The sequence below is a fragment of the Cohnella xylanilytica genome (assembly GCF_014212175.1).
GTDB lineage: Bacteria > Bacillota > Bacilli > Paenibacillales > Paenibacillaceae > Cohnella > Cohnella xylanilytica.
In genome coordinates this window covers 115,344-200,475 of the sequence record NZ_JACJVR010000019.1, presented here as the reverse complement: position 1 = coordinate 200,475, position 85,132 = coordinate 115,344, and the positions used below count along the sequence as shown (strand labels likewise).

Sequence of the window (85,132 nt, the reverse complement as noted above, 5' to 3'; positions counted from 1 at the left end):
TCAGCCCTTTACTCTAGAATGACCCTGCCCATGCAGGATCCGTATCTCTGCTTGGTTTCCTATGTTGGCATAGATCGTATCGGGAGGAAGCTCCGCGGGCAGCGACCGACGCTCGGCAGGCCCCATTGCGCCGATACTGAAGGTTCCGCCGCAGGCAGGCAGCAGGCGGATAAACTTGCGTGATTTTTCGAATAGCATTATCGAACTCATCCATGCCGATGAGCTTTTGTATGATTTATCATACAACCTTCGAGCAAGGTGCCTATCGAGGCAGAATTTGTGCGATTGTTCATATAACATTCGGGTAAGATGCCTGATCGAGGCAGAATTTGTATGATTTTTCATGCAACATTCGGGTAAGGTCCCATTTCAGAGAAGAATTTGTATGGTCTTTCGTACACATCTAGGGAGAGGGTCATTCGCAGTTTTATTGCAGGCGGGCGGGAAGGAAAATCGAAGTCCCACACTTTGGATAACGATGGTAAAATAGAAAGAAGTCTCCACCGTTCTGGCGGAGTATCGGGAGGGTGAGGAATGCGGCATCTGGCGAGAGCCCTAACCGTTCTGAGAAGAGCGCTGATCGTCGTCCTTCTCGCGGTTCTATCGGTGCATTACGTAAGACAATGGAACGACGACAGCGGAGCGCGGGGCATCAACGACCCGATGTCGGAGCTTCAAGGCGAAGGCTCCGTCACGGCTATTCCGGTCGGCAAGAGCTTCCGAATCGACGAAGATCTCTTCACGGCCGACGATGTCTACGTGACGTCGAAGTCAATCCTGGTGACGTATACGTATCGCGCCAAGCAGACGAGGAATTCATGGTCATTTCCCGGGACGAGATTGTGGTTGGTTACTTCCGACGGCGAGCAGCTCATCGGCCGAACCTCCGGGTCGAACGGCACCTCTTGGGGATCCCGGGGTTACGTGACCTACGATATGCCGGATCGGCCGGCGGATCGGGCCAAGCTCGTCTACGACATCTACGATAGGTACGGCGAGATCGAGATTCCTCTTGCGAAGGCAGGCGACGGGACATGAGGCGCAGGACGCTTCTCTCCGTGGTCGAATGGCTCTTCGTATTGCTTCTGCTCTGGCTCGTTTACGAGACTCGCGTTCCCGCCGGAAGCCCCACGCCCGAGCAGGCGCATCGCCTGTCGGAGAGCAGCTACCACTACGGCCCTTCGGACATCGCGCGCAAGGTCGTCGTTCCTTTCGACAAGAACCACGTGGTTTTTCTGGGAACTTACAAGGATTGGTTCTCCGCCGACTCCGTTCATAAAAGAAGGGGAGGATGGGGGCCGGGCACGGGAGTCGCAGGGGTCCCTATCGATCGAAGCCAGCCAATCTCGTACAGTTGGGAGGGGAACTCGAACGGCGATTCCGTTATGACGTATAAATTCTACGGCTACGTCTCCGGCGACCGAATCGCCGCCGTCACGCTGTCGATGAAGGAGAAGGATTCGGGCCGGACGACGACGATGCGGGAAGAGATCGGCTCCGACCGGATGTTCCTCTTCTTATGGGAGGCGAAGGACGGAAGCCGGGAGTGGAAGTCGCTTCGAGGTCTCGGCCCTGACGGAGAAGTCGTCTACGAGCATAAATTCAACGATTAGAATCGTCTTCGTCGAGCTTATGGATGTCCGCTGCCGACGGGCTCTCCAGCCGCCGCGAGCATCCGTTCGCCGTAGTCCGGATCGTCGATCAGAGGGCGGGCGATGGCGACCGCGTCGGCCAGCCGATCCTCGAGAATCCGGTTGGCGAGGCTGCGGGTGCGGATCAGGCCGACCGCGATAACGGGTATCCGGAAATGCGGCTTGATCGCAGCGGCATGAGGGACCTGGTAGGCGTCGTATACGTCCGCCGGTTGAACCGGGAGCAGTCCGCCGGTCGAGACGTCGATCGCGTCCAGATCGGATTCCAGCGGCTTCAGCATCCGCGCCCAGTCCTCGGGAGTCAGCCCGCCTTCATGGTAATCGGTTGCCGAGACGCGGACGATGACGGGATATTCTTTTCCGACCTCGCTTCGAATCGCCGCGAGCGATTCCCGGAGCAGCCGCGCCCGGTTCTCGGGAGTGCCGCCGTAGCCGTCCGTCCGCTTGTTGGACAGCGGCGACATGAATTGGTTCATCAAGAAGCCGTGCGCCGCGTGAATCTCGATGCCGTCGAATCCGGCTTGAACGCTTCGCTTGGCCGCGAGCCGGTATTGCTCCACGATGGCCGCGATGTCGGCGACGGACAGCTCCTCGGGGGTTCCGTACGTCTCGTCGTAAGCGATCGCGCTTGGGGCGACGAGGCGCTTCGTGACTTCGGGCGACGATTTCCTTCCCCCGTGAGACAGTTGGATGAACGCCGGCGTGCCTTCCGCGTGGACGGCGTCCGTTATTCTCCGCAAGGGCTCCACGTGAGCGTCGGAGAAGATGCCGATGTCGTTCGGGAACAGCCTGCCGTCGGGGGAGACGGCTGTCGATTCGACGATGACGAGGGACACGTGCTTCGCCCTTCGCGAGTAGAACTCGACATGGTGGTCCGTGGCGTAGCCTTCCGGCGTTCCCTTATACTGCTGCATCGGCGCCATGATCAGCCGGTTCCTCAAGGTCAGTCCGCCAATCCGGATGGAATCGTTCAAGGTTGTCATCGTTGATCTACCCCTTTGCTGGATTCGTTAGTGACATTTTAATCCGGTTGGCGTATTCTTTACATAGAATGATTAAGGAGTTTGGGTGGAAAAGGATTGATTATTAAGTTATTGAAACCTTCTAACTTCATAAAATAAGGCGGTGCTCTGTAGTGGATCAAATCGATTACCGCATTCTGTCCGCGCTGCAAGAGAATGCCCGAATGCCCTTCTCCGAGCTGAGCCGGACGATCTCGATGTCGCAGCCGGCCGTCGCGGAACGGGTCCGGAAGCTGGAGGAGCAAGGAGTCATCTCGGGCTATCGCGCGGAGCTGTCGCCAAGCAAGCTGGGCAAGCTGACGAGCGCGTTCGTTCTGATGAAGACGAACAACTGCAAGGATTTTCTCGCGTTCGGGGAGAAGTCTCCGGAGGTCGTCGATCTGTACCGGATCAGCGGCGAGTACAACTATCTGATGAAGGTGGTCACGGAATCGAACGAATCGTTCGCGTCGTTCCTCGACGCCTGCAACGCGTTCGGATTCTCGCTGCCGCTCATCGTTCTGACGACGGCCTTCGAGGACAAGAGCCTCGTCGCCGACCGAATGCCGGAGGCGGATATTCCCCAATTGGCTGCGCACCGCCTGTCATAAAGGCGAGTCAGCGGGGCTGGCCGGCGACGCCGACGGAACCGGCAACCAAATTGCATATTTCTCCTGCGCATGACAAAACCTGTTTGCAACAGAGTCATTGCAGACCAGTTCGCAGGAGGGATCCCCATCAAGAAGCTCATCGCATTGGCCGTTCTGCTGCTCGCCGCCGGCTGCGGGAACCATCACGTGACGACCAAGCAAGCCGTTCCCCGGCCGGTTCCCCAGACGTCTCCCCAGACAGCTCCCCAGCGGGCGGGAATAAAGGTCCAATCCCAGCATGGCGTTCATCCGTCAACCAAGACGCAAGCCTCGTCCATCACGACGCCGAATGCGCTCCCGTCCAAGATGAAGATGAAGCAGGAAGCGGGCGGCGCGGCCAATTGGCTGGACTTGCTGAACGGCATCGCCCAGCCTGGGGGAACGGCAGGATCCAACCGAAACGCCGGCAACGCAGGGAATACGGGAAATGCAGGGAATACAGGAAATGCAGGGAAAGCCGGCAACGCAGGGAATGCCGGAAATGCCGGGAATGCCGGGAATGCCGGCAATGCAGCGAACGCAGGCAACGGCGGATACGCGGGGAATGTCGGAAGCAATGCGGGTTATGCGGGCGCTCCAACCGATTCGACGCAATTCGCCCGGCAAGTGCTGCAGCTGGTGAACCAAGCAAGATCGAGCGCCGGCTTGCAGGCCTTGACTCTGGACGACAGTCTCTCCAAGGCGGCTATGGCCAAAGCGCAGGATATGTACAACAACAACTATTTCGACCACCAGTCGCCGACTTACGGTTCCCCGTTCGATATGATGAAGTCGTTCGGAATCACGTTCAATTACGCGGGGGAGAACATCGCCAAAGGCCAGTCGAGTCCGACGGAAGTGATGAATCAATGGATGAACAGCCCCGGGCATCGGGCCAACATCCTGAACAGCAACTTCACCCGGATCGGAATCGCCTATTACAACACCGAGTGGGTGCAAGAATTCACCGGCTAAGCCGGGGAGCTGGCCGCCGCGAGCTTATGAAACACGCCGATTCAAGGCGTGTTTTTTATATTTGCGCCCAGAGAATCGAGATGCTCCGCGCGGCAATGGGCGGCCGTCGACACAAGAAGGTCAAGATCGAATACGCCCCTGTAAATCCTCGAGCGGTGCATAGGGCCGCCACAAGCGGAAAAAACCGTCTTGTTGAGCCCATGCATGGCGGATTGGGCCGCAATAAGCGGAAAAAACCGTCTTGCTGAGCCCATGCGCGGCAGAAAGGGTCGCCATAAGCGGAAAAAACCGTCTTGTTGAATCCGCACGCCGCACAAAGGGCCGCACCCGTTCCGCGGCGTGTTTGTGCTGTCCGCGAACCCCGCCGCGAGCGAACGGCCTTCCAACGATAAAGTTTATCCTTTTTTTAGAATTGGTTTAGAGCGGGTTTAGAAATGGCGGTTACGATGGAGATCAAATGGGAACGAAAGGCGGTCTCCCTCATGGAGCGCAGGACGAATATTCGCTGGTGGCTGCTCGTCGCGGTCTCGCTCGGGGTTATGCTCGCGTTCTCGGCCCCGTATCTCGCGTTCGATCCGGATGCGAGCCGCGTCGACGTCTCGTCTTCCGCCTGGCATTACCCCTTGCTGGTCGCCCATATCCTCACGGCGCTCGTCGCTCTCGCGACGGGATTCGCCCAGTTCTCCGAGCGCCTTCGAAGCCGGAAGCCGGCGGCGCATCGCTACGCGGGCAGAGCGTACGTCGCGAGCGTTTTCGTCAGCGGCATTCTGGCGTTCGCCCTCGCGGCGTTCATCGCCGACTTCGCCAAAGCCGTCTCCTTCCTGACCTTGTCGGCGCTCTGGCTCTTCACGAGCTGGCAAGGGTACCGCTATGCCCGGCGCCGCCGGTTCGCCGATCATCGCCGCTGGATGATCCGCAGCTTCGGCCTTACGCTGGTCGCGGTAAGCGGCCGCGTTCTGATGCCGGTTCTGCTGCTCCTCTATTACGCGTTGAACGGCTTCTCCCTTCCCGGGGGGAGAGAGGGGATGGTCGAGGAGGCGCTGAACGTCAACATCTGGGCGGGGCTCGTCGCGAACTTCATCCTCGTCGAATGGAGCGTTCTCCGTCCGGCCGGACGATCCAAGGAACTTTCATAACCTGGACGGACCCGGTCCGTCCGCATTCAGGCCGATCCGGCACGGATCGGTCTTTTCCAATTCCTAGACAGGAAAATGAAGGAATATGTCGAATTCCCATAGAGCATGGAATTTATCCATCGACATGGCAGTCGTCTGCGACGCGTTGCATCCTCGGACTTCGTTCCTCGTATGATGATTGCAGGGAATCCGTTAAGGGGGTCTACCGATTGACCGGCGCAAAGTACATAAAGCTTCTCGGACTCGTCCTCGGCGTGGCGGCATTGAACGTGGTCGTGCTCTCTCCCGGATTGCTCGGAGTCCAGATCGGAGGGAGCGCCCTCGAGACGGCGTCCGGCGTCGCCTTGCTGGTCGCGAGCGCTCTGGCCGCGCTGTACGGCAGCTACGTCATTCTGCTTAAGCAGCCCGTCGCCGTACCCGTGAAGCAGCTCCAGACGCACGAGGATTACGCGGAAGCCTTGGCCTACTACCGGCGAGTGAAGGCGCTGGAAGAGGATATCTCCCTCGCCCTGGAGCAGATGGAGAGGATTCGGAAGAAGAAGGAGACGCTGCTCGGCGTTCTCGGACAGAGATTCGATCCGAACGAATTAAGCTACAAGAAGTTCTCTTCCGTCGTCCACGAGGTCGAGAAGCTGTTCTACCTGAACGTCAGGAGCGTCCTGAACCGGCTGAACGCGTTCGACGAGTCGGAGTTCAAGCGCCTCGCGAGCCGGAAGTCCGCGCCGTTCTCCCAGAAGCTGCTCGAAGAGAAGGCGAACGTGTATAACGACTACCTGGCATTCGTGAAGAGTTCCGTCGGCACGAACGAGGAGATTCTGCTCAAGCTCGACAAGCTGCTGCTGGAGATCTCCCGGCTGGACAGCCTGGAGCCCGGCGATATCGACGATATGCCGTGCATGCAGGAGATCGATACGCTCATCAAGCAAACCAAATTATACAGACAGTGAGAGGTGCAGAGAGTGGCGAAGAAGGGCAAATTTATTCTGATATCCGCCGTTATCGTCGTAATCGTGTTCGGCCTGGTATACGCGGGAGTGAATCTCACTTCCAATCTGGGCAAATCGGAAGACCAGGTGACTTCGGAGAACGCGGCGAAGCGTCTGAACAAGCTGTTCTCGGACTTGTCGGTCACGACCGTAGAGCCGGTGAAGGGCCAGATCGACCTCGATCCGGTCGACATCGCGGATTCGCTGCCGGACATCTCGAAGTTCCCGATAACGGTGAACAATTCGACGGACCAGTACGCGGAGATCTTCTCCTCGACGGAGAAGTCGGGAACCGGCGTCGACGGATGGCTGACGGAGGTAGCGGAAGAATTCAACAAGGCGAAGATCGAAGTGAACGGGAAGCCGGCATCGGTCCGAATCCGCAATATCGCATCCGGAACGGCGACCGACTACATCAAGTCCGGCAAGTACGTTCCGGACGCGTTCACGCCTTCGAACGAGCTCTGGGGCGAGATGGTCAAGGCCGCCGGCGTCAAGACACAGCTCGTCTCCAAGCGGCTCGCCGGCAACGTGCCCGGAATCGTCATCTCCAAGGCGAAGCACGACGCCCTCGTGCAGTCGTACGGGGCGGTGAACATCAAGACCGTCACCGAAGCGATCGCCAATAACGAGTTCTCGATGGGGTACACGGATCCGTTCGCCAGCTCGACGGGTCTCAACTTCCTCGTGACGGCCCTGCATACGTTCGACAACGCCAACCTGCTGAGCGACAAGGCGGTCCAAGGGTTCGAGAAGTTCCAGGCGAACGTCCCGTTCATCGCGTCCACGACGATCCAGATGCGCGAGGCCGCCAAGTCGGGCGCGCTGGACGGCTTCGTTCTCGAGTACCAGACGTACGTCAACGCGGCGGACTTGAAGAGCGGCTACGTGTTCACGCCGTTCGGCGCGAGGCACGACAGCCCGCTGTACGCCCTGGGCGATCTTCCTCCGGCCAAGCTCGAGATCGTGAAGAAGTTCGCCGAATTCGTCTCGCAGGAGAAGTATCAGAAGGCGGCCGCGGACAAGGGATTCAACGGGCTCGACGACTACAAGTCGGAGCTTCCGGCGGTGGACGGAGGCCTCCTCTCCTCGGCGCAGAAGCTGTGGAAGGAGAAGAAGAACGGCAACCGGGCGATCGCGGCCGTCTTCGTGGCCGACGTATCGGGCAGCATGGCCGGGGAACCGCTGAACCGCCTGAAGGAGTCGCTGATCAAGGGGCAGAAGTATCTGGGCAAAGACAACAGCATCGGTCTCGTCTCTTACTCGGACAACGTCTCGATCAACTTGCCTCTCGGCAAATTCGATACGAACCAGCAGTCCATGTTCGTGGGCGCGGTGAACAGCCTGCAAGCGAGCGGGGGCACCGCCACCTTCGACGGCATCGTCGTGGCGCTCAAGATGCTGGAAGACCAGCTGGCCGCCGATCCGACGATGAGGCCCGTCATCTTCGTCCTCAGCGACGGCGAGACGAACCAGGGCTATTCGCTGAAGGACATCAAGGGTCTCATCGAGACCTACAAGGTTCCCATCTACACGATCGGCTACAACGCCAACATCCAGGCGCTGCAGAGCATCTCGAGCATCAACGAGGCGGCCAGCATCAACGCGGATACGGACGACGTCGTCTACAAGATCGGCAACCTGTTTAACGTGCAGGCATAAAGAGAATCCCCGAGGAGGATGGCCATGTCATTTACGATGGAAGTCGCGAGTCCGCAAGAGATCCAGGCGGCGATCGAACAAGAAGTGAAGCCCGTGCCGGAAGAGGTCGCGAAGCTCAAGGAGACGGCGGATTCGAACGTCGCCGCGATCATGGAGCTCGACCTGGAGTCGCTAGAGAAGCGCAAGGAGATTCTGCAATCGATCGATTCGTTCGGATTGCAGACGATGAAGCTGTCGTCGGACAAAAACCAGCTGCTCCAAGTGACGGTAGGGAACCTGTCCCGCACGGGAGACGAAGGCGGCCAAGTCGCGAAGGGGCTGGCCGAGCTGCACACCCAGCTCAAGGACCTGGACCCGAGCCTCGTCGACTTCGCGAAGACGGGGTTCCTCGGCAAGCTGTTCAATCCGCTCCGCGCCTACTTCCTCAAGTTCCAGAAGGCGGACGCCGTCATCGCGGACATCGTGGAATCCTTGGATAAGGGGAAGGCGACGCTCAAGAACGACAACACGACGCTCGAGATCGAGCAGCAGACGCTGCGGGAGCTGACGAAGCGGCTGCGCAAGGAGATTCAGCTCGGCACGCTGATGGACGAATCGATCGAAGCGCAGCTCGAAGCGGCCAAGGTCCGGAACGAAGATCCGGACAAGATTCGCTTCATCACCGACGAGGTGCTGTTCCCGCTGCGCCAGCGGGTCATGGATCTGCAGCAGATGCTGGTCGTCAACCAGCAGGGCATCATGGCGATCGAAGTCGTCATCCGGAACAACAAGGAATTGATCCGCGGCGTGGACAGGGCCAAGAACGTGACGGTGTCCGCTCTGAAAATATCCGTGACGGTAGCCAGCGCTCTCTACAACCAGAAGATCGTTCTGAAGAAGATCGAGCTGCTGAACCAGACGACGAACGAGCTGATCGCCGGCACGTCCCGCATGCTCAAGGACCAGGGGGCGGCGATCCACAAGCAATCGCTCGAGACGAGCATCTCGGTGGATACGCTGAAGCAGGCGTTCGCCGACGTATTGTCGGCGCTCGATTCGATCAGCGCCTACAAGCAGGAAGCCCTTCCGAAGATGCGCGACACGATCCACCAGTTCCGGGAATTGGCCGAGACGGGGGAGAAGCAGATCCAGCGGCTAGAGAAGGGGCACCAGTTGGGGTTGTAAAACGGCAAATCGTCATGGCTCGGGAGCTCGCGGCATCGGCCGCGGGCTCCTGCGGTTTACGGACGCAAAAGGATGGAAGGTTAATCCATGAAGCCGAAAGTCACGGTGATCACGCTGGGCGTGGACGATTTGGAGAGGTCGCTTCGGTTCTATCGGGACGGGCTGGGGCTCCCGACGGAAGGGATCGTCGGCACGGAGTTCGAGCACGGGGCCGTCGCTTTCTTCGACTTGCAGCCGGGGCTTCGGCTCGCCGTCTGGAAGCGGGACGATATCGCCTACGACGCGAAGCTGGCCAAGACGGCGCCGAGCCCGACGGAATTTACGCTCGGGCACAACGTGGGAAGCAGGGAAGAAGTGGATCGGGTGATGGAGCAGGCCGAGAGGGCAGGCGCCAACATCGCGGTTCCGCCGCACGACACGTTCTGGGGAGGTTATTCGGGTTACTTCCAGGACCCCGACGGCCATCTGTGGGAAGTCGTCTGGAATCCGCAGTGGGAGAACGAGGAAACGGTTCCTATTCGATTTTGATGTGGACCCGTCTGCCTCGAGCATGCGCATTGGCTTGATGTGTACGAAAAAACATACAAATCGTTCCCGTAATGGCGCTTAGTTGAAAATTGTACGAAAAAACATACAAATTCTTCTCTGAAATGGCACCTTACTTGAATGTTGTATGAAAAATCGTACAAATTCTTCCTCGATAAGGAGCCCTGCTCGATGGGTGTATGAAATATCATACAAAAGTTCATCTTCATGGATGATTTCGATGATTTTATTCGAAAAATCACACAAGTTTATCCGCCAACTGCCTGCGGCGGAACCCGCAGCGTCGGCGAAGTGGGACCCGTCGGGCCCGGCCCCGGGATCGACCCGATCCTGCGTGCGGCACGTCTGTATACGAATGGGATAAGCGCAAAGAAGAAGCTCCGGGCATCCGGAGCTTCTTCGGCTTCAGTGCATCGTCATGCCGCCGGTCACGTTGATCGCCTGTCCCGTCATGTACGAGGACAGAGGACTTGCCAGGAACAGCACGACGTTCGCCACGTCCTCCGGCTCGGCGGTGCGCCCGAGAGGCACCTGCGACCGGTCCTCCGCCAGAATCTCCTCCGCCGTCATCCCCCGCAGCAAGCCGCCCTCGATCCGCTCCCGGCGCTTCATGTCGGTCTCGACGATGCCGGGGCACACCGCGTTCACGAGAATCTGCTCCTTCGCGAGCTCGATCGCCATCGTCTTCGTGAAGCCGAGCACCGCGTGCTTCGAGGCGCAATAATTCCCCATGCAGCGGTAGCCGTTCTTCCCCGCCTGCGAAGCGATGTTGATGATCCGCCCGCCCCCGCCTTGGCGCAGCAGCTGCTTCGCCGCCGCCTGGGAGACGAGGTAGACGCCCTTGGCGTTGACGTCCATGACCTTGTCCCAATCTTCCTCGCGAATATCGATCGCGTAATCCATCGTCGACGTTCCGCTGTTGTTCACGACGAAGTCGATTCGCCCGAAGGCGGCGACGGCTTCGGCGATCAGCCTCTCCGCGTCGGCCCGCTTCGTGACGTCCGTGCGGACGTGCAGTTCGCGATCGTCGACCCGCTCGGAGTCCGCGGCGCAGGCGATGTCGCCGATGACGACGTTCGCGCCGGCCTTCCGGAACAGATCGGCGATGCCTCGCCCGATTCCGGCCAATCCTCCCGTGACGACCAGCGTCCGGCCCTCGAGATCAATGGTCACCATCGGTTCTCTCGTCCCTTCGCTTAAGCCCGGAACGGGTCGTCGCTAATTCCCGCGCTCAGCACGATCTTGGCGTACTCCTGCGCGCTGAACAGCGAGTGATCCTTGTAGTTGCCGCATTCCAGCGCGGACACGGCCGGCACGTAATCCGTCTCGACCACTTTATTCAGCACCTTCGTCAAGGCGGCCGCCACGTCCCGAGGCTCGTGCTCGTCCCAGATAATCATATAGAAGCCGGTACGGCAGCCCATCGGCGAGACGTCGATAATACCCGGCAATTCGTCCCGGAGGTAAGTCGCCAGCAAGTGCTCGAGCGTATGAACGGTCGCCGTCGGCAGCGCGTCCTTGTTCGGCTGAAGGAAGCGCAGGTCGTACTTCTGAATGACGCTCCCCTTGTCGTTCCTCTCGGTTCCCGCCAAGCGCACGTAAGGCGCCTTGACGATCGTATGGTCCAATTCGAAGCTCTCCACTTTCGCCATGCGTTGTCATCCTCTCCCATGTCGTTCAAATTCAAAGTATCATAATCGGAATTATAAGTAAACCCTCAAACCGGCTTCTTCGTTCGCGTTGGCTGAAGTCGACGAAAAAAGGAGGAGAGCGTTTGTCAATATTCCTCCTAATCCCATCTTTTTTGTCGAAATCGATTGACAGATCGTCCCGCCTCGCTGTAAAGTGATGAATATTCCGTTAAATACCACTTGATTACTTGGAATTATCGCACATGCAGAAGAGGGAGAGAAACAGACATGAACAAAAAATGGTTGATCCCGGTACTCGCGCTTATCTCCGCGTCGCTGATCGCGACGGGCTGCGGCAAGTCCGATAACGGCGCCCCCGCCGGCGGCGACAAGAAGACGATCCGCATCAGCTTCAATCCGGGCCCGTACAGCGACCAGTTCAAGAACGGCGTCGCTCCGTATCTCGAGAAGAAGGGCTACAAGCTCGAATACACCGAGTTCACCGACGGCATCCAGCCGAACGTCGCGGTATCGAAGGGCGAGATCGACGCCAACGTGTTCCAGCATTCGCTGTACCTCGAATCGATCAACAAGCGGGAGAAAATCGATCTGGTCGGCGTCGTGCAGGTGCCTACGCCTCCGATGGGTCTCTACTCCAAGAAGCATCAGAGCCTGGACGACATTCCGAAGGGCGCCAAGGTCAACCTGCCGAACGAGCCGGTCAACATGCTCCGCGCGCTGAAGCTGCTCCAGGACGTCGGCTGGATCACGCTGAAGGACGACATCGATCCGCTTCAGACGTCGCTTAACGACGTCACGAGCAATCCGCACGAGATCGACTTCTACGCGACCGAGCCGGCTCAAGGGCCTCGCGCGCTGCCGGACGTCGACTTCGCGGCGATCCAAGGCAACTTCGCCGTCTCGAACAACATTCCGCTCACGTCCGCGCTGCAGCTCGAGAACATGACCGACCCGTTCACGAACGTCGTGGCGGTCGACAGCAAGAACAAGGACGCGCAGTTCGTCAAGGACATCATCGAAGGCTATCATTCCGAGGAGTTCCAGAATTACATCAAGTCGAACGACGCTTACAAGGGTTACAGGCTTCCCAGCTACTTCAAGCCGTAAGAGGCTACGCCGTCCTAAAGCGAACTGAGGATGATCTGTCATTCCCCCGGATGGCAGATCATTTCTTTGCCGCGACCACTCATGAACAAAAGGGGAGTGCCGACCGTGCCAGTCTTCCAACCTTCCGATATCGTCAAGCGGCTTCCCGGCAATTACTTCAGCGGGATCGACGACACCGTCTCCGCGTACGCGAGGCAGGGCATCGACGTGATTAATCTCGCGAACGGCAATCCGGACCGGCCGACTCCGGAGCCGATCGTCGAAGCTCTGATCGAAGCCGTCCGCAAGAAGGAGAACCAGGGCTATTCGCCCTTCTACGGGAAGAGCTCCGCGCGCGAAGCCGTCGCTCGGTTCTACGCCCGCGAATACGGCGTCGAGCTGGACCCGGACGCCGAGGTCGCCGTCTTCCACGGCTCGGCGATCGGCGTCGTCGGCATTCCGCAGGCGCTGCTCAATCCCGGCGACGTCCTGCTGACGACCGATCCGTGCTATCCGCAGTACCGCAGCGCGGCCGAGCTCGCCGGAGCGCGCTTCCATGCGATTCCGGTACGCGAGGAGGACGGCTTCCTGCCCGACTACCGGACGGTGCCGGAGGAGCTCGCGAGCCGCGTGAAGCTGCTGATGCTGAACTACCCGAACAATCCGACCGGCGCGACCGCCACCCTCGAATTCTTCGCGGACAGTCTGGCGTTCGCCGCCCGGCACGGGTTCCCGGTGCTGAACGACTTCGCCTACGGGGCCTTCGGCTTCGACGGCCGCCGGCCGGTCAGCCTGCTGCAGCTTCCGGACGCCAAGGAGTACGCCGTCGAGACCTATACTTTGTCCAAGACCTACAATATGGCGGGGTGGCGCTTCGGCTTCGCGGTCGGCAACGCGTCGGTCATCGGCGCCTTGAAGCACTACCACACCCACGCCTACAGCACCGTCTTCGGCGCGGTGCAGGACGCCGCCGCCGCCGCGCTGCTCGGCTCGCAAGAGCCGGTGCGGGAGCTGGCCCGGTTGTACGAGGCGAGACGGGACCTGCTCGTCCGCGAGCTGAAGGCGATCGGCTGGGACGTCGCCGCGCCGCAGGGAACTTTTTTCGCGTGGCTGCGAATTCCGGACTCCTTCGAGGATTCGGAGACGTTCGCGCGGCTGCTGCTCGAGAGAGCGCACGTGGCTGTGGCGCCGGGGCGGGGCTTCGGCGAACAAGGCGCGCGTTACGTGCGCGTCAATCTGCTGAACGAAGAGGACCGGATCCGGGAGGCCGCCGAGCGGCTGGCCCGGTCGGGCTTGTTCGCGAAGACGGGAGGGCATGGGGCATGATCGAGATTCGGGACGCGCGCAAGACGTTCACGCGGGGAGGGTTGTCCCATGAAGCGCTCAAGGGCGTAAGCCTGCGCGTCGAGAAGGGAGACATCTTCGGCATCATCGGCACGAGCGGCGCCGGCAAGAGCACCTTGATCCGGCTGGTCAACGCGCTGGAGAAGCCGACCTCCGGCCAGGTGCTCATAGACGGACAGCCGCTGGACGGGTACAGCGAGCGGGAGCTGCGCGCCGTGAAGAAGAAGATCGGCATGGTGTTCCAGCACTTCAACCTGCTCGAATCGAAGACCGTCTTCGACAACGTGGCGATTCCGCTCGTGCTGGACGGCAGGAGCAAGAAGGAGATTCGGGAGCGGGTGACGGAGCTTCTGGCCTACGTCGGCTTGTCCGACAAGGCGAAGAGCTACCCGAAGGAGCTGTCCGGCGGCCAGAAGCAGCGGGTCGGCATCGCGCGGGCGCTCGCCAACCATCCGTCGATCCTCCTCTGCGACGAGGCGACGTCGGCGCTCGACCCGCAGACGACGCAGTCGATTCTCGCGCTGCTCAAGCGGATCAACGAGGAGTTCGACATCACGATCCTGATCGTCACGCACGAGATGGCCGTCATCCAGCAGATCTGCAACAAGGTCGCCGTCATGCAGAACGGGGAGATCATCGAGCAGGGCTACGTGCTGAACGTATTCGGCAAGCCCGAGCATCCGACGACCGAGAACTTCGTGCGGACGGTCATCCGGAATACGATTCCGGGCAGCGTCCTGCAGGACTTGAACCGGGATCGCCCGGGAAGGGTGTTCAAGCTGGAATTCGTCGGCGATTCCGCGTCCCAGCCGATCATCAGCCGGCTCGTCCGCAGCTTCGACGTCGAGATCAACATCCTGTTCGCCAATATGACGGAAGTGCAGCAGACGACGCTCGGGAACATGATTCTGCAGATCGTCGGCGCCGATCGCGAGATCGAAGGGGCGATCGCCTTCCTGAAGGAGCAAGTCGACCGCATCGAGGAGGTGGAAGCGATATGAACATCGATACGATCATTACCTCGGAGCAGTTGATCCGGGCGGTGAACGAGACGCTGCGGATGGTCGGGTTCTCCTTGCTGTTCGGCGCCCTGCTCGGCATCCCGATCGGCATTCTGCTCGTCGTTACGAGGCCCGGCGGGCTGCTCGAGAACCGGCTCGTCTACCGCGTCTTGAACCCGGTCATCAACGTCGTTCGTTCCTTGCCGTTCATCATTCTGCTCGTGGCCATCCTTCCGTTCACGCGGTGGCTCGTGAATACGTCCATCGGCACGACCGCGGCGATCGTCCCGCTCGTGCTCTACGTCGCCCCCTATATCGGGAGGCTCGTGGAGAATTCCCTGCTCGAGGTCAATCCCGGCATTCTGGAAGCGGCGCAGGCGATGGGAGCCAAGCCCTGGCAGGTCATCTGGCACTTCATGCTGCCGGAGGCGTTCAGCTCGCTCATCCTGACGATGACGACCGCCACGATCGGGCTGATCGGCGCGACCGCCATGGCCGGCACGGTCGGCGGCGGGGGGCTCGGCGACCTCGCCATCTCGTACGGCTACCAGAGGTTCGACACGTTCACGGTCGTCATCACGGTCGTGCTGCTCGTCATCTTCGTGCAGGGCATCCAGTCGGCCGGCAACGCTCTGGCCCGCCGGGCGAGGAGAGAGCGGTAATGGCCTTCGAGTTGACGGTGCGCGGGGCTCCCCAAGCCTACGTCTCCCGTCCGGGATGCTGGGAAGAGCTCGGTCCGAGGCTGGCCGAGCTCGGCATCGGGCGCGCCTTGGTCGTGCACGGCGGCGACTCTTGGCGGGCGGCGGCCCCGCGATTTCCGGCGGCGGGGACGGCGAAGTTCCGGTTCGAGCGCTACGGCGGCGAGTGCACGTACGAGGAGCGGGACCGGCTGGCCCGCATCGCCGCGGACGAGCGCTCGGAGGCGATTATCGGAGTCGGGGGCGGCAAGATCTCCGACCTGGCGAAGGCCGTCGCGGGCCGCTTGAGGCTGCCGGTCGTCCTCCTTCCGACGCTGGCGGCCACCTGTTCGGCCTGGACGCCGCTTAGCATCATGTACGACAGGAACGGTGCGATGACCGCCTACGACATCCATCCGAGGGCGAACGCCCTCGTCCTGCTGGACCCGCTCGTGCTGCTGGATTCCCCGCCCGAGCTTCTCGCGGCCGGAATCGGCGACACGCTGGCCAAGTGGTACGAGGCCGACGTCATTCTCTCGCGCATTCCGAATCCGTCGGTGGAACTGACGGTCGCCGCCTTCGCCGCCCGGATATGCAGGGACAACCTGCTGCGCGACGGGGAAGCGGCGATGGCGGCGCTGGCCGCCGGCGAATTCGACGACGCGTTCGCGCGGACCGTCGAGACCGTCGTGCTCGCGGCGGGCATGGTCGGCGGCTTCGGCGACCGGTACGCCCGCACGGCCGGCGCCCATTCCGTGCACGACGGCTTGACGATTCTGCCGGAGGCCCACGCGGTACGGCACGGCTCGAAGGTGGCCTACGGCATTCTCGTCCAGCTCGCGCTCGAGGAGCGATGGTCCGAGATCGAGTCGCTTCTGCCGTTCTACGCGCGGGTCGGCTTGCCCGCCGGCCTGCGGGACATGGGGCTCGGCGCCGTGCCGGAGGAGCGGCTGCGGGCCGTCGCCGAGCGCGCCGTCGAGGGAGACGCCTCGATCCATCTGCTGCCCGGGGTCATCACGGCGGAGCTTGTGCTGAACGCGATGCGCCGGCTGGAGTCGTTCACGGCCTCCCTGGCGTCTTCGCCCCCGGCCGACATCGGATCATAGACGCTGACACTGACATTGACACTGACATTGACACTGACATTGACGTTGAGATAGACACTGACATCGACATGCCGGAGAATTCCTCCGGACGAAGGAGATTCGATATGAAGCTGGCGATTATCGCCCCTATGGAAGAAGAAGCGGCCGCGTTCAAGACGCGCCTGGCGAATCTGCGCCGGACGGGCGACGGCGAAGTCCCGATCTACGTCGGCGAGCTGAACGGAAGCGAAGCCGTCCTGCTTCAATGCGGCATCGGCAAGGCGAACGCGGCCTGGACGACGGCGCTGCTCATCGAGCGCTATCGCCCGGACGGGATTCTGCATTACGGCGTGGCCGGCGGGCTGAATCCGGCGCTTCGCGTCGGCGACACCGTCGTCGCGACCGAGCTCGTCTACAGCGACGTCGACGCGACCGCGTTCGGCTACGCCTACGGGCAGGTGCCGCAGATGCCGGCGAGCTATCCGGCCGACGAGAGGCTGCTCGGCATCGCCCGCCGGGCGATCGCCGAGGCTCCGCTCGAGGGCGCCGTCTCCACCGGCCTCGTGACGACGGCCGACTCGTTCATGAGCCGCCCGGGCCTGGCGGCCGCGATCCGCTCGCGCTTCCCGAGCGCGCAGGCGACCGATATGGAAGGCGCGGCCGTCGCCCAGACCGCCTACCGGCTCGGCGTCCCGTGCCTCGTCGTCCGATCGCTCTCCGATCTCGCCGGCGAAGACGCCAAGGCGACGTATCAATCGAACGTCGATCTGGCGTCCGAACGGGCGGCGGCCGCGGCGGAGGCGATCGCCCTCGCTTGGCGGCGCGCGGAAGCCGGCTGACCGCCCCCCGGCCGATCGTCCGCATCCGCGGCTGACGGCAGGCAGCCTTTCTCCGATGAGGAGCAGGCTGCTATTTTTATGGCTGACCCGCTCTCATACAGACCCGTTATCCGGGCTCGGATCGCTTATCCGAACGGAGTCTATGATGACGGAGCCAGGGATTCGGGAACTCCGCCTCCTATCCTCCGGGAACCCCTCGTTCCGGCTTCCTCTTCCTTGGAATCGGGGCTTCTATTCGGTTGCCGAATCGGTTGCCGAAATTTTTTCTCGACTTTTTATCCGAACGTGTCACAAACCGGCCCCCTTCCCCGTCATACCGGTACCATAACCGAAAGGGGAAGTTAACCATGACGAAATACGACGTTGCGATCGTGGGCGGGGGCATTGCGGGATTGACCGCGGCGGCTTATGCGGCGAAGGCCGGGAAGCGGACGGTCGTCATCGAGAAGCAGGAGAGGTTCGGCGGGCGGGCGATCACGAACAAGAAGAAGGGCGCCTACTTCAATCTGGGCGGGCATGCCCTGTATAAAGGCGACGCCTACGCCGCGTTCAAGGAATTGGGGATCGTCCTGGAGGGCAACCAGCCTTCGATCGACGCCTATGGCATCTGGAAGGATCGGCTGCTGACGCTGCCGACGGGAGTCAGGTCCCTGGTCGGTTCGCCGCTTCTGACGTGGAAGGGCAAGATGGAATTCGCCGGATGGCTCGCGAAGCTCGGCAAGCTGGATACCCGCGCGTACGACGGCATCTCCCTGCGCGATTGGATCGAGGGCAACGTTCGCGATCCGATGCTGCGCAACGTCTTCTACTCGCTGTTCCGGACGGCCAGCTACGCGGTCGCGCCCGATCTGCAAGCCGCGGGTCCGGTTCTGCGGCAGCTGGTAAGCGCCCTTCAAGGCGTGCTGTATCTGGACCGGGGCTGGGAGCAGCTCGTCGAGAAGCTTCGCCAGACCGCAACCGCGCACGGCACGGAGTGGATCGCGAATAACAAAGCCGTCTCCGTCGAACACGCCGACGGAGTTGTTCGACATGTCGTCTGCGAGGACGGAACGGCCGTCGAGGCGAGCCATGTCATCGTCGCCGCCTCGCCGTCCGTCGCGCATCGGCTCGTGCCGGGCGCGGATGCGACCGCGCTGCGGACGTGGAAGGAGCAGGCGATCGAGATTACGGCCGCCTGCCTGGACGTCGCCCTGAAGAAGCTGCCGATGCCGAAGCAGCAGTTCGTGTACGGCATCGACCGGACCGTCTTCCTCACCAACCAGTCGCGCGCGTCCGTCTTAAGCGACGACGGGGATCAAGTCGTCTGCGTGCTGAAGTACCAGGGGGAGGAGACGAACGCGGATGCGGATCTGCGGGAGCTGGAGGAGACGCTGGATCTGGTTCAGCCGGGGTGGCGGGACCAGCTGGTCGCGAAGCAATATCTTCCGAAAATAACGGTTTGCCACGACTTCATGCACCTGAAGCGCGCGGAGAATCCCGGCCCCGCCGTTCCGGAGATCGCCGGCCTGTACGTGGCAGGGGATTGGGCGTCGCACGGAGAATTATTAGTCGACGCCGCGACGGCCAGCGCCAGACGGGCGGTGTCGCACATCCTCTCGCTGGAGGGATCGGAGAGAGCGCCCCATGTCGAACATAGAGTCCTTGTATGAAGCGTACCGAACTCCTCTTTTCTCCTTCGCCTACCGGATGCTGGGGAGCGTCATGGACGCGGAGGATATCGTGCAAGAAGCCTTTATCGCCTACGAGCAAGTGCCCGACGTCTCCGAGATTCGCAACGAGAGAGCGTTCCTGTACAAAATCGTAACGAACCGGTGCCTGGACCTGCTGCGCTCGTCGGCGAAGAAGCGGGAGCTGTACGTCGGGCCGTGGCTTCCGGAGCCGCTCATCGGATTGGAGGACGCCGAAGACGACCCTTCGACCGCGTATTTGCGCCGCGAATCGATCTCCATGGCGTATCTTCTGCTGTTGCAGCAGCTTAACGCGGTGGAGAGGGCGATCTTCCTTCTGCGCGAGATCTTCGGCTATTCGTACGAGGAGATCGCGGAGACGATCGGCAGGTCGGCCGCGAATTGCCGCCAGATCTACCACCGGGCCAAGAAAGGCATCCATTACGATCCCGATCGGACCCCGTCGGTCTCGGTCGCGGAGAACTATGTCCGGGAATTCGCGAACGCGCTCGTGCAGGGGAACATGAACCGGATGCTCGAGCTCGTCAGCGACGACGTGGCCTTCATCTCGGACGGCGGAGGCAAAGTCCGGGCGGCGGGAATTCCGGTCTATGGAGCGGATCGGGTCATCGCCCTGCTGCAGGGTCTGCTTCGCATGTACGAGGGGCAGTTTTCGTTCTCCTTCCTTCCCGTGAACGGACAGCCGGGCATGCGCTTCGTGTTGAACGACGAAATCCAGTACGTGTACACCTTCCACATCGAAGAAGACCGGATTCGGGCCATGTATGTCGTGTGCAATCCGGATAAGCTCCGGCACGTGTAAGAGCGGCAGCCGTCAAAACTGCTGCAATCCGAACGGCGCGGTCTCGGCAACGCCTTCCGAACGGCTCCGATCAGACGCATTCCTCTTGAAGGATAGGCGTCTGATCGGTCCTTATTCGGGGCGCTGGCCGAGTCTTTTTTTATTGATAAACGACCTCTCTGCGCGTCCGTTCGACATGCATGTCCCAATAGATTCGGGCAATCCGTTCCGGGTCGAAGCGGCCGTTCTTCTCTATGCTTCCGTCAATGGTCACGGTGCCGACATAGACGCCGTGGCTTGCCAATTCTTCTCCCAAGCTGTAGGCTAGACTGCGTAAAGCCGACTTGCCGATCGACAGGGAGGCCAATTGAGAGGACGGATTCAAGGCCAGTCCGCCTCCGGTGAACAAGATCGTTCCGCTTCGCCGTTCCATAAGCTCGGGGACAATCTCCAGCGCGCTGCGCAGAGCGCCGACCACGTTCACGTTGAGATCGTCCATCAGCTCCGTCGCCGTTAACGCGGACGCGGTGCCAAGCTTGATGACGGCCGCGTTGTATACGAGCACCTCCGGCTGTCCGCATTCGGCTTTGATCTTCCGGAATGCGGACTGGACGGATGCGGAATCGGAAGCGTCCGCGGGAATCGGATAGGCTTCGATGCCTTTGGCTGCAAGCGTGGCCGCCAGTTCTTCCAGAGCCCGTTGATTGCGGGACACGAGCGCGATCCGATAGCCCTCCGTTCCGAATTTATCGGCGATGGCTAAGCTTAATCCGGGTCCGGCTCCAACGATGACAGCTGTTTTTCTACTCATATCGTTCTCCTTCATTTGCCTCATGTACTTGAAGAGGCTGGCGCCAGCTCTCGACGGATTTAAGTATAACGGATCCCATCCGATTGCTGCATAAGGGGATCAAAGCGTTTAGGCTTGCGCGTTAAGCATTTCGAAGCTTTACCCGCAATCCGTTTATAATTTCAAGGAGATGGTTCGCTTGGATTCGGTAGACAGGAAGATTCTCATGTACCTTCAAGACGAAGGCCGAATGTCGCATACGGAATTAGGCAAGGCCATCGGCATGACGCAACCGGCGATTACGGAACGGGTCAGGAGGATGGAGGACAAGGGAATTATCAAGGAATACCGCGCGATGGTCTCGCGCGAGACCATCGGCAAGCAGACGATGGCTTATATTTGGTTCCGGGCGGCGAACTGCAAGCCGTTCTATGAATTTTGCCAATCCTGCCGGGAAGTTATCGAGTGCCACAGAGTCAGCGGAGAATACAATCATCTGTTGAAAGTGGTAACGGAATCGCTTCCCGAGCTGGAGGCTCTCGAGAACAAAATCGTGAGATTCGGCAAATTCGCCACCTCCATCGTCCTCTCTTCTCCGATCGAATTCCGGTCGATGATACCCGCCCTCGCGGGGGACGACTCCTAGCGTTCGCGGGTCGGTCGGAATCGGGAATGAAGATAGAGATAGGAATGTCTGTTCGATTGTGATAGATTAAAAGCTAGCAATGATCTGAATCGATCGAAGGAGCGCGAGCAGATGAATAGTCAAAGTTCGAACGGCAGCCGACTGTCCTACGAGACGCTTATTGACGCCGCGGCGGAACGGGTATGGGCCGCCATCGCCACTTCGGAAGGGACGAGGGCGACGCTGTTCGGGTGCCGCATCGAATCGACGTTCGAGCCTGGCGCCCGGGTCGAGTTCCGCGGACCGGGTCCCGACGGCGACGACACCTTGCACGTGTACGGCTACGTCAAGCATTACGAGCCTGATGCCAGGTTCGCGTACGAGCAGCATCCGGCCCCGGCCTACAGCGCGAATCACGAGTCCGTCTATTGCGACATGGACTACAGGCTGACGCCGGAAGGAGACTTCACCCGATTGACGTTGACCTGTTCCTGGTCGGAGGGCAACCCGGGCTACGAACACGCCAAGAAGGAATACCCCGCTTCGACTTACGTCGACGCGATCAAGCAGTTCGCGGAGGGCAATTGACGCAGAGCTCCGACGCACGCCGATTCATGGCGTGTTTTTTTTGTATAGATCAGAGCTGCAGGCCGGCGAACGGCCTCTCGGTCCGCTTTGTTCGATTAGCAAAATATGTCGAAAGGGGGATGGCGGCGCGAAGATCGTTCTTTTATACTAGAAAATGGTTATTCACCATTCGCTGGTTAGGAGGGGGAGCTATGAAAAAGACAGCGTTCGTCATCCTTATTCTGACGCTGATGATATCGGCGTTGCCGAACGCCGGCGCGGACCGGCGGGCCGAAGCGGCCGCGGTCGGCGGGCCGGACTGGTATACGGTAGGCTCGACGGCCGTCTCCGAGCAAGGAGGCTGGTCCAGCTCGCTGCAGGTCGAGGGCGGAATTCCGTACGTAGCCTATACGGATCTCGCGCACGGCAAGAGATTGACCGTCAGGACGTTCGACCGGGGCGATTGGAAGGATGTCGGTTCTCCCGGCTTCTCGGCGGGGGAAGCGGGCGACGTCTCGATGAAGTCCGACGGCGGAACGCTGTATGCGGCCTATCAGGACGGAGGCAACGGGAATCGCGCTTCCGTCATGAAGTACGACGGAACGGCTTGGGAATACGTAGGGGCGCCCGGGTTCAGCGCGGGGAATGCGCAGCAATTATCCTTGTACATAGACAACGGGACGTTATACGTGGCTTATCAGGACGGCGCGGCGGGGGCCAAGGCGACGGTGATGAGGTTCGACGGAACGGCTTGGATAAACGTAGGGAATCCGGGTTTTACCCCTAGAAGCGCCTATAACCTCTCGCTGGCCGTCGACAACGGCCAGCCCTATTTGGCCTTCCAGGATTATGACCAGAGCTTGAAGGCGTCCGTCATGACCTTCGACGGGAGCGATTGGGTATACGTGGGCGGCGCGGGATTGTCCGGCGGCAAGGTGGGGGACATCTCCTTCCTCTTCTATAAGGGAGCTCCCCATATCGCCTATATGGATTCTTCCGCAGGCTTGAATTGGAAGGCGACCGTCATGGCATTCGACGGTACGTCGTGGGCGCCCGTCGGAAGCCCGGGGTTCTCGGCCGGAGGCGCGCAATACATCAAATTGGCCGTATCGAACGGGGAATTGTACGCGGGGTATCAGGACGATGACGGCTCCGATCTCCGGGCGACGGTCATGAAGTACGACGGCGCTGGTTGGACGAACGTCGGCCGCTCCAAGTTCACTGCGGGAGATACGTTCTTTAATTCATTGTACGCGGACGATGGAACTCCCTTCATGGCTTATATGGACAAGGATAACGAATTTAAAGTTACGGTGATGTATTACGGGATGAACGAGCTTCCCGAAGCGAACTCCGTCGCGGTCGGAGGAGTGGCGCGGGTCGGACAGACGCTGACGGGTTCGTACGTCTATTCGGACGCGGAGTACGATCGGGAAGGCGCGAGCGCGTATCGTTGGTACGCGGCGGACGATGCGTCCGGGACGGGCAAGACCGCGATTGCGGGAGCGACGGGCCGGACGTTGACGCTTACGGCGGCGGAGGTCGGCAAATATATTACGTTCGCGGTGACTCCGGTCGCGTTGTCGGGCGAGAAGCTGGGCGCCGAGACGGAGAGCGCGCCGACCGTCTCGGTCGACGGCGGAACGCCTCCGCCGAACGCGGCGCCGACGGCCGGCGGAGTGAGCGTCGGCGGCACGGCGAAGGCCGGGGAGACGCTCACGGGCAACTACACTTACGCGGATGCGGAGGGCGACGCGGAAGGCGCGAGCGCGTACCGATGGTACGCGGCGGACGATGCGTCCGGAACGGGCAAGACCGCGATCGCGGGAGCGACGGGCCGGACGTTGACGCTTACGGCGGCGGAGGTCGGCAAGTATGTCTCGTTCGCGGTGACTCCGGTCGCCGCGACGGGAACGTCGCCGGGCGCGGCGGTCGAGAGCGCGCCGGTCGGACCGGTGGCGGCCGCGGGCGATCCCGTGGCCGTGCCGGCGGCTCCGGCCAACCTGAAGGCGAAGGCCGGCTCGCGGTTCGTGACGCTTCAGTGGGATGCCGCAACGGGCGCCGAGTCCTACAACTTGTATCAAGGCACGGCAACGGGAATCTACGACCCGGTTCCGGTCGCGACGGTGACGGCGACCGAGAGACGGGTAACCGGTCTCACGAACGGGACGACCTATTATTATATCGTCAAGGCGGCGAACGAAGCCGGAGAGAGCGCGGCTTCGAACGAAGCTTCGGCCCGGCCGACGGCTCCCGTCTCCTCCGCGCCCTCCGATCCGCCGGCCGAGAGTCCCGCCGTCGATACGGGCGTAGACATCTGGGTGAACGACGAATCGGTGCGCGCCGGTATCGGGACGAAGGACATCGTCGGCGGACAGTCCGTCGCGAAGATCGCGATCGACGAAGAGAAGCTTAAGAAGAAGCTGGCTGAGGTCGCCGATCGGGCGGTCGTTACGATACCGTTCAAGGAGAAGACGGATGTCGCCGTCGGCGAGCTAAGCGGCGCGCTGCTTCGGACCGTTCGGGAGCGGGGAACTACTCTCGTAATCAAGACGGGCCCGGCCTCCTATACGCTGCCTTCGGAGCGGCTCGCTCTCGATTCGCTGGCCGAGCGGTTAGGCGCGGCGGAGGATCTGTCCGGGTTGAAGGTGCAGTTCGTGATTGCCGTTCCGACGGAGGAACGGAGGCGGGAGATCGAGAGCGCGTTGAGCGCGGAGAGCCTCTCTTCCTTGGTGCCGCCCGTTACGTTCACGGTGCAGGGAATCTACGGGGAACGGAAGGAAGAGGTGTCCTCGTTCGACCGGTACGTCAAGCGAGCGATCGCCATTCCGCAGGGGACCGGAACCGTGACGACGGCCGTCGCCGTCGATCCGGACGGCCGCGTTCGATCCGTCCCCACCCAGCTGGAGACGGCCGACGGCCAGCCTTACGCGAGAATCCTTAGCATGACGAACGGAACGTACGCCCTCGTGAACCGCTCGCTGACGTTCTCCGACGTCGCCGAGGGTCATTGGGCGCGCGGCTCGGTGAACGATATGGCCTCGCGTCTCGTCGTCGAAGGGACGGGAGGCGGCTTGTTCGAGCCGAACCGGGAGATTACGCGCGCCGAATTCGCCGCCATGCTCGCGAGAGGGCTCGGGCTTCGGGCCGGCGGCGAAGCTTCGCCGTTCCCGGACGTGCCGGCTTCCTCCTGGTACGGCGACGCGATTCGAACGGCCGCGGCCTATAAGCTGGTCGATGGCTTCGAGGACGGCACGTTCGGGCCGCTCGCGAAGATCACTCGCGAGCAGGCGATGGCGATGGTCCGGAACGCCATGGACGTGACGGGACTGTCGTCCGGCATTCCGTCCGGCGCTTCCGAAGACGCGCTGTCGGCCTTCGCGGATGCCGGCGACGTATCCGCCTGGGCGCGGAACGCCGTGGCCGACAACCTGCGGACCGGCATCGCGAAGGGGCGGTACGGGAAGAAGCTGGCTCCGAAGGAGAACATCACGAGAGCGGAAGCGGCCGAGCTGATCGAGAACCTGCTTCGGCGATCGGAGCTCATCTGAGCAAGCGCGGCGATACGAGAACCGTCGGGAGCAACCCTGCTTCCCGACGGTTTTTCGGTTTTTCCTCTGATGGTGCTCACCTGTTGCATGGTACCTAACTGGAAATGCGGTTCGGCGGGCGGAAGTCCTTCGACGCCCTTCCCGGCGGCGGAGGATTTCGAGGCCGTTACCAGAATATAGTTAATAAGATCGGAAGGAGGAGATGAAGCCGATGAACGCCTCTGCGCGGGAGCGGATGACGGTTCTGGTCGTAGACGACGAATACTTGGTCCGGTACGGACTCCGAACGACGATCGATTGGGAGCGCCACGGGCTCGAGCTCGTCGGCGAAGCCGAAGACGGGGAGGCCGGGCTGGAGCTGGCCGTCAAGCACCGCCCCGATATTATCGTCACCGACATGAGCATGCCGTTCCTGGACGGGATCGGCCTCATGGAGCAGGTCCGCGCGCGCGGCATCGGCTCCAAGATCATCGTGCTCAGCGGATACGACGACTTCCAATACGCCAAAGGAGCGATTACGCACGGCGCTTCGGATTACATGCTGAAGCCGGTCGAGAACGACCACTTCATCTCGGTCGTGAACCGGCTCGCGGATTCGATCCGCCGGGAGCGCCTGTCCGAGAAGATCGTCCGCCAGAAGCTGATCGGCGATCTGGCCGCTCTTCTGCGGACGCTGCGCAACCGCAAGACGGCGGGCAACGTCAAGGTCGTCGACCAAGCGATCCGCTATATCCAGGCGCACTACGCGGAGGACCTCTCGGTCAAGCGGATCGCCGACCGATTGTACGTCAGCCCGTCCTACTTGATGCACGCGTTCAAGGAGAGCACGTCCGAGACCGTCAACGATTACATCACCTCGTGCCGCATCTTGAAGGCGAAGGAGCTGCTGCGGACCGGACGCTACCGAACGTACGAGGTATGCGAACTCGTGGGGATCCGGGACCCGCGCTTTTCAGCCAGCTGTTCAAGAAGCACACGGGCCTCACGCCCCGCGACTTCGTCAAGAGCTCGTTCTACGACTGAATGGGGGAGCGGCCTTGTTCAAGCTGGACGCGATGAAAGTCCGAACCCGGATCTTCTGGCTGCTTCTGATCTGCTTCTTCCTCTCCTCGATGTCGATCCTGCAAGCTTCGCGCATGGCGGTACAGAGAATTACCGAGAACTTCATGTACAACTACGTCACCATCAATCAGGAGAAAACGGAGTCGAGCCTCGAATTCCTGTTCAACCAGGCTCACATGCTGTCCGTCCGCTTGCTCAACTCGGGGGACATCTATCGGTTCTTCGAGGAATTCCAAGAGGACGAGGATGAGGCCGAGCTCGGAGAGCGGCTGTCCGGCGTTCTGGATACGATGCAGATCGACCGGCGAATCGTCGGCGAGATCGTCATCGCCGCCCGGGACGGACGCGCCTATACGTTCGACGGCCGGTCGGGCCTCGACGCTCCGGAGCGCTCCTACCTGCTCGAGATCGAACGCTCCCAGCTGCCCGTATGGGGCAAGATCAAGAAGGACTCCGCCGGGGAAGCTTATCTTCCGATCGGGAGGAAGTATCAGAACTTCAACACCGGGCAGAATCTCGGCTACCTGGTCGTCTACATCCGGGAGAGCGCGATCCAGGACGTGCTCAAGAACATGGTCATGCAGAACCGGGGCTTCTCGATGCTCGTCGCCGACGACGATTACGTGCTCTCCTACCCGGACGCGGAGAAGGTCGGCACGACGCTGTTCGACAAGCGCTGGCTCACGATGAAGCCGGGCGCCGGCTTCAAGAAGACGGACTTCGAAGGCAGCCCGTCCATCGTGGCGAGCTACAAGCTCGGCGGCAGCTTCCGCAACCTGGGGCTCGATTGGAAGGTCGTCAGCGTCGTCTCCGAGAAGAAGCTGCTCGAGAATACGAACCGGATCCAGCGGTATTCGCTGCTGCTGCAGCTCGTCGCGCTCGGGCTGGCCGTGCTGATCTCGCTGTACGCGTCCAGAGGCATCCTGGGACCGATCCGGCGGCTGAATAGGCGCATCGTGCAATTCGCCGGAACGACCGATTACGTCGCCCCCTATCGCAATCCGAGAGACGAGCTCCATCTGCTGGAGAGCAGCTTCAACGACATGGTCGTCCGCATCCGGGAGCTGATCGAGCGCAACAACGAGGAGAAGGACCGGCAGCGGGAGATGGAGCTGATCGCCCTTCAGGCGCAGATCAACCCGCACTTCCTGTACAACACGCTCGACGCGATCGGCTGGCTGGCCAAGATCCACAGCCAACGGGAGATCGAGCGGATGGTCGTCGCGCTCGCCCATTTCTATCGGCTCAGCCTTCACAAGGGAGACCAATACATCACGGTCGAGGAAGAGATCGGCATCGTCCGCAGCTACGTGGCCATCGAAGCGATGCGGTTCCCGGGGAAGTTCGAGGTCCGATACGAGATCGCGCCGGATATCCTCTCCCTGAAGCTGCTGAAGATTATCATTCAACCGCTCGTCGAGAACGCGATCAAGCACGGGGTGAGCCGCAAGCGGGGGAGCGGCACGATCGTCGTCCGGGGAGAACGGGAAGGGGACGCGCTGCTGTTCGAGGTCCGCGACGACGGAGCCGGCTTCGACGTAAGCGAGCTGGACGACGACGGCAAGCCGAAGCGCTACGGAGGCGGCGGGTACGGCGTACGGAACGTGGACGAGCGGATCCGGCTGGAATACGGCGCCGGATACGGCGTCGACATCCGAAGCGAGGTCGGCGTCGGCACGTCGTCCTTCGTCAAGGTCCGGGCGCTGGAGCCGTGACCATCCTGAGGCCCAGTCTATGCGATTTCTCGAATTCGCGAGTCCGAATATATAACTCCCCATACTCGGCAACGGAACGGCCGAACGGCCTGCCTTCCCGGCGGTTATCGGAACGACTTCATCCGTTCGTACAGCTGGCTCAGCGGCCGGACGATGCCCGCCCTCAGCCAGAACGCCAGCGCGAGAGCGAGGGCGCCGGACAGCAGCCCCAGCAGCAGCACCGTCCGGCCCAGAGGGGACAGATGGGCGTACGAGCTCTGAAGCGGAATGGCCGCGACGATCTTCGCGTTGGATTCGAGAATCGTCTCGTACAGGATGAGACGGGAGCCGTCCTCGGACGTGAAGCGCCCGCCGGCTCCGCCGTTCACCCGGCGGAGATCTTCCTCCGCGAACGGGCTCGCGTCGCTTCCGGCTGCGCTCGGAACGATATCGGCCCCGTCGCGGACGAGATACAGCCGGTTATCCGCGAAGAAGGGGTGGTCGGACGCGAAGAACCGGAACAGCTGGACCGCGTCGAGATCGACGACCATCGTGCCGGGAATCCCGGACTCCCCGCCTTGTCCCGTCTTGAGCAAGTAGCTGAACGTGCCGTTCTCGACGTACCGGTAATCGTAGTAGGAGCTGAGATCCCGGTAGCGGGATATCCAGGCCGACTGCCGCTTCCCGTCCTCCAGGAACCGGCGCACGGGCTTTTCCGCCATCATCTGCGCAAGAGACGGCAGGTTCGACATCCGGGACAGCGAATAGACCGTTCCGTCGGCCGCATACAAGGCGATGCCGCGAATGTCCGGATTCATGCCGGAGGCCAGAACGTCGAGAAGGCGCGGCACTTCCCCGTAAGCGTTCGGCCCCCGGGCGGCGACGGCCAGATTCGGGTTGTTCGCGATGACCTTGGCCGTCTCGCCGGTCGAATTCAAATATTGCTCCAGCAGCTCCCGGGAGCTCTGGAAGTAGTTCGAAGAGACGGAGACGAACTCGGAGAGGACCGTCCGCTTCGCCCAATGATACGAGAAGAGGCCCGCGGCCGTCGCGAACGCCGAGACGGAGACGAGCGTTATGAGCAAGATTCTTCGCGAGAACCGCTTGAACATCGGGAGATCCCGCCCTTCATGAGCCGCACCTATTGCCGATTCGATTATAGCAGGATGGGCAGCATTTTTTTAAACCATTTTGCAGAAATGCCGCATGTTCAACCCCTCATGTAAACGCTAACATGGAATTAGCAACGTTGCTGAATCAAGTTCCGTACAAGGGGAGGAAATGCCGTTCATGAGAAATGGGAAACTGCTTGCGCTCATTGCGGCGCTCGCGCTCGCCGTCACGGCGTGCTCGAGCGGGGGGAACAATGGCGAAGCCGGCGGTTCGCAGGAGCCGTCCGCAACTGCATCCGGATCTGCACCGCCCGCATCCGAGAGCTCGGCTCCGCCGAGTTCGTCGGAGACGAAGGAGTTCGTCTTCAATAACGGGGATTGGCCGAAGCCTCAAGACAAGCGGCTCGCGCAGTTCGAGCAATGGAAGGCCAAGTTCGAATCGGAGAACCCCGGCGTCACGATGAAGACGGAGAACTTCTCCTACGACACGAATACGTTCTTGCCGAAGGCGGAGAGCGGCCAGCTTCCGAACCTGTTCGGAACCTGGTTCACAGAACCGCAGAAGATCATCAACGCCGGCTACGCGGCAGACATCACCGAATATATGGCGAAGTACGGCTTCGAGCAGGCGCTGAACCCGGCGATGCTGGACCTCGTCAAGAAGGACGGCAAAATTTACGGCATTCCTTCGAACGGTTATTACATGGGGATCTGGTACAACGTCAACCTGTTCAAGCAGGCCGGCCTGCTCGACGAGAAGGGAATCCCCAAGTACCCCAGAACCTATGAGGAATTGGCGGAGACGGCGAAGATCATCAAAGACAAGACCGGCAAGGCCGGATTCTTCTTCCCGACCAAGAACAATCAGGGCGGCTGGGAGTTCATGAGCATCGCCTGGTCGTACGGGGCGGAATTCGAGAAGCTCGAGAACGGCAAGTGGAAGGCGGTGTTCAACAGCCCCGAGGCGGTCGAGGCGCTGCAGTATCTCAAGGATCTGAAGTGGAAGTACGACGTGCTCACCGACAACGTGCTCGTCGAAGTGAACGACATGTTCCGCATGTTCGGCACGGACCAGGTCGCGATGGCGTTCGGCGGCACGGACTGGATGAACACCCCGATCAACGATTACAAAATGAGCAAGGATAACCTGTCGGTGTCCGCCGTACCCGCAGGACCGAAGGGCCGGGTAGCCTTGTCCGGCGGCAACCTGTTCATGTTCTCGGCCAACAGCACGCCCGAGCAGATCGACGCCGGCTTCAAGTGGCTGAAGATCAAGGGAGTGTCGCCCGACGTGAACCCGGAATCGCTCAAGGGGCTCGAGGAGACGCTGGCCTCCGACCAGAAGCTGAACCGGATCGTCGGCCCGCACGGCATGCAGGCTTGGGTCAACAAGGAGCGCGTCGACGCCGAGAACGCGATCCGCGAGAAGTACAAGAACGTCGATCTCGCCCTGTGGGACGACTACATGAAGAACGAAGGCGTCACGATCCGTCCGGAAGAACCGGTCAACGCCCAAGAGCTGTATAAGACGCTCGACGCCGTCGTGCAGGCGGTTCTGACCGACAAGAACGCCGATCCGAAGGCTCTGCTCGACAAGGCGGCGGCCGACTTCCAGAGGGACTATCTGGACAAAGCAAAGGGTTGATCCGGCATGAAGAAGTGGCTCTATCGGGATTTGCCTTCCTGGCTTCTCATCGTTCCCAGTCTCTTGTTCTTCGTCGTGTTCCATTGGCAGCCGATCGTGTCCGGGTTCGTCCTGTCGTTCTTCGAGACCAAGGGGTATAACGCCGTCCGGTTCAACGGCCTCCAGAACTACATCGACGTCATCAGCAATTCCGTGTTCCAGCAGACGCTCGTCAATACGTTCATGTACGTGATCTGGTCGCTTATTATCGGGTTCCTCGTGCCGATCGTCGTCGCGATCATGATCAACGAGATGGCGAACCTGCAAGCCTTCTTCAAGTTCTCGGTCTACTTCCCGGGCATGGTCCCGGGAGTGGCCGCGGCGCTTCTGTGGACGTTCATGTTCGATCCGGGTCCCGGCGGGCTGCTGAACATGCTGCTCGCCAAGCTCGGACTTCCGATGTCGCAGTGGCTGCAGAACTCGCATCTGACGATTCCGCTGATCATCGTGACGATGACGTGGAGGTCGTTCGGAGGCACGGTCATTCTGTACCTGGCCAGCCTTCAGGGCGTCAACCACGAGCTGTACGAGGCCGCCGCCATCGACGGGGCGGGCATCCGCAAGCGCGTCCGCCACATCACGATTCCGCAGATCTCGCCTATTATCGGAATTCTTCTCATTTTGCAGATCATCGGGGTGTTCCAAGTGCTGTACGAGCCGCTGACGATGACGGAGGGCGGACCGAACAATTCCTCGATGTCGCTTATGCTGACCAGCTACCACTACGCGTTCCGCTACTTCGAAGCCGGAAGGTCGCTCGCGGTCGGGGTCATTACCTTCCTCATCCTGGCCGTGCTGACGGCGGTCTACTTCCGGATCGACAAGCGCGCGAACGCCGATTAGAAGGTGACCAACATGCGCTCCAGAGATTCGGCCGGCATTATCGGCAAGCTGGACTACAAGCGGCCGGGCGTCAAGGCGTTGTACGCGGTTCTGTTCGCCGTTCTCGTTCTCATCTCGCTCGTCTGCCTGCTTCCTCCGCTGTGGCTGCTGTCTTCGAGCGTCAAGGACATCAAGGAGTTTTTCGCTATCCCCCCGACCTTGATTCCGCATACGTTCGAATTCGGCAAGCTGGCGGATACGTGGAGGGAGCTGGACTTCACCCGGCTCTACCTCAACACGCTGCTTCTCACCGCCGGCACGGTCGTCTTCTCCATCCTGTTCAACGGCTTGCTCGGCTACTTCCTGGCCGTGCTGAAGCCTTCGGGCAGCCGGATCGTGTTCGTGCTGGTGCTGTGGACGATGCTGCTTCCGAACACGCTGGGCATGGTTCCGATTTTCAAGAACATTATCGACTTCCCGGTTCTCGGCATCAACCTGACCAACTCGTTCCTGCCGATGTGGATGATGGCCGGATCGAACGCGTTCTACGTGCTCATCTTCAAGGGGTTCTTCGAGGGAATCCCGCCGGCGCTCATCGACGCGGCGAAGATCGACGGCTGCACGAGGCTCGCGATCTTCTTCCGGATCGTCGTGCCGCTAAGCGTGCCGGTCATCATGGCCATCACGATCTTCACCGTGAACGCGGCTTGGGCCGACTTCTTCTGGCCTTATATGGTTCTGAAGGATAACAATATGTGGACGGTAATCGTGGCGATCTTCAACATGAAAACGACGGCGTCTCTCGACGTTCAGTTCATCGCTCTTGCGTACGCGATCATTCCGCCCGCCATTCTTTTTCTCTTCTTCCAGAAATACATCATGCAGGGGTTTACCTTTAGCGGCATCCGAGGTTGAACGGGCGTTCGGTGATCGAGTCTCCCATTCGAAAGGAGAGTCATCGATATGCTAACGTTTCCTAGACGGTTCAAGATGCTGCTTGCCTTCGCGTTATCGCTGGTCTTCGTCCTGCCTCCCGTCCCGGCGACCGGCCGGGCCCACGCGGAGACGGGACTGCGGCCGACGGCCATCGGAAGCTTCGAGGCGCCGGAGGGATGGAAGCTGTCCCTCGGCCCGGAGTTTCCCGGGGCGCAAGGCGAGTTCGTGCTCGACACGGAGGCCGCCCTCTCGGGCGAACAATCCGGCAAGCTGACCGGAGATTTCTCCGGCGGAGGCACCTATGTGGAGCTGCTTCGGCTGCTGCCCAAGTATGACGCGGCGGATTTATCCTTCTCGGTTCAGACGGCGGACGTCACCAGGGTGGGCTTGCGGCTCACGGACTCGACCGGCCAGGTTCACCAACAGAGAATCGCTCTTCAATCGACGACGGATTGGCAGTCCTTCACCATCACGAAGTTTAACGGAGGCGCGCAATACGCCCATTGGGGCGGCGCGAACGACGGCGTCTGGCATCCGCCCGCCAAGCAGATCAGCTTCGTGCTGGAACGCACCGCTATCGGAGGAGGGAAGAAGATCGGCACGGCGCGGTTCGACGACGTGACGATGTCCATTCCGACGCCGGAGCTGGAGCTCCAGCAGACGAAGCTCGGCAACGTGTTCATCGGCGACGAGCCGGCCTCGCTGAGGGTGTTGACGGCGGGGACTTCGGTGTCGGCCGTCGTGTTCGATTATTGGGGAATTCCGGCTGCGGAGCAGACCGCCGAGGCGGATGGCGACGGCTATGCGGAGCTGTCGTTCTCCGGGCTGGAATCGGGGTACTACACCGCGAACCTGACGGCCTTGGACGCGGACGGGGGCGCGATCGCGGAAGCGACGACCTCGCTCGCCGTGCTTCCTCCGTTCGATTCGGGCGCGGCGGCCGATTCCCCGTTCGGCATGGCGACCCACTTCGGGCAGACGTGGGGGCTGGAGCTCATGCCGTTGATTAAGGAAGCGGGCGTAGGCAGCATTCGGGACGAGTCGAATTGGAGCGCGGTCGAGAAGCCGAAGGGCGTCTATACGTTCCCCAGCAAAGTCGAAGCCTATATGGGCGAAGCGCAAGCGAACGATATCAAGCCCTTTATTATATTCGCCTACGGCAATTCGTATTACGATAACGGCAGCACCCCGCACAGCGACGACGGCCGGCAAGGGTTCGCGAATTACAGCCGCGAAGTCGTCCGGCATTTCGATCAGGTCGAATGGGCGGAGGTGTACAACGAATTCAACATCCAATTCGGCGACCAGGGCAACGGCCCCGCCGATTCGAGACCGGACTATTACTACAAGCTGTTGAAAAAAACGTACGAAACGGTCAAGGCGGAGAAGCCCGGCCTGACGGTCGTCGGAGGGGCTACGTCCGGCATACCGACGGGCTGGCTGGAGGAGCTGTTCCGGCTCGGCGGCTTGAACTATATGGATGCGGTGTCCGTCCATCCGTACCGGTATCCGGGCAATCCGGAGACGCTGGCGAAGGATCTGGCGGATCTGGAGGAGCTGATCAAGCGGTACAACAACGGGCAGCCCAAGCCGATCTGGATCACCGAGCTCGGCTGGCCGACGCAGCAGGACGGAAGAGGCGTGAGCGAGAGCGTCCAGGCGGAATATATCGTCCGCAGCCACGTCGTCTCTCTGGCGTCCGGCGTCGAGAAGGTGTACTGGTACGACTTCATGAACGACGGCACGTCGACGACGAACGGCGAGCATAACTTCGGCATCGTCCGCAACGCGGGAGACGATCTGGGCAAGAACGTTCCGAAGCCGGCTTACGTCTCCTACGCGACGATGACCCGCCAGCTCGCCGGCAAGTCGTTCGTCAAGGCGGAATCCATCTGCGAGGACGTCTACGGCTATTTGTTCGACGGCGAGGGTGACCCCGTTCGCGTGCTGTGGGCGACGGAGCCCAAGGAAGTCAGAGTCAAGACGAATTCTCCGATCGTCATCACCGACATGATGGGGCGGACCGACACGTACAGCCCGCTGAACGGGTACGTCTACCTCTCCTTGTCCGGATCTCCGGTCTATGTTCAAGGCAACGTCTCCCAGATCTCGGAGGGCGGCAAGTTCATCCTGACGGGCAAGACGTCCGCGCCGGGAACGCCGGTCCGGCTCGAGCTGACCGTCGATAACACGGAGCCGCCGCGCGGCCGGATCCAGGCGGAGCTGCAGGTGGAAGGCAGCGTCTATCCGATCGACGTCATGCCGCACGGCACGAAGAAGATCCCCTTCGAAGTCGAAGGCCGGGATACGCCGCAGACGAGAACCGTAACCGCTTACGTCGTTCGGGACGGCCAGAAGGTCGCGCGCCTGACGGCGGACGTAGCGGTCGCCGATCCGGTTCAAGCCAAGGTCAAGCACGTCCGGAACGGAGACCAGGACGCCCTGAGGGTAAGCGTGTCGAACGCGCTGGACGACGCGATCACGCTGACGGACATCCAGTGGCAGATCGGAGGTCAGTCGGATACCTTCGCGGCGAACGTCCAGATTCCGGGCGGCTCGGCGGACAGCGCGGACCTGCCCGTGCCGGAGCTGACGGCCGGCCAGACGTATCCGGTCTCCTTGACCTTGAACTTCGAAGGGTACTCGCAGATCGCTTACGAAGGGAAGCTCGCAGTCGTCGCGGAAGAGGACTTGAAGCCGTTCTCGCAGCATACGATTGAGGTGGACGGCAGCCTCGACGACTTGACCGGAGTTCCGTCCGTCGACCTGGCCGCGGAAGGCGAAGTGAAGATGAACGGCTACGGCGGCGCGGAAGATTTGAGCGGTCAGATCTGGGGCACTTGGGACAGCGAGAACCTGTACCTGTCCGTCAAGGTCCATGACGACGTTTTCTCGCAGACGTCGCGGGGCGAATCGATCTGGCAAGGCGACGGCATCCAATTCGGGGTCTCGCCCGGACTGCCCGGCGAGAGCGGAGAGTGGTACGAATACGGACTCGCGTTGACTCCGGAAGGGCCCGAGGTCTATCGCTGGATCGCGGCGCCGGGAATGACGATCGGGACCGTCGACAACGCTACTCTCGCGGTGACTCGCGACGAGGACGCCAAAGAGACGGTCTACGAACTGGCTCTTCCGTGGGAGGAGCTGGAGCCCGCTCTCGCGGAAGACGGCGTAATCGGCTTCTCGATCCTCGTGAACGACAACGACGGGCAGGGACGGAAGGGCTGGATCGAATGGGGAGCCGGCATCGGCACCGGCAAGAACAGCAGCCTGTTCAAGGCGATCAAGCTGGTCGGGCCGGAATGAGCGGCAGTCGCGGAACGAGCGGAACGAGCGTAACAACCGGGTTAGCGGAAGATTTGGAATAGCGGAAGATTCGGGATGAGCGAACAAATCGGGATAGGGAAACAGCCGGGATAGCGGAAGATCCCGATATCACTAACGAAGGGATATTTCGATTCGTACTTGTGTATGAAAAATCGTATAAAATCCATGCCTTAAGAAGGTGCACGGTTTGGTTTATATGAAAAACCATACAAATTCCACCTTATGGCGGCGCGTTGCTTAAATTTTGTGTGAAAAATCATACAGATTTCATCTGTTCGCGATTATTTCGACGATTTTATACGAAAAATCACACTCGTTAAACAGCCTGCACGGGTTGGAAGCGAGCGGACGGCTGCCTGATGGAGTGAACTCGACGGTCTACGGGACGCGCGCCTTGCGGGGCGCGCGTCATCGTTGGAAGGGAGCGGGCACGGATGAACGATGCGGCGAGCCCTGCGGGCGCGGGGCCGACGGCGGGGAGAACGGCGCTGGTGACGGGAGGAGCGGTCGGCATCGGCCGAGGCATCGCGCTCGCTCTCGCCGCGAGCGGTTACGACTTGGCGATCAGCTATTACGGGGAGGAAGAGCAGGCGGAAGAGGTTGCGAATATGGTTCGGAGCCGCTTCGGGCGGTCCTGCCATGCCATCCCGTGCGACCTGACGGAGGCGGCGTCCCCGGCCGCTCTCGTCGGCTTGGCCGTCCGGGAGCTCGGCCGGTTGGACGTCCTCGTCAACAACGCCGGGGTATCCCGGTTCGCGAGCGTCCGGAAGCTCGGCGTCTCGGATATCGATCCGCTCCTTCACCTGAATCTGCGGGCGCCGCTGCTGACGATGCAGGCGGCGTCCGCCCACATGATCGAGCGGGGGATACGGGGCAGCATCGTCAACATTACGTCGACGCGCGCCGAGAGGGCGTACCCCGGAGACGCGGTGTACGGGGCGACGAAGGCGGCCTTGGCCCGGGCGACGCAGTCGGCCGCGCTCGATCTGGCGCGGTACGGGATTCGGGTCAACTGCGTCGCTCCGGGCGCGACCGCTTCGCGGGAAGGCGAAGCCGCCCGGCGCTGGTACGACGCGCTGGGGCGGAAGATACCGCTGGGGCGGGCCGGAACCCCGGCCGATGTCGGAGACGCGGTCGTCTGGCTGGCGTCCGGGCAGGCGGGGTACGTGACGGGAACGACGATCCGCGTCGACGGCGGATTGATCGTCCCCGGCATGCCGGAGGACGTGCGGCCGGAAGCGGGATACGGCTGGGGGCTGCCGCCGGCGGATTGAGGGCTTGAGGACAACCGAGGGGGTGCGAAGATGGCGGAAGCGACGATTCGGGACGTGAAGACGATTCTGACGGCGCCCGAAGGGATCAATCTGGTCGTCGTCAAAGTCGAGACGACGGAGCCGGGGCTGTACGGTCTGGGCTGCGCGACGTTCACGCAGCGGTACTTGGCGGTGGCGAGCGCGATCGAGCATTACTTGAAGCCGTTCCTGATCGGCAAGGATCCTCGGCGAATCGAGGACATCTGGCAGACGGCGATGGTCAGCTCGTATTGGCGCAACGGTCCCGTTCTGAACAACGCGCTGTCGGGAATCGACATGGCGCTGTGGGATATCAAGGGGAAGCTGGCCGGCATGCCGGTCTACGAGCTGTTCGGGGGCAAGTGCCGGGAAGCGGCGGCCGTATACCGGCACGCGGACGGGCGGGACGAGCGGGAGGTCGAAGAGAACGTTCGCAAGTACATGGAGGAGGGCGTCCGCTACATCCGCTGCCAGTTGGGCGGGTACGGAGGACGCGGACAGACGATCCGCTCCCCGGAGGGCGCCCTCCCCGGCGCTTATTACGACCCGGACGCTTACGCGCGGAGCGTCCCCCGCCTGTTCGAGCATCTGCGAGCCTCTCTCGGCTTCGAGCCGGAGCTGCTGCACGACGTTCACGAGCGGGTGCAGACGATCGAAGCCGTCAGGCTGGCGAAGCGGCTTGAGCCTTACCGGCTCTACTTCCTCGAAGACCCGCTGGCGCCCGAACAGTTGGACGGGTTCGCGGCGATTCGAAGCCAGAGCGCGACCCCGATCGCGATGGGCGAGCTGTTCGTCCATCCGCGGGAGTGGACGCCGCTCGTCTCGCGCGGGCTGATCGACTTCATCCGCGCGCACGTCAGCGCGATCGGAGGGCTCACTCCCGCGCGCAAGCTGGCCGCGCTCGGCGAAGCGTTCGGGGTCCGGACGGCCTGGCACGGCCCCGGAGACGTCTCGCCGGTCGGGCATGCGGCCAACCTGCACTTGGACCTCAGCGCGCCGAACTTCGGCGTGCAGGAATGGTACGGCTTCTCCGACCGGATAAGGGAAGTGTTCCCCGGCTGTCCGGAGCTGAGGGACGGGTACGCCTACGCGAACGACAAGCCCGGCCTCGGCATCGACATCGACGAGTCGCTCGCGGCCAAGTATCCGTGCGTCAACCGGCTGCCCGACTGGACGCTCGCCCGGCTCCCCGACGGAACCGCCGCGCGGCCTTGACCGCGCTCGGCTCCGCCGAAGATCCTGTAAGTCGAATGCTCGACTTACAGCCGCTGCTCGGCCCGGCCGGAGACTTCGTAAGCCGAGGTTATCGGCTTGCGCTCGCGGCTGGGCTGCGAAGGAGCGGTCGTACGGCGCTTCGCCCGGTTCGTCCCGACGACGCCGGCTATGATCAGCGCGGAGCCGACCAGGTGGTACCACTCGACGGCTTCGTGCAGGAACAAGGCTCCCGAGGCGATGGAGACGACGGTGGACAGATGGGCGAACACGCTCATCCGCGAAGCTTCCATCTTGGAGAGGATATAGTTCGCCATGAGCGAGGTCGCGATCTGGATCGCCCCGAGCCCGGCGATAAGGGCGACGAATTCGCCGTTCGCGAGCGGAGCGGCGAGTTCGCCCAGCGAGCCGTCGAGCGCATGCCCCGCGACGGCTATCGCCGCGAAGGAGACGCCGGCGGCGCCGATCATGAAGAAGCTGATCTCCGCCGCGCCGAACCGCTTCGTCACTACCCGGGCGAGCACGTTGTAGCCGGCCAGCGCGAAGCAAGCGAGCAGCAGCAAGGCCATCCCGGCCGCATGCGCCCCGTCGAGGCCGCCGCTCATCGCGAAGATGAACGCGAGACCGCCGACGGAGACGAGAAGCGAAGCCCGCTGCAGAAGGGTCGTCTTCTCCTTCAGGAAGAGGGTGGCGAGCAGCAGCGTGGCGATCGGCGACAGGGCGCTGATCATGCCGCTCTCCGCCGAGGTGACGTTCCGCATACCGAACGCCTGCAGCGTGAAGTATCCGAGCGGGTAGAAGGAGGACAGCAGCAGCAGAGGCCAGAGCGGCTTGCCCTTGTAGCTCACGCGAATCCAGCGGAAGGCCGCCGGGACGATCAGAATCGCGAACGCGGCGGCGAATCGGTAAGCGAGCGTGTCGAGCGGGTCGGCGAAATCCAGCGTTTGCTTGATCAGCATGAAGGAGAGACCGATCACGGTCGCGTTAAGCACGGCCCAAATATAAGCCCATCTCATCGGGAATACCTCCAAGCGAGGGGCTCTTCGCCCCTCGTTTTTATATGTTACTTTTCGGTCACCTTTAATATAAGTGACTAAATGGTAACCTGTCAAGGGCTATCGACGGAAAACGGAGGGGATCCGATTGGACGAGCCGCAGGCTGTTATAATGAGAACAAGGGCATGACATACGAATCGAGGAATCCATGGAGGAGGGAATCCAGCGTGATAACAGGCGACAAAGTCGAGCTGCGGCCCGTATCGCTCGAGGATTGGAAAAGGGGATACGAATGGAGGAACGACGAGGAGACGGCCAAGCTGGAGGCGGGCGCTTACTTGTATCTAGCAAGCCATGTCTCGATGGAACAGCTCGAGGAGAGCTACCAGACGAAGGTTCTCAAGCAGGATAGAAGGGAACGAGGGCAATTCTCCATTTATACGCGCGGCGAACAGCCCGAGCATATCGGCTTTATCGAATACCGCGAGACGGAGCTCGTCTCGCGCCGCTGCACGCTCGGAATCGGGATCGGGAACAAAGCGTATTGGGGTCAAGGCTGGGGTTCGGACGCCCTGAAGGCGTTGATTCGCTACCTGTTCCGCACGATGAACCTCAGGCGGGTCCAACTCGAGACGTGGAGCGGGAACGCGCGAGCCGTTCGGGCTTACGAGAAGTGCGGGTTCGTCGTCGAAGGAAGGCTGCGGAACCATTCGTACGTGGACGGGCAGTATTATGACATGATCGTCTTGGGGCTGTTAAAAGAAGAGTTCAAGTTCTAGGCCGCCGATCCGAAGAGCCTCCGAGGTTTGACATCCTTTTCGAGTTGGAATATGATATGTGCATACTAATTGGTATTTGAATATAACATATTAAGACGGATTCGGGGAGTGACGGATGAGCGTTCGAGAGCGAGTGTTCGAAGCCGCGGAACGATTGGCCGGGTCGAAGCCCTTCGACCGGATCTCGTTCGCCGAGGTCGCCGAAGCGGCGGGCGTGCATTGGACCGCCGTTCGCCGGCATTTCGGAGGCAAGGAGGAGATGAGAGAGTGGTTCAGGGAGAGGCAGTCGCAGTCGGCCTTAACCGAAGAGCTGGCCGATACGAAGTCGCGCGTGCTGGAGGCGGCCGCCCGTCTTTTCGCGACCCAGGGTTACGCGAACAGCTCTCTCGACAAGGTCGCCGAGCACGCCGGACTGAGCAAGGGCGCGGTCTATTGGCACTTCTCCGGCAAGCAGGATCTGTTCCTGGAGATTCTCGAACGCAACTATCGGCTGCAGCTTCAGACGCTGCCCGGAGAGGCCGAGCGCATTCTGTCCGCGGAAGATCCGGCGGCCGCGCTGGCGGGATGGCTCGAAGCTCAGCTTCTCTGCCTGGAATCGGGGGAGGAAGGCTCGATGCTGTTCCTGGAATTCGTGACCTCCGCCCGCGAACCGGAAGTTCAAGACAGGCTGCGGCGGCTCCACGAGCTCCTGATGGGCCGGGTGTCGGAGTTGATCCGGGAGATGCAGCGGCAGGGGAGGCTGACGGATCAGGTCGACCCCGAAGGGGCGGCCATGATGTTCGACGCCTTGCTCAAGGGAGCGCTCGTTGAGTGGGTTCTGATCCCGGATTCCGATCGCTTGCGGGCATTCGTCCGCGCCGTGTCGAGAACGCTGTGGCACGGGCTGGCGGCAGCGGATCGCAAGTGAGGTCCCGCGGGAGGGCGGGATTCTCTTATGCCATTAACATACCGAGTAGTACGCTATAAGAATATTGAACAGTACATGGTTATAACGAAAAGGAGGACGCACGAATGATCGCGCTTGCGGCAATCGCTCTTGGAATGGTCGCTTTGTATGCGTATGGACGGTATCGAGTGAGCCGGGCGGAGAGAAGGTACCCTCCGACGGGAGAGTTCGTCGTCGCGGAAGGGCTTCGGCTGCATTACCGAAGCCGGGGGGAGGGAAGGCCGATCGTCTATCTTCACGGGGGAGTGCTGACGGGGGACGACTTCAAGGAGGCGATCGAGCTGGCGGCGGCCGAGGGATACCGCGGAATCGCGTTCGACCGTCCCGGCTACGGCTACAGCGAGAGACCCCGGAACGGGAAGGTAACGCCGAACGCCCAAGCCAGGCTGCTGCGCAAGGCATTGATCGAGCTGGGAGTCGACAAGCCGATTCTGGTCTGCCACTCCTGGAGCGGCGTGCTGGCGCTCGCTTACGCGCTGGAATACCCGGACGAGCTGTCGGGGATCGTCGGCTTGGGCGGCGGCTTCTATCCGGAAGGGTATCCGGCGGAGAAGGGGGATCCGGTCTCCTCCCTAATCACGACCCCCGTGATCGGGGCTCTCGCGCTGCATACGCTGCTGCCCGTGCTCGGACCTCCCTTGGCGGACTCGATTCTGAAGCAGACCTTCAAGCCGGAGAGCGTTCCCGAATCGTACCGCCTTGCGACCCGAGCCTTGTGGCTTCGGCCTTCCGCGTTCAAGGCGAACCGGGAGGACGTGCTGGCCTTCGTTCCCGCCGCGAGGGAGATGGCGGACAGATACCGGGAGATCCGGACGCCGCTCGTTCTGGCCGTCGGCGAGGACGATCCGTTCGAGACGAGGGAGCACAGCTTCCGGCTGCATCGGGAGGTCCCGGGCTCGGATCTGCTCGTGCTGCCCGGCGTCGGCCACATGATTCCCCAGCTTCACCCGGAAGCGGTCATGCTGGCGATCAAGCGGCTGGACGGACAGGCGGCGAACGCGAGCCGCGAGCTGCCGCCCGCCGTCATCAGGAGTATCGGGGCATCGGAGCCGAGCCGATGAAGTCTTCCCGCCCTTCGGAGTATTGAACGGAAGGAAGTCCTAATAGACTGGGATAGGACTTCATTCCGAAGGAGAGAAGAGAGCATGGCGGGACGCATTCAGTGGAAGATCGTAACGATGAAGATCGATCGCCGGTCCGAAGACGTGTACGAATACGTAATGAACCCGGAAAATTTCGCCGAGTGGGCGACTTCCTTCTGCCGTTCGGTTCGCAGGAGCGAGGATGGCGAATGGAGATTGGAGACGACGGAAGGGGAGATGACGCTCCGGTTCGCCGAGCGCAATCCTTACGGAATCATGGACCATTACGTGAGGAAGGGAACGGGCCCGGAGAGGCTTAATCCCGCGCGGGTCGTTCCCGACGGGACCGGGAGCAAGGTGATCTTCACCGTGTTCCTGGCGGAGGACGCGGCGGACCGGGAGTTCGCGATGGTCTTCCGGAACGTGGAGAGCGACTTGCGCACGTTGAAGAGCGTCCTGGAGACATGAGGGAAGCCGCGCCGGCCCGACCGGACGCGGCTTCCGCGCGCGATAGGCCTTCGCCGGGCAGGATCGCAATCCGGAAGAAACGGACGGGCCCGAATCCGGTTACAATGGCGGAAGCGGATGGGAGACGACCCACCCGATCGATACGGGAGGTGCCCGCATTGACGACGAAGGAGCTATGGATCAATCTGCCGGTAAGGAACGTCCGCCGTTCCATGGAGTTCTACGACAGCCTCGGATTCGCCTGCCACCCGTGCCCGAACGGAACCGAGGAGGCGGCGAGCCTTGTCGTCGGCGACTCGAAGGTTCTGGTGATGCTGTTCCCGGAGACGACGTTCCTGGCGTTCACGGGGCATGCCGTCGCCGACGCCCGCAGGGCGGCCGAAGTACTGCTCTCCATCGACGCCGGCAGCCGGGAAGAGGTGGACGAGCTCGTCCGGAAGGCGGCGGAAGCCGGCGGCTTCGTCTTCGGCGAGCCGCGCGAGCGGCAGGGCTGGATGTACGGTGCCGGATTCGCCGATCCGGACGGACACCGATGGACCGTGCTTCACATGGACGAGGCGCGGATACCGCTGACGGAATAGGAAGGATTTTCCCTCTATCTGTCGAATGAATAGGCTGAAGGAACTATATATCATGCAGAGAGAGGTCGTCCTTGTGAGAAAGGCGTTATCGTATCTATTGGCCGTCGGTCTGTTGACCGGCGCCGCGACGGTTCACGGAGGGACAGGCCATGCGGCCGCCGCAGAAGGCAAGCTTCAGATTCGGGATTTCGCGGGCGACAACGAGTACGTGATGAGCGACGGATCGATGTGGACGATGGTCGACGGTTATCGGCTCGTCCATACCCCGGGCCATGTCGCTCAGGTCTCGCTCGAGAGCGAAGTCGAATTCGACGGAACGGGGGTTACCCAGGACGGCAAGCGGATCGAATGGAACATCGCCCAAGCTCCCCATACGGTGAACGCCGCCGATTCGGGATTCAAGCAGGCGGCCGGCCCATATTGGCTGAAGACGGACGGGTCCGTCTGGACAAGGGAGGGGCGAGTCGACAGCCTTGACGATGTCGCGTTCATCGGCTACGGCAAGCGTAAGCTGGGCGCGTTGACCCGGGGCGGGGACATTCTGATCGAGAATCCCAACGAGTACGGGGCGTTCAAGAAAATGGGCACGGCTCCGAACGCCGAAGCGGTGCGGGCGATCGCGGTCTTCGACGAGAAGGTCGCCTTGCGGTACGACGGAGGCGAAGTCGTCGTCTACGAGCTTAGCAACTTCGACGACGACGGCCGAATCCTTCCGGTGACCGTGGCCCGGGACGCGGTCCATATCGCCTATGCCCCCGGCGATCCGACGGATATTCTGCTCGTCGCGCGGCAAGACGGCACGGTGTGGAGAACGGGGGATTACCAGGATCGCTGGCGGCTGACCGAACAAGCCGCGGGTCTTAGCGGAATCGTCAAGACGGTGCCGATGCCGGATTCGGAGCGATTCTACGCCATGCGGTCTGACGGAAGCTGGGTGAGGTACGACAAGGGGACCGTCAGCGATATCGAGGCTCCGAGCGTGAGCCGCCTGGACGTAACGGTCTCGAACGCGAAGCCGTACGTAGGAGACGTGCTGACCGTCGATATTCTGAAGACGTATACGAACGGCGCGAAGCTCAAAGCGCCGGCCGCCGAAGCGAGCATCCGGATCGAGAAGCCGCATCTGCTTCGGCTTCAGAAGGACGGAACGCTGAAGGCGGCCGGCGTCGGCGAGACGGACGTCACGGTCGTCTCGGGCGGAGCCTCGAAGACGGTTCGAATCTCCGCGAGCCTGCGCAACAACCTGAAGGACGCGAAGCAGACGAACGGAGTCGTCTACGTTCCGGCTCAATCCGTTCTGCGAGCTCTGGGAGGAACCGTCTCCGTCTCGGGCTCGAGCCTCGAAGCGAAGGTGGGCGACACGGCTCTGTCGCTGAAGGCGGGAGACGCGAACGCCAAGCTGAACGGCCGATCGATCCGGGTCAAGAACGCTCCGCTGGCGGATAAGGCCGGCATGCTGATTCCCGCTTCGCTGCTGACCGAAGCGTTCGGGGCCAAGGTGCAGTGGGACGGCAAGTGGAAGCAGGCGGTCGTCCAGTTCGGCGCCGCCAAGATGACGATCGTCTCGGCCGAGACCGCCGGACTCGTCAAGAAGGCGGCTCAGGGCAGCCTGGCCAAGTTCATCGGCAGGTCCTACTGGGTTAACTCCTTCCAAGAGTGGGAACGCTTCTCGAAGGTGACGATAACGGACGTCGTGCCGGACGATACGGGCAGCTTCGTGTTCGTATTCAAGACGGGGGCGGGGCGTACGCTCAAGAGCTATCCGATGAATTCGTCCTTCGCTTCGGCATTGTTGACGGACGGCGAATACTTCTTGAACTACGATCCGTACAAGAAATACAAGTGGCCGGAATCCGTCTGGAAGCAGATCAAGGCCGGGCAGGTCTCCCGCGGCATGACGAAGGAGCAGGTTCAATTCGCCTGGGGCTCGCCGTCGGGGAAGAGCGTCACGTCCGCGAACGGCAAGACGATCGAGACGTGGGTCTACGGCAACTTAGATACGGTCGCCTTCGTGAACGGCAAGGCGACGTTCGTCATGACGTAACGCGACGCGGGACCTATAACGCCGCAAGCCCGTCTCCAATTCCGGAGACGGGCTTGTTTTGGGTTGGTCAGCCGTTCTATTCCCAAGGCTGGCGGAAGACGGGGTTCTCCTTCTTCCTCAGGAAGAGGAAGCCGAACCCGGCGACCACGAGGCCGAGGACGAGAAGCGGCTTCAGGCTGGACAGATGCCCCAGAAGGGCGCCGATCCCGAAGACGAGGAAGAACAGCATCGACAGCGTCGTCAGAATGCCGATCGGGATCATCAGCCAGCGGTTGCGGCTGCCGAACAAGTACAGCTCGAACAACCCGACCGCGACCGCGAGAATGAAGCCGGGCCACATGACGTCCCAGCTGTCGAACAGGGTGGCGATCTGGCAGACGATGCCGACCGTCAGCACGATGCCTCCCGGCACGAGCAGGCCGACTCCCCGTTGGCCGAGGAAGAAGTACAGCCAATGGAAAAAGACGCCTACCGGGATTACGAACAGGGTCGCCCAGAAGAGCTCGAAGATCGATCCCGACGACCAATTGCCGTCGACCTTGAACGCGATCAGAACTCCAAGCGCCAGCAGAAGAAGGCCGGCGAGGGCATTGCGGTTCATGCTCATAACGTCACCTCGTCATTATTAAGCTTCATGTTACTAAGATACCACGATGGGGGAAGGGCCAGCCTCCTGCGCAGGGGAAGTTCGGGGTCCGACTTAAGTCGAGGTAACCGCCTGCCTCGATTTGGCCTTGAGACTCTTTTGTGCTATACTGTTTATATGATATACAATTGATTCGACAAAGTTCGAAGAAGATGGGGGCAACGGTGTTATGGAGAACGGCGAAGATCGAGATCATCCATCCTTGCAGAATCTTCCCAACGGCGTCTTGCTGAGCTGGGGGAAGATCAAGCAATCGAAGAGGGGGCCGAAGGGCGAGCTCAGCATCCCCCAGATCGTCGAAGCCGCCATGGCGATCGCGGACAAGGACGGGCTCGGCGCGGTGTCGATGAGCCGGGTCGCGCAGTCGCTCGGGTTCACGACGATGTCTCTGTACCGATACGTGAACAGCAAGGAAGATCTGCTCATCCTCATGCAGGACGCCGCCTGCGACATCCCGATTCCCCCGGAGCGCCCCGATTCGGAATGGCGCGAAGAGATGCGGGATTTCGTCCACGCCTCCGTCAAGGTGATGAGGGACCGGCCGTGGTTCGCCGACATCCCGATCATGAGCGTTCCCTTGACGCCGAAAAATCTTCGGATCGTGGATTGGGGACTTCGGACGATGCGGAACTTGCCGCTCGGCGAATACGAGAAGATGTCGTTCGTGCTCCTGCTGAGCGGGTACGCCCGCCACTTCGGCATTCTCATGCGCGACATGGACAGGGCCGTGCAGGCCGGGGCCTCCCCGGAGTCGTTCAGCGGCCAAGGTTATACGGAAGCGTTGAAGCAGCTTGTCGGGCCGGACCGCTATCCGTACTTGAGTCCGATCGTCCATTCCGGCGCTTATACGGAAGAGAACCGCGACGACAACCCGATCGGCGACGACTTCGAATTCGGTCTGGACCGGCTTCTGGACGGAATCGAGCTCTATATCGAGGGCAAGCGGCGGATGGGACAAGAATAAGAATAGAAGAGGGGCTCGCTTCCGGCGGGCCCCTCTTGCTTATGCGCCGTCACGCGTCGGCGCAGCGCCGTTGCGAGCCGTCTTCCCGCCCGGCGCCTCAGCGGCGGCCGGCTTTGCGGCGGAACGCCCACGAGCTCCAGACGAACGCGATAAGCAGAATGATCGCGCACCAGCCGACCGCGAGCCAGCCGTTGCTGCCGACCGGTCCGTCCGTGAGCAGTCCTCGAATCGCCTCGATTACCGGCGTGATCGGCTGGTGATCCGCCACCCCCTGAAGCCAACCCGGCATCGTATTCGTCGGAACGAAGGCGCTGGACAGGTAGGGGAGGAACAAGAGGATGAAGCCGTAGCCGGAAGCCGCGGCCGGTGTGCCCGCTACGAGACCGATGGCGGCGTACAGCCAGGTGAGGACGAGAATGAACAAGGCGATGAGGCCGAGCGCTCCCAGCCATTCGAGGAAGCTCGCCGAAGGGCGGAAGCCGAGGAGCAGGGCGACGCCGATGACGACGCCGGTGGCGACGAGATTGCGGAACAGGCTGGCGGCGACATGGCCGATGACGACGCCGAGGCTGCGGATCGGCATCGTGCGGAACCGGTCGATGATGCCGTTCGTCATGTCCGTAGCCACGTCGACGGCGGTGCTGGCCGAGCCGTAGCCCGCGCAGAGCAGGATGATGCCGGGTACGACGTAGTTGACGTAATCGCCGCCCGGATCGAGGGCGCCGCCGAAGACGTAAGTGAACAGCAGCATAAGCATGACGGGAAGAACGATCGCCATGATAAGGGCTTCGACATTGCGCAGGCTGAGCCGGATGCTTCGTCCGATGAAGACGGCGTTGGTCGCCGCGAGAGAAGCGGGCTGCAGCGCGGAATAATCGGTCGTTCTCATCGGGCGGATACCTCCTTGGACCCGGCGGTCGTCGTCAAGGCGACGAAGACGTCGTCCAGGCTCGGCTTGCGAATGGAGACGCGCGTATCCTGCGGATACAGAAGGGCGAGCTCGCTTAGCGTTCGCCGGACGTCCTGGATGCTTCCGTCGGTCGGAACGGTCCGCAGAACGCCGTCGTCTCCTCCGATCAGCTCCAGCACCTCGCCTCCGACGCGAGCCTTCAGCTCGCCGGCGGTTCCGTTCGCGACGACCCGTCCGCCCGCGATGACCGCGATCCGGTCGGCCAATTGATCGGCTTCCTCCAAATATTGCGTCGTGAGGAAGATGGTTATGCCCTGCTTCTTCAGATCGAGGATGATCTCCCACAGGGCCCTGCGGCTGAGGGTGTCGAGGCCGGTCGTCGGCTCGTCGAGGAACAGCACCGGGCGTTCGGCGACGAGGCTGATGGCCAGGTCGATGCGCCGGCGCATCCCGCCCGAATACGTCTTGACCCGCTTCTTCGCGGAAGCGGTCAGATCGAAGCGCTTCAGCAGGCCGGCGGTCCGGGCGCGGGCTTCCCGGGAGTTGAATCCCGAGAGCCGGGCGATCATGTTCAGATTCTCCTCGGCGGTCAGCGCTTCGTCGACGGCGGCGAACTGACCGGTTAAGCTGATGGCCCGCTTCACCTCGTCCCTCTCCTTGACGACGTCGCGGCCCGCGACCGTGGCCGTTCCTTCGTCCGGGGCGACCAGCGTGGAGAGGATGTTGATGAGCGTCGTCTTGCCGGCCCCGTTCGGCCCGAGGAGCGCGAAGATCGTTCCCGTCTCCACCGCGAGGTCGATTCCGTCCAGAACGATCTGGCTTCCGAACCTTTTGCGAAGCCCCTTCACTTCGATGGCATGCTTGTTCATGGCCACTCTCCCTTTTCGCGACTTAATTGTAGATCATGTAAACAGTATATTTAGTACACGATAAAATCGCAACTGTTTTTTTTCGGCGGACGATTCTAAAGATTCGTAAGCAAATCTTATGATTTTCCTAAACTCGTCTGCAAAAGATCGTAAGGTCGGCCCGGTATTCTTAAGTTCATCCATATGAACAAGGAGACGGGGACATGATGAAGAAGCTTACGGTAGGAGTTTGGTTCGGAGGCTGCTCGGCGGAGCATGACGTCTCGTTGTCGTCCGCGGCGGCGGTAATCAGGAATTTGGACCGGGACAAGTACGAGGTCGTCGCGATCGGCATTACCCGGGACGGAAGGTGGTTCCGGTACCCAGGGGACGCGGACGGAATCGAAGAGGATCGCTGGAGCTCGCATCCGGGTTGCGTTCCGGCCGTTCTGTCGCCGAGCCGGGACCGGAAGGGCTTGATCGAGCTGACGGGAACGGAATACCGGTTCGCGGCGCTCGACGTCGCGTTCCCGGTTCTGCACGGGAAGAACGGGGAAGACGGCACGCTGCAAGGGCTGTTGGAGCTGTCGGGCCTGCCGTTCGTCGGCTGCGATGCGCAGTCGTCCGCGATCTGCATGGACAAGTCCGTGGCCAAAACGATCGTTCAAGCGGAGGGCATCGCCATCCCGCCGTTCCTGACGGTATCGGCGGGGGAGCCGGCCGCCAAGTCGCTCGAAGCCGCGGAGCGTTGGGGCTTCCCGCTCTACGTGAAGCCGGCCCGGTCGGGATCCTCGATCGGCATCACGAAGGCGCATAACCGCGAGGAGCTGCTCGCCGGGATCGAAGCGGCCTTGCTGCATGACGGCAAGGCGGTTGTCGAGCGCCACGTCGACGGCTTCGAGCTGGGGTGCGCGGTGCTCGGCGGCAGCCGGCCCGTCACGGGCGAGATCGACGAGATCGAGCTTAGCGGCGAGTTTTTCGACTTGGTCGAGAAGTACTCTCTGAACACGGCCGCCATCCATCTGCCGGCCCGCATCCCGCCCGAGACGGCCGAGCGGGTTCGCCGGACCGCGCTGGACATCTACCAGGTCCTCGGCTGCCGCGGCATGGCCCGGGTCGACCTGTTCCTGGCCAACGACGGGACGCTGCTGTTCAACGAGGTGAACACGATTCCCGGCTTCACGCCGAAGAGCCGGTACCCGAGCATGATGCGGGCGGCCGGGATCGGCTTCCCGGAGCTGCTGGACCGGTTGATCGAGTCTGCCGTGCGGGAGGCGAGAGCATGAGGGAGCTCATCGTAATGGAAGGAAGGCCGGCGGCGGGGAAGAGAATGACCGTTCGACTCGGACGGGAAAATCAATATGCCGGGCATCTGGCGCTCGTGAATAGCCGACACCCCGTGCGATCGGCGGAGCCGAAGCTCGCCGACGTGACGCCGTTCGGCGTCCGGCAGGCTTCGAGCCCGGAGGAGCCGCGGATTCGGCTCGAACGGACCTGCCTGCAGCGGCTCTCGGCGCTGCTGAACGCGTGCGGGGGCCGCGAGACGATCGCCGTCGTCAGCGGCTATCGGTCGAAGGAAGCGCAGGCGAAGCTGTACGCGGACTCCGTGCGGGAGAACGGCGAAGCCTTCACGGCCCGGTACGTGGCGCTGCCCGGGGCGAGCGAGCACCAGACCGGGCTCGCGGTCGACGTCGGGCTGTACCGGCCCGGCATCGACTACGTGACGCCGTCCTTCCCGGACGAAGGCGTCTGCGCCGAATTCCGCCGGCTGGCGGCGAAGTTCGGGTTCATACGGCGCTATTCCGCGGACAAGACGGACAAGACCGGCATCGCCGACGAGCCGTGGCATTATCGCTATGTCGGTTATCCTCATTCGGAGCTGATGGATAGAGAAGGTCTCTGTCTCGAGGAATATACCGAGATCGTGCGGCGGCATGCCTTCGGAACCCGTCATCTCTACGCGGAGGACGGCACCGGGACGTACGAGATCTATGGCGTTCCCGCGGAGGAAGACATCGCGGAGGTGCCGGTGCCCGGCGCGGGAGAAGCCGGCTGGCGGCTGTCCGGCAACAACGCCGGCGGCTTCGTCGTTACCGCGTTCTACCCGGCGGCGGCCGGGAGGGCCGCGCATGGCTAAGCCGGCCTTCGGCGCCGTGGACCGGTTCAAGTGGTTCGCCGCGCTGCTCGTTATCGCCATCCATACGGGGCCGCTCGATTCGTACAGTCCGAAGGCCGACTTCCTGATCATCGGCGTCCTCGCGCGTTTGGCGGTCCCGTTCTTTTTCGCCGCGTCGGGGTACTTCTTCTTCGGGAAGCTGACGGGGGAGTGGGAGCGGGACCGGACGGCCCTGAGGAAGTTCCTCGTTCGGATCGGCCTGCTGTACGGAGCGGGCATCGCGGCGTACTTGCCGCTGAACGTCTACTCCGGTTACTTCGAAGAACCGCGGAGCGCGTGGGGGTACGCTTCGGATCTCCTGTTCAACGGCACGTTCTACCACCTGTGGTACTTGCCCGCGTTGATGCTCGGGACGTGCATCGTCTACGCGCTGCGGCTTCGGCTGACGGACCGCATGATGCTGGCCGCGGCATCCGTGCTGTATGCGTTCGCCCTGCTGGGGGACAGCTACTACGGGCTTGCCGAGCAAAGCTCGTTCCTTGCCGGGCTCTATGACCATCTTTTCCGGGTGTTCGACTACACGCGCAACGGCATCGGCTTCGCGCCTTTGTACATCGGGCTTGGAGCGGCGCTTGCCCGCGGAGGCGTCAAGGAGCGCTCCCTCTCTTGGCTGTCGACGGCGTTCCTCGCTTCCTTGTCGCTGCTCGTCGTCGAGGGGATCGCCCTGCGCGATGCGGGCTGGCCTCGCCACGACAGCATGTACGTAGTGTTGGTGCCCGCCGTTTATTATCTGTTCCGCCTGTTGCTCGCGCTCGGAGGGGCACAGCGCCGCCAGGCGAGACAAGCCAGCACGTGGATCTACCTGCTCCATCCGCTGGCGATCGTCGGAGTGCGCGGCATCGCCAAGGCGACCGGACTGACGTCCGTTCTCGTCCGGGACAGTCTCGTTCATTACGCGGCCGTCGCCCTGCTGTCGATCGGGCTTGCCGCCGCCGTCGGCCGCATCGTCCGAATATCCGAACGCTGGAAGAGATGCGGGGACAATCTGCCGCACCGCGCCTGGACCGAGATCGATCTCGACTATTTCGCGCACAACGCGAACGTCCTGCGAAGCCGGCTTCCCGCCGGAACGGAGCTGATGGCCGTCGTCAAAGCCGACGCCTACGGGCACGGAAGCGTACGGGTCGCGAAGCGGCTGTATGCGGAGGGCGTGCGATCGTTCGCGGTCGCCGAGATCGACGAGGCGATCGCCCTGCGGAAGGGCGGAGTGCGCGGCGACATTCTCGTTCTGGGCTACACGCCGACGCATCGGCTTCGGGAGCTCTCGCGGTATCGGCTGACGCAGACGGTTGTCAACGCGGAGGATGCGGAGCGGCTGCAGGCGGCGGGGAAGAAGCTGCGGGTGCACGTGAAAATCGACACGGGCATGAACCGGCTCGGCGAGCCGTGGGAACGGATCGAGCGGATTTTGTCCATTTATCGGCAGAGCCGGCTGCAGGTTAGCGGGACGTTCAGCCATCTGGCAGCTGCCGACGGCATGAAGCCGGGGGATATCGCCTTCACCCGGGTTCAGGTCGTCCGGTTCGAGGAGGTCGTTCGGCAGCTGCGAGCGGCGGGCATCGATCCCGGGAAGCTGCACTTGCAGAGCAGCTACGGAATCGTAAACTATCCGGAATTGCGCTACGATCTGGCGCGTCCGGGCATCGCTCTGTACGGCTTGCTCTCGAACGAGAGGGACAAGTTGCGCTCGGGACTCGACTTGCGCCCGGTTCTGTCGCTGAAGGCGACGGTCACCCGGGTGAACGACGTCCGCGCCGGCGAATTCGTCGGTTACGGGCGGAGCTTCGCGGCCCTTCGCGACAGCCGGATCGCGACGCTGTCGATCGGCTACGCCGACGGCATTCCGCGGGGGCTGCCGGAGCGAGGCGGCTGCGTGCTCGTTCGCGGCCGGAGAGCGCCGATGGTCGGCAAGATCTGCATGGACCAGATGACGGTGGACGTGACGGATATCGACGACGACGTGCGCCAAGGAGACACGGTTACGCTGATCGGACAAGACGGCGAAGAACGCATTACGGTCGAAGAGGTCGCCGGCTGGGCCGGCACGATCTCCAACGAGATCGTCAGCTCTCTCGGCGCGAGATTGGACAGGCAGTATCTGGAGAGGACGTCATGAGCGAGCGGGGGCGTTCCGAATTTTCAACGAACATACCTATAGCGATACCGACAAGCCGCATCCCGGGAAGACGCCTTCTCCGCGAATCCGGCTTGTTGCCGTTGGACGGCTTGATCGGAGTCACATCGAGTCGATTAGGGATGGACAACGATGGAATATTTTGGTTTATAATTCAATAAGAAAGAACTCTTGGAATTTGCCTGGCAGCTCGCTATCTGTAAGACCCAAATGGGTAGAGGGGGATTGTATGAAGAAAAAAATCATAATGGGTTGCCTGGTCCTGACACTAAGTACGATGGCAACGTCTGTTTCCGCTGACGCTCTTAAGTATAAAAACTTACCTGCAAGAGATTTAGTTTGGGACGGACAACAAGCTAAAGTAACTGATGTGCCTGTTGTTATTATGGATGGACGCACATTAATTCCCGTATACCTTCTAAGAGCGTTTGGATATTCGGTATCTTCGGATGGTAATAAAGTGGTTGTGACGAGCGAAGACTCTAAATATGAAGTGGCAATAGGAATCGTTCATTCTTTTGAGAACTTTTTAGAAGAGGTAACTGTGTATGACCAATTATTACTTACGACATCCATGGAAATGGAGGAAGAGGAGGAGACACCAGAGGAGAAAATGAAGTTCGTGTCATCCGAATGGGAAGCTATTCTTCGAAACTATGACGAAAAAGTTAAATTACTGAATCAACTGCATGTTAACTTTGAAACGAATCGATCTGTATTTAAAGAATCGGATAAAATGATCGATGCGTTCCGGCAAACCACTGCCGCATGGTTTACATATGCTAAAGAAAGAACCAAAGAATCTAAACGAATATTTCTTAAAGAAATTCAGGAAGCTCATTCTTGTACGCGACAGACGCAACAAGCAGTCGATGAGATTTTTAATAAAAGCATGGTAAGGATGGATCATTAGCGAAGCAAATCTGGGCTCCTGTCATCTGACGGGAGCCCTGTATAGTTGAATTGTTTTGTGCGTAATACTCGTCATTGGAATTAGACATTGAAAAGTGGGATTACCTAAATTATCCAAGATGATGTATACTGGTTACGAGATGTGGCGATAACACCTTGCCGCCGACTCGCATTAATTGTCGCATTCCACCAAATTCAGAATCCCTCTTCTTAGAATCTCGCTGCGAAGCATGTCAAGAAAGTTAGGATCCAGATTCAAGCTTTGAGCCTCGGCGTAGCTCTCGATGAGGTGTTCGTCTTGCAAGAGAGTCAAGATCGAATTCATCTTGAGGCCGTTGCGATCCGAGTTCATCCGAATGGAATCCGAAGCTTCTTTGAACAGCCGTGCCTCTTGTCGGATTCGATTGGACAAGTCCAGAATCTCGCTGGCGTCGAGCGATAACGAATGCCGGTAATTCATGAGCACGCTTTGCGCGGCCAGCATCAGACACTGGCCTTCATCATCGTAGATTTTCTCCAGGTTCACTTGCCGCACCTCTATTACATTTTTGTTAGTTGGGAAATTTGTAAAATTATTTATAAATTATGTTAGAGTTCGCCGCGGCGAATGTCAGCACAATCTTCGTGCATTCATGTGCAGACCCGTTTGCGTCCGAGTGCAAGCGACTTGCTCTACTCAAGTGACAAGTATTATTGGTTAAGATAAGCGCACAAAAAAAAGCGGCTCGATCCGTGGGTGATACGACCGCGATAAAAGGCTAACGGACACAGCTGCCGTGGTGACCGTTATATTTCGCAAAAGGTTGTTTTTCGAGAATTAACGTCCGTGGTGACCGTTAGAATGATCGTGCGGGGGAAATATGCAGTTGAGGAGAAAGTATCTTTAAAGAGCCGGGGAACATTTGCTGGATCCTTGTGTCATTAAAAAAGAGGAAAAAAAACCGCGCGATTTATCGCGCGAACTTTAAAAGAGAATTTTATAGCCAGTAAGGGTGAGAAAGAGGCTTCGTTTCGCTCTGTTTGAATTTGAACTGGCGCATGACGGCCTTACTTTCTTGGGGAGTCAAAGCAAAGTCATTGTTTAAAGCAATCATGGAGGATTCAGATGGTTTCGTTCCCTTAAGACATTTGATAGCATCTTTTAATGCGGGAGAATGTTGAATCATTACCATACCTATGAAACCTCCTTAAATAGTGATTAATTTTCTACATAATACCACAAAAAATGCGAGAGAGGGAGATATCTTGTCGAATAGAACGTTATTTCGACTGGTTTTTCTTTTTTTTATTTGTATCCAGATTTGGTTTATATATATTATGTTCAACTATCCGTTTAGCGGAATCGCAGTTGAGAATCGAGACAGTCAATGGGTTATAGGGGAGTTGGATAAAAGAGGGAATGCTTGGAAGCTTGGATTAGAAACAGGAGATGTGATTCTTAATATTGACGGAGAAAAGGTTGAGGATTTTCCATCTGTGATCAGATGGGGGACGGTTGATAAAGCTAATTATGTCCAAGTATATAAAAATAATGAATCGTTCAAGGTCTACTTGAGGAGTTCGTATACGATTTCACCCCACGACGTTATTTATTTAGTAGGCGAAGCGATTTGCTTCGTTGTCGCCTTCATTCTCTATAAATGGATGAATCGTTCGCAATCCGCGAGATTTTTGGCAATGGTGTTTTTTAATATGGCCATTACTTTTCTGAGCCTTGGAGCGTCCGTTAGAGGTGAACCCTTTGGTAAATTAATCATTGCAATGAGCGTTATATTGATTCCGGCAATTCTTCTTCATTTTCTGATCGCGTTTATGGAGGAAAAAGGGAAGATCCAATTACCCCGAAAAGCGCTAAAATATTTATATATTTTTATTTTGATCTGTTTGGTTTCTCATCTTCTCATGCTCTTTGAATTTAAGTATTCTTCCATTATCCATGGGTATCTCTCCAGTATTGTTCTGTTATTATTTTCGATTGGTGTTTGTCTCGATCTTTCCTATTTGTTTTATGCCTACGCGAAGTATAAAAAAATGAATCCGTATATTTCGACAATGATTAGGTACTTAGGAGTCTCATTCGCAATCTCTGCTACTCCAATCGTCATATTTTCATTTATCCCGAAAGTTCTGTACGGCCACGAATGGATCGACTCATTATATACAAGCATTATTATCCTCTTTTTTCCTTTGTCGCTAACTTATTTATTGGCGGCTAAGAAAATCTACGACATCGATCTTGTCGTTCGCAGATTTATATTGACGACGTTTTTGTCGATTGTTCCCGCTCTGATTGTCGTCGCCATGATATCTTCGTTGTTTACTACGCGAGCAAGAACGGAACATTTAATTCTTGCATTTATTTTCACGATTATTTTGTTTTCCATCACTCTATATTCCCTGGAATATCTAACGACTAAGCTTGAACGCGTCATCTATCCCAGAAGACACTTCCTGCAGGCATCCCTAAAAAAAATCGCGAAGAAGCTTGGGCAAATCTCCAGCATCCGGGATTTGAAAGAGATTATTCTCGCGGATATCGTAGACATTATGCAAGTATCGGGCGGGGCTTTGGTTCTGAAGTATAACGACTATTTGGAGATTTTGAGCGAGGGAGAGGTCGACGGCGACGAGATCGAGAAAACGTTTGCTATAGAAGATAAAGACGATCCGTCCTACACCTGCTTCGAAATCGCGCGCAACGAGGACTACGTCAGCTACCTCGTGCTGGGGCCGAAGAAGTCGAACACGCTGTTCGGCTCGGAGGAGACGCAGTGGCTGAACCTGATCACGACGTACTTGTCGGTCAGCATGGAGAACCTGTACCTGATCCGCAAGATGAACCGGAAGCTGGAGCAGCTGGCTGCCCAGATCCCGAACGAGAGCGCGGCCAGCGAATTCGCCTGGTTCCGCAAGCTGATGTTCGAGCTGCAGGAGAGGGAGCGTTCCCGGATCGCGACGGATCTTCACGACACGACGATGCAGGACCTCTTTTTCCTCAAAAGAAAGCTGGCCGCCCTGAACGAACGCTACCCGTACGACCCGGACCATCTGAAGGGAATCTACGACTATATCGACGTCATCAACACGAACTTGCGGCAGAGCTGCTTCGAGCTTCATCCTTATCTGCTGCAGGAGGTCGGTCTGGTCCGAACTGTCGAGAAGATCGTCGAGATGGAGAAAGGGATCGCGCCGTTCGACATCGAATTCCAGGCATCCGGGCGGGAGGAGATCGAAGCTTGCGATCCGGATACGAAGCGCCACCTGTTCCGCGTGTTCCAGGAGCTGCTCAACAACGCGAAGAAGCACTCGAATGCGTCCCGCGTCCGCTTCCGACTTCGCGCGGCTCGCTCGGAATTGATCTTGTCGTATGAAGACGACGGCGTCGGCTTCGATGCCGACCGGCCGGTGGAGAGAGAGATCGGAGGGTCCCATATGGGAATGGAACAGATGAGGAGCCGGATCCTGTCGATGGACGGCGAGATCGAGCTCGCTTCCGGCAAGGGCAAGGGAATGCGGTTCAAGGCGATACTTCCGCTGAAGGAGGGACGGACGGCATGAAGCGAACGACGAAGGCGATCGTCGTGGACGACCACCCGATGATGGCGCACGCGACGCGGCAACTGCTGGATCGCATCGACAACATCGAGGTCGCGGGCGTCGCCCACTCCGGCAGGGGGGCTATCGAGCTCGCCGAATCGGTCCAGCCCGAACTGGTGTTCCTCGATTATCAGCTTCCGGACCAGACGGGCACGCAGGTGGCCGAGCAGCTGAAGCGGCAGCATCCGAACGCGCGCATCGTCATTTTCACGGGGGTCGACCTGTCGGACTTGATGCCCTACCTGCTGTCGAACCTGATTAACGGCGTCGTGTCCAAGGAAGTGAGCGAAGAGACGATCCGCCATATCGTCGCCTGCATCCTGGACAACCACATCGTCCTTCCGCAATCCGTCCTGCACCGGATGAAGCTGCCATCGAAGACGGAGACGGAAGTGGAGCTGACGGACGAGGAATGCTCCTTGATGGCGATGATCGTCAAAGGCGAGACCTACGAGCGGATCGCGGAGAAGCTGTTCGTCAGCAAGCGTTCCGTGGACAACTACCTGCGCCGGATCTACGACAAGATGGGCGTCCAGTCCAGAATCCAGGCGATCGAGCGATTCGTGCAGAGCAAGCAGTACGCCGAGATGAACGAGAAGGGGGGATGAGGGGATGGAGACGGGCGTAAGGCTGGAGCTGCATCGAATGCTGGACCGATATGCGCTGGACGAGGGCTTGAACCGGCTGCTGAAGGAGTTCGTCCGGGAGAAGGAGAACGAGAACCTCGTCTGGTCCGACTTGACGCGGTACGTCCACTTCATGCTTGGCGGGAATTCCCCGTTGATCGATCGCGCGGCGGCGGTCACGGAGCTCGTTATTCTGCTGCTCGATATCGTCGATGACTTGCAGGACCAAGACAACAAGGAGAAGCCGTGGATGACCGGCGATCCCGCCGTTACCTTGAACGCCCTGCTAGCTCTGTTCGCGGCTGCGATCGGAGAGCTCGGAGGAGGCGACCCGTCGGCATCCTCCCGAATCGGGGAGCTGCTGGCGAATTCGATTCACGGCCAGCAAGCCGACATCACCCGCGCGGTCCGCACCGAAGAGGACTACTTCGCCATGGTGGAGCGCAAGTCGGGATCGCTTCTTCAATTCGCCTGCTTCATGGGGTATTCGCTTGTCCCCTTAACGGACGCCGGCGTTCGGGCCGCGATCGACGAGTTGGCCGCGTGCGTCGGCATCGTCGCCCAGATCGACAACGACGTCAGGGACGTGCAGCGTTACGATCGGAAGAACGACCTGCTGCAGAAGAAGCGGACTCTCCCGATCCTGTTCCTGCTGGAAGACAGCCGCGAGGAATGCCCGGAGCTCGACCTTTTCTACGAGGGGGCGATCTCGGAAGAGGAGTTCCTGCGGAGCAAAGTCGAGGTTCTCGAATACGTCCGGGATTCCGGCTGCATCGAATACTGCCAGGTGATCCAATCCTTGTACATCGATCGGGCGGAAGAGCTGTACCGGTCGATCCCGGCCGTCTCCCCGTGGGCCGAGCGGTTTATGGAGTTGATTCATCCGCATTCAATGACTTCGCCCATAGTCTGAGGTTCTCTTCTTGGTCCTAGAGCCGTTAGAGGGCTTAAGCTTTTTTGTAGATCCGGACGGAATTCGTCGAATGCTTGTGGTTTTCGATACTCTTGGCAATCATGAATTGCGCGGCGTAATAAGTGACCATGACGGCATATTCGGCCCCATCGATCGGGGATACGAACATGTTCCAGGCTAGCAGGGAATCGGATACGAAAAACACGACGGCGCCAGCCATCGCGACCCGGCTGCCGCTGATCACAGCGCCGAGGATCATGGCGGAAATGACGATGACGTAAGCCAGTACCGGGAGCCATAGTCCGGTGCTTCCTCCGGTGTAGATACCTTTGCGTAATTCGCTAAGCAACCATGCGGAATACGTGGCGATCGGGATTAACGCTATCAGATGATAGAGAGATAAGCCCCGCCATCGGGTCGCGAATGCCGCAATATACGTCAGGTGCGCGAGCAAGAAGGAGCTTAGCCCGAGAACGAACCATTTGCTGCCGTCCAACAGCAAGAAGCAATCGCCGGCGGCGGAGAGAAGCAAACCCGCGATAACCAGGTTGCGATACGCTTTGGCGGTATTGCGCAGAGTTAAGGCGAGTCCAATGATGAACACGATCGTTCCCGGTTTCAAGATCCAGCGCATGGTCATGTTTTGTTCCGCCATGGCCAGCAAATACCCTGCCCCGGATAAAATGATGGCAGCTGTGAGCAACATTCTTTTCCGATCCATACAATGCCCTCCAATTCGAATTGAATCATAGGAAAGAATAGCGACTCGTTCTCACAGAATTCTCCCAAGCCGTTATCTGCAGGTCGGCCTCTTCGCCGACCTGACCGAAGAGATCTGGTTGACGAGCTTAAAATAATCAATCTCCCCATCTTGACGAACGGATTGCCTATCCCCTAAGATGAACGTAATGTAAGCCCTTACGGGCCAAGTCGAAGCGGAGAGGAGAGATCCGACCCCCGAATGGATATCGCCGACATAACCGGAAGCCCCACGTCTTTAAGCGAGCATGTGTACGTCACCTTGAAGCGGAAAATCTTAAAGGGCGATCTGTCCCCGGGCACCCGGCTGCTCGTGCTCGACATCGCCAAGGCGTTCGACGTCAGCCAGGCGCCCGTGCGGGAAGCCCTGGAGCGGCTGAAGCAGGAGGGCCTGATCGTCGGGAGGATGAACCGCGGCTCGGCCGTCTCCGAGATTACGCTCAAGGAGATCCGGGACATCTACGAGCTGAGGCAGCTGATCGAAGGCCACGCGCTGCGGGAGACGATGAAGGTTCTGAACGAGGGCGACATCGCCCATCTGGAGCGAATTCTGGCGAACATGAAGCGGGCCGTCGACGAGAACGATTCGTACCGACTCGTCGAGCTCGATATGCAGTTCCACGGCCACTTCTACCTGCGCTCCGGGAACGCTCTGCTGCTCGAGATCTGGAACAGCATCAAGACGAAGATCATGCGGTTCATCACGGTGACGAACCAGGATCACGTCGGCTACAGCATCCCGAATTCCCACGCGGAGCTGCTGGACGTCATCAAGACCGGAGATGCCGACATGGCGGCCGAGAAGGTCGTGAGAGGACTGGACTTCTACAGAAATTATACGGGATAGGCGCAGCCGAGACGGTCAGACGTCCGGCAGAACCATATCCGATGAGCAGAATTATCGATAATCGATAAAACTCAGACAATCCAGACGACAACGACATTCAGCTTAGACATCATGCGATTCGGTCTCGAACCTTACTTTTCACAATAGGGGTAATGAGCATGAGCATGTTGGTTAGCGAATGGGCGTATGAAGACGACGCCGTCTTGAACTTGGTGCGGAACCGCTTGCTGACGGATTTGGTGACCGGGGGGAACGGGGACGGAGCGATCTCGAAGGAGAAGCTGTCCCGATGGAACGTGCACTTCTCCTACGCTTTCCCGACGTTGGCCGTCTTCGAGCCGTCCGGCTTCGGAAGAGGGGAACGGGGCCGAAGGAGGTACGCCGAACAGATCGGGGACTTCCTCCGGAGGGAGGGACCGGACGCTTCCGACGTCTTCGTGGACGAAGAAGGGCGCGTCGGCCTGCTGTTCTCCTGGGAGTCGAAGGAGGCGGTGGAGGACATCCACGCCAGGCTGCGGGACCGCTTCGAGCTTCCGATCAACGCCGGAGTGGGGCTGCCCTGCGGGAAGCTGGCGGACGCGCCTCTGTCCTACCGCCAAGCGCTGCACGCGCTGGATGCGCGGTTCTACAAGGGAGTCGGGCGAGTCGTTTATTACAACGAGACGGGGAACTATCGGCGCCTTGGCGATTATCCGGCGGCGAAGGAGAAGGAGCTGTTCGAGAGACTCGGGAGCGAGGAAGAACCTATCGGTTTGGAGGAGGCCGTTGACGACTTTTACGAAGAGCTGCTCGAAGAGGGGCCGCTCGACCGCCGCTTCATCGACGAATCGACGATTCGTCTGCTTATCGGGCTGGAGAAAAGAGCCTGCGGCGAAGCCTATGATGGCAGCGCTTACCGGAGCTATTCCGGCTACGACGTTCTGTCCGTCGTCCAGATGGAGACGCTCCAGGAGATCAAGGAGCACGTTCGCGCCCAACTGCGGAAGCTGCGCGAATGGATGAAGCCCGTCCCCGCGGAGAGCCGGCATACGATCATCAAGAAGACGCTCGAATACTTGAAGCAGGACTTCGAGTTCGCCACGCTGGACAATACAGCCCGGAAGGTTCACATGACGCCGACGTATCTGAGCGCGTTGTTCAAGAACAGCACGGGCAAGACGTTCATCGAGCAGCTGACCGACATTCGCATCGAGAAGGCGAAGGATATGCTCAGGGGCACCCATCTGAAAAACTACGAAGTGGCGGAGAAGGTAGGCTACAAGGATTCGCGCTATTTCAGCCAGATTTTCAAGAAGAAGGTCGGCCTCTCCCCAAGCGAATATCGGGATCTAACCGCCAAATGAGATTCGCCGTTGAAAAACGAGAGTGCTCTCGCCGCAAGCGGATGTCGCAGTACGAACGATGAGATAGAGAGAGCCGTCTCCGGAAGGGGGCGCTTCTCTTCATGAATGCGAGAGGAGGAAGGCTGAAGCCGCCTGTTGACAGGGGGCGGGATGAACGCTACTCTTAGGTTAAACGTTTACTCTCTCGAAAGCAGGAGACTTCATTGGCCAACCGAGAACCGACTATCAAGGATGTCGCCCGGAAGTGCGGCGTCTCCGTGGCGACCGTCTCCCGGGTTATCCACGGTCTGGGGGCCGGTTATTCCGACCGAACCCGCGACCTTGTCCTGAAGACGGCGGACGAGCTGGGGTACCGGCCGAACGCGATCGCCCGCGGACTCGTGAACAAGCGTACGCATACGATCGGCGTTCTGTTCCCGGACGTGTCGGGCAGCTTCTCGTCCGAGCTGCTGCGCGGAATCGAGGAGGAAGCCCACGAACGCGGCTTCAGTGTCATCGTGTGCAATACGGCCCGAGACGGCGAGCGCACGGCGAAGTACCTGAGAATGCTGCGGGAGAAGCAGGTCGACGGCATCGTTTTCGCCAGTTATTTCGATCCCGCGGCGTATGACGCCGAGCTGGCGGCGATGAGAATGCCGGTCGTTCTCGTCAACACGATGCCGGGCGCGGCCGCGTTGCCCTATATCAAGGTCGACGACCGGCTGGCGGCTCGCGAGGCGACCGATTATCTGCTGCGGCAGGGTCACCGGGACATCGCCATGATCGCCGGCACGCGGAACGATCCGGTGGCCGGTCAGCCCCGGCTCGCCGGGTACCGCGAAGCGCTCGAGGCGGCGGACGTCCCCTACCGAGAGGAGCTCGTCGCCTACGGCGACTTCCGCCTGGACGGCGGGCGCCGCGCGATGGAGCGGCTGCTGGAGACGGCTCCGCCGTTCACGGCGCTGTTCGCGGCGAGCGACGAGATGGCCGTCGGCGGGATCAACGCGGCCCGAGAGCGAGGCCTGGCGATTCCGGCGGACCTGTCCGTCGTCGGGTACGACGACCTGATCTACGCGCGAATGGTTCATCCGCCGCTGACGACGATCCGCCAGCCTCTCGCCGAGATGGGGAGCCGCGCTTCGGATGTGCTGATCGCGCGGATTCAGGAGGAGGATCGGGCCCTTGAAGCCGGCGAGACGATCATGCCGCACCGCTTGATCGAACGGGGCACCGTCCGCCCGCTCCGGGCATAGGGCAAGCAGCCAGGCGAGCCAGGCGATAAGCCGGGGACACCAGCCTCACTTATCGCCGGTTTTTCGCGTAGGGAACGTAAACGTTTAACCTGCTTGAGCTGGTTGAGAGGGCTTTATATTATCGCGATTCCAAGGAGAGAGACTCATGAGCGACAAATGGTGGAAAACGACGGTCGTCTATCAGATTTACCCGCGCAGCTTCCAGGACACGAACGGGGACGGCATCGGCGATCTCCGCGGCATCATCCGGCGGCTCGACTATCTGCAAGAGCTCGGCATCGGCGCGATCTGGCTCAGCCCGGTCTACAAGTCGCCGAACGACGACAACGGCTACGACATCAGCGACTATCGCGACATCATGGACGAATTCGGCACAATGGCCGACATGGACGAGCTCATTCGGGAAGCGGACGCGCGCGGCATCAAGATCGTCATGGACCTGGTCGTCAATCATACGTCCGACGAGCATCCGTGGTTTATCGAATCGCGCAAGAGCAAAGACAATCCTTACCGAGACTATTATATTTGGAGAGATCCGGTGAACGGCGACGCGCCGAACGGGCTGCGATCGACCTTCAGCGGATCGGCCTGGGAATTTGACGAGGAGACCGGCCAATATTATTTGCATCTGTTCAGCAAACGTCAGCCCGATCTCAACTGGGAGAACCCGAACGTTCGCCAAGAGGTGTGGGATCTGATGAACTTCTGGCTGGAGAAGGGCGTCGGCGGCTTCCGGATGGACGTCATCGACCTGGTCGGCAAGATTCCCGATCAAGAGATTACCGGCAACGGGCCGAAGCTGCACGAATACCTGCAAGACATGCACCGCGAGACATTCGGCCGCTACGACGTCATGACGGTCGGGGAGACGTGGGGAGCAACGCCGGAGATCGCCAAGCTGTATTCGAATCCGGAGCGGAAGGAATTGTCGATGGTGTTCCAGTTCGAGCACATCCTGCTCGACCAACAGGAGGGCAAGGACAAGTGGGACCTGAAGCCGCTGCCGGTCGGCGAGTTGAAGCGGGTGCTGAGCAAATGGCAGACCGAGCTCGGCGATCAGGGCTGGAACAGCCTGTTCTGGAACAACCACGACCTGCCGCGCATCGTATCGCGGTGGGGCGACGACGGCGGCTTGCGCGTGGAGAGCGCCAAGATGTTCGCCATTCTGCTGCATCTGATGAAGGGGACGCCGTACATCTATCAGGGCGAAGAGATCGGCATGACCAACTGCCCGATCTCCGACATCTCCGAAGCGCAGGACATCGAGACGATTAACATGTACCGCGAACGTCTCGGCTGGGGATACTCCCGCGAGGACATTCTCGCGTCCATCAACGCGAAGGGGCGGGACAACGCCCGTACGCCGATGCAGTGGGACGACACGCCGAATGCCGGCTTCACGACGGGAACGCCTTGGCTGCGCGTCAATCCGAATTACAAGTCCATCAACGTAGCCGCGAATCTCGCCGATCCGGACTCGATCTTCCATTGCTACCGGAAGCTGATCGCACTGCGCCAAGCCAACCCTATCGTCGTATGGGGAAGCTACGAGCTGGTGGAGGACGTGCCGGAGCAGCTGTTCCTGTATGTGCGCCGCCACGAAGGCCGCACCTGGGCCGTCGCCGCCAACATCGGCGCAACGCCCGTCTCCGCGAGCGTGCCGCGTCTCGGCCGGAGCGACAACGTCATCATCGCGAACTACGGCGATCGCGACGGGGCGGACTTCGCGGCTCTCGAGCTGAAGCCGTACGAAGCGTTCGCGGTCGAATTGGGCTGACGGGCAAAGGCTCCTGACGGCGAAATAGTCGCAAGAGAGGAACGTGGTTGCTCACCTGGGCGCACAGATGGCGAATTTGCCGCAAGTGAGTAACTGGATTCCTCACAAAAGCGGGAAATCGGCGGAGTGGGCGAAAGAGAGTAACGGATTACTCACATGAGCGGGAAATCGGCGGAGTGGACGAAAGAGAGTAACTGGATTACTCAATAGGCGTACAAATGGTGAATCGGCGGCAAGTTGAGGAACGTCGTTATGCTTTTCCGAGCCATGGGCCGTATAAACGCACGCGCGAAGGGGCTGTCCCCAAGGTCGAACGACCTTGCGGGACAGCCCCTCTTCGCGCGGCGGCTACAGCCGGACGCTGGCGTCCGGGCCGTCGTGAGCCGAGCGGCGAGCTTCCTCGAGCTCGCGGTCCCACTCGAGGTGGCGGTACTCGGCCGCCTCTTCGGCGGAGCCGAACCAGCGTAGGAAGTCCTCCCACAGCGGAACGGTCCAGGCGGCGTCGATCTGAGCGGTCGAGTAGACGCCTTCCTTCAGCCGGATGAAGCCGAAGACGTCGCGCACTTGGGACTTCTCCGCCTGCACGACGGTGAGCTCGGCCAGGTGGGGCGGGATGAAGATGACGCCGGAAGGAGTGCCGAGCACGACGTCTCCCGGCAGGCAGACCGTCCGGCCGATGCGAGCCGGCACGTTCATCCCGACCATCGTGCAGTCCGCGATCGCCGTCGGGTCGCTGCCGCGGTAATAGACGTTGATGCCGTCGATATGGACGATCTGCTGGATGTCGCGGATGCCGCCCCAGATGACCGCGCCGCCCCGCTTCGTCCGGGTGGCGATCGCGGTGGAGAGATTGCCTCCGACGTAGGTGCCCTGATAGATTTTGTCGTACATATCCACGACGACGACGTCGTCCTCGCCGAGCGAATCGATCACCCATTGATTGAAGAAGCCCCGGCGGCCTTCCTGTTCGTGGCCGTGCTTCAGCAGCGTCTCGTGCAGATCCGGCCGCATCGGGACCATGACGGCGGTGACCGCCCGGCCGACCATGACCCGATCCGGATGAACGATCCTCAGATCGCCCTCGAACTGGTTCTTGTACCCCCGGTTCCAGAGCGGGCCCCAGGCTTCCTCCAGCGTAATCTTGCGCATCCGGCGCAATATGTCCTCGGACACCCGCGGACGTCCGTTCTCGAATCTATCGCCTTCCCACAGCGGCGTCAACTGCACGATATCTTCCGGATTGTCGAATCTCATGTCGCTCGCTCCTCTCTGTCATAGGGAAATCGCGTAGGGAAATCGGCAAAAAAACGTAAGAGCGGCGGCAGGTCTTGGCAGAAGCGGGGCAGGGGCGCGCCATAGCGCCCGGCTCCCGCTTGCTCCCAACCGCTCTAGCTCCACAGCCGATCGTGGCCCCAATGGTCGTTCCAGCTGTCGGTCGCCTCCCACAGCCCGGGAATCTTCGGATGCAGATGCTGCGCGATCGTCTCGTCGTTCAGCTCCTCGATGCCGAGCCCCGGCGCGTCCGGCACGGCGATGAAGCCGTTGTCGACGAGCGGCTTCGGCAGCTTCGAGACGATGAGGTCGTCCCACCAATCGACGTCCACCGAATGGAACTCGAGCGCGAGGAAGTTCTCCGTCGCCGCGGCGGCATGAACGGCGGCGAGGCACGCGATCGGGCTCTCCGCCATGTGGATCGCCATCGAGACGCCGTATTCCTGCGCCATGTCGCCGATCTTCTTCGTCTCCAGAATGCCGCCGGTCGTGAGCACGTCGGGATGAATGACCGAGACGCCGCCGGAGGCGAGCAGGGGACGGAAGTTTTCCTTCAGGTAAATGTCTTCGCCGGTGCAGATCGGCGTCGTCACCGAGCGGGCCAGCCGGACGTACTGCTCCGTGTACTGCCAAGGAATCATGTCTTCCATCCAGGCGAGGTTGAACTTGTCGATCCGCTTCCCGAGCTTGATGCAGTCCTCGACCCCGATGTGGCCGAAGTGGTCGATGGCGAGCGGCACCTCGTAGCCGATGACGGCGCGCACCTCCGCGACGTACTGCTCCAGCATGTCGAGCCCCTTCTCGGTGACGTGGATGCCGGTGAACGGGTGGGCGATGTTGTAGATGTCGTAAAGCCGGTTGCGCGCCCGCCGCAGCTCCTCCTCGCTCAGGCTCCCGTCGCGCTGGGCGTCATACCAGGCCTTCGAGAGCGACCTCATCTCCTCGAGGAAGCCGAGAGGGGCGCTCAGCGTGCCGGGCTCGTGGATGATCTGGTTGATGCCGAGGTCCATCTTCAGGAACGTGAACCCTTTGTCCATCCGCTCCTTCAGCGCGAGGCCCATATGCGTCCCGGTATCCTTGCCGTGCACGTCGGTGTCGCAGTACATGCGGATCTTGTCCCGGAACTTGCCGCCGAGCATCTGGTAGATCGGGATTCCGTACGCCTTGCCCGCGAGATCCCAGAGCGCGATCTCGAGGCCGCTGACGCCGCCGCCTTGGCGGGCATGGCCCCCGAACTGCTTGATGCGGCGGAACAGCTTGTCGATCTGGCACGGATTCTCTCCGAGCAGCCGGCTCTTGAGCATGAGGGCGTACTGTTTGTCCGCTCCGTCGCGCACTTCCCCGAAGCCGACGAGACCTTGGTTCGTGTACACCTTGATGAGGCTGCAGTGCATCGGAGCCCCGGCGATGTCGGCGAAGCGAATGTCGGTAATTCTCAATTCGGACGGACTCGAGAAGGTATTGACATGAGCGAGAGTGCTCTCGTAGGTTTCCGGCGTGGACATGGTTCTCGGACTCCTTTATCGGGGTGGTAGAGTTACAGCAGCATGCTTCCTCCGTCGAGCCGGATGGCGGCTCCCGTCAGGAACTCCGTCTCGTCGGAAGCGATGTAGCAGACGAGGCTCGCGACGTCCGAAGGCAGGCCGACGCGGCCCAGGGGGAACTTCCAGCGGAGGTCGCGCCTCTCTTCCCGCGCGCGTTCGGCGAGCTCCGGCGGCACGAACGGCTTCGTCTCCTTCGTGCCCTGCCTTCCGACCCGGATCGCTCCGGGCTCGATCGCGTTCACGGTGATGCCGTACTTGGCGAGCTCGATCGCGCTCTCCCGGGTGAGCATCTTGATGGCGCCCTTCGTCATCGCGTAGACCGTATCGAAGTCGGTCGGGCGCTTGCCGTGGACGGAAGAGATGTTGACGATCCGGCCGAAGCCCTTCTCCTTCATATAGGGGACGACGGCCTGGATGCACTGCCAGTATCCCTTCAGGTTCACGTTGATCTGCCGGTCGTAGGTGTCGTCGTCATGGTCGAAGTTGTAGTTGAGCTGCAGAGCCGCGTTGTTCACGAGGATGCCGAGGCCGCCGAAGCGCTCCGCGGCCGCCTGCGCCATCGCCTCGATCTCCGTTCGGATCGCGACATTCGCCCGCACGAGCATCGCTTCGCCGCCGAGCTCTTCGATCCGGCGCAGAGTGTCCTTCGCCCCTTCGTCGCTGGAATGATAGCCCAAGGCGACCTTCGCTCCGCGTTCGGCCAGCATAAGGGCGACGCCTTGGCCGATGCCGGTCCCGGCTCCGGTGACGAGCGCGACTCTTCCCGCGAGGCTCATGGGGCGCCTCCCGCGGCATGGGGCTTCTTCATTTTGAAATCCAGGTAATGCATCAGGAACCCGCCGTCCATTCGGATGTCCGCTCCGTTGAGGTAACGGGCCTCGTCGGAAGCGAGGTAGAGAACCAGCTCGGCCAGATCCTCGTGCGTGCCGAGAACGCCGTCCGGCACCTTGTATCGGTAGGAGTCGTACAGCAGCGAGATATCGCTGCGGAACACGGAGTCGACCCCTTCGACGGGCCCGAACTCGATCGAGTTCACGCGCACGCCGTGGCGTCCGAGCACGACGGCCGCTTCCCGCGCGAGCATCTTGACGGCCCCCTTGGACGCGCTGTAAGCGAAGGACATGCCGGTCGGCTTCTCCGCGTGAATCGAGCTGACGAAGACGATGCTGCCCTTCTGTCCCGCCTCCATCCGCTTGCCGACGGCCTTCGCGCAGACGAAGGCCGTCTTCGCGTTCCAATCCATCACGTCCGCGAACACGGATTCCTCTCCGGTCTCGACGGAGATCGGGACGACGCGGTCGTGGTTGTGGACCAGAACGTCGACGGCGCCGAGCCGCTCGTCCGCCATGTCGAGAATACGCGCCGCTTCGGAGCTTCGCCGCAGGTCGGCGGAGACGACGAGCGCGTCCGCTCCCAGCTCGCGAACCTTCTCCAGTTCCGCCGCGACGTCCGCTCCTCCCGAGGCGCTGTTCAATAGAAGGGAAGCTCCTTCCGCGGCCAACCTAAGCATAATCGCCCGGCCGGACGGGCCGTCGGCGTCGGTGACGAAGACGACTTTTCCTTGCAGCCTCACGAATCCATCCTCCTCCTCTCCCGGGAACAGGCTGCATGCGTTTGCAAGTTCATGATAACGAGAGGCTATCGGACGGCGCGATGCCATAAAATTATGATTTTGTTTGATTTTTTCGCAAAAAAAACAAACAAAATCGTAAATTCGTCTCCTTAAAGATGTAAGCGCTTAATGTTATTTTATTGCCAGGCTCCAAAATCGAGAGAAGAAAGGGGGAACCGCTCATGGGGTTACCCGGGCAAACGCCGGAGCGCCGGCGCCAATGATCGCCGATGCGGCGCGGAAGCGGGCGAAGAAGCGGATCGATTGGTCGGGCTACGTGTTCATCTCGCCGTGGCTCGTCGGGTTCCTGCTTCTGACGCTGTGGCCGATCGGCCAATCGTTCTACTTGTCCTTCACCGACTATTCGCTGCTCAGCGAGCCGGTCTGGGTCGGGCTCGACAATTACGCGAGAATGTTCGGCAGCGATCCTACCTTTCGGAAGTCGCTTAGCGTCACGTTCGCGTTCGTCCTGTTCTCCGTTCCGCTCAAGCTGCTGTTCTCGCTGCTCGTCGCCATGCTGCTGAGCCGCAACATTCGCGGAATGAACGCGTACCGCACCGCGATCTACTTCCCGTCGCTGATCGGGGGCAGTATCGCCGTCGCCGCGCTGTGGCGCAACATGTTCGGCAAGGACGGCTACGTCAATCACGTGCTGGCCTGGTTCGGCATCGAAGGCACGGGCTGGATCTCCAATCCGGACACCGCGCTCGGGACGCTTATTCTGCTGAACACGTGGCAATTCGGTTCGACGATGGTCATCTTCCTCGCCGGGCTGAAGCAGATTCCCCAGGAGCTGTACGAGTCCGCTTCGGTCGACGGCGCGAATCCGGTCCGCAAATTTTTCCACATCACGCTGCCCATGCTCTCGCCCGTCATGTTCTTCAACCTCGTCCTGGGCATCATCGGCTCGTTCCAGATGTTCACCGCTTCCTTCGTCATTACGCCCCGCGGCGGTCCGATGCAGTCGACGTACGTGTACGCCGTCTTCCTCTACGAGAAAGCGTTCAAGCATTACCAGATGGGCTACGCCTCCGCCTTGGCGTGGATTCTGCTCGTCATCGTCGCCGTTCTGACGGCGCTGAACTTCCTCGCCTCGCGATATTGGGTGTTCTACGAGACGGACGGGGGGAGATCCAAATGACGCTTCGTCCCTCGAAGCTTCTCCATCATCTGTTCATGATCGCGTTCTCGCTGCTCATGCTCTACCCGGTCATCTGGTGGCTCGGCGCCTCGCTCAAGGAGACGGCCGAGATGAGCTTGCCGACGCTGTGGCCGAGTTCGCCGAGATGGGACAATTACTCGGAAGGCTGGCGATTCTCGAGCGACTTCACGTTCGGGCACTTCTTCGTCAACACGCTGCTCATGGAAGTAGCGAACGTCGCCGGCGGGGTGCTGACGGCCGCTCTCGTCGCCTTCGGCTTCGCCCGGCTTCATTTTCCCCTGAGGGGCTTCTGGTTCTCCATCATGCTGCTGACGCTCATGCTCCCGGGACAGGTGACGATCGTGCCGCAATACATTCTGTATAACAAGCTCGGCTGGGTCGACAGCTACGTGCCGCTGATCCTTCCCCACTTCTTCGGCGGGGGCGCGTTCTTCATCTTCCTGCTCGTTCAGTTCATCCGCGGCCTGCCGCGCGACCTCGACGACGCGGCCAAGATCGACGGCGCTTCCGTATACGGGATCTTCCTGCGGATCATCCTTCCGCTCGTCAAGCCGGCACTCGTCACCGTCGCGATCTTCACCTTCATCTGGAGCTGGGACGACTTCTTCGCCCAGGTGCTGTACCTGAGCTCCGTCGAGAAGTTCACCGTCGGGCTCGCTCTTCGCATGTTCATCGACCAGTTCGAGATCAAGTGGGGGCAACTGCTGGCCATGTCGCTGCTGTCGGTCATCCCGTCCGCCGTCATCTTCTTCTTCGCGCAGAAGCACTTCGTCGAGGGGATCGCCACTACCGGCATGAAAGGCTGAACCAAATAGAATGAATCGAGAGGGGATTGGATGTCATGAGGAAAAGAAGAGGAATTCAAGAGACGGGCGCGCTCTTGATGGCTCTGTCGCTGGTCTTGACGGCTTGCGGCAGCGGAGGCGGCGACAAGGAGAACGCGCCGAGCGGCAGCGCTTCTCCGAGCGAGAGCGGCGCGTCGGCCTCGCCGGGCGGTCAGGCGGTCGAGCTCGGCATTACGTGGTGGGGGCCCGACGCGCGGCACGAAGCGACGAAGGCGGCTCTCGGCATCTACACGAAGCAGAACCCGAACGTGACGTTCAAGCCGGAGTTCATGGCGTGGGACGCCTACTGGCAGAAGCTGCCGACGCTCGTCGCCTCGAAGGCGGTGCCGGACGTGCTGCAGATGGACGCCGCCTATATCCAGGACTACGTGTCCCGCGGCGTCATGGAGGATCTGTCCGACATCGACCTGTCCGGCGTCGTGCCCGACAACATCCTCGAGAACGTGAAGATCGGCGGCAAGCTGTACGGCATCCCGCTCAGCCATAACGCGCAAGGGATCGCCTACAACAAGCCCGACCTGGAGGCGGCCGGCATCGAGCTGCCGAAGCAGGGCTGGACGTGGGAGGAGTACTTCCAGTGGGCGCGCGACGCGAAGAAGAAGCTGCCGGAAGACAAGTACCCGATCGGCGACCCGACGAACGCCTGGGACTGGTTCCAGTGGTATCAAGCTTCGCAGGGCAAGGGAGCGATTATGGCCGACGGCGGCAAAACGTTCAACCTCGACAAGGACCTGTTCGTCAAGTTCCACAACGAGCTGGCGGCTCTGCGCAAGGAGAACGTGCTTCCTCCGGCCGACACCTCGCTCGCGTTCCTGGAGAACGACCCGCAGGCGGACCCGATGGCGTCCGGCAAGGTGATGACGCGGGGCGCGACGGTCGGCTCCGTCGCGGCGCTCGAGCAGCTGATGCCGGGCAAGGTGGCCGTCGTCAACGTGCCGAACGGGCCATCCGGGGGCGGTTGGGCGCAATCAACGATTTTCCTCGGCGTCAGCGCGACGTCGAAGCATAAGGAAGAGGCGAAGAAGTTCGTCAAGTGGTTCATCACCGATTCCGAAGGGGGCAAGGCTCTCGGGCTGACGCGCGGCATTCCGATCAACGAATCGATCTACAAGGAGCTCGAGCCGAATCTGGAAGCGAAGGACAAGATCAGCAAGGCGCTGGCCGACGTCGCTTCGGAGAAGGCGATGCCGTTCTATTCGGCGGGCCCGGGGTACACGGAGTGGGTCGACTTCTACAAGACGACGATGGAAGCGGTCATGTTCGGCCAGAAGACGGTCGAGAAGGCGTACGAGGAGATCAACAAGCTCGGCCAGGATATCGCGGCCAAGCAGAAGTAAGGCGGGGATCGGGCGGCGGTTGCTTCGCGCGGATTCGGAGGTCGGCCGCCGCTTTTATTTTCATCATCGATCGATTGGGGGAGTTGCCGCCGTGTTGCTGGCCGAATTTCTGCCGTCGCGTCCGAACCGCCTCTGGAGCCTGTCCAGGCAGATGGGGCTCGGACATGCCGTCGGTCCTCTGCCTTGGGAAGAGAAGGAGCCTTGGGAGTACGTGCCGCTCCTGCACATGAAGCGCCGGTTCGAGGATGCCGGTCTCAAGCTCGAGGTCATCGAGTCGATGCCGCCTTCGAACCGGATCAAGCTGGGCGCGCCCGGCCGGGACGAGGAGATCGAGACCTTCAAGCGGTTCGTCGAGAACATGGGAGCCGTCGGCATTCCGGTGCTCTGCTACAACTTCATGGCGCAGTTCAACTGGTTCCGCACGTCGACGACGACGGTGACCCGGGGAGGGGCGCTCGTCTCGAGCTACGATCATTCGCTTCTGAAGGACGCGCCGCTCACGGAAGCGGGAATCGTCACGGAGGAGCGGCTGTGGGACAACTTGAAGTATTTCCTGGAGAGAATCGTTCCGGTAGCCGAGAAGGCGAAGGTGAAGCTGGCGCTTCATCCGGACGATCCGCCGATCTCGCCGATCCGCGGCGTCTCGCGAATTCTTCGAAGCGCGGATGCCCTGCAGCGGGCCATCGACCTCGTGCCGAGCGAGTACAGCGGCGTCACGCTCTGCCAAGGGACGCTGACGACGGCCGGCGAGCACATTCCGAGCGTCATTCGCCGGTTCGCCGCGCAGAACAAGCTGTTCTTCGTTCACTTCCGCGACGTGCGCGGCAGCGCCGAGAAATTCGAGGAGACCTTCCACGACGACGGCCAGACGGATATGCTGGAAGCGATGAGAACGTATTACGAGGTCGGATTCTCCGGTCCGGCGCGGCCCGACCATGTCCCGACGATGGAAGGGGAGGACAACGCCAACCCGGGCTACGAGCTGCTCGGGCGGCTGTACGGCGTCGGCTACATCAAGGGGCTCATGGAAGCGGCCGCCGGGCGGACGCGATCGATCTCATGACGACACGGAAAAGGAGGCCATCGATCTCATGACGATTCAACTGCAAGGCTTGACGGACGTCGCCGTTCTTCACAACGGGGTGCGCATGCCCCGGCTCGGACTCGGCGTGTTCAAAGTGAAGGAAGGCGAGGAAGTCGAGCAGGCCGTAAGGACGGCGATCGAGGTCGGCTACCGGAGCATCGACACGGCGAAGGCGTACAACAACGAAGAGGGCGTCGGCCGGGCGATCCAGGACAGCGGCGTTCCGCGCGACGAGCTGTTCATCACGACGAAGGTGTGGAATTCCGACCAGGGCTACGACAGCACGCTGCGGGCGTTCGAAGCGAGCCGGGAGCGGCTCGGGCTGGACGTGATCGACCTGTATCTGGTGCACTGGCCGGTGAAGGGGAAGTATCTGGAGACGTACCGCGCCCTGGAGAGGCTGTACCGGGACGGGGCGGTTCGGGCGATCGGGGTGAGCAACTTCCAGATCCATCACTTGAAGGACATTCTCGAAGCGTTCGAGATCAAGCCGATGGTCAACCAGGTGGAGTATCATCCGCTCCTGTCGCAGGTCGAATTGCGGCAGTTCTGCGAACGCCAAGGCATTCAGCTGGAAGCCTGGAGCCCGCTCATGCAGGGCAATCTGGACGTTCCGGAGATCGGACAGCTGGCGGCCAAGCATGGGAAAACGGCGGCGCAGGTCGTGCTCCGCTGGGATCTGCAGCACGGCGTCGTCACCATTCCGAAGTCGACGAACGAGAAGCGGATCCGCGAGAACGCCGACGTCTTCGACTTCGAGCTGTCGGCCGAGGACATGGCGCTGCTGGACGGCCTGAACCGCAACCGCCGCTTCGGCTCCGATCCCGACAACTTCAACTTCTGACCGGCGGCATCGCATCCCTTCGAGGGCTCATGCTTCGTCGGCAAGCGGCAAGGCTCCCGATTCGGGGCTTTGCCGCTTCTTTGCGTTCGCGCGCTTCAATCGATGAGCCCGACCGATACCCCCGACGCTCCCGCCTCAGCCCTCCGGTATAAAGTCCCGCCTCCCAGGAGAAAAAGTTAACCTTCGACGGACAGACGCTCCAATCTCGCCATGCTACAATATGGAGAGAGATAGATTAGATCGTTCCGGATGGAGAAGGAGACGTGACCCGCGTTGATCTACCTGATCAAATTCATCTACAGCTTCGTGCTGCCCCCCGGCCTGTTCGTCGTGCTGCTCCTGCTGCTCGTCCTGTGGCTGTGGAAGCGCCAGCGCAAGCCGGCCGTCGCCCTGCTGGCGATAACGCTTCTATTCTATTTGTCCGCGACTCAACTGGTCAGCCACGCGTTGATCGGCAGCTTGGAGAAGCGGTATCCGCAGCCGAGCGAGGTTCAAGGGGACGTTATCGTCGTCCTGGGCGGAGGCGCGACCAGCTCGACTCCCGACATCGACGGCGAAGGCAACCTGTCGGGAGCGGCGGCGAACCGGCTGCTGGTCGCCGTCCGGCTGCACCGGTCGACAGGATTGCCGATTCTGTTCTCCGGCGGCCAAGTGTTCTCCGACACCGGCAACGAAGCGAATATCGCGAAGCGGCAGCTGCTCGGCCTCGGCGTCCCGGAAGAGGCCATCCTCGTCGAGAACCGCTCCTTGAACACGGAGCAGAACGCTGTCAACACCGCTGAGCTGCTGAAGGAGAAAGGCTACGATTCCCCGGTGCTGGTCACGTCCGCCTTCCACATGCCCCGCTCGGTGCTGGAGTTCAAGCAGGCGGGAGTGAAGGTGCAGCCGTACCCGGCGGATTACTGGACGAACGGCCGGTTCGCCTTCTATCCGGGCCGCCTCGCTCCGAACGCCGAATCGGTGCAGATCACGGGGCTGGCGCTCAAGGAATACCTCGGCCTCTTGGCCGCGCGAATCCTATAAAATTAGAAGGATTGACGGAGTATCGTCCGGAGAGTAGAATCGGGGACGACAAGAAGAAGAGGAGCTGAGCGATCTTGACCTTAACTTCACCCGTAATGAGGCATCCGACGACGCGGAAGGTCGTCGCGTTTACGTTCGACGACGGGCCTAATCCCATTTATACGCCTCAACTGCTCGATATCTTCCGCGAGGCGAACGGCAAAGCGACGTTCTACATGATCGGGGAGCAGATCGAGCGATCTCCCGATACGGCCCGGGCCGTACTCGAACAGGGACACGAGATCGGCAATCATACGTATACGCATCCGGATGTGACCAAGCTCGACGAAGAAGCGCGCCGGTCCGAGCTGCTTCGCTCCGAGCGGATCATCCTGGAGACGACCGGGGTGAAGCCCGCGACGTTCCGGCCGCCTTACTTCGCGTTTGACGAGCAAGCCGCGGCGACCGTCGCGGAATTCGGCTATCCGGTCATCGGGGCCGTGAACGGCGCCGCGAGGGATTGGGAGATGCCGGGAGTCGATCATATCGTGGAGACGACGAGGGAGACGGTGGAGCCCGGCACCATCTTGATCTTCCACGACGGCTTCGGCGACCGCTCCCAGACGGTCGAGGCCGTGCGGCAGCTCGTGCGGGAGCTGACGAGCGAGGGATACGAGCTGGTCACGATCAGCGAGCTGTTGCAATCGGACCAAGTGTAGAACTGCCTCCTACTTATCGCCCTTGTCGAGTCTTGATATTGGTGAATCCCCCTCCGCATCTCTTTCGAGAGGTGCGGAAGATTGTTGCTAATGTCCGCTTACCCCAAAAACATGTTGCCTCACAGTTGGCAAAACGCCTCCTATAGTGATAGATCGTTATTTCCTTATATTCTTCCTTAAGTGAACTGTGGTCCATAGAATTATTTGTCGGTAACACAATCATTGATTCTTTGAGATAGTTTTTGAAATGCACGATGCTTAGCTCGAGCGACATATTGTCGAATATGATTATGTGGTATATTTATAAGTCCAGCTATTTCCCGGTCACTCAATTCCATAGTGTACTTGTAAAATAACAAATATCGATCTCTTTCAGATAGTTGCAACAAAGCTTGTTTCAAGACTTCGAGTTCTTCAAGTAGAAGAAGGTTCTCGTCTATCGTAGCCTGAAGATCAGGAATATTATCTGTAATATCATTAGTTAAGCCAGAAAGAGTACGTTTTGAATACTGCACTTTCCTTTTATTATAATCCAAGCAGACATGTTTCAATGTGTAAAAGATATAGGATGTCATTTTATAACTACTAAGAGACCGTAAGAGAGAGATTCGTGGCAGTAATTTCAAAAAGGTGTCTTGAATAAGGTCATCAACTACACTGTATTCATTTGTAATGTTGTAAGCTTGCTTCTTTAGCAATGAATAATACTGATTATACAGATTTGTTGTATATTCTTTGTCATCTTCATTCTCCACCTTTGTGAAAAAAAATTCAGTCACTTTTTCATCCCTCCGACCTGTCGGATTAATTTGTAAAAAAACAAATCTAAAAAATAAAATATTCCATATATGATAAATCGAACTAAGTTATTTTTCAACATTAGTAGATCGGATCTTGGGCAATGGAACAGCAGCGACATTGGTAAACGTTGTGAATAAGTTGTTGAATAATGCCAATCATCCATCGGAATCTGGGGCTTGAGCACCCTTATACATTACCGGAAGAGTCTAAGCCCAAGTTTCAATGCCCTACAAACAAATTAATTGATGGAAAAAAAATGAAATACCCCGGGTGAGCGCCTCTCACTTTCCGGTCTACCCCTCGAATGACTCATTTCAGCGTATGTTTGGCTGTATGACTGCTCTTCTAGCATTAGCACTCCTTGAAATTTCAAATATCAGCCAATTCGTTATAAAAATCCTCTGGAATTTTCATTGACAGTAATGCTGATTGATGTTTGGCGACAGCCTTCGTCTCAGGTTATTTAAATAATTCCAAAAAAAGGTGTTACATACGGTCTCTTTGATATGTCATATATAGTAGGCAGCATGTCAGGCAAACGAACGATTTTGCTGTGAAAGGAGGTTGCTTAATTTACCTTAAACAGTGCTTGTAAGTAGATAAGGAGTCTAGTTTAAGGATGAAGATGTGTAAACGAGAAAATTAAGACGGGAGAGATGATTTATGAAAACTCTGAAGTCAATGAAGCCAGTTATTCTTGCAATATGTATAACTGTAGTTAGCGGAACTACTGCTTTAGCAAGTAGCGATCATTACCATAAAATTGGCTTTGGCAATGAACCACTGCATTTATATTTTTGGAAAGATTCATCGGTAGCTTCGTATGGCTATACAAGTTATGCAAATACAGGATTTAATGCATGGGATGGAATATCTGATGCCTTGACTTTCCACGAGGAGTCATCGGAACCCACATATGGGAGTGTTGTAACTTATGTCGGTAATACGATTCCGGGCAAGGACGTATATGGCACTGTAGACCATTGGGTCTATGGTTTGTTTGGATGGACTCAGGTGAATCCAGACGACAGAAGACATCGATCAAGGGTACGATTTGATCATACGAATCTTTCTTCATTAGGGAGCAATGCGTTAAGACAATATGCATTTACCCATGAGTTTGGTCATGCAGTAGGTCTTAAACATAATAATGATTCTGGTGTTGCTTCGGTTATGAGGGATGATTCGATGGTAGCATCAAACAATATGCCACAACCAATTGATAAAGCACATATCATCGAAAAATATGGAGATTAAGGAGGAGAATATATGAAATTAAAAAAGACAATGGCACTTGTATTGGGGGCTTTGGTTTTTTCGGCAACTGGATATTTAATTTTGGATAGCAAAACAACAGTGGCTGAAATAGAAACAATGCCGGTTACTCACAATAATTTAAGTGAACTTGAAAGTCGCTCACAACTGATTGTTACCGGCATACCAATTTCAAGCAAAAACCATGTTATAAGAGACGAAAAGGGATTTACAGAGGAAGCCTTTACGATAACGAGCTTTAAAGTAGACAATGTTTATGCTAACAAATCAGGAGTTAAAATTAATGAAGGTGATATCATTAAAGTCGCTGAACCTGTGTATACCGTTGATAACGGATTGAAGCCAGGGCGAACACAGTTTGTTATTGAAGACTATGAGGCTATGCAGAAATCGGAAAGATACCTATTGGTACTAAGACCTGATTTGAAATACCCAGATTTGAATGTGATTGTAGGTGTTAATGAAGGGAAGTATAATTTGGATACTTCCGAAAAAAGAGTAGTCAACGAAAAGACAGGCAAGTTCAAAGATGAGCTAATTGGTAAATATAATATAAAATAACGGGAAAGTATGAACCATTATTCAAGCTCAATGTGATGATTTGTTATGGTAAAAGATATTCTCATTGATTCTTTGAGTGATCATTAGACTTTATTAAGGTATGGTCTCCTTTGAAGGAGGCTGTACCTTTTCCTATTTAGGGCCTCGAAAACAGGTCACTTATTTCGACAATTTCGGAAAGTAAAATGCAGTCCAAATTGGCATGATGTCCAGCGAGAAAGTGGTGATGGAATATCTTGTGCTTTACCCTTGGCCTCATGAAGTCGTTTCTGGGGAGCCTTCAAATGTGACGGAACGGTCGAGGCCGTGCGGCAGCTCGTGCGGGAGCTGACAAGCGAGGGGTACGAGCTGGTCACGGTCAGCGAGCTGCTCGCCATGAACGAGAGCTAAACGGAGGGGGGGAGCCCCTCCGTTTGCGCTTATTCCGGCTTCGAAGGCGGTCCGGAGGCAGTGGTCGACCTCATATTCGCTTAATCCTTTTTATTCCAGACCATAACATACTCTTTTGAAGACGTGTTTTCATCGACAGCCTCCGAAGCTATGACGAAACCATTCTTTTGATAGAACCGAACCGCATGGTCGTTCTCCTGATAGACTTTCAACGTGATCGTTTCCTTCTGGTTCTTAACGTAATTCAGCAGAATCTTTCCATATCCTTTCCCTTGCTCGGCAGGACTGACAAACAAAGCCGCCAAGTAGTCGTCGACCATAGAGATAAATCCCGCTATCGCGCCTTCCGCTTCAAGTACATAAGACTGAGACATCGGAAGATACGTCTCTTTCATGACGGACCGATTGCTCTCCCAATATTCCGCCGGTATGAAGCGATGGGCCTCTTTGGATCCGGCAAGCCAGATCTCTACCATAGAATCGATATCGTTTTCCGCGAATAATCTAACAACCAATCAGCTATCCCGCCTCTCTTTTAAAAGTAAAGGATCGCCCGATTCATAAGCTCGGCCCCGGTCCATGAGCCTCGTTCTGTAACGAACTCAGGAGACGCTATTTCGCGTCAAAAGCCCCTTTTGAAAATCTAACGAACTCCAGCGATCTTATTTGGGGCCAACCGGGGGAAAAACGGGCTTCCGGCACGAAATAGCGTCTCTACGATTCGTTAGAATCGCAAATCTTTCATTTTCGGCCAAATAGCGTCTCCTGGATTCGTTAGCCGCCTTCCCCAATCGAAAACGGGAACCAGGCGCATATTAATAGAAGCTTTGAGCAACGCGATATTCACAAGGATAAGCGATTCCGAGCCCGGATAACAAGTCTGCATGCGAGTGGGTCAATCATAGAAAAAAGCGCGATCCGGATGGAGCCGTTCGGGAAGTCCGAACGACTCTGCCGGAATCGCGCTATTGTGCTAGGATGCGCCTCTAGCACAAGGATTTTAGACGCCCGAATAGGCCATGAACCCGCCGTCGACGGGGACGACCGTTCCCGTCACGAAGCCCGAGGTCTCGTCGTCGACGAGCCAGAGCAGCGTGCCGAGCAGATCCTCCGGCTCGCCGAATCGGCGCATCGGCGTGTGCGAGATGATTTTCCCGGACCGTTCGGTTAAGCTTCCGTCTTCCTTGAGCAGCAGATTGCGGTTCTGCTCGGTCAGGAAGAAGCCCGGCGCGATCGCGTTCACGCGGATGTTCGACTCCGCCAGGTGGACGGCCAGCCACTGCGTCCAGTTGTTGATCGCGGCCTTGGCGGCGCTGTACGCGGGCACCTTCGTCATCGGGGAAGGCGCGCTCATGGACGAGACGTTGAGCACGACGCCGCTGCGGCGCTCCGCCATGGAACGGGCGAAGATCTGGGTCGGGATGAAGGTCCCCATGAAGTTCAGGTCGAGCACGTTGCGGAAGCCGGAGACGCTGAGGCCGAAGAAGGTCGTTACGCCTTCGCGCTCCAGATCCTCGGGCCGGAAAATCTCGTTCGTCGTATTGGCGCTAGGATGATTGCCGCCCGCCCCGTTGATCAGAATATCGCAAGGCCCCAGCTTCTCCGATACGAGCTTCTCCGCCTCCTGAACGCTGTCCGGATTCGTGACGTCGCAGGCGACGGCGATGGCCGTGCCGCCCGCTTCCTCGATCTCCCGGGCGACCCGTTCGCCCTTGTCGGCCGTCCGGTTCAGCACGGCGATCTTCGCGCCCTGCCGGCCGAGCTCGAGCGCCATGACCCGGCACAGAACGCCGGAGCCTCCGGTGATGACGACAACCTTGCCTTGCAGAGACGGGTGAATGGGCAGTCCGCGTTCGCTCATTGCGCAGCAACCTTCCTCTCGCCGGATTCCGAAGCCGCTCTCTCCGCGGCATCCCACAATCCCCACAGATACATGATGCCGAGGGCTCGGTCGTACAAGCCATATCCCGGGCGGCATACCTCTCCCCACAGATGCCGGCCGTGATCGGGCCGCGCGTAGCCGGAGAAGCCGACGTCATGGTAAGCCTTCACGATGCCGGCGATGTCGACGGTGCCGTCCTGCGTCCGGTGGGACGTCTCGATGAAGTCCCCGTTCTCGTACACCCGAACGTTGCGGATGTGGGCGAACGGAATGCGGTCGGCGAACTCATGGATCATCGAGACGATATCGTTCTCCGGGTTGGCGCCGAGCGACCCGCTGCACAGCGTAATCCCGTTGGAAGGGCTGTCGTGCAGCTTCAGGAAGCGGCGGAAGTTCGCCTGGCTCGTCATGATGCGCGGCAGGCCGAACACCGGCCACGGCGGATCGTCCGGGTGAATGGCCATCTGGATGCCGTGCTTCGCGGCCACCGGCACGACCTCGTTCAGGAAGTAGCCGAGGTTCTCCCACAGGTTCTCTTCGGTCACGCCTTTATACGCCTCGAAAAGAGAGGTTAAATGGGCGAGGCGCTCCGGCTCCCAGCCCGGCATCGTCAGCTCCGAATTCTCGTTGATCTTCCGGACGAGCTCGAAGGGATCGAGGTCCGCGATTTTGCTCTTCTCATAGAAGAGGGCGGTCGAGCCGTCGGCCATCTCCTTGTGGAGATCGGTCCGCAGCCAGTCGAACACGGGCATGAAGTTGTAGCAGATGACCTTCACGCCGACTTGCCCCAGCTTCTCGATCGTCTTCTTGTAATTCTCGATGTACTTGTCCCGGCTCGGGAGCCCGAGCTTGATGTCTTCGTGAACGTTGACGCTCTCGACGACGTCGATGTGCAGGCCCGCCGCATGCGCTTGATCGCGAACCTCGATAATCTTCTCCATCGGCCATTCGTCCCCGGCCGGAACGTCGTGCAAGGACCAGACGATGCCTTCGACGCCCGGAATCTGCTTGATCTGGGCCAGCGAGACCGTATCGTTGCCTTCGCCGAACCAACGGAAGGTCATTCTCATGCCTCTCGTTCACTCTCCCTGTTTAAAATAATGGGGGAACTTCTCCTGCAGCAGCGGCTGATCTTCGACGCTCAGGTGCAGATGTTCCTTCATGAGCCGTTCCGCCGCGTCGGCGTCGCGCCCGCGGATCGCGGCGGTCATTCGCTCGTGATGCTCGTACAGATGGTCCCACCGATGGTCGGTGACGAGCCTCAGCAGCCGGCTCCGATTCAGGTGGACGTTCATCTGCTGGATGACGGACCACGTGTTCAGCTTGCCGCAGCCTTCGAACAAGGTGCGGTGGAAGCCCTCGTCCAGCTCGAACAAGCGCCTGTGATCCTCGCGCTCGATGCATGCCCGCTGCTCGCGGAGGTTGGCCTCCAGCTCGGCGAGCTTCTCTTCCGGGAACTTCTCGCAGGCGAGGCGGATGACCGCCTTCTCGAGATGCTCCCGCATGAACCTCGCTTCCTCGACCAGCTCCGGATCGATGAGCGAGACGAACGTTCCTCTCTGCGGCAGCACCTGCACGAGCCCTTCCTGGGCGAGCCGCAGGAAGGATTCCCGCACGGGCGTGCGGCTGACGTTGAATCGAAGGGAGGATTCCTTCTCCGACAAGGCGGTGCCGGGAGGAAGCTCCAGGCTTAGAATCTTTTCCCTTAACTTCGCGTAGACCAGGTCCCGAGCGGATGGCGTCGGCGTCTGGCCGATAAATGGCATCTGATCTGGCCACCTCCCGAATCTGTTTGTTCCATACTACCACACTTGTATGGTAGTATGGAACTGCAAATTCCAAACGAGTGGAGGAGACGCCGGCCATGATTCCTTTTCATACGGAGAACTTGCTGCTGACCACCGAGAGCGCGCGGATACTGTACCGCGACTATGCCTCGGACATGCCGATTTACGACTATCACAACCACCTCGATCCGGGCAAGATCGCGTCCGGATATCGGTTCCGGAACGTGACGGAGCTGTGGCTGAACGGAGACCATTACAAGTGGCGCGCCTTGCGCTGGCTAGGGGTGGACGAGAGCCTGATTACGGGGGAGGCGCCGGACAAGGACAAATTCCTCGCGTGGGCGAAGGCCGTTCCGGCGATGGCGGGCAATCCTCTCTATCATTGGACGCATCTCGAGCTGGAGCGGCACTTCGGCATTAAGGAGCGGCTGTCGGAAGCGAACGCGGAGGAGATCTGGAACCGGTGCAACGAACGGCTCGCGGAGGATTCGTCCTTGACCGCGTCCGGCATCCTGGCGAAGTTCGACGTCCGGGTCGCCTGCACGACGGACGACCCGATCGATTCGCTGGACGAGCACCGGAGCATTCGGGAGAACCCGGCGATCCGCGCCAAGGTGACGCCGACGTTCCGTCCCGACCGCATTCTCGACATTCGCCGAGGGGACTTCGCCGATTACTTGTCTCGCCTCGGCGAGGCGGCGAACGTGGAGATCGCCGGTCTGCCCGAGCTGCTCGCGGCCGTCTCTAACCGGATCGACTACTTCCACGAGCACGGCTGCCGGCTGTCCGATCACGGCTTCGGCGAGCTGCCGTACGCGCCGGCCTCGGAGAAGGAGGCGGCCGCGATCTTGCGAAGCGCGCTGGAAGGGCGGGCGGTCACGGAAGAGGAGGCGGCCCGGTACCAGACGTTCCTGATGGTTCGCCTCGGCGAATTTTACCACGCGCGCGGCTGGGCGATGCAGCTGCATATCGGCGCGATCCGGAACAACAACACGCGCATGTCCGCGCGGCTCGGAAGAGACAGCGGCTACGATTCGATTCTCGACTACCATCTGGCCCGTCCGCTCAACGGGCTGCTCGACGAGCTCGACAGGAACGATCGCCTGCCGAAGACGATCGTCTATTCGCTGTATCCGGGACAGTACGAGACGATCGCGACGACGATCGGCAACTTCCAGGGCGGCGGCATTCGCGGCAAGCTGCAGCTCGGCTCCGCCTGGTGGTTCCACGACCAGAAGGAGGGGATGCTGCAGCAGCTGAAGGCTCTGTCCAACATCGGGCTGATCTCGGCCTTCGTCGGCATGCTGACCGATTCGCGCAGCTTCCTGTCGTTCCCTCGGCACGAGTATTTCCGGCGGACGCTGTGCGGGCTGCTCGGAACGTGGATGGAGGAAGGCGAGCTTCCGACGGATTACGAATACGTCGGAGAGCTCGTCAGGGACATCTGCTTCCGCAACGCCGAAGCGTACTTCGGGATTTGACGTCTGGACGGCAGGCTTAATGCTCGAGCCACACGCTCAGGCCATGCGCGCTTCGCGAGAGGGCGAATGACGAAGGAGCTGTTCCGCAAGGTCGAACGACCTTTGCGGAACAGCCCCTTATCGTTTGCGTACGCGATCTTACTTTTCCCCGTTCGCGTTGCGGCTCATTTGATTGACGGCGCTGACCAGAGCTTTGACGGACGAGTTCATAATGTCGACGTCGATGCCGCAGCCCCAATAGACGCCCCCGTCGGCAGCCGTGATTCCGATATAGGAGACGGCCTGCGATTTGGAGCCCGTCTCGAGCGCATGCTCTTTATATACCAAATCCGTGTAATCCACGCCGAGATGGGCTTGCAGGGCGTTGCTGATCGAA

78 protein-coding genes (1 of these 78 running past the window's edge) are annotated in these 85,132 nt (G+C 59.9%); 56 read left to right on the top strand and 22 right to left on the bottom strand.

Annotated elements, in window-relative coordinates; genetic code table 11:
- Positions 1-534: 534 nt before the first annotated feature.
- Together H7B90_RS06305 and H7B90_RS06300 are read left to right on the top strand one after the other, a co-directional pair.
- Complete coding sequence (locus H7B90_RS06305) at positions 535-1,038, top strand: hypothetical protein (protein WP_185134997.1); 504 nt, start codon at positions 535-537, stop codon at positions 1,036-1,038.
- Entirely contained in the window at positions 1,035-1,613 is a 579-nt protein-coding gene (locus tag H7B90_RS06300; RefSeq protein ID WP_185134996.1) for a hypothetical protein, read from the top strand. Before H7B90_RS06305 ends, H7B90_RS06300 begins: the two co-directional genes overlap by 4 nt.
- A 17-nt stretch (positions 1,614-1,630) precedes the next feature.
- Here the strand turns inward: H7B90_RS06300 and H7B90_RS06295 are convergent, their stop codons facing one another.
- Positions 1,631-2,635, bottom strand: a complete 1,005-nt coding sequence (locus H7B90_RS06295) for an oxidoreductase (RefSeq protein ID WP_185134995.1) — start codon at positions 2,633-2,635, stop codon at positions 1,631-1,633.
- Positions 2,636-2,787: 152 nt separating this feature from the next.
- Here H7B90_RS06295 and H7B90_RS06290 point away from each other — a divergent pair, with 152 nt between their 5' ends.
- The 7 genes from H7B90_RS06290 to H7B90_RS06260 all read left to right on the top strand — a co-directional run bounded on the left by H7B90_RS06290 (position 2,788) and on the right by H7B90_RS06260 (position 9,733).
- A complete protein-coding gene (locus H7B90_RS06290) occupies positions 2,788-3,264 on the top strand; it encodes an Lrp/AsnC family transcriptional regulator (RefSeq protein ID WP_185134994.1) in 477 nt (158 codons plus the stop codon).
- A 144-nt stretch (positions 3,265-3,408) separates the two neighbouring features.
- Entirely contained in the window at positions 3,409-4,257 is an 849-nt protein-coding gene (locus tag H7B90_RS32760) for a CAP domain-containing protein (protein WP_246578922.1), read from the top strand.
- 482 nt (positions 4,258-4,739) lie between these two features.
- Complete coding sequence (locus H7B90_RS06280) at positions 4,740-5,393, top strand: DUF2306 domain-containing protein (protein WP_185134993.1); 654 nt, start codon at positions 4,740-4,742, stop codon at positions 5,391-5,393.
- A gap of 209 nt (positions 5,394-5,602) precedes the next feature.
- Positions 5,603-6,340 (top strand): hypothetical protein, encoded by a 738-nt coding sequence (locus H7B90_RS06275; protein WP_185134992.1) that lies wholly within the window; start codon positions 5,603-5,605, stop codon positions 6,338-6,340.
- A 12-nt stretch (positions 6,341-6,352) separates the two neighbouring features.
- Positions 6,353-8,041, top strand: coding sequence for a substrate-binding and vWA domain-containing protein (locus H7B90_RS06270; RefSeq protein WP_185134991.1), 1,689 nt, complete (start codon positions 6,353-6,355; stop codon positions 8,039-8,041).
- Between the two features lie 24 nt (positions 8,042-8,065).
- On the top strand, positions 8,066-9,205 hold the full coding sequence (locus H7B90_RS06265; protein ID WP_185134990.1) for a toxic anion resistance protein: 1,140 nt from the start codon (positions 8,066-8,068) through the stop codon (positions 9,203-9,205).
- A gap of 87 nt (positions 9,206-9,292) precedes the next feature.
- On the top strand, positions 9,293-9,733 hold the full coding sequence (locus H7B90_RS06260; RefSeq protein ID WP_185134989.1) for a VOC family protein: 441 nt from the start codon (positions 9,293-9,295) through the stop codon (positions 9,731-9,733).
- Positions 9,734-10,156: 423 nt separating this feature from the next.
- Here the strand turns inward: H7B90_RS06260 and H7B90_RS06255 are convergent, their stop codons facing one another.
- Both H7B90_RS06255 and H7B90_RS06250 read right to left on the bottom strand, forming a co-directional pair.
- The gene (locus H7B90_RS06255) at positions 10,157-10,927 is read right to left on the bottom strand and encodes an SDR family NAD(P)-dependent oxidoreductase (protein ID WP_185134988.1); all 771 of its coding nucleotides are present in this window, start codon (positions 10,925-10,927) and stop codon (positions 10,157-10,159) included.
- Between the two features lie 20 nt (positions 10,928-10,947).
- Positions 10,948-11,403 (bottom strand): S-ribosylhomocysteine lyase, encoded by a 456-nt coding sequence (locus H7B90_RS06250; protein WP_185134987.1) that lies wholly within the window; start codon positions 11,401-11,403, stop codon positions 10,948-10,950.
- A 267-nt stretch (positions 11,404-11,670) separates the two neighbouring features.
- On the opposite strand from H7B90_RS06250, the gene H7B90_RS06245 reads away from it, so the two are divergent.
- The 8 genes from H7B90_RS06245 to H7B90_RS06210 all read left to right on the top strand — a co-directional run bounded on the left by H7B90_RS06245 (position 11,671) and on the right by H7B90_RS06210 (position 19,925).
- Positions 11,671-12,510, top strand: coding sequence for a MetQ/NlpA family ABC transporter substrate-binding protein (locus tag H7B90_RS06245; RefSeq protein WP_185134986.1), 840 nt, complete (start codon positions 11,671-11,673; stop codon positions 12,508-12,510).
- A gap of 105 nt (positions 12,511-12,615) precedes the next feature.
- Positions 12,616-13,815, top strand: coding sequence for an aminotransferase class I/II-fold pyridoxal phosphate-dependent enzyme (locus tag H7B90_RS06240; protein ID WP_311772691.1), 1,200 nt, complete (start codon positions 12,616-12,618; stop codon positions 13,813-13,815).
- Positions 13,812-14,834 carry a methionine ABC transporter ATP-binding protein gene (locus H7B90_RS06235; protein WP_185134984.1) on the top strand — a complete coding sequence of 341 codons (1,023 nt, stop codon included), beginning with the start codon at positions 13,812-13,814 and terminating at the stop codon, positions 14,832-14,834. The genes H7B90_RS06240 and H7B90_RS06235 overlap by 4 nt, the downstream gene beginning before the upstream one ends.
- Positions 14,831-15,496: a methionine ABC transporter permease gene (locus H7B90_RS06230; RefSeq protein ID WP_185134983.1), complete on the top strand. Its 666-nt coding sequence runs from the start codon at positions 14,831-14,833 to the stop codon at positions 15,494-15,496. Before H7B90_RS06235 ends, H7B90_RS06230 begins: the two co-directional genes overlap by 4 nt.
- Positions 15,496-16,617 carry an iron-containing alcohol dehydrogenase family protein gene (locus H7B90_RS06225; RefSeq protein WP_185134982.1) on the top strand — a complete coding sequence of 374 codons (1,122 nt, stop codon included), beginning with the start codon at positions 15,496-15,498 and terminating at the stop codon, positions 16,615-16,617. The genes H7B90_RS06230 and H7B90_RS06225 overlap by 1 nt, the downstream gene beginning before the upstream one ends.
- A gap of 104 nt (positions 16,618-16,721) precedes the next feature.
- Positions 16,722-17,435: a 5'-methylthioadenosine/adenosylhomocysteine nucleosidase gene (locus tag H7B90_RS06220; RefSeq protein WP_185134981.1), complete on the top strand. Its 714-nt coding sequence runs from the start codon at positions 16,722-16,724 to the stop codon at positions 17,433-17,435.
- Positions 17,436-17,782: 347 nt separating this feature from the next.
- Positions 17,783-19,084 carry a phytoene desaturase family protein gene (locus H7B90_RS06215; RefSeq protein WP_185134980.1) on the top strand — a complete coding sequence of 434 codons (1,302 nt, stop codon included), beginning with the start codon at positions 17,783-17,785 and terminating at the stop codon, positions 19,082-19,084.
- Complete coding sequence (locus H7B90_RS06210) at positions 19,059-19,925, top strand: RNA polymerase sigma-70 factor (protein ID WP_185134979.1); 867 nt, start codon at positions 19,059-19,061, stop codon at positions 19,923-19,925. Before H7B90_RS06215 ends, H7B90_RS06210 begins: the two co-directional genes overlap by 26 nt.
- A 139-nt stretch (positions 19,926-20,064) precedes the next feature.
- On the opposite strand, the gene H7B90_RS06205 is transcribed toward H7B90_RS06210, so the two are convergent.
- Positions 20,065-20,715 carry an SDR family NAD(P)-dependent oxidoreductase gene (locus H7B90_RS06205; RefSeq protein ID WP_185134978.1) on the bottom strand — a complete coding sequence of 217 codons (651 nt, stop codon included), beginning with the start codon at positions 20,713-20,715 and terminating at the stop codon, positions 20,065-20,067.
- A gap of 178 nt (positions 20,716-20,893) precedes the next feature.
- Here H7B90_RS06205 and H7B90_RS06200 point away from each other — a divergent pair, with 178 nt between their 5' ends.
- From H7B90_RS06200 to H7B90_RS32755, 5 genes are all read left to right on the top strand, one after another.
- Complete coding sequence (locus H7B90_RS06200) at positions 20,894-21,340, top strand: Lrp/AsnC family transcriptional regulator (RefSeq protein WP_185134977.1); 447 nt, start codon at positions 20,894-20,896, stop codon at positions 21,338-21,340.
- A gap of 111 nt (positions 21,341-21,451) precedes the next feature.
- Positions 21,452-21,907: an SRPBCC domain-containing protein gene (locus H7B90_RS06195; RefSeq protein ID WP_185134976.1), complete on the top strand. Its 456-nt coding sequence runs from the start codon at positions 21,452-21,454 to the stop codon at positions 21,905-21,907.
- A 191-nt stretch (positions 21,908-22,098) separates the two neighbouring features.
- The gene (locus tag H7B90_RS06190) at positions 22,099-25,437 is read left to right on the top strand and encodes an S-layer homology domain-containing protein (protein ID WP_185134975.1); all 3,339 of its coding nucleotides are present in this window, start codon (positions 22,099-22,101) and stop codon (positions 25,435-25,437) included.
- Positions 25,438-25,648: 211 nt separating this feature from the next.
- The gene (locus H7B90_RS06185) at positions 25,649-26,749 is read left to right on the top strand and encodes a response regulator transcription factor (protein WP_185134974.1); all 1,101 of its coding nucleotides are present in this window, start codon (positions 25,649-25,651) and stop codon (positions 26,747-26,749) included.
- The gene (locus H7B90_RS32755) at positions 26,658-28,214 is read left to right on the top strand and encodes a sensor histidine kinase (protein WP_512699108.1); all 1,557 of its coding nucleotides are present in this window, start codon (positions 26,658-26,660) and stop codon (positions 28,212-28,214) included. The genes H7B90_RS06185 and H7B90_RS32755 overlap by 92 nt, the downstream gene beginning before the upstream one ends.
- A 104-nt stretch (positions 28,215-28,318) precedes the next feature.
- Here the strand turns inward: H7B90_RS32755 and H7B90_RS06165 are convergent, their stop codons facing one another.
- A complete protein-coding gene (locus tag H7B90_RS06165; protein WP_185134973.1) occupies positions 28,319-29,305 on the bottom strand; it encodes a cache domain-containing protein in 987 nt (328 codons plus the stop codon).
- 178 nt (positions 29,306-29,483) lie between these two features.
- Here H7B90_RS06165 and H7B90_RS06160 point away from each other — a divergent pair, with 178 nt between their 5' ends.
- From H7B90_RS06160 to H7B90_RS06135, 6 genes are all read left to right on the top strand, one after another.
- Entirely contained in the window at positions 29,484-30,950 is a 1,467-nt protein-coding gene (locus tag H7B90_RS06160; RefSeq protein WP_185134972.1) for an ABC transporter substrate-binding protein, read from the top strand.
- Positions 30,951-30,956: 6 nt separating this feature from the next.
- The gene (locus H7B90_RS06155; protein WP_185134971.1) at positions 30,957-31,832 is read left to right on the top strand and encodes a carbohydrate ABC transporter permease; all 876 of its coding nucleotides are present in this window, start codon (positions 30,957-30,959) and stop codon (positions 31,830-31,832) included.
- A gap of 12 nt (positions 31,833-31,844) precedes the next feature.
- Entirely contained in the window at positions 31,845-32,726 is an 882-nt protein-coding gene (locus tag H7B90_RS06150) for a carbohydrate ABC transporter permease (protein WP_185134970.1), read from the top strand.
- A 48-nt stretch (positions 32,727-32,774) separates the two neighbouring features.
- Entirely contained in the window at positions 32,775-36,053 is a 3,279-nt protein-coding gene (locus H7B90_RS06145) for a glycosyl hydrolase (RefSeq protein WP_185134969.1), read from the top strand.
- A gap of 455 nt (positions 36,054-36,508) precedes the next feature.
- A complete protein-coding gene (locus H7B90_RS06140) occupies positions 36,509-37,348 on the top strand; it encodes an SDR family NAD(P)-dependent oxidoreductase (protein ID WP_185134968.1) in 840 nt (279 codons plus the stop codon).
- Positions 37,349-37,378: 30 nt separating this feature from the next.
- Complete coding sequence (locus H7B90_RS06135; protein ID WP_185134967.1) at positions 37,379-38,581, top strand: enolase C-terminal domain-like protein; 1,203 nt, start codon at positions 37,379-37,381, stop codon at positions 38,579-38,581.
- 44 nt (positions 38,582-38,625) lie between these two features.
- Here H7B90_RS06135 and H7B90_RS06130 read toward each other — a convergent pair whose 3' ends face one another.
- Positions 38,626-39,594 carry a DMT family transporter gene (locus H7B90_RS06130; protein WP_185134966.1) on the bottom strand — a complete coding sequence of 323 codons (969 nt, stop codon included), beginning with the start codon at positions 39,592-39,594 and terminating at the stop codon, positions 38,626-38,628.
- 207 nt (positions 39,595-39,801) lie between these two features.
- Between H7B90_RS06130 and H7B90_RS06125 the strand changes: the two genes are divergently transcribed.
- The 6 genes from H7B90_RS06125 to H7B90_RS33325 all read left to right on the top strand — a co-directional run bounded on the left by H7B90_RS06125 (position 39,802) and on the right by H7B90_RS33325 (position 45,474).
- On the top strand, positions 39,802-40,353 hold the full coding sequence (locus tag H7B90_RS06125; protein WP_185134965.1) for a GNAT family N-acetyltransferase: 552 nt from the start codon (positions 39,802-39,804) through the stop codon (positions 40,351-40,353).
- Between the two features lie 115 nt (positions 40,354-40,468).
- Positions 40,469-41,260, top strand: coding sequence for a TetR/AcrR family transcriptional regulator (locus H7B90_RS06120; protein WP_185134964.1), 792 nt, complete (start codon positions 40,469-40,471; stop codon positions 41,258-41,260).
- A gap of 104 nt (positions 41,261-41,364) precedes the next feature.
- Complete coding sequence (locus H7B90_RS06115; RefSeq protein WP_185134963.1) at positions 41,365-42,360, top strand: alpha/beta fold hydrolase; 996 nt, start codon at positions 41,365-41,367, stop codon at positions 42,358-42,360.
- A gap of 84 nt (positions 42,361-42,444) precedes the next feature.
- On the top strand, positions 42,445-42,849 hold the full coding sequence (locus H7B90_RS06110; RefSeq protein WP_185134962.1) for an SRPBCC family protein: 405 nt from the start codon (positions 42,445-42,447) through the stop codon (positions 42,847-42,849).
- 158 nt (positions 42,850-43,007) lie between these two features.
- Positions 43,008-43,430 carry a VOC family protein gene (locus tag H7B90_RS06105; RefSeq protein WP_311772689.1) on the top strand — a complete coding sequence of 141 codons (423 nt, stop codon included), beginning with the start codon at positions 43,008-43,010 and terminating at the stop codon, positions 43,428-43,430.
- A gap of 73 nt (positions 43,431-43,503) precedes the next feature.
- Positions 43,504-45,474 carry a stalk domain-containing protein gene (locus H7B90_RS33325; protein ID WP_185134961.1) on the top strand — a complete coding sequence of 657 codons (1,971 nt, stop codon included), beginning with the start codon at positions 43,504-43,506 and terminating at the stop codon, positions 45,472-45,474.
- A 76-nt stretch (positions 45,475-45,550) separates the two neighbouring features.
- Here H7B90_RS33325 and H7B90_RS06095 read toward each other — a convergent pair whose 3' ends face one another.
- On the bottom strand, positions 45,551-46,081 hold the full coding sequence (locus H7B90_RS06095) for a hypothetical protein (RefSeq protein ID WP_185134960.1): 531 nt from the start codon (positions 46,079-46,081) through the stop codon (positions 45,551-45,553).
- Positions 46,082-46,289: 208 nt separating this feature from the next.
- On the opposite strand from H7B90_RS06095, the gene H7B90_RS06090 reads away from it, so the two are divergent.
- Positions 46,290-47,084: a TetR/AcrR family transcriptional regulator gene (locus tag H7B90_RS06090; RefSeq protein WP_185134959.1), complete on the top strand. Its 795-nt coding sequence runs from the start codon at positions 46,290-46,292 to the stop codon at positions 47,082-47,084.
- A gap of 97 nt (positions 47,085-47,181) precedes the next feature.
- On the opposite strand, the gene H7B90_RS06085 is transcribed toward H7B90_RS06090, so the two are convergent.
- Both H7B90_RS06085 and H7B90_RS06080 read right to left on the bottom strand, forming a co-directional pair.
- Positions 47,182-47,973, bottom strand: a complete 792-nt coding sequence (locus H7B90_RS06085) for an ABC transporter permease (RefSeq protein WP_185134958.1) — start codon at positions 47,971-47,973, stop codon at positions 47,182-47,184.
- Positions 47,970-48,863 (bottom strand): ATP-binding cassette domain-containing protein, encoded by an 894-nt coding sequence (locus H7B90_RS06080; protein ID WP_185134957.1) that lies wholly within the window; start codon positions 48,861-48,863, stop codon positions 47,970-47,972. The genes H7B90_RS06085 and H7B90_RS06080 overlap by 4 nt, the downstream gene beginning before the upstream one ends.
- A gap of 206 nt (positions 48,864-49,069) precedes the next feature.
- On the opposite strand from H7B90_RS06080, the gene vanG reads away from it, so the two are divergent.
- The 4 genes from vanG (at position 49,070) to H7B90_RS06060 (ending at position 54,065) form a co-directional block, all read left to right on the top strand.
- Entirely contained in the window at positions 49,070-50,128 is a 1,059-nt protein-coding gene (vanG, locus tag H7B90_RS06075; RefSeq protein WP_185135011.1) for a D-alanine--D-serine ligase VanG, read from the top strand.
- Positions 50,125-50,979: a D-alanyl-D-alanine carboxypeptidase family protein gene (locus H7B90_RS06070; RefSeq protein ID WP_185134956.1), complete on the top strand. Its 855-nt coding sequence runs from the start codon at positions 50,125-50,127 to the stop codon at positions 50,977-50,979. Before vanG ends, H7B90_RS06070 begins: the two co-directional genes overlap by 4 nt.
- Complete coding sequence (gene vanT, locus H7B90_RS06065) at positions 50,972-53,134, top strand: serine racemase VanT catalytic subunit (protein ID WP_185134955.1); 2,163 nt, start codon at positions 50,972-50,974, stop codon at positions 53,132-53,134. The genes H7B90_RS06070 and vanT overlap by 8 nt, the downstream gene beginning before the upstream one ends.
- A 247-nt stretch (positions 53,135-53,381) precedes the next feature.
- A complete protein-coding gene (locus H7B90_RS06060) occupies positions 53,382-54,065 on the top strand; it encodes a stalk domain-containing protein (protein ID WP_185134954.1) in 684 nt (227 codons plus the stop codon).
- A gap of 171 nt (positions 54,066-54,236) precedes the next feature.
- Here the strand turns inward: H7B90_RS06060 and sda are convergent, their stop codons facing one another.
- Positions 54,237-54,590: a sporulation histidine kinase inhibitor Sda gene (gene sda, locus H7B90_RS32745; RefSeq protein WP_246578653.1), complete on the bottom strand. Its 354-nt coding sequence runs from the start codon at positions 54,588-54,590 to the stop codon at positions 54,237-54,239.
- 451 nt (positions 54,591-55,041) lie between these two features.
- The gene (locus H7B90_RS06050; RefSeq protein WP_185134953.1) at positions 55,042-55,236 is read right to left on the bottom strand and encodes a hypothetical protein; all 195 of its coding nucleotides are present in this window, start codon (positions 55,234-55,236) and stop codon (positions 55,042-55,044) included.
- A gap of 1,375 nt (positions 55,237-56,611) precedes the next feature.
- On the opposite strand from H7B90_RS06050, the gene H7B90_RS06045 reads away from it, so the two are divergent.
- The 3 genes from H7B90_RS06045 to H7B90_RS06035 are packed head-to-tail and all read left to right on the top strand — an operon-like array spanning position 56,612 to position 59,200.
- Positions 56,612-57,622 carry a sensor histidine kinase gene (locus tag H7B90_RS06045; protein WP_185134952.1) on the top strand — a complete coding sequence of 337 codons (1,011 nt, stop codon included), beginning with the start codon at positions 56,612-56,614 and terminating at the stop codon, positions 57,620-57,622.
- A complete protein-coding gene (locus H7B90_RS06040) occupies positions 57,619-58,269 on the top strand; it encodes a response regulator transcription factor (protein ID WP_185134951.1) in 651 nt (216 codons plus the stop codon). The genes H7B90_RS06045 and H7B90_RS06040 overlap by 4 nt, the downstream gene beginning before the upstream one ends.
- Before the next feature lie 4 nt (positions 58,270-58,273).
- Positions 58,274-59,200, top strand: coding sequence for a polyprenyl synthetase family protein (locus tag H7B90_RS06035; RefSeq protein ID WP_185134950.1), 927 nt, complete (start codon positions 58,274-58,276; stop codon positions 59,198-59,200).
- A 34-nt stretch (positions 59,201-59,234) separates the two neighbouring features.
- Here the strand turns inward: H7B90_RS06035 and H7B90_RS06030 are convergent, their stop codons facing one another.
- Positions 59,235-59,921 (bottom strand): lysoplasmalogenase, encoded by a 687-nt coding sequence (locus tag H7B90_RS06030; RefSeq protein ID WP_185134949.1) that lies wholly within the window; start codon positions 59,919-59,921, stop codon positions 59,235-59,237.
- Positions 59,922-60,161: 240 nt separating this feature from the next.
- On the opposite strand from H7B90_RS06030, the gene H7B90_RS06025 reads away from it, so the two are divergent.
- The 4 genes from H7B90_RS06025 to H7B90_RS06010 all read left to right on the top strand — a co-directional run bounded on the left by H7B90_RS06025 (position 60,162) and on the right by H7B90_RS06010 (position 65,158).
- Positions 60,162-60,806, top strand: coding sequence for a GntR family transcriptional regulator (locus tag H7B90_RS06025; protein WP_185134948.1), 645 nt, complete (start codon positions 60,162-60,164; stop codon positions 60,804-60,806).
- A 158-nt stretch (positions 60,807-60,964) separates the two neighbouring features.
- Positions 60,965-62,149: a helix-turn-helix domain-containing protein gene (locus H7B90_RS06020; RefSeq protein ID WP_185134947.1), complete on the top strand. Its 1,185-nt coding sequence runs from the start codon at positions 60,965-60,967 to the stop codon at positions 62,147-62,149.
- A 203-nt stretch (positions 62,150-62,352) separates the two neighbouring features.
- Positions 62,353-63,381 (top strand): LacI family DNA-binding transcriptional regulator, encoded by a 1,029-nt coding sequence (locus tag H7B90_RS06015; RefSeq protein WP_185134946.1) that lies wholly within the window; start codon positions 62,353-62,355, stop codon positions 63,379-63,381.
- A gap of 145 nt (positions 63,382-63,526) precedes the next feature.
- Positions 63,527-65,158, top strand: a complete 1,632-nt coding sequence (locus tag H7B90_RS06010) for an alpha-glucosidase (RefSeq protein ID WP_185134945.1) — start codon at positions 63,527-63,529, stop codon at positions 65,156-65,158.
- A 348-nt stretch (positions 65,159-65,506) separates the two neighbouring features.
- On the opposite strand, the gene H7B90_RS06005 is transcribed toward H7B90_RS06010, so the two are convergent.
- From H7B90_RS06005 to H7B90_RS05990, 4 genes are all read right to left on the bottom strand, one after another.
- On the bottom strand, positions 65,507-66,412 hold the full coding sequence (locus tag H7B90_RS06005; protein WP_185134944.1) for an RraA family protein: 906 nt from the start codon (positions 66,410-66,412) through the stop codon (positions 65,507-65,509).
- A 134-nt stretch (positions 66,413-66,546) separates the two neighbouring features.
- Complete coding sequence (locus H7B90_RS06000; protein WP_185134943.1) at positions 66,547-67,935, bottom strand: mandelate racemase/muconate lactonizing enzyme family protein; 1,389 nt, start codon at positions 67,933-67,935, stop codon at positions 66,547-66,549.
- 32 nt (positions 67,936-67,967) lie between these two features.
- Positions 67,968-68,750, bottom strand: a complete 783-nt coding sequence (locus H7B90_RS05995; protein ID WP_185134942.1) for an SDR family NAD(P)-dependent oxidoreductase — start codon at positions 68,748-68,750, stop codon at positions 67,968-67,970.
- Complete coding sequence (locus H7B90_RS05990) at positions 68,747-69,547, bottom strand: SDR family NAD(P)-dependent oxidoreductase (RefSeq protein ID WP_185134941.1); 801 nt, start codon at positions 69,545-69,547, stop codon at positions 68,747-68,749. The genes H7B90_RS05995 and H7B90_RS05990 overlap by 4 nt, the downstream gene beginning before the upstream one ends.
- A gap of 259 nt (positions 69,548-69,806) precedes the next feature.
- Between H7B90_RS05990 and H7B90_RS05985 the strand changes: the two genes are divergently transcribed.
- The 7 genes from H7B90_RS05985 (at position 69,807) to H7B90_RS05955 (ending at position 76,579) form a co-directional block, all read left to right on the top strand.
- Positions 69,807-70,727 (top strand): carbohydrate ABC transporter permease, encoded by a 921-nt coding sequence (locus H7B90_RS05985; protein ID WP_185134940.1) that lies wholly within the window; start codon positions 69,807-69,809, stop codon positions 70,725-70,727.
- Positions 70,724-71,554: a carbohydrate ABC transporter permease gene (locus H7B90_RS05980; protein ID WP_185134939.1), complete on the top strand. Its 831-nt coding sequence runs from the start codon at positions 70,724-70,726 to the stop codon at positions 71,552-71,554. The genes H7B90_RS05985 and H7B90_RS05980 overlap by 4 nt, the downstream gene beginning before the upstream one ends.
- Positions 71,555-71,589: 35 nt before the next feature.
- Entirely contained in the window at positions 71,590-72,930 is a 1,341-nt protein-coding gene (locus H7B90_RS05975) for an ABC transporter substrate-binding protein (protein WP_185134938.1), read from the top strand.
- 91 nt (positions 72,931-73,021) lie between these two features.
- Positions 73,022-73,993, top strand: coding sequence for a mannonate dehydratase (locus tag H7B90_RS05970; RefSeq protein WP_185134937.1), 972 nt, complete (start codon positions 73,022-73,024; stop codon positions 73,991-73,993).
- Positions 73,994-74,021: 28 nt separating this feature from the next.
- On the top strand, positions 74,022-74,858 hold the full coding sequence (locus tag H7B90_RS05965) for an aldo/keto reductase (protein WP_185134936.1): 837 nt from the start codon (positions 74,022-74,024) through the stop codon (positions 74,856-74,858).
- 273 nt (positions 74,859-75,131) lie between these two features.
- Entirely contained in the window at positions 75,132-75,881 is a 750-nt protein-coding gene (locus H7B90_RS05960) for a YdcF family protein (RefSeq protein ID WP_185134935.1), read from the top strand.
- A gap of 74 nt (positions 75,882-75,955) precedes the next feature.
- Complete coding sequence (locus H7B90_RS05955) at positions 75,956-76,579, top strand: polysaccharide deacetylase family protein (protein ID WP_376701718.1); 624 nt, start codon at positions 75,956-75,958, stop codon at positions 76,577-76,579.
- A gap of 200 nt (positions 76,580-76,779) precedes the next feature.
- On the opposite strand, the gene H7B90_RS05950 is transcribed toward H7B90_RS05955, so the two are convergent.
- Entirely contained in the window at positions 76,780-77,358 is a 579-nt protein-coding gene (locus H7B90_RS05950) for an RNA polymerase sigma factor (protein WP_185134934.1), read from the bottom strand.
- A gap of 685 nt (positions 77,359-78,043) precedes the next feature.
- Here H7B90_RS05950 and H7B90_RS05945 point away from each other — a divergent pair.
- Positions 78,044-78,637: a zinc metalloprotease gene (locus H7B90_RS05945; RefSeq protein WP_185134933.1), complete on the top strand. Its 594-nt coding sequence runs from the start codon at positions 78,044-78,046 to the stop codon at positions 78,635-78,637.
- 12 nt (positions 78,638-78,649) lie between these two features.
- Complete coding sequence (locus H7B90_RS05940) at positions 78,650-79,216, top strand: hypothetical protein (RefSeq protein ID WP_185134932.1); 567 nt, start codon at positions 78,650-78,652, stop codon at positions 79,214-79,216.
- Between the two features lie 470 nt (positions 79,217-79,686).
- On the opposite strand, the gene H7B90_RS05935 is transcribed toward H7B90_RS05940, so the two are convergent.
- From H7B90_RS05935 to H7B90_RS05920, 4 genes are all read right to left on the bottom strand, one after another.
- Positions 79,687-80,121 (bottom strand): N-acetyltransferase, encoded by a 435-nt coding sequence (locus H7B90_RS05935; RefSeq protein ID WP_185134931.1) that lies wholly within the window; start codon positions 80,119-80,121, stop codon positions 79,687-79,689.
- Positions 80,122-80,606: 485 nt separating this feature from the next.
- Positions 80,607-81,467, bottom strand: a complete 861-nt coding sequence (locus H7B90_RS05930; RefSeq protein ID WP_185134930.1) for an SDR family oxidoreductase — start codon at positions 81,465-81,467, stop codon at positions 80,607-80,609.
- Positions 81,464-82,558, bottom strand: a complete 1,095-nt coding sequence (uxuA, locus tag H7B90_RS05925; RefSeq protein ID WP_185134929.1) for a mannonate dehydratase — start codon at positions 82,556-82,558, stop codon at positions 81,464-81,466. The genes H7B90_RS05930 and uxuA overlap by 4 nt, the downstream gene beginning before the upstream one ends.
- Before the next feature lie 9 nt (positions 82,559-82,567).
- Positions 82,568-83,254, bottom strand: coding sequence for a GntR family transcriptional regulator (locus tag H7B90_RS05920; RefSeq protein ID WP_185134928.1), 687 nt, complete (start codon positions 83,252-83,254; stop codon positions 82,568-82,570).
- Positions 83,255-83,352: 98 nt separating this feature from the next.
- Here H7B90_RS05920 and uxaC point away from each other — a divergent pair, with 98 nt between their 5' ends.
- Entirely contained in the window at positions 83,353-84,756 is a 1,404-nt protein-coding gene (gene uxaC, locus H7B90_RS05915; RefSeq protein ID WP_185134927.1) for a glucuronate isomerase, read from the top strand.
- Positions 84,757-84,894: 138 nt separating this feature from the next.
- Here uxaC and leuA read toward each other — a convergent pair whose 3' ends face one another.
- Positions 84,895-85,132, bottom strand: partial view of a 2-isopropylmalate synthase gene (gene leuA / locus H7B90_RS05910; RefSeq protein ID WP_185134926.1) — the final stretch only. The gene runs 1,439 nt beyond the window's last position; only the last 238 of its 1,677 coding nucleotides appear in the window; the start codon falls outside the window, past its right edge — the gene reads right to left on this strand; the stop codon is at positions 84,895-84,897.

Bases quoted from the DNA above. Each gene is read 5' to 3' on its own strand.
- H7B90_RS06060 (WP_185134954.1), top strand. From the start codon at position 53,382: ATGAAGAAAAAAATCATAATGGGTTGCCTGGTCCTGACACTAAGTACG.
- H7B90_RS06020 (WP_185134947.1), top strand. From the start codon at position 60,965: ATGAGCATGTTGGTTAGCGAATGGGCGTATGAAGACGACGCCGTCTTG.
- H7B90_RS06050 (WP_185134953.1), bottom strand. From the start codon at position 55,236: ATGGTAATGATTCAACATTCTCCCGCATTAAAAGATGCTATCAAATGT.
- H7B90_RS06000 (WP_185134943.1), bottom strand. From the start codon at position 67,935: ATGTCCACGCCGGAAACCTACGAGAGCACTCTCGCTCATGTCAATACC.
- H7B90_RS06045 (WP_185134952.1), top strand. From the start codon at position 56,612: ATGCAAGTATCGGGCGGGGCTTTGGTTCTGAAGTATAACGACTATTTG.
- H7B90_RS05940 (WP_185134932.1), top strand. From the start codon at position 78,650: ATGAAATTAAAAAAGACAATGGCACTTGTATTGGGGGCTTTGGTTTTT.
- H7B90_RS06085 (WP_185134958.1), bottom strand. From the start codon at position 47,973: ATGAGAACGACCGATTATTCCGCGCTGCAGCCCGCTTCTCTCGCGGCG.
- H7B90_RS06155 (WP_185134971.1), top strand. From the start codon at position 30,957: ATGAAGAAGTGGCTCTATCGGGATTTGCCTTCCTGGCTTCTCATCGTT.
- uxuA (WP_185134929.1), bottom strand. From the start codon at position 82,558: ATGAGAATGACCTTCCGTTGGTTCGGCGAAGGCAACGATACGGTCTCG.
- H7B90_RS06135 (WP_185134967.1), top strand. From the start codon at position 37,379: ATGGCGGAAGCGACGATTCGGGACGTGAAGACGATTCTGACGGCGCCC.
- H7B90_RS06195 (WP_185134976.1), top strand. From the start codon at position 21,452: ATGAATAGTCAAAGTTCGAACGGCAGCCGACTGTCCTACGAGACGCTT.
- H7B90_RS06005 (WP_185134944.1), bottom strand. From the start codon at position 66,412: ATGAGATTCGACAATCCGGAAGATATCGTGCAGTTGACGCCGCTGTGG.
- H7B90_RS06035 (WP_185134950.1), top strand. From the start codon at position 58,274: ATGGAGACGGGCGTAAGGCTGGAGCTGCATCGAATGCTGGACCGATAT.
- H7B90_RS06260 (WP_185134989.1), top strand. From the start codon at position 9,293: ATGAAGCCGAAAGTCACGGTGATCACGCTGGGCGTGGACGATTTGGAG.
- H7B90_RS06030 (WP_185134949.1), bottom strand. From the start codon at position 59,921: ATGGATCGGAAAAGAATGTTGCTCACAGCTGCCATCATTTTATCCGGG.
- H7B90_RS06235 (WP_185134984.1), top strand. From the start codon at position 13,812: ATGATCGAGATTCGGGACGCGCGCAAGACGTTCACGCGGGGAGGGTTG.
- H7B90_RS06230 (WP_185134983.1), top strand. From the start codon at position 14,831: ATGAACATCGATACGATCATTACCTCGGAGCAGTTGATCCGGGCGGTG.
- H7B90_RS06080 (WP_185134957.1), bottom strand. From the start codon at position 48,863: ATGAACAAGCATGCCATCGAAGTGAAGGGGCTTCGCAAAAGGTTCGGA.
- H7B90_RS06250 (WP_185134987.1), bottom strand. From the start codon at position 11,403: ATGGCGAAAGTGGAGAGCTTCGAATTGGACCATACGATCGTCAAGGCG.
- H7B90_RS06095 (WP_185134960.1), bottom strand. From the start codon at position 46,081: ATGAGCATGAACCGCAATGCCCTCGCCGGCCTTCTTCTGCTGGCGCTT.
- H7B90_RS05995 (WP_185134942.1), bottom strand. From the start codon at position 68,750: ATGAGCCTCGCGGGAAGAGTCGCGCTCGTCACCGGAGCCGGGACCGGC.
- uxaC (WP_185134927.1), top strand. From the start codon at position 83,353: ATGATTCCTTTTCATACGGAGAACTTGCTGCTGACCACCGAGAGCGCG.
- H7B90_RS05965 (WP_185134936.1), top strand. From the start codon at position 74,022: ATGACGATTCAACTGCAAGGCTTGACGGACGTCGCCGTTCTTCACAAC.
- H7B90_RS06265 (WP_185134990.1), top strand. From the start codon at position 8,066: ATGTCATTTACGATGGAAGTCGCGAGTCCGCAAGAGATCCAGGCGGCG.
- H7B90_RS05985 (WP_185134940.1), top strand. From the start codon at position 69,807: ATGATCGCCGATGCGGCGCGGAAGCGGGCGAAGAAGCGGATCGATTGG.
- H7B90_RS06210 (WP_185134979.1), top strand. From the start codon at position 19,059: ATGTCGAACATAGAGTCCTTGTATGAAGCGTACCGAACTCCTCTTTTC.
- H7B90_RS06150 (WP_185134970.1), top strand. From the start codon at position 31,845: ATGCGCTCCAGAGATTCGGCCGGCATTATCGGCAAGCTGGACTACAAG.
- H7B90_RS06280 (WP_185134993.1), top strand. From the start codon at position 4,740: ATGGAGCGCAGGACGAATATTCGCTGGTGGCTGCTCGTCGCGGTCTCG.
- H7B90_RS06305 (WP_185134997.1), top strand. From the start codon at position 535: ATGCGGCATCTGGCGAGAGCCCTAACCGTTCTGAGAAGAGCGCTGATC.
- H7B90_RS06010 (WP_185134945.1), top strand. From the start codon at position 63,527: ATGAGCGACAAATGGTGGAAAACGACGGTCGTCTATCAGATTTACCCG.
- H7B90_RS05975 (WP_185134938.1), top strand. From the start codon at position 71,590: ATGAGGAAAAGAAGAGGAATTCAAGAGACGGGCGCGCTCTTGATGGCT.
- H7B90_RS06120 (WP_185134964.1), top strand. From the start codon at position 40,469: ATGAGCGTTCGAGAGCGAGTGTTCGAAGCCGCGGAACGATTGGCCGGG.
- H7B90_RS06140 (WP_185134968.1), top strand. From the start codon at position 36,509: ATGAACGATGCGGCGAGCCCTGCGGGCGCGGGGCCGACGGCGGGGAGA.
- H7B90_RS06090 (WP_185134959.1), top strand. From the start codon at position 46,290: ATGGAGAACGGCGAAGATCGAGATCATCCATCCTTGCAGAATCTTCCC.
- H7B90_RS06040 (WP_185134951.1), top strand. From the start codon at position 57,619: ATGAAGCGAACGACGAAGGCGATCGTCGTGGACGACCACCCGATGATG.
- H7B90_RS06160 (WP_185134972.1), top strand. From the start codon at position 29,484: ATGAGAAATGGGAAACTGCTTGCGCTCATTGCGGCGCTCGCGCTCGCC.
- H7B90_RS06245 (WP_185134986.1), top strand. From the start codon at position 11,671: ATGAACAAAAAATGGTTGATCCCGGTACTCGCGCTTATCTCCGCGTCG.
- H7B90_RS06115 (WP_185134963.1), top strand. From the start codon at position 41,365: ATGATCGCGCTTGCGGCAATCGCTCTTGGAATGGTCGCTTTGTATGCG.
- H7B90_RS06130 (WP_185134966.1), bottom strand. From the start codon at position 39,594: ATGAGATGGGCTTATATTTGGGCCGTGCTTAACGCGACCGTGATCGGT.
- H7B90_RS06145 (WP_185134969.1), top strand. From the start codon at position 32,775: ATGCTAACGTTTCCTAGACGGTTCAAGATGCTGCTTGCCTTCGCGTTA.
- H7B90_RS06190 (WP_185134975.1), top strand. From the start codon at position 22,099: ATGAAAAAGACAGCGTTCGTCATCCTTATTCTGACGCTGATGATATCG.
- H7B90_RS05980 (WP_185134939.1), top strand. From the start codon at position 70,724: ATGACGCTTCGTCCCTCGAAGCTTCTCCATCATCTGTTCATGATCGCG.
- H7B90_RS06070 (WP_185134956.1), top strand. From the start codon at position 50,125: ATGAGGGAGCTCATCGTAATGGAAGGAAGGCCGGCGGCGGGGAAGAGA.
- H7B90_RS05930 (WP_185134930.1), bottom strand. From the start codon at position 81,467: ATGAGCGAACGCGGACTGCCCATTCACCCGTCTCTGCAAGGCAAGGTT.
- H7B90_RS06215 (WP_185134980.1), top strand. From the start codon at position 17,783: ATGACGAAATACGACGTTGCGATCGTGGGCGGGGGCATTGCGGGATTG.
- H7B90_RS05945 (WP_185134933.1), top strand. From the start codon at position 78,044: ATGAAAACTCTGAAGTCAATGAAGCCAGTTATTCTTGCAATATGTATA.
- H7B90_RS06165 (WP_185134973.1), bottom strand. From the start codon at position 29,305: ATGTTCAAGCGGTTCTCGCGAAGAATCTTGCTCATAACGCTCGTCTCC.
- H7B90_RS06110 (WP_185134962.1), top strand. From the start codon at position 42,445: ATGGCGGGACGCATTCAGTGGAAGATCGTAACGATGAAGATCGATCGC.
- H7B90_RS05920 (WP_185134928.1), bottom strand. From the start codon at position 83,254: ATGCCATTTATCGGCCAGACGCCGACGCCATCCGCTCGGGACCTGGTC.
- vanT (WP_185134955.1), top strand. From the start codon at position 50,972: ATGGCTAAGCCGGCCTTCGGCGCCGTGGACCGGTTCAAGTGGTTCGCC.
- vanG (WP_185135011.1), top strand. From the start codon at position 49,070: ATGAAGAAGCTTACGGTAGGAGTTTGGTTCGGAGGCTGCTCGGCGGAG.
- H7B90_RS06205 (WP_185134978.1), bottom strand. From the start codon at position 20,715: ATGAGTAGAAAAACAGCTGTCATCGTTGGAGCCGGACCCGGATTAAGC.
- H7B90_RS06220 (WP_185134981.1), top strand. From the start codon at position 16,722: ATGAAGCTGGCGATTATCGCCCCTATGGAAGAAGAAGCGGCCGCGTTC.
- H7B90_RS06185 (WP_185134974.1), top strand. From the start codon at position 25,649: ATGAACGCCTCTGCGCGGGAGCGGATGACGGTTCTGGTCGTAGACGAC.
- H7B90_RS06225 (WP_185134982.1), top strand. From the start codon at position 15,496: ATGGCCTTCGAGTTGACGGTGCGCGGGGCTCCCCAAGCCTACGTCTCC.
- H7B90_RS06255 (WP_185134988.1), bottom strand. From the start codon at position 10,927: ATGGTGACCATTGATCTCGAGGGCCGGACGCTGGTCGTCACGGGAGGA.
- H7B90_RS06025 (WP_185134948.1), top strand. From the start codon at position 60,162: ATGGATATCGCCGACATAACCGGAAGCCCCACGTCTTTAAGCGAGCAT.
- H7B90_RS06300 (WP_185134996.1), top strand. From the start codon at position 1,035: ATGAGGCGCAGGACGCTTCTCTCCGTGGTCGAATGGCTCTTCGTATTG.
- H7B90_RS06295 (WP_185134995.1), bottom strand. From the start codon at position 2,635: ATGACAACCTTGAACGATTCCATCCGGATTGGCGGACTGACCTTGAGG.